Consider the following 110,313-nt stretch of genomic DNA (forward strand, 5'->3'; position numbering starts at 1 on the left):
GCGACTCGGTCAGGCCGAGCCGGTCGATGAGACTGCACCGATTTGTTTAGTGAGTGAACATCCCGTTGAAAATGACAGAACGTGAAGAAAACCTGCTGGCCTGGCTGCACGCTCGGACCGGCGAGAGCCATGAACTGGTACCGGCCTCGAGCGATGCCAGTTTCCGTCGTTATTTTCGTATCCATACCGACGGTACCACGCGCATCGTCATGGATGCGCCACCGCCACAGGAAGACTGCCGACCCTTTGTGCACATCGCCAACCTGTTGCATATCGCCGGCATGAATGCGCCGAGGGTGATAGAAAGCGATCTCGAAGAGGGTTTTTTGATCCTCAGCGACCTCGGCAGCACGACCTACCTCGATGTGCTGAAGGCAGACAATGTTGATCGTCTCTACGGCGATGCTCTCGGCGCACTGGCGCAGCTACAGGCCTGCATCGAACCCACCTCAGCCGGTCTGCCGGCCTATGATGCCGAGTTATTGAACTTTGAACTGTCCCTGTTCAAAGACTGGTACCTGCAACAACACCTGGGCATGACTCTCGATGCCGGGCAGGAGAAAGTTCTGGCGGAAACCAACAAACTGCTGGTCGAGAGTGCACTGGCACAAACCCAGGTCTGCGTACACCGTGATTACCACTCACGCAACCTCATGTTCACGGACAGGCACAACCCCGGCGTACTCGACTTTCAGGATGCCGTCACCGGCCCGATCACCTATGACCTGGTGTCTCTGCTGCGTGATTGTTACATCGCCTGGCCACGCGAGCGCGTCGAAGCGTGGGTACAGAACTATTATCAAATCGCTGTCGAGTCCGGCATTGTCAACCAGGACCATGTTAGTGAGTCGCAGTTCCTGCGCGACTTCGATCTCATGGGCGTACAGCGTCACCTCAAGGCCATTGGCATCTTCGCGCGCCTGTTACACCGTGATGGTAAGGATGGTTATATCGATGATATTCCGCGCACCCTTGGTTATGTGAAAGACGTGGCCGGGTCTTATCCTGAGCTGGGCGAGTTTGCGGCTTTTCTTGCCGAGCTTAAAGATTAAAATCTAAAGTAATAAATGGACAGGCTTAAAGAAGAAGCCTGTTTTGGAAGTGGATGCCTCCAAGGAAAGAAGATCATTCGACCGATTTACGGGCACTTGATCGGTAACGATATGTAAAACAAAGAAATATTCAGATGAGGACGGCAGGCTTCCGAGCTTGTCGTTTTTTTTTCGCAGGCGAAAGTTTCTAAAGGTCGATTTGATTAATAGGCTGACATATCAGCCCGCTCTCCTGCTTGTTTATCTCTGCCTTTAACATGACTAAATATTATGTGTGGCATTTGACACAGACAAGCTGGTTAATTTCCTTTTTTATAGAAATGCTGAAAATTACTCATCAATGAAATAGACATTGATTAACGGTGAAGCTTTGTGGAAAAGGATCTCATTCCTCCTCTACGCGGGCAATAGGAATTTTTCGTCCCAGTATCGATAGCTACTCGCACAGATGGGACCAGGGTTTGTCGCGAATATATTCAAGGAGGAATTTACATGATCGAAACTTTTTATGTTTTTTACCTCAGGTTCCCAGAAAATAGTATCAAGCGGAGCATATCGTCATGATCCGCATCTCCATTCTAGTGCCATTTGCACTGGGACGTATGTTATCAGGTCTGGCTATTACTTTGAGCATTCATACTTTGTGTGTACGTAAGGCTTGAAATGGTGCGCTTGGTCTTCGGCGTCTACTATCTTATATAACGAATATCGGTAAAAGTCGGTCTAAACTGTTATATCCAGAAGTAAACTTCACTGCCGGAATAATGGGGGCCCCGCCAGGCCCAAGTCAATACTTGCTTTCTATGCAGGTCAGGTTCACCTGCCTGAACCCGTTCGATAATACCCTCAGTGGCCAGAACACCCAGGCCAACCCTATTTTTTCACAGATTGCATACCTCTTGCGTCCTTCAATCGGGGATGAATGGACACAGAAGGGTAGGAAGGGAAGCCAGACCACGGATCAGATCTAGTCTGATTCGTGCATACGCCAGATATTTTCTGGTAGCCCCCCCTTGAACATCCAAAGCAGCCGACCCTATTGGGCCAGCTCTGAGAGTGCGTTGACCCATTCCCGAAGAATACACATAGAACCTCAACGAATGGGAGAATAACGTGGAAAGAAATTCTGTTAGCAGACGTACGTCGGCCCGCCAAAACAAGCTTTTTCAATCTGACCATGGTGCCGATTCCGAGCAGCGACTGCTGGATGACCTGGCCTTTGGTAAACATGGTGCTATGCAGAGGCTGGTGCTGAACTATCAGAGTTTTCTACGTTGGCGATGTTACATGCTGGTGCATGGCAATAGCGATGAGGCCAATGACTTATTCAGTCAGGTGATTTTCAAAGTCTATACTGAACGCCCAGAACGTTTGCGCGAAATCCGCCATATTGGTGGTTGGTTGAGCCGGGTTGCACACAATCAGCACATCGACTCTCTACGGGTGCGGCAAGCCCGAGAGCGATGCGAAGGCAACCTTGCATATCTGTACGAAACCATTGGTTACCAGGCACCCTCTCCCGAGCAGGAGCTGTTGAACAGTGAATTGGAGCAGAATATCCGTCAAGCCTTCGAATCCCTGCCACAACGGTTGCGCCAGGCCGCACATATGCGCTTTTTCGAGGGTGCACCTTATGAAGAGATCGCGGCAGGCTTGGCAATCAGCCAGGCCAATGCACGCAAGCGTATCCAGGAGGCAAGAAAGATTCTGTCGACCTGCCTGCGTGCCTATCTCGAAGGCAGTTCCAAGTCGCGTTACGGTTGCGTTCCTCTCTCACCGGAACCCTGCACGCAGTCGGATGAAGAATAACGGTGTAATCCAGTCATTATGCACGTGGAGAAACAAGGATGAATGATTCGTCTGATGAATATCAGGAAGGCTCTCAGGAACTTGGTAACCTCTTCATTACGTGGAGCGCCCAGCGGTCGCCACCGTCAGGATGGCACGTCACCTGCACGCTGCAGCTGGGCACCGCCAACGCTGTTTTGGCGCTATCAGAAACAACGCCCAGCCAGAGCTTCGATCTGCATGATGCTACTGAAAGTGCATGGGGTACCGTCGAGCTGACCCCAGGTGCAAGCAGCAATACCATTCTCACCATTGATTACCATATCGGTAACCGCGTCGAACAGCGTAAAACACTTTGCACTTGGCGTGTCTGCCGTGCCTGCGATCATGTACCACCGGCACATGGCAGTAACTTCCTCGGTGATGACAATTGGCTCAGGGTAGGCTGGACGATCACCGGATCGGAAGACGCCTGTCAAAAGATCATCGTGGACCTCGAGGCGGCCGATGGTACAGGGGCAGGCCCTCACCCACTAACCCCACAACAACCTGAGTGGAACCACGTCATTCAACACGCCGGCGGTTACGCCGAGTTGCAATTCTTTGAACGTTTTCGCGGCGATGGTCGAATACTGCTCGATGCCCGATTGCGTCACAGCCAGTCGCCTACCCAGCATGTAAGGTTGGCCAATCTACCCGGTGATACACCAGCGCCCGGCCCATGCCCAGAACCAGGCCCGGATGTCCGGCCCGGCGATGGCCTGGTGCTCGGCGCTCCACGCACCTTCGCTTCGTTCACCTATCCGCGTGCGTTGCAACCGCCCAGCCCTGATCAGCAGGCGCGGCGCTTTTTTGAAGTATCCAACAATGGCAGCTTCCAAACTCAATTGGCCACTCTCCGAACCAAAGCGGATCGCGCCGGTATGGTGGAACAGGCGCAGGACTTCGTTGCGCCGAACTCCACAGGCTATCCAGGCCGGTTCGTCGCCCGGATAAGTAGCCTGCAAGGGGCAATGGGTCAGCTGCATGGCCCGGCTGTTCATGCCTTCCTGGCCATGCGTCCCGCCACGGCCGGTGAGTTGAATGTGGCGTTTGAGGCCTTACTCGGCGAATCAGTTGCGACCTTCCTGCAAGACCCGGACTACGCCGGCGATTTGGCGAGAATTCAAGACAGCCTCGTCGCCCTACTGGTACTGGGCACGCGACTTGGCCGTCACGAAGCGGACTTGATCCGCGTCATGATGGTGTGTCACGTCGCCACCTGGTTCAACGCCCAAACACAGGTTTCGCCGGGGACCCAAGCGCCTGCACCGACACCCTTGCCGATACCTATGCTAACGCCGGAGCATATACGCGAGGCACTGCAGGCGAATACCTTACTACCGGGTAATATCTACCCGTTACCGCAGCCGCCTGCTACCAGCACCGTCAGCCCACTCGGCTATGCCGACATCAAGGTCATCCGGCAGCGACTGAAGCGCTATCGTCTGGGTGAGCTGGCCCACGTGGAAAACGTCATGCGCGGCGAAACCAAGGAAGAGGCGCAACAACACAGCCGGCAAACCGAGTCACAACAAACAGACACACAGTTCAGCCACGACAGCGACCAGCGCAAACTTGATTACGATGGCCGTTCGGGCCATTCCGAGCACGCCACCAACAGTCCGATCAACGACCTCAAGCGTGAGTTCGATAGCCTGCAAAAGACATACGGTAATGACGGTTTGTCGGTGACGGTCAGCGGTGGCTGGACCGACACCCTTGACGGTCCGGCGACGCAGGACGAGCACGCCACCCTTTATGCCCGCAACTTGCTCGATCGTGCCGCCAGCCAAATGGCCCGCCGCATCAGCAGTACGCGCCGGCAACGTACGCTGGAAGAGTTCAGCGTACAAAAAAGTCGCCGTTTCCAGAATGAGAAGGGCAACGGCAACTTGATTGGCCTCTATCACTGGATAGACGAGATACACATCGCGCATATCGACCATGGCGGTAGCCGACTCATCCTGGAATGCAACCTGAGTACTCCGGCGGCGGATTTCCTGCAACGCAGCAATGCCTTGCACGGCATCAATCTTAGCGTGCCGGTGCCACCGTGGGAGGCAGCCAGCGGTGCCATCACCTCGGCTAACGACATCACCCGCACCAACTACCTGGACCTGGCCGGACTTTACGGCGCGGATGTGAAGCCACCGCCGCCGCAACAACGTATCGTTAACGCCAGCCTCAGCGCAGACCCGCCACACCCGATCGCATTACTAAGGATACCGGAGGGCTATCTCGCGGCCAGCGCCAGCGTCGCCTATGCCTGGGCTATGCCCGCCACCACGCCGAGCCAGGCTGGGGCAGGACAGGGCGGCACACCACCAACCCCAAGCTTCGATGTGTTGATCGGTGACGCCGCGCTGAATATCGATCCGAGCAGCGACCCTAACCCTGGCAATAAGCCTATAGCCTCCCTACAAGCCACCGATGACGCGATGCCAGTCAGCATTGTTGCCTCCGGTTTGCGCTATGCCGTGAACGTCGCGCTGGTCTGCCAATGCCAGGACGACTCGCCCTTGTTCCGCCAATGGCAAATCGACACCTATGCCGAAATCATGGCGGCCTATCAGCAACGCAAAGAAGAGACCAACCTTGTTATGGGCCGGCTTGCCGAAGAGTTTCTCCGGCCAGGCAGTGAAGGCCGTCGCGAGACTGAGCGCGAGGAATTGCGCCAGGGTGCCATCCAGGCCTTGATCGCCCCTTTCCTGGCACGGGATACCAGTGTAACGCCACCGCCGCTGACCCCCGACCAAGTCGAGTTCGATCTGATCCCCTTTTTCCGCCAGGCTGTGGAGTGGTCGGAGATGAGTTTCAACTACTTTGGTCGCTATCCCACCGGCGCGACGTCGGACTGGCTGAACATGGTGCAGATGGTCGGCCAGGACAATGGCTTCCACGAATTTCTGCAAGCCGGCTCAGCAAAATTGCTTCTGCCGGTTAACCCGGGCTACATCCTGCCCATGTTGTTCTACCTGGCCTCCAACGGTTTCTTCTGGTTCGATGAGCCCGACCTCTGTCCGGTATTCGAGGGCGACCTCTGGCTGGCCAACGAATGGAAATCGCTCAAGCACAAACCGATCCCTCTCTGTCCGCGAGAGAGTTGGGAGATCGAAGTTGCCACATCCATGCTGATGCTGCGTCAGGACGACGCTGTGTCGATCATCGGCGCAGGGCAGGGCGACGCGGCCGCGGAGGGCGGTGAAGATGTTGCCTGACGCCCTGCCGGTCGGCTCGATAATCCCCTATGCGGGGCCGATCAATAACCCAAACAATCCCAATGGTGGCAGCAACTACCCGGACTACGGCTCGAAGGCCTACAACTTATATCTGCAACAGCATGGCTGGCTGGTCTGCGACGGCAGCACCGTACTGGTGGCGAAATACCCAGAGCTATTTCGCTTCATCGGCTTCATCTACGGCCAGGCCGGCCCAGGGAAATTCATGCTGCCCGACTACCGGGGCCGTTTTCTGCGCGGCGTCAATCTTGACGCGTCAGGACCCGACAACCTGCCTCGCGACCCGCAGGAGGGGCAGCGCACTGCCTCCAGCAGCGGCGGTTGGTCCGGTAATCAGGTTGGTTCAGTGCAGGAGGATGCCTTCCAGGCACACGACCATCTCTATGAAAAAGCCACCTCACAGACCGCGCTTGGATACGCGGGGAAAGGTGCCTTTGACAGTTACACGATACCTGAGGCGCAAACGGATGGCGCCGTCGTGCCAACCGGTTACACACCCACCATCAGCATTCGCCAAGCGCCGGAGACCCGGGTCAAGAACGCCTACGTCAACTTCATTATCAAGTGCAGCCGACGTCCACGGCCCTTCGGTTCGTTGCTGGAGGGCATGCTCGACCAGCTCGACAACGTCGGCTTCTGAAATTACAGCGGATAAATTTCACGCCCAGGCGACCATTCTCGTCTTACTAACATATGCAAACAGACATTGAGCACAAACACAGGTGCTCACCATAGAGTAGACAAGAAAGGAAATAACAATGGGGATGAACTACACGCTGGTAAACATCAATGCGAACACAGCAAGCGCCGTGTTGGTGAAAAACCTGCTAGACAGCAAGCCAACTAGCCCCTGTACTACATCTGCGACGACGCCTGAACCAACATCTGAACCGGCGCCGACGGCCGTGCCTAACTTCGTCTACACCCCGTGGCAACTTTTGAATCCATCGTTCGGTGCCGAGGAGATGTTCACCTACAACGACGTGCTATCCGTTGTGATCAAAAAATCCTCGTCGAGCGGGACCATCCAGAGTAAACATACTCAAGTTTATCCCGGCAGCAGTTATATGGTGGTGATTGGTGAGAATGATATCCAGGTTGTAAATGATCGTCCAAACGGAACTGGCTATGTCGAAGTCACCACGCCGACCCCGTCAGTCGATCCCTACAGCCTGGACATCGAGTGGTATCTGAGCAGCTTAAACGTGGCCGATGGCTCGAAGATCGGTATCACCCGGAATATCGGTGCCGACACCAGCGCCTTTTTCCAGCTCGACAACGGCACGCTACTTTTTATGCCGGTCTCGGACAATAAGCAAACACAGACCTATGCGCCAGACAAAGTCTCCGCAGCGACGGCCTATCAGCCACCGAGCTATGCCACCGGCATCAAGGTAACGCTTCAGGCCGACGAGGCCGGCAAATTCAATTACACCTTCGATCAGCCAAATGCCCTCGAGCCAGGCTAGCCGACGAATCACTTCATCTGGCGTCGGGAGAGATACCGGACTCGGCTTCCTGCGCCGTTTTTATCTAGAGAGTCCATACCACACAACCAAGGAGTAAGAAATGGCTACCAAATTTAACGTCAACATGGACGTGGAAGACATGCAGGGCAAGACCGTCCTGGTCTTCCTCAAGCCTCAGAACCCCCAACGCAACTTCATGATCCATGCCTGGCAGGTGCTCACCGGATCGGCCGGCTCGACCGAGTCCTTCTCGTACGAAGCGATCATGTCCACTGACGTCAGCAGCATCGGCGTCAACAACAACACCATCATCTCCGGTCGGCAAACCATTCAACCGGGCCAACTGTTGTCGGCGGTCAGCCCCAACAGCCTGTCGCCGATGTTGCAAGAGGCCCCCACCTCGCTGGCCCAGGCCAAGTTGACCCCACAGCAATGCGGTGTGATCAACCAGACCAACCCGTTCATCCAGTTCAACAGCAACTGGTATGTGAACGACAAACCGGTGGTGACCATGCCCTACGTCGATGCCAACATGACGGTGAGCTTCGAATACATGCCGAACTTCTACTTCATGGTGGCTTCGCCGCCCCTGATCGGTCAGACCTACATCGTCCAGAACTTCTCGGACATGACCCAGTACGTGATGCCGATCACCGCCACAGAGGTCGACGTCAGCCTGACTCGTAACCAGGGTCTCTGGTCCTTCGACTTCGCCGCGACATAAGCGCCGCGCCGGATGGCCTGTCCATGGACAGGCCATCCGGCAATTCTGGTTACCCGAATACAGGCAAACACCATGATCGAATGCAGGGTTCATTCCAACGTCACCGACATGCAAGGCAAGCGAGTGCTGGTTTTTCTTCGGCCGCAACGGCCGATAACCAGTTGTCATATTCATGCCTGGCAGGTCCTGGACATCTCGTCGGGCGCAACGGCCAGTTTTGATTTTGATCCCAAAGTTAGTGCATGTCTGCTTACGCAGGGAAAGGGTAGGGATAATCCCACCCGGTCCGCCGCGCAAATTATCCACCCCGGTCAACTCTTCCTGGCCACACGTCCTGACAGCCTGTCGCCGACCCTGGAACCGGCCCCGACAGGCATGGCTATCGCACGGCTGACCCCGTATCAATCCGGCGTTTACAACCAGACCTACCCCTACACCAGCGTCGATTGTGTCTGGCACGTCAGCGGCAGCCCCGTGGTCACTATTCCTAATCTGGATTGGGGCATGACGAGTGCCTTTGAGTATGTGCCGATGTTCTATTTCATGATCGATGCCCCGCTCATTGCCGGGGAGAACTTCACCGTTCAGGCCTTTACCGATATGACACCGTATCGGGTGAGCATGGAGACGTCATCGCTTGATGTTTATATCACGCGCGACAAGGGGCGCTGGATGTTCAATTTCACTACTGACCTGGATGACGAGTGAGGCAAAGCCTCAGTTCACATTATCAACGGCCCGAACGTCATACGACTGCCAGGCATGAGCTGGATAGACCGCAGATGCATACCACGGCATGCATCATTCGAACCACGATAGCAGGAGTAATATCATGAACAAACCATTCCGCATTATCACCGGCATCGACATCTGCTTGAAACCGATGAGCCACACCTGGAAAACCAGTCTTGGCTCATCCATGATGGCTGCCCTCGCACTCTATATATTGATCGCGGTACTGCTGGCGACAAATGCCCAGGCGGACATTTACCGCGGTATGCGAATCAACGACGCAGACCAACCACAAGTCGCCAACACGGCGCTGGGTCTGGGTGTACGGGATGCCGATGTCGTGCTCCAGGATGACATCGTCCTGCCTAACAACCCCGATACCGACGCGCCTCAAGGCACCTCGGTGGTCACGGCCAATCCCTGTGAGCTTCCTGGTTTCACGCGCCCCGCCGGTAACAACTGGAACGGCACCGGCAGCGCCACTGTCAGGGTCTGGGTCATGGATGAGGTGGCCCACCTGCCGGGCACCGCGCAGGTGCAAGCGGCAGCCATAGAGGACAGTCCGAATCACGCCGTGATCAGCACCGCTGGCGTCGGCCAGACCTTGGCCAACTTCCGTGTAATTGTCGGCAGCACCCAGGCACACTGGGCGGTTGTGCCACCGCCTGACGAGGCTTGCCCATAAAAATTACAGCCAGGGAAAACGTTGCTCCTCGCTTCGGGTGAACCGCGAAGACAAGGTAGCAAGGTGGGGCATGGTGAGTAAAGGGAGACACGTCTTGGTGGGCTATTGTGAGAACTGCCTGACTAGCGGCGTTTTCACTTTCGCCGAACTCCTGTCCTGCATCCTTGACAGCAACGCTGCCGGACTCAGTAAGGCCGAGATCGTCGCCATTCTCAATGGTGTGCTGCAAATCCTGGAGGCGCAGGGACGCGATGCGGAGTTCGAGATCGTCGCCGAACTTGTTCAGCGCATCAGCGGTTTTTTTTCACCCCATGGCGTTATCCATCTAAAGGATACCTAATAACAGCAAAGCCAGGGCCTTAATGTATTTCGATAACAAATAATTAAGAGTGATACGGTTCTGCATGGCGACAGTAATCGCCTCCAGAACAAGATGTCCGCCATGGGAGACCCTGTCGTCGCGGATTTCCTGTTCACGGACATCTGATAAGAGCTATCCCGTGGCAATAACGCGCTGGGCTACATCGAAAACCTGTTTGATGACCGTGCCGCCTTCAGCGGATATCGACCTCGACGAACTGTTTACTGCGCCAAATTTGCAAGAACCCTCTTACGTAACCTCTGCGTCCTGCCTGGTTTCACAGACCCGCGCATAGAAACGTCCTAATGGTGCCGACATGACCGGTATTTTCAGGGAGTACTCACATGCAAAAATCATCTTTATTCATTGTTCTGGCCACAACCTGGCTATTCATTTTCTCCGACGCCAGCCTGGCCGCCCGCGGCTATGAAGGTTATTACGACACCGTTGGCGGTACACCCTGGTTTGACGGGGCAAAGTCCACCATTGACTATCAGAACACAATTGTTGGCTCGATCGCGATTGCCGTCTGGAGTGGCATAGATAATGGCGGTACTGGTGGCATGAAATGGTTTCAGGGTGGCTGGGCCAAATGGCACAATGGTAATCCTCGGATCTATTGGGAGTTCACGGACAAGAATGGGAATTACCAGCGCGGCTATGACGTAGCCCCGGCCGCCTCGGAAACCTATGAGCAAAGCCGCAATGGGGCCAACGTCGAATGGAAACACGGTGTCACAGTTTACAAGACTGTGGCCTGGAACAAGTTCGACACCATTGAGTTTCGCAAGGTGCAGTACGGCGCGGAGATGCTCGATTCACCGAACGATCACACACCAGGTAGCGCCACCAGCAAAAACAACTGTGCCGCCTCCACCGCGCGCCGTGCCGGCGCGGCCTTCGCCTTTACCGGCCTGGCCAATCAACTCAACAGCGCGACCAACGGCCATGTCGAGACCTACCTGCCTGTGGGCAGTGGCAATTTCCGTACCTGGGACGATCGCGACTGACCCGCCCTACAACTCATCAGACCTTAAAAGGATAGTCCTATGCACAACCAACGTTGCACTACCTGGTATCTCCTGATTCTGTTGCTGGTTCTGGCCCCACTCAGCCACGCTGACAAAGTGACGCAAAACAGGGTCGGCACACTGAGTTGGGAAAGTACGCGTGTGCCGCCCACCATTTCGCTCAACGAGGCCAACCGAGCCGCCGCCAAGTATCTTGGTCTGACCGCCACATCCGATCGTAGCGCTTTCGTGCAAATCACCGATTCTACCCGCTATGGCAACGTGGCGCAGACCGTCTTCCCCGGCTGGCAACTGCATTACACCGGCATACCTGTTGCCAATAAAAACACCGGTGCATCAAGCTTGGTTAACTTGACCGTGTTGATCGACGGCAGCACCGGCCCCGATGGTCGTCCGACCAAGGCCCTGGTTGCGGCCATAACCGACATCAACCAGGCGACCTGGCTGCCGCCAATACTGCCCAAGCGGGACTATACCCAGGCCATGCAAGATGATGGCTGGCAGGTCGATCGCCTGCCGTCCACCCCGCTCAACTCGAATGCGACACAGTTGTTTGCCGCACTGTGGGCCAACAACGGCATTGATCCCGCTCAGGCCGGTCAGATATTGCTACGGCCCATGCAGGTCACTCTGGCCCTGCCGGCTAAGCGTGATAGCAGTGGTCGTTTGCAGCCCTTGCAGCCGAGCGGCATCTACTGGATCGCGCTTGTTACCGGTACCAAAACCCACATCATTACTCCCCCCGACTCGATTGTACCGAGCCCGGCAACCACCCGCGACGAGCGTTACATGACGGGCCTGGTCGCCTTGTTCAGCGACATTGGCCAGCAATCGGTGCGGGGTGTCTACCTGCCCTAGGCTGGACGCTTCAAAACATATCGCACCCCCCTAACCTGCGATGTGTCCTGTCTCCCGGGCTGCAAGGCCCGGGTTTTTTTTGCTCATCCGCAGGAGCACAACTATCTGGTTCATGCCTGGCAGGTAGTCACTTTCTATATATCTGTACGTGGCTACCAAAAATGGTCATCTTGTTTACATGGGGATTCCACTTCGTGCATTTTCTCCCCATTCAATTCTGAGAGATCACTCGCGCATTACTGCACGGGTGATCAGGCTGGCTAGGGGTCTAAGTACTAACAATGCGATAAATGCCATCGGCAAAGCAATATAAAAAGCATGCATCCAACGCTGAATGAATCCTGCATCTATACTGGTATTAACAAGTGTGATGACACCAGACATGAACAGGCTCATTAGCGCCGCCATAATCAACGAATGTATTATCTGCTCACGTGTCATGGTGCCGAGTGTTCTATAAAGCCCTGAAAGGATGCAACATAGCCTCCCTTGTTGACCGTATCCTTGCCGATTTCGGTAAAGGCGGCGTCTGGCAGGCCCTTGAAACCTAATCCCGTGGCAATGGTGTTGTATAGCTTCTGGATCGCGACCAGCGCCACGACATCCTCCACTGTCTGTTCACTCCAGCCAGCCGCAAGAACAGTTTGGATATCGTCTGGTTCGATCGAGGTGGCATCCTGATTCACCTTGAGTGCGAATACGGTTACCGGCGCGAGCATCTTGCTTCGAAGTTTGCCTGACTCAGCCCTGAGTGCACCGGTCATCCCCCTTCGAATGCCACTACAGAACTCGGAATGGTTCGCCTTACTGATTGCGGCGGCAATGGACTCGGCCTCTAACCACGTGAGTCCAGACAACCCCCGGCTCACATTGTCGAAAAACTCCACAATGGGCATGTAGCGTTTGTGATCACGCAGCAGAAGCAACAATAAATTTTGGTTGAGATCTTTGGTGTAGCTTAGATAGGACATAGTAATCCCCCCTTATGGGTCAAAATCCTGTTATTTACTCGATAAATCATGCTAACTTATGCGAATAAGCAAATAAATTAGGCAATAATGAAAGGTTTGCTTGCATGAATGCACAGGTATTGGAATGGAACGATCTACGTTTTGTCCTGGCCGTATGTCGCCAAGGCACACTGTCTGGGGCGGCCCGGGAGCTGGGCGTCAACCATTCGACGGTATTTCGACGTATCGGCGCCATCGAGGAAAAGGTCGCGATGCGCTTGTTTGAGCGGCTGCCAACCGGCTACGTCATGACGGAGGCCAGTGAGGCCATGCTGAAATCCGCCGAGATTATTGAGGCGGAAATGTTCAATCTCTCGCGCAAACTCGTCGGGGGTGACACCCGCCTGAGCGGGGCTTTACACGTCACGGCACCCGACGCGCTCGCCATAGAAATTTTGCTGCCTCATATCGTCAGCTTTTGCCGCACTTATCCTGGGATCGAACTTAACCTCTCGGTCGAAAACAGCTTTCTGGACCTCTCGCTACGGGAGGCGGATGTGGCGATTCGCTCGACCACAACACCACCAGAAACCGCGGTGGGTCGTCGCCTGTGTAACCTGGGCGCGACTATCTATGGGGCATCTCAGTATCTTGATGATCACAGCGGCGCCACGCTTGAAGAATATGCCTGGCTGATGCCGCAAAAAAACCAGGGCTGGTTCTCAGCCAATCAGTGGTTAGCACAACATCATCCTGAGGCCTCGGTCGTATTTCGCAGTAATACATTATTGGCATTGTTTGAGGCGGTAAAACAAGGTCTTGGCGTTGCACCGCTGCCATTTTTTCTCGCCGACCCAGAGGTTGGGCTCAAACGCGTTTTAGCGCCGCCGAAAGAATTTACCTCTGAACTGTGGTTGCTTACCCACCCCGACCTCAGGCGCACCGCCCGCGTTCGGGCCTTCGTAGAGTTCTTAAGAGAGGCGATTGGGCATGTACAGAACCGCATTGAGGGGTAAGCGGGCACGCATTCACAAACTACCAGGTCAGGTCATCGGGGATTTGATAGTCGGCATAGGGGTCGTCTTCATCAATGGCCTGTTCCGCATTACTGAACAGGATAATGCGCGCCGCATCGCGTTGCTGGATTTTTTTGGCAATGGCTTTGGGTACCAGTTCATATCGACTATCGATGCGGGCGATGCCTAATGTGCCCTGTGTAATGTGTTTCTTCATTTCCGCAGTGATATAAATGCGTTCAATTTTTTTCATATGCTCGAAGTTGTAGACAAGCTCGCAGTCATCACCCCGTTCTATACGGTTGGTGGTGATGAGTTGATCAATCTCTGCAGAGAGGGCCTTTTTTCGGGCTTGCTGTTCTTTTTTCTTGTTTAATTCACGATCGAGCGCGGCTTTTTCTTTTGCCGCCTGCGCGGCCTTGAGTTTGGTTTCATCGATCTCTACAGCCTTCTTTGAGCCCTGTTGTTTTTTCTTTTTATGCGCGGCATTTTTGACCTTGTTAACTTGCTGCTTGCTGACTAGGCCGGCTTTAAGTAATTGGTCCTGGAACGGGTTGCCCATGCTGTTTATCTCGTTGTTTCGGGTGTAGGTAGCCTGATAGGGGAGACCTTATCGTATTCTGACTGCCGAGCCAAATTCGCGCATGAGTACTTCTGGCTGCAGGCAGACGGTAGCACCTGCGGCGAGCTCAACGGGGCACCGCAATGGTTCAATGAAATCCTGTGCAAGGCTTTTCAGGCTTGATACTCTTTAAAGCATGAAAGCCATGATCCTTGCCGCCGGTCGCGGAGAACGCATGCGACCCCTCACCAATACCACACCCAAATCCCTGTTGCAGGTCGGCGGACAGGCCCTGATTGTGTATCACATCCTGGCCCTGCGTGAGGCCGGAATTGACGAGATCGTTATCAACCACGCCTGGCTGGGTGAACTGATCACCGACTATCTGGGCGATGGCGACCAGTATGGCGTGCAGATCCATTACTCCGATGAAAGTGGCGGGGCGCTGGAGACCGCAGGCGGCATCGTCAAGGCCTTGCCCCTGCTCGGCGAGGCGCCGTTTGTGGTGGTCAACGCGGATATCTTTACCGATTACGCCTATCAAAACCTGCCGCAACGGCCCGATGGCCTGGCCCATCTGGTCATGGTCGATAACCCGCCGCAGCACCCGGACGGTGATTTTGTCCTCAGCGCGGGTCGTCTGCGGGCCGAGGCGGGGCCGCGCCTGACCTTTAGCGGCATCGGCCTGTATGAGCCGAAACTGTTCGCGGACTGTCAGCCGGGGCCCTTACCGCTGGCGCCGATCCTGCGTGCGGCCATGGCCCGTAACGAGGTCAGCGGCGAACACTATCGTGGCCAGTGGCAGGACATCGGTACGCCCGCGCGGCTGGCCGAACTCAATGCGAGTTTAGGGGCCAACGACGATGGGTGAAGAGATTCAACGCCGTCACTTTAGCGAGGACGATTTCGCGCGTTTCAACGCCGCACTCGAAAAGGAAACGGCCCTTTTACGTTCGTGGTTCGCCCATGGCGAGCTCTCTTCACGCGAGGCCACCGGCGGCTTTGAACTCGAGGCCTGGCTGCTCGACGACCAGACCCGGCCGGCCGCCAACAACGTCGCCTATCTCGAGGCCCTGAATAACCCACTCGTGGTCCCCGAACTGGCGCGCTTTAATGTCGAACTCAACGGTACCCCGCAGGCCCTCTACGGAGACGGGCTGCGCAAGATGCAGGACGAGTTGCAGGCCACCTGGGAGGCCTGCACGGCGACGGCCCGCCAGCTCGATAACGACCTGCTCATGATCGGTGTTCTGCCGACCGTCAGGGATACCGACCTGAGCCTGGAAAACATGTCACACATGACGCGTTACGAGGCCCTCAACGAGCAGGTCATGCGGCAGCGCCAGGGTCGGCCATTGCAGCTTGATATCAATGGCCACGAACACTTACTCAGCACGCACCATGACGTGATGCTGGAGGCCGCGGCGACCTCGTTCCAGATTCACACGCAGGTCCCCATCGATGCCGCCGCCCGTTATTACAATGCCGCCATCATCGCCTCGGCACCGCTGGTCGCGGTCAGTGCCAATTCACCGTTCCTGTTCGGCCGAGACCTGTGGGCCGAGACCCGCATCCCGTTGTTTGAACAGGCCGTGGAAATCGGTGGCCTGGGTGGCGCCAGTTTTGGGCCGATAAAGCGGGTCAGTTTTGGCAGCGGTTATGTGCACGAATCGATCATGGAGTGTTTTACCGAGAACCAGCAACATTTCCCGATTCTCTTGCCCGTCGATTACGACGGTGCCGATACCGAGCTCAAGCACCTACGCCTGCACAATGGCACCATCTGGCGCTGGAACCGTCCGCTGGTCGGTTTTGATGCCGATGGCACGCCGCATATCCGTATTGAACACCGCGTGATCCCGGCCGGGCCAACCATCACCGATGCCTTCGCCAATGCGGCCTTTTATTTCGGCCTGCAACAGGCCTTCACTGAGCGTAGTGTCGGCATGGAACATGAACTCGAGTTTGCCCAGGCGCGGGATAACTTTTATGCCGCCGCCAAACAGGGCCTGCAGGCGCGACTGCACTGGGCGGGGAAACATGTACCGGTACAAACCCTGTTGCTCGAGGTATTGCTGCCGATGGCGCACAATGGCCTCGAATCCCTGAGCATCGACCGTGATGATATCAATGATTACCTGGGTATCATCGAGGCACGTATCCGCACAGGCCAGACAGGCAGTGCCTGGCAACGCCAACAGGCCCAACAACGCCATGGCGACCTGCGCGCCATGACCGCCGATTACCTATACTGGCAGCAACGCGGCCTGCCGGTTCACGAATGGGGACACTAATGCCAGATCAGTTGTTACATACACGCGAAGACCTGCCCGCGGGCCTGCTCGATTGCCCGGTGGAAGACCTGCATACGCTATTAAAGGGACCGACCCTGATCCACCTGCCGGGCCGGCGGCCGGAACCGTTGTTTGTCTCGGTGCTGTTGCACGGCAATGAGCCGGTCGGCATGCAGGCCATGCAACAGGTACTGAAACGCTACCAGGGGCAGGAGCTGCCACGGGCCCTGTCACTGTTTATCGGCAATGTCTCGGCGGCGGCAAGGCAACAACGTCGCCTCGACGGACAACCCGATTACAATCGCATCTGGGCAGAAGGGCAGACGCCCGAGCACGCCATGGCGGCCGAGGTCGTGGCGCAGATGCGGCAACGTGAGGTCTTCGCCAGTATCGATGTGCACAACAACACCGGCCTGAACCCGCATTACGGTTGCGTCAACCGTCTCGACCACCGCTTCCTGCGCCTGGCGACCAACTTTTCGCGTACCGTGGTCTATTTCACCAAACCCGAAGGCGTGCAGACCAGTGCCTTTGCCGACTTTTGCCCGGCGGTGACGCTCGAGTGTGGCCAGCCCGAACAGGCCTATGGTGTCAAACATGCCGCCGAATTTCTCGACACGGTACTGAACATGGCGCGCCTCTCAGACAGACAAGTGCCCGAGCACGATATCGACCTGTTCCATACCGTGGCCCTGGTTAAGGTGCCCACCGAGGTCTCGTTTGGTTTTGATGAGGCCGCGGGGGTAGACCTGTGTTTCGAGGCCGACCTCGATCACATGAACTTTCGTGAACTGACAGTGGGCACGGTGTTCGGCCAGGTTAAAGCGGGTGCCGCAGTGCGACTCGAGGCGATGGATGAGCAGGGTGAAGACCGCGGTGCACATTACTTCTCGGTAGAGGATGGTGTCCTGAAAATTAACCAGGCCGTAATGCCCTCCATGCTGACCCTGAACGAGAAGGTCATCCGCCAGGACTGCCTGTGTTACCTCATGGAGAGGCTGGCCTTGCCCGTGTAACGGTTTATATATAACCGCTGACATTCGGACTGATTCTATGTCGAATTTCAGTGGTAAAGCGAACAAGCAGGTTACGGTGGAAAGCACGAATCTGGTTCATGGGCTCTTCACCGCGACGTTGTTTAATATAGCTCAACTCTTCAGGTGTCAGTTGGCGAGCAGTAGTCGGATGAGTCATATCAAGCTGCCGGGCTGAGTCTTGCTAGAAATGCCAGTCAACCTCCTGACAGGCCGGTCATATTAGAAGATTACAATATAGAATCCGTATAGCATCGATACACTGATGAAATTGCCAGCCTGTAAGTCGATTTTGGCGACCTATTGCTTCAAAATATTGGGTAACGTCATTTCCCGAAAGGGTCTTGATCTGACGACCTTTTTGAGACTTAATGAAATCCTCTACACGCTTCATATACCAGCGCCCTTGCTTCTCCGATATAGAAGCTTTTTGCAGGCAGGACAGATAATTATAAAAGAAACGCGAAGTGGCGGCAGAGCTATTAATCGGGGAGTCAGACATATGAACTTTCCTTGTTATAAATGCGGGCATTTTGCCCTGAAATGTAACTGCTGCGTTAATACTAGGCCGAACAGGTCAATAGCTCAATAAGCCGCGTCGGCCTATTACTCAATAGTAACGACGCGGCCTAACAGTATATTAGGCATACAAAGAGAAACGAACAATGACAATATCTGGCTCATGCTTTTGTGGCGCAGTCACATACAAGATAGAAGGGAAATTGCGTGATGCACGTTCTTGCCATTGTTCTATGTGCAGAAAGGCATTTAGCGCTCAAGCCTCCGCGTATGCGCTAGTTGAACAAAGCGAATTTAGGTGGCTTTCTGGCGAAAAGCTTTTAACCAATTACGAGTCTAAACATGGCGCAGGTTTACAGTTCTGTAGTAAGTGTGGATCAACACTTTGTGGCACATACAAAGGTATGATTCATGGGGTTACCTTAGGGTGCGTAGATGGTAATCCGGACATAGCACTAGATAGGCATATTTTTGTTGGTTCAAAAGCGCTCTGGGAAACCGTTCCAGAGGGAGTCCCACAATATGAAGAGTTGCCGCCAGAAAATGCCTAACAACACATTCAAAACCGCAGGGCATAAACCTGCCCTGCTCGGGCGCCGCAAAATACGCGGCGCCGTTTAATTCATCGTTAGGTGCAAAATAAACTGAGGGTTTTATGAAATTTAATGGTCCAGTACCAATATTGCGTAGTTTTGACGAAGTTAAAGCCAAAGAGTTTTATGTGAAATTTCTCGGGTTCAATATAGACTGGGAGCATCGCTTTGAAAATAACACCCCTCTATATATGCAACTTTCAAAAGACGATTGCATTATTCACCTTTCTGAGCACCACGGTGATTCAAGTCCTGGGGCATCTTTAAGAATATTAACTTCAAATATAGATTCTTATCAGAAAGAGTTATTAGAAAAAAAATATAAGAATGCGAGACCAGACATTAGAGATATGCCTTGGGGTACTCGTGATATGGTTATTTCAGATCCATTTGGCAATAAGCTAATATTTAATGAAGAACAGAGCACCTAACAATCGCGTCAACTCGGGCGGCACAAATCGTCGCTCGCTATCGCTCACGCCACTTCATGCCGCCGGTTACGCGAAGCGTTATGCGTCAATAATATATAGGCAATATACAGACTGAATTATTCTAATGTGAGGAACAATATCATGTTTAATTATGGATCAGGAAATAAATACATATGTTGTAAATATTATAATTCTATGTCATTTCTTATCTTCGTAACATTTAGTTTAGCCTTTTTACAACCAGTTATGGCGGATGTTGGAAGGATTGAGCTTTATCCGATCCAGTCTATGACGTTGACTGATCAGGAATTCCTGAGGGGAAATAAAAACGGTAAACCAGTAACAATTTCAGGCGAGTTGCGATATCCGCGAAAGAAAATGAAAAAATATCCAGTTATTGTACTGGTTCATGGGTCTGGCGGGGTATCTGGTTATGTCGATGACTGGGCTCAGTTTATCAATAAAATGGGTGTGGCAGTATTTATTCTAGATAGTTTCACAGGCCGAGGTCTATATAAGGTTAATAATGATCAAAGTAAGCTTGGTAGACTAGCTATGGTAGTCGATGCTTACCGCGCATTAGATTTACTGTCAGAGCATAAACGTATTGATCCTCAGAGAATAGCGGTAATGGGTTTTTCGCGGGGTGGTCAAGTGACTTTATATTCTAGTATGAAGCGTTTTCATCGCTTGCATGGTTCTAATCATGAGTTTTCAGGATACATTGCATTTTATCCGTCATGTATAACTCATTACAAAGAAGATCAAAATATTGTTGATAAACCTGTACGAATATTTCATGGAAGTGCGGATAATTACAATCCGGTTGTTACCTGTCGAACGTTTGCTAACAGGCTAAAGAGTCTTGGAAAAGATGTTGTATTACACGAATATCCTAATGCACACCATGTGTTCGATTATAAAAAGCTGGTTAAGCCAATTGTTCTTAAGAAGGCTCAGACTACTCGATCTTGCAGACTAAAAGAAGTGGATAAGGGTGTTATTGTAAATGCCAAGAGTGGTAAAAGGTTTACTTATAAAGATCCATGCGTAGAGCTTGGGCCAACAATAGCATTTAATCACGTTGCTTATGATAAAACAAAAAATGAACTGGGTAATTTTATTAGTACATTATTTCAGCTTCAATAGAAATATTTTCTTATGATTTATTGGAGTCTTAAGAGTTAGTTTATTTGTGAAACGCATAACAAAACGTCTATGGACGCCTCCGTCAAGTAGTGAAGTAACCTTTTTATTGTCACCACGAAGATAAAGATTGCGTTCGTCTATCCGGCCTCTTAGTGGTCTTCTTATTGAGACCGGGCCAACATGAAAAATACGCCGACGAAGGGCCATACGCTCAAGAGACTTCAAGAGCCAGATTTGTTATCGGCCTTCCTTCGTCGTGATCTTATCGGTGGTGTCATGTGTGTCACTTCACTGCGCAAACCCTGATAGGCGTAAACTGTTGTCGATGCTTTAAGGTCTGTTACTGAACCGTGTAATTCGCATCGAATTCCCGCTGATGCATCCAGGTGGCCCAGAGGATACGCACGAGTTTATTGGCCAGGGCGACGGTGGCCTTGTTATGACCGACGCGTTGTTCCAGCTGAGCGGCCCAAAGCTGTAGCGCCGAGAGCGGTCTGTTGTCGTGTTGTAATCGCTTGATGCGTGCCATGACCGAGCGTGCCCCATGGATCAATAAGGTTCGCAGGTATTTATCGCCGCGCTTGGAGATCCGACCGAGATAGCGATGGTCGCCGGAGCTGAATTCGCGGGGGGTGATACCGAGCCAGGCACTGAGCTGCCGGCCGTTTTTGAATTGTGCGGGGGATTGCACACTGGCGCGCATGGCGGTGGCACAGAGCAGACCAATCCCCTGGATGTGCATAAACTGCTGAATGACGACATCGTCCCTGGCCGCCTGTTTGAGTTGTTTCTCCAATTCACGGATACGTGTCTCGATGTCGGACAGCTCCTCCAATACCACCTGTACGCTCGACTGTAACAGGGCAGGCAAGGACGGCAGCACCTCGCCGGCCGTGCTGATCGCCGCGCGTGGCCCCATCGGCACGAGCACGCCGAATTCCCGCAGGATGCCGCGCAGGGCATTGATCCGCGCCACCCGTGTGGCCTTCCATTGTTCACGGAGCCGATGCAGGCTTTGTAGGGATTGCTGGTACTCGGTTTTGACCGGCACCGGCTTGATCTCCGGGTTACGGGCGGCTTCGACGATGGCCATGGCATCACTGCGATCGGTTTTATTACGCCGCACGTAGGGACGGACATGTTGCGCAGGTAACAACGTGACCTGGTGGCCCATCGCCTTGAGGGTACGCGCCCAATAATGCGCGGTACCACAAGACTCCATCACCACCTGTACCGGTGGATGATTGACAAAAAAGCGGTAGAACTGGGTCCGATTTAAACGTTTTGAGCGGGTAACGTGATAGTGTTTATTAGCCAATGCTAATTGAAAGACATTTTTTGCTAAGTCGACACCAATTATTTTGCTAGACTTATCCATGGACGTCTCCTTTTATGTATTGTTACGTAATGGTCACATATACGTATGGCACATTGATGCCGATTAAAAAAGGGAGGCGTCCATTTCATCATTCAAGTTGACACCTTTAATTTTGTGTTCTTTTTGTGAGATAAAGCGAGCCGTACAAAAAGAACACAAAATTAAAGGTGTCAACTTAACTCCAGCGTTATGTGTAAAAAATAAAATATGAAACCCATCAATATCATAGGTTCAATAGTCGGTATAGCTCTAACTATATTATCTATCAATAGTCTAAAACCATCTTCTGATTTAGCTTTTGCAGTCTTTGCTGTGTGGTCATGCTCCCCATTCATTTTAACTTTTGTTTTAAGCATTACTCATAAAAACATAATTGGTGTCACAGTCGCAATTTACCTATCTTTATTAGTAGGCTTACTTTTGTTTCTTGAAATAACCTATTGGCATCAAGACCCACAAGGCGGCATAGCTATTCTTATGTTGCCTTTTGTCCTTTTTGCAGTAATTATGGGTTCAACAAGCTTAATTAAGGAAAAGAACACATAACAAGGCAGTCAAGAACGTTCGCTATCGCTCCCTGGGGCTTCCAAAAAGAGGCGCTACGCTTCTCTTTTTGAGAGCCCCTTACTTTAACCGTTATGCGTAAAAGGTAAGCATGAATTTTACACGCGAGAACATTCTGGATATTGCCTTGATCTTTGAAGAGGCCAATGGCAACACCATAGATGACAATGATTCACTTTTGGTTAAGAACTCAGGTCTATCTGAATTATCACCGAATTAAATAGAACAAATGCTGATGTAGGTGATGCTCGGGTCTTCAAGAACGGTCGGCAGTTTGCCGCCTGGTTAGGTCTGACGCCACGGCAGTACTCATCGGGTGGTAAAAGCCGGTTAGGCTCTATTACAAAGCGTGGTGATGTGTATATCAGAACCCTCCTGATACATGGGACACGCTCGGTGCTACTTCATACCTCAAAACGTACGGACAGAAAGAGCCTATAGGTAGAAACGCTGAAGGCACGGCGGCACAGTAATGTGGCGGCGGTTGCCCTGGCGGCCAAACAGGCCCGGATTATGTGGGCGATGTTAACCCGCGAGGAAGATTATCGATTAGTGGCCTGAGTATTCAGGCTATAGTATAAACAAATGGAGTAAACCACAGCTTGCGTAGAATAGAGCGTGATGTGAACAGGTAGGACCAACACCCATTAAACCTGATAACGGTTGAGGCCAGAAGAGGCCGTTTAGCTTTTGTGGGATGGGTGTGCGGATTGCCATCAGGGCCAGAGAAGTGATTCTCATAAACAGGCCGGATATATTTTTGCAATCTTATTCTTGCGCAAGATCAACTCTGTTCTTGCAAACAGGGAGTCCATATATTAACCGTTAGACGAATAAAACGTATTCATGATTTGGACCGATAATGTGACAAAGAGGATGACAAAGGGGACAGATTTATTTAAATATATGACTTATCCAAATAAATCTGTCCCCTTTAGTTCATCACCCTTAAGCTGGACTTTGACTTGACCAGACGGTTCCACCACCGTAGTTGTGATGTGATACCCCGATACTACACCAAAACGTATTACTTCTTGTGCCGTCTTAATGACTAGATTCAGCGAAAGCGGGTCACTATTTTCAATCGATTGTGCATAACCCTGAATTGACAACAATATTAGTAATGTAATTAATATACGTAAATATTTTCTATGGTTATGTCCTTTTATTAATAATCAGTATTTAAGACTGTGGTCTCTGAACTAACTCAATTTGATAACCATCAGGATCAACAACAAAGGCAATAGTTTCGTTACTTCCAAGTAGTGGTGTTGCCTCGAAAATGACCTTACCCCCTTTAGCCTTTATGTCGGCACAGGCGGCATAGCAATCATCAACGCTTATTGCGATATGCCCATAGGCATTGCCCATCTCATATTCCGATTTACCGTAGTTATAAGTCAACTCAAGAACGCAGGTGTCAGACTCTTCACCAAATCCAAGAAAGGTAAGTCTGTAGTTTTCTTTTGGTTGATCAAATTTACGTAATACACGCATGCCAATAACCTGAGTGTAAAAATCTATCGATCGTTGCATATCGCCAACACGTAACATCGTATGTAACATTCTTTGCTTACTCATCGCCTATCTAAAAGTAATTGATTTAAAAGTGATGGGCTTACCTCTAATCAACGAGGCAGGCCCATCTTCTAAGGGAGCTCTTTGCTTACAAATTACTTAGGCATAAAACGGAGAGTCCATTTCTCGACTAGCCGCTTCAGTTGCAACGCCATCAAACACACGCGTATAGAAAGCAGCGTTTAGCGATTTGGCCTCTGTAGGGAAATAATCGACAGCAAACTTAGTCGCGTTTTCTATCGTGTCGAAAGCATACAATCCACCTGGGGTGCCAGAGTGTAGTCCGCTTAACCATGTTTTAGCCAAAAGCCCAGGTTGTTCTTTTAGAACCGGGTTGAGTTCACGCCAGGGCGCTGTGGTATCGAAAGGCACAGCGTGCAATTGAACTTCTGTGTAAACAAATGCACCTGGTTTGCGATCAATTTTTCCATCGTAATGCATTGAATTCATATCACGGCTGGCTGTCTCGGTAGCATCAGCATCGAATACCCGTGTTGTTTGCGCAACGCCAAATCCTCTTGCCTCTTCAGGGAAGTATCCCGTCACAAATTTTTGTGCATTTTCAATGCTGTCAAACGCATACATACCACCACCGGAGTGGTTTCCAACACCATACAGCCAGGTCTTGTTGATAAAGCCAGGTTGTTTTTTGATATTCATATTGATTTTGTGCCACGGAATATCATCGAATTTTGGGACAGTTATTTGAAGTTCGGTATAAACAAACGCTTTCTGTGTCATGATTTTTTCCTTTCGAGTTGGGGTTAATTTTGACGCTGCCTCAATAACTCCCGTAATGGGTGTTACTATTGCCGCGCCAGCGGACGTTACGGCAAGTTTCAAGACTTTTCGGCGGTGTATGGACTTGCCTGTGGTTTTACTGATGTCCTTTTCTTTACTCACGTCGTATCTCCCTTGATTTAAAGGCATATTTAATATATAACGATCACTATATTGTTATAGTATTAAATAACGATCGCTATTTGTCAATATCTAAACAGCGATCGTTACATAAAAGGTGATGTTTTGTGAGACATAAAGGTATCAATAAGGAAGAGACACGGCGGAAGATGCTCGACGCAGTGGGTCAGGGCTTTCGAGAACATGGCTATGCTGGTATTGGTGTTGATGGGCTTGCCAAGGCGGCGGGCGTCACGTCAGGTGCATTTTATTCACATTTCGGGTCAAAAGATGGGGCTTTCGAAGTTGCACTGGTAGCGGGGCTCAATGAGGTCATTGAGGGAATCCCAAAATATCAGAGTGAATATGGGGCCGATTGGGTTAGGGCTTTTGCAGAATACTATCTCGGTAAGCCTCACCGGCGAGATCTGGCTCGTGGTTGTGCGATGGCAACACTAACTTCAGAAGTTGTCCGATCAGGCGCCGAGGTACACGCTGAATATGAGAAAAAAATGACAATGATTGCAGGGCTTGTCGCACGTGGTTTGGCAGGCGGTTCGGATGAGGATCGGCTTGCCAGGGCCTGGTCCATGCTTGGAGTATTGATTGGGGGGATAAATGTATCACGAGCAATGAAGGGTGCAAAAGTATCCGAAGAGGTTGCTGAGGCGATTAAATCTGCTGCGATTAAGTCTGCTGGTCGAGTGCGCTCTACAGTGAAAAAATAAGCTGTAGTGATCGTACGGACCAAGGGTATGCCAGCTTTACCTAACAATAAGTTAGAGGTAGCAGGTCAGACCTGAACAATCTTGATAACCAATTGATAAATAAAAATTAAAAAAACAGTCATAGTGATAATTAGCCCTTAGAGTGCCCTTTTTGTATAAAAAATTGCTAGTCTAAGGATAACGGGTTCTAAATAAGCACCCCGTCTAACATGGTGCTCCAGCGGACAAAAAATGAAGTCACGAATTTTGCAAAGCAAAAATACGCGTCTTCATTATTCGCCGCAGAGCTTGGACGTTATGGTTCATAGTTATTATAAATCTTGCATTACCGTACTAGCGATATTGTTTGCTTTATGTGCTGATGCTGATGAATATATGATGCCAAACCAAATACCTTGGTTATCTACTTCATTGATTACAGAGCTAAAGGAAGAAGGCTGTAAAATACCCAGAAATATAGATAGCTACTTTACAACAGGGGTTGTAGTTGGGCAGTTCGTGGCAAGAGGCCAAATAGATATAGCCATTCTTTGTGTAACTGACAGTAAAAAAGTTATCAAGATAATTTGGGGTGGAAATAAATCGTGCCCATCTGAGTTAGATAGTATTGGACAAAGTATTACCGTAGTAGACGGGGATTATATTTGGGAGCGATATGATGCTTATGGCGGGAATAAGCCACCTGGTGACATAATACACGAGGCAATCAATGATCATTATTTGGGGAAGGCATCAACTGTGTATTACTGCCACAATGGTAAATGGATTGAATTAACAGGCGCAGATTAAATATGCTCATATAATTCACTCTAGCCGATCACTATTGCACCGGCTGAGTTTATTGTTATCGTGATGTTAGATCAAATATGAAAAAAACATTAAAACGAATATCAGCCATATTAATAATGTTATGTTTTTTCTTACCGTTATCCCAGTGCCGATTATATCAGGCACCAGATAGCGAGCCCACTCCTGAGCAAATGCAAATGCAGAAAGAAAATGCAGCAACAAACCAATATGTTATTTTTAAAATGTCAGACGCATTCGATAAAATGGAATATAAAAGCTGGCTGGTGTTGTCGTTGTTTTTGTGGCCATTGGCATTTGTTACCATACAAGAGCTCATGGGGAAGAATAAGGTGAAATGGCTTATTCTCATCGCGCCGGTACTTGGTGCGGTGACAATATATGGTATAACTCAATTATTTCTGTTCACCAAGATATTATACGGCGGTTATATTTGGATAGTGGCCATGAGCATATATACAATTATTATTTGTTTAGAGTTTGTGCAATTGTTTAAGAAGAAAGCCTAACAGGAAAATCAAGCCGTTGGCCCCCGCTCTCCTGGGCGACCCAAACTTGAGATGTCAGAGTTAATGCAGATGCCGGTCTAAAACTAAACATGACTTATTGGGGGATGCGATGAACGATAAGACCGTTGTTGATGTTCACTGGAGTTTCTGGGTAATCGGTGCTGTCGCGCTGATCTGGAATGTTATGGGTATCATAAATTTCTTCGTACAGATGAATCCAGACGTGCTCACTGCCTATCGTGAGTCCGAGCGCGCGATAATAGAAGGTCGGCCTCTGTGGGCGACCGGAGGATTCGCGATAGCGGTTTTCGGCGGCGCACTGGGCTGCCTTCTGCTTCTGTTCAGGAAGTCGGCGGCGTACTATGTGTTTATCGCATCTCTACTGGGCGTGATGGTGACAATGGCCCATACCCTTGGCGTTGGTATCGACTTCGGCCTCGGTGAGATAGTGGGGATCATCCTCATGCCGCTGGCGGTGGCAGTATTTTTAATCTGGTATTCGAAGCGGGCCGAGCGCAAGGGCTGGATCAGCTAGAATCACAGGAGGGCTTGCTGTCGAGCCAGCAATCTATCATAGAGATGTAATATGCGTTAAAAGTGCTGTATCTCATTAATTTTGACAAGGAGAATATCATGATATTTTTCAATAAATTGTCGTTAATGCGTGTAGCTTTAATCATCGCCACCATAAACCTGAGTGGATGCCTGTCAGAAGAAACATTTACATTACGCCCAATTCGAACGGCAACCATTTTAGAGTCAAATTTCAAAAATTTTGGTATCTGTAATGCAGGTGTCTTCACCTTTGTGGACAGACGCCCGCCAAGTGCCTTCATCGAGGGGGCGTTCATACGAGAGCGTGAGTCATCGCGGTTCTCCGAAGCGGCGCATCTGACCGGTTACGAAGTACTGGTCCAACGGGGTGAGAGCTGTCACTTAATAACGGCCAATAAGTTTCAGACGGCTGTGGCGTTCGATCTTTCCAGTCTGCCCTCCACTGCAGTGGTTGCAGCCGAGTTAAGAATCAATGATTCGGTATATGGTGGCACCGACGCGCCAGTGGGTTTCGGTACGAGAGAACAATGTTCGGTTCTTGTCGTGGGGCAGGCAACGGAAACGTGGGCATCCGGGATTTTTCTGCGAGGGGGCCTTCCGGAAGAAAGGGTGGGAGACGGTCCGCGTGCGTTTATTACATGGAGGCCGGCCCGTCCTGAGCCTGGCCCATACTACAGAATTCCCCCTATAGACATCACCACGACGGTAAGTGAGTGGGCGCGCGGCACCCAGCCGAATCATGGCTTTGTCATTACCCCAGATAGTGATGCCGTCAGTCGTGTTGCCGCGGGTATAAGAGAGGGGGGCGTCATGTGTCCCGTGTGGCTGGATCGTTTTGAATTGGTCGTTACGGTCGCCGTATCAGGTTGATATGCCTACGTAAGAGGTGAGTTCAATTGAAGAGACCGTTATCAATAACCCTGATTGCCTGGTTTTTTATTGTCTATGCCGTTTTGTCACTTATTCCGAAGTTGATATTGTTCATAAGCCCGGAAGCCTATGACATGGCTAAAGACTATAGTGCCTTACACAAAAGCAATGAAATACTGTCCATTCCCTTTTGGGCTCAGATACTACATGCCTGTTTGGGTTCGGTGGTCTTGGCGATTTCAGGGCTGTTCATGCTGAAGGGCAAGGCATGGGCGAGAACGACTTTAGTGGTATGGATATTAAGTGTGGTTATTATTACCTTTCTGGTGGCCGGGCTCACGCTTCAGCTCTATACAAAATCTGTTGTTGCTATAATTATATTCCTGATGCTTTATTGGCCAGGGGCCAATAAATATTTTAAAGTGAATTGAGCGCAAGGAACCGCGTGGCGCTTTATTTAATCGTCTGGCAGAAAAGACATGATCACATTACTAGGCACATTATTCACTGTCGCATTACTGATAGTGGCAATCATCTGGCTGAAAATCCGGCTGGTCTTTTCGGTGCTTGCATTTATCGCGGCGGCGCTTGCTGCAGCGCTTTTGTCGACGATGATCCTCACTGACATCCCCACGTCTGAACTGTTAGTGTTTTCTGAGTGGAGCACAAAGATTGCAGTGCCTGTTGCGACTTTTGTGTCGCTATTGGGGCGGCTCAGTTTAAGGCTGCCGCGTTTCGTGGCATTCATGCTGTTTGTTTTTGCGGGGGTTTTTGCCGGCTACCTTTGCAGTGTCATCGTCTGGAAATTTTATCTCGGCCCCTGGTTTATGCTCCCCGTGGTTTACGCCTGGACACTAGGTGCGTTGGGGGCCTTTCTTGCGGCGACAAAAATGTGGCCAATCTTTAACAAGCCGGAGCAAGCCGTTATCTCAACTTCCTGACAGCGGCGCGTTCCGCGCTTGTCTTTAGCTAGTGATGTTGACGTTAAGCAATAACGACTGCTGAGGCCGACATCGGGCAGACCTGCATGTGCCGGTGCGAGGGCGCGCAGGGAAATTATCAGGCAGACTTGCGGGATAACTTGCCGAGCAGGCCGCCCTTGTCACCCTGGGGATTATTCGCGATCAGCTTGCCGCTGATGCGGGCACCGCTGCGGATCTCGATCTTGCCGTAATAGACGTTACCGGTGACGTGTGACTGCGGGTGCAGGGTCACGGTGCCCGAGGCATGTACATCGCCAACAATGGTACCGTTGATCTCGGCCTCACCGACGCTGATGTTGCCCGTGATCGTGCCTTCGCGGCTCAGGGTCAGGCGACTACGTTCTTTATGGCCTTCCAGGTTACCGGTAATGTTGCCATCAACGTGCAGGCCGCCACTGAAGTCCATGTCACCGCGCAGGCTTACACCCTTGCCGATCATGCAGTGGACGACATCGGCAGCGGTTATGTCGTCCGTCTTGGCCGGTTGTTCTGTATTGTCCGTCATGTTGTTTCTCCCATGCCCATCCACTTGCGGTGGGCTGTTTAGCATACCAGAAAGGCCGCCTCAGGAAATCTTTTCGCCACTGGCCTGCAGGTCGGCGTGGTAAGAGGAACGCACCATGGGCCCGCTGGCGACATTATCAAAACCCAGGTCCCGCGCCAGTTCGCCGAGGGCATCAAACTCCTCGGGCGGCACGTAGCGTGCCACCGGCAGGTGGTAACGGCTCGGCTGCAGGTACTGGCCGAGGGTCAGCATGTTGACGTCGTGTGCACGCAGGTCACGCATGACCTGCTCAACTTCGCTGATCTCTTCACCAAGGCCGAGCATGATGCCGGACTTGGTCGGCACCTCGGGGTAGGCTTGTTTGAAGCGTTGCAGCAGTTGCAGTGACCAGGCGTAATCGGAACCGGGGCGGGCCTGTTTATACAGGCGCGGCACGGTCTCGAGGTTATGGTTAAACACGTCGGGCGGCGCCTGTTCGAGCAGGGCCAGTGCCACGTCCATGCGGCCGCGGAAATCGGGGACGAGGATTTCTATTTTGGTGTTTGCTGACTGCGTGCGAATGGCGTCAATACAACGGGTGAAGTGTTCGGCACCACCGTCGCGCAGGTCGTCGCGGTCCACTGAGGTGACGACAACATATTTTAGGCCCATGCGGGCGACGGTCTCGCCGAGCTTTTGCGGCTCGTCTTCATCGAGTGGCTTGGGGCGGCCGTGGGCGACATCGCAGAACGGGCAACGGCGGGTGCAGATATCGCCCATGATCATGAAGGTCGCCGTGCCGTGGGCGAAACACTCGCCGAGGTTCGGGCAGGCCGCCTCTTCACAGACCGTATGCAGTTGCTGCTCGCGCAGCATCGTTTTCAGGCGCTGCACCTCGGGGGCATTGTGCGAGCGACCACGGATCCACTTTGGCTTGCGCAGCGGGGTCACGGTCGGTTCGATCTTGATCGGGATGCGCGCGGTCTTTGATTCGCCCTTCAGGGGGTTACGCGTGCGGCTGGATTTTGGTTGTTCGCTCATAGCGGGCTTTGGTCGCAAAACTGGCGGGCATTGTACCCCAGATCGGCGGCGAGCAGATCGCAGAGTCGATCTGCAATCTCGGCCTGCGGGGTCTGTACGCCCAGTTCACGCAGCATGGTCACCTCCATCCCCTTGTAACCACAGGGGTTAATGCGGGAGAAGGGCTCCAGCGCCATGTCGACGTTCAGACTCAGGCCGTGGTAACTGCGGCCGCGCTTCACACGCAGGCCGAGGGCGGCGATCTTTGCCCCCGCCACGTAGACGCCGGGGGCATCCGGTCGGGCGCTGGCCTCGATAGCATGTTCGGCGAGCAGGGCGATGACACTGCGTTCGAGGGCACCGACCAGGTCGCGCACACCAAGACCGGCGCGCGGCAGGTCGATGAGGGTATAGAGCACCAGCTGGCCGGGGCCGTGGTAGGTCACCTGGCCGCCGCGGTCGATATCGACCACCGGGATCTCGCCGGGGGCGAGCAGGTGGGCCGGGTCGCTATTGCGGCCCTGGGTAAACACCGGTGGGTGCTCCACCCGCCAGAACTCGTCGGCACTGTGGGCGTCGCGCGCGGCGCTAAAACGGCTCATGGCCTCGTACACAGGCAGGTAGTCCTGTGTGCCGAGGTCGCGCACGATTATGGAGGCGGGCCGGGGCATGGGATCAGAGCAACATCAGTACCAGTTCGTGGGCGTGCAGCTCCTGGTAGAGGGCATCGAGCTGATCTTTGCTATGCGCCTCGAAGGTCACGGTCAGCGAGGTGAACTTGCCCTTGCCACTGTCGCGCGAACGCACCGCACCCTCGCCGAGGTTGTCGACGTGCCGGCGGACGATGGTGATCACGGCGGCCTCGAACTCGTCGCAGCGCCGGCCCATGACTTTGAGCGGGAACTGGCAGGGGAACTCAAACAGGGTTTCTTCAGTGTCAGTCGTCATAATGGGTATTTTACTGGGGTTTGAAGGCAATGTGGGGATGAATTGGGCCGATTCAAAGGCCAAATCGACAGGATTTACTGGATGAAGAGGATAAATAAGGGTTTTCGCCGGTGCTAGAGCATGGTGCCAAGTATTTGCGGGCCGTATTGCAAGGAGTACTATCAGGACCAATGGCCATTGGGGAGCGCTGAATTCAGGGCAGCTGAAAACAACCGGGATTCCTGTAGACAGCCGCTTGTTTGTCCATGCACAAATACAAAAACGGTTTTGTTATAAGGTTTTATGTTTCGTCTGCGCAGGCCTCTGACTTAGATATGTACGGGTTATTAATATGAAAAAACTATCCAGGCAAAACACAAGGTTTAAGCGCTTTCTTAAGGATGTTTTCACCTATACGCCGTTTGCAAAAATGCTGTTTTTATTAGTGGTGCTCTGGTTGCTGTTTTCTGCCGGTTTATATGTTGCTGAATATAACACTGAAGGGACCAGCATAACGACCTTTGGCGAGGCGTTGTACTGGGGGGTGGCGGCATTCTCGACAGCAGGCATCGCCGATACCCCCCAATCCGGTATTGCGCAACTGCTTGGTGGGATCTGGATTGTAGTCGGTTCGGTACTTTTCTTTGGCACCATCGTCGCGACCATTACCACCTATTTTATGCGACCGATGCAACGGCCGCATAAAAGGATTATTGACACCATAGAATACAATCTTGAACAAATGGATGATTTGACTGTAGATGAACTTGATCTATTGAAGAAAACTATCGATACGCTGATTGCGCATGTCGAGCACCTCAAGGAAAAACACATCGGAAAGTAGATCGCAGCAGCCATCGTATCTACGCTGGAAATAGCCACGATTACGGCGCCAGCAACAGGTTAAGCCCTTCTGTCATATCATGCTGCGCAGCCTGTTTATTCTGATGTAATCTGCATGGGTATCAGGCCCGTACTTTTGCATACGCGCGCTTGTAGTTGTTCTATAGTTGCGTGTATAGACCTGTATAGCCAGCCAGTGACCCTGGCAGGAGGTGCGCATGCAAACCCCATCTGATATCCGGCCGGTCCCGACACTTGATGAATACGGACTATTACGTAACCCTGACACCTGGGATGAATCGGTGGCATGGGGTATAGCCGCGCAACTCGGTATCCACGCATTGACCGATTCACACTGGAAGGTGATCTACGCCCTGCGTGAACACTACGCCGAGTTTGGCGTGGCGCCGCCGATGAAAAATATTTGCCGTGCCGAAGGTAAACCGTGGTCATGGGTGCATGAGTTGTTTGATAGCTGCCTGAATGCCTGGCGTGTTGCCGGCCTGCCCAATCCAGGCGAGGAGGCAAAGTCCTACCTGAGCGATATGTAACAGCATTGTGTTTTTCCATTCATACACAAGCCAGTCGTATTGGCCGGAGAGGAATCATCATGCGACGACTTTATATCCAGGTTGTCGGGAGTTGAGAACTGATTCACATTAATCCGCTGGGCCAAAAGTCAGAATAGTGCTAGTTTGCAAACAGCCCGTCTTAGTAGCGCGTCCCGGAGAAGTGATGAAACAGTTAATACGTAGCCTGGTAATTCTATTCCTGTCCGCCGTCATGGCGGCGTGCGCCACCAGCGGTGGCCAGAGCACTGCGCAAAAACGTCAGGAGGTCCTGAACATGAAGAGTCAGGTACTGACTGACCTTTACAAGGTCAAGCCCTATGCGCGCACGATTGTCGCGAATGCCCCGGGTTACGCCGTGTTCAGTAATGCCAATGTCAACCTGATCTTTGCCAGTTTCAGCGGTGGCTACGGTGTGGTCAAGAACAACAAGAGTGGCAAGCATACCTATATGAAGATGGGCGAGGTCGGCCTGGGTTTTGGTCTCGGGGTCAAGGACTTCCGCGCCGTGTTCGTCTTCCACGACAAGGCCACTATGGATAAATTTATTCATTCCGGCTGGCAATTTGGCGGTCACGCCGATGCCGCGGCCAAGGCCAAGGACAAGGGTGGCGCCGTCGGTGGTGAGGTCGTGGTCGACAACATTACCATCTTTCAGCTGACCGAGGCGGGCCTGGCCCTGCAAGCAACGGTAAAGGGCACCAAGTACTGGAAGGATGCGGAATTGAACTGACTGCCCGGGCACGGCCAGCAATCGTTTAAAGAGAAAAAATGGTGGGCGATACTGGGATTGAACCAGTGACCCCTGCCGTGTGAAGGCAGTGCTCTCCCGCTGAGCTAATCGCCCTTCTTTCAAGGGGCGCTGAGCTTACTTCAGGCCAATACAGGCTGTCAAACAGCTCCCGGGATGTATTTTTCAGCCGATACGGGGCAGCGGCGACAGATGAACAGTTCATGTCTGTCGCGAAGCCCCCGCATCACCGAGTTGCCCTTATCAAATGAACTGTCCTGCAACAGGAACGGGCACACCTCGCGTTTGCTTGCGAGGCCAGTGGCGAAGTGATACAAGTAATGCATCGGTATGAAACAGGATCAGACATACCTTGCCCGCGACGACCTACAGTCGCTGCTTGATGCCCTGAAGGCGGGTGGCTTTCAATGCGTCGGACCACAGGTACGGGACGGCGTTATCCGCTATGCAGGCCTGGAGCAGGCCGCACAATTGCCGTGGGGTGTCACGCAGAGTCAGGCACCGGGCGAATACCGTCTGCATGAGACGGATGACACTGACCGCTGTTTTGCCTGGGCCAATGGGCCACAGGCCCTCAAACCCATCGTCTTTGCACCCCGTGAAACCCTCTGGCAAGCCACACAGTCCGCGGACGGTAGCCTGGGCTTTAGCGATGACGTGCCGGACGTTGCGCCGCTGGCCGTTATCGGCGTGCGTCCCTGCGATATCGCCGCCTTGTATATCCATGACCAGCATTTCCTGCAACAGGACTACCGTGACCCTTATTACCTGCAACGGCGCCAGGACCTGTTGCTGGTCGCGGTGAACTGCACGCATCCGGCAGCGACCTGTTTTTGCGCCTCGACGGGTGATGGTCCGCGGGCCAGTTACGGCTACGACATTGCTTTGACGGAACTCGAGGCGGGTTACCTCGTTGAGGTCCACAGTGAACAGGGCCGGGCGATTTGCGCGCAGCTGCCGCTGCAGCCGGCAAGCCATGCCTACACACAGGCCGTCGAGGCGGCCATGCAGCAGGCCGCAGACAGTCAGCAGCGCCGGCTGCCGGCAGGTAACCTGAAGGGGCCCTTGTTCGCGAATCTCGAGCATCCGCACTGGGAAGAAGTCGCCGCTCGTTGCCTGAGTTGCGGTAACTGCACGGCTGTGTGCCCGACCTGTTTTTGTCACAGCGAGGCTGATGAGGTCCGCCTCGACGGCCAGCACACTGAGCATTACCGGCAGTGGGATTCGTGTTTTACCCAGGGCCACAGTTATATCCATGGCCTCACCGTGCGGCCGCAGACGACACAACGTTACCGGCAGTGGCTGACCCACAAGCTCGGCAGCTGGCATGATCAATATGGTCGTTCCGGTTGCACCGGCTGCGGGCGCTGCATCACCTGGTGCCCGGTCGGTATCGACCTCACCGAGGAGGCCGCAGTCATTTGCGGCGATTCGCCAGCGTCATGAGCAATCCCTACCTGCCATGGGAGGCGGAAATTCTGGAGACCATCCAGGAATCGCCGAGCCTGTTTACCCTGCGTCTGCAACTCACCGATGCCGAGGCACAACAACGCTACAGTTTTGAGCCGGGGCAGTTCAACATGCTCTACCTGCATGGCGTCGGCGAGGTGCCGATCTCGATCGTCTCCGACCCGCGGGATGAAAGCGTTATCGATCACACCATCCGTGCCGTTGGCCGTGTCACCCGGGGACTGGCCCAACTCAAGGCCGGTGCGCGCATCGGCCTGCGTGGTCCTTATGGGCGTGGCTGGCCCATGCATGCAGCCGAAAAACGCGACGTCGTGGTGATCACGGGTGGCCTGGGTTGTGCGCCGGTGGTGTCGGTGATCAATTATGTCTCGCGCCGGCGCGAGCGCTTTGGTCATCTGAATATAGTCCAGGGCGTGAAACACTCGAGTGACTTTATCTGGCGTGAACGTTACGACGCGTGGCGCGCCTTGCCGGATACAAATGTGTTACTCGCCGCTGATGCCGGCGAGGCACTGTGGCCGTGGCACGTCGGGCATGTTACAGACCTGTTCGACCAGTTGCGCTTTGACCCGGCGCGGGTCTCGGTCATGATGTGTGGCCCGGAGGGCATGATGCACGTGGTGATCAAACATATGCTGGGTGCCGGGGTCGGCAAGTGCGATATGTGGCTGAGTATGGAGCGCAACATGCAGTGTGCCCTCGGTCACTGTGGCCACTGCCAGTACGGCGAAAAGTTCATCTGCCGCGATGGCCCGGTATTCTGTTATGAACAGATCGAAGAACTTTTCGAGGTCAGGGGGTTCTAGCCATGGCGACGAAGCCGACAGTCTCCGTGCACAAGTTCAGTTCCTGCGACGGTTGCCAGCTGGCCTTCCTCAACATGGGTGAGTCACTGCTGGCCCTGACCGAGCTCGTTGACCTGAGCCACTTTCTCGAGGCGGGGCTGGATAATGAAGACGCCCGCGTCGATATCGCCTTTATCGAGGGCAGTGTCTCGACACCCGATGACCAGGCACGCCTGGAATGTATTCGCGCCAACAGCGGTTACCTGGTCACTATTGGCGCCTGTGCCACCGCGGGGGGCATTCAGGCGTTGCGCAACATGGCCGATGCCAGTGCCTGGACGCAGGCCATTTATGCCAGCCCCGAATATATAAGGAGTCTTGATACGGCAACGCCGATCCGTGAACACGTCAAGGTGGACCTGGAGTTGTGGGGGTGCCCGGTGAACAGCCGTCAGTTGCTGGCGGCCATACGCGCGTTGCTGTTCGGTGTGGCTCCGGTGGAGGAGAACGACAAGGTCTGTCTGGAATGCAAACGCCGCGATAATGTCTGCGTGCTGGTGGCGCATGGTACGCCCTGCATGGGGCCGGTGACACGCACCGGCTGTGGCGCCTTGTGCCCGGCCTTTGGTCGCGACTGCTATGCCTGCTACGGACCGGCGGAAAACAGTAACACCGAATCACTGGCGCGACGCTTCATCGGGCTTGGCCTGGCCGCAGACCAGGTGGCGCGACGCTTCCTCTCCATCAACAGTGCCGCGCCCGAATTCAATGCGACCGGCCGCCGTTGGCAGGAGGGCGAGCCGAATGACTGAGCGTAAGGAGATCCGCATCAATGTGCCGGCACTGGCACGCGTCGAGGGCGAGGGCGCACTCGGGCTGGTGATCCGTGATGGCGCCATCCAGGACCTGCAACTGCGTATCTACGAGCCGCCGCGTTACTTCGAAAAGTTTCTTGAGGGACGTGACTACACCGAGGTCTGCGATATCGTCGCGCGCATCTGCGGCATCTGCCCGGTCGCCTACCAGATGAGCGCGGTGCAGGCGCTGGAGGACATCGTCGGCTTCGAGGCACCGGCCTGGTTATCGGCACTACGCCGCGTGATGTACTGCGGCGAATGGATCCAGAGCCACAGCCTGCACATCCATATGTTGGCAGCGCCGGATTTCCTCGGTTTCAACAGCATCATCGAGATGGGCAAAACGTATCCTGACGAGGTGCGCCGTGGTTTGATGTTACAGGGGCTGGGCAATGACCTCATCAGCCTGCTCGGCGCCCGTTCCGTGCACCCGATCGGTATTAAAGTCGGTGGCCTGCATCACCTGCCCAGTGCGCAGGCGCGGCAGGTGATGCGGGAAAGGCTCATCGCCGCCTTGCCGGAGGCCGAGGCGCTGTTGCGCTGGACGGCGAGCCTGGCGCTGCCCGACGATGAGCAGGACTTTGTCAGTGTCGCCCTGCGGCATGCGACAGACTACCCGATAGACGGTGGTCGATTGGTCTCCAGCGACGGCCTGGATATCCCTATCGAGGAATTTGAACAACATGTCGAGGAACAACACGTCCCGCACTCCACCGCCCTGCATGCCCTGTTGCACGGCCAGCCTTATCTCGTCGGCCCCCTGGCGCGGCTTAACCTGAACAGGGATCGGCTGCCGCCGATGTTGCGCGAACTCCTCGATGAGACGGGCATCTCGTTTCCGAGTCGCAACATGTTTCACAGCATTGTCGCCCGCGCCGCCGAGATATGGCTGGCCATCTTTGAGGCCGCACGCCTGCTCGAGGTGGAGTTCGATACGCAGCAGGCCTGTCCAACACCTGCGCCGCGGGCCGGTACGGGTTTTGGTTGCACCGAGGCACCACGCGGTATCCTCTGGCATCGTTATGCCATGAATGCACGCGGGCAGGTCGGCGCCGCGCGTATCGTACCGCCGACCAGCCAGAACCAGTCGCGTATCGAGCAGGACCTGCACAATGCACTCAACCGCTTCGGCCTGGACAAGGCCGAAGAGGCCATTCGCCTGCACGCTGAGATGGTGATCCGCAATTACGACCCGTGCATCTCCTGCGCAACACACTTTCTTAAACTGGATATGCAACGGGACAGTATCCAGGAAACCTCAGCACCGCAGACAAGCTGGCAGCGAGTGGTGGTGCTGGGTATTGGCACGGCGCAGACGGCCGATGATGTCGGCCTGCGCCTGCTGGAGCAATTACAACAGGATACTGTGCTGGCCCCCTATCTGGCTGACAGGTTGGCACTGTATACCACTGGCCAGCCCGCGCTGGACTGGCAGCGTTACATACGCTCGGGTGACAGGGTCTTTGTTATCGATGCGTTGCTCGCCGATGTAATGCCTGACCGCTTGGTGGTGTTTGATGGTGCTGCGCTGGCGCCTGCGACCGGCACGTTATCCAGTCACGCCATCGGTTTGCGCGATGCCTTGCTGTTGTCGCCGTTGTGGGGGCAGGAGACCAATGCCGTCACCGTGCTGGGTATTCGTGTCGGCGTGGAGGGTGAACAGCCGCCTGATACCGACGAATTACAGCAGCTGGCCGAACAGGTTCGAGAGAGAGTGCTTACCGACCTCCTGCCCATGATAAAGGGGTAAGCAAGGCCGGGACAGGTCGTCACGACTGCAGTCTGCTACCGCAGCTGATCGACATCAAGCCAAAGTAGTACAATGTTAAAACCTGATGTTAACTATCATTAATAGACCTTAGGATTTTATCTTGCTGACAGTCATGCGGTGCATTTTATTCGTTCTGGTCATCGGCCTTTCGATGACAGGGCAGGCGGGTGATAAGCCGACAAACCAGACGAATAAAGAATTCTCCCGCTGGGTCGAGGCCTTCAAACTGTCAGCAAAAGGGCCTTTTAATCAGATCCGCTGGTATTGCAAGGACGGCACCGTGTTACCGCCACAGGCCGGGGCTTGCGCCAAACATGGCGGCGGTATCCAGCATGGTCAATGGAATGAGCAAACACGAAAACTCAGGGCGTCCGGTTATTACATAGGCAATGTCCTTGCCGCCGTGGAGACGGATGCCGTCATAGGTACGGCCGGACAGAGGCAAGCCCTCAAGCAAATCCTCCTCGAGCGCTACTTGATGGCGGCCGATGATGGCTGGATATTTCGTGGCGCACGTTATTACCGTGGCGCTATGCAGATTGAGGATGAGGTCGTCGGCGCCCGGCGTTTGCTCATTGCCCTCAGTCAGGCACAACAAAACCGCCCCCGGGATTTTTTGTTATTGCGGGTCGCGGCGCGACTGCTGCCGCATGGCGAGGAGAGCACGGATGTGGCCCGGGTGCGGCAGTTATCCACGCAGCTCGGTGAGCGGGATGCGGGCTTCGAGAAGTTGCGTAACAAGATCCATTCCCAGCCCGATATCGGCGATGCCGCCCGTGTGCGTGACTATGCGGCCGAGCACGTGGCCAGGAATCTGGCGCAAGACTACCTGCAGCTCGCCGATGCCATTGACGCCGTGTATCGGCCCGGGCAGGTGGATAGCACGTTGGCCGCGTTGGTACGCAGTCTGCCGCGGCGGCTGATCGCCGATAAGTTCCGTCGTGGCCGCCATGCGTTCAAGCAGGACCCGGCCCCGGCAGAACGACTGCACCTGGCCGCACGCCTGCTGGCCGTGTTGCGGGATGAATTTCCCTACCTGACGAGCCCGGTGCAATGGCTGGATACACTGGATGTCAGCCTGGCCCTGGAACGTGAAGTCTTTACCGCCGGTGCCGCCCTGCGTGAGGGGCTTGGCAAACAAAGTCGCCGCCAGCGTATCGTCTTGCTCAAGGATGTGGCGATGGCACTGTACGGCAGTGGTGAAATCAGTTCACGGCAGTGGCAGAGTGTGTCAGACGTTCTCGAGCAGTTATTGCGCGACAATATCAGCCTGTCCGAATACCGCCAGCATTTGCGTTACCTGTCACGTCTGCCGGGTTGGATCGACCGCGCTTACCAGTTCCACTTTGCCGAGACGGTTGCGCACCTCGCTGCCATCGAGGCGAAGACCTCGCGTTTCATCCCGGATCAGCTGCGCGGCGGTGCGGCATTGTTTGGCTCTGCGCTGCTCGATGGCCTGAGTATCGATGCCGATCGCCTGGCACAGGTCAGTCATAGTCTGTTTGGCAAGCCGGTGGGTAGCGGCCTGCGCATGCTGAACCCCGGCCTGGCCCGTGGCACCCTGCATACGGATACAGATGCCAATAGCCAAACATTACAGGCTGACGGCATATACGTGCTGCCGGAGACGATGCCGGAGTTGCCGCCGGTAACGGGCATCCTCACGCTTGGCGAGGGCAATATGCTTTCCCATATTCAGCTCCTGGCCCGCAATCTCGGCATCCCCAATGTTGTCATTGATGATCGCGTTCACAGCGTGTTGCGACACGATGATGGCAGCAAGGTGGTCATGGCCGTGAGTCCGGGGGGGCGGGTACTGCTCGAGCGGGACGGGCCAAAATGGGAACGCATCTTTGGCAGTGCCGGTCCCCTGGCCCATGAACGTATCGATGCGAACGTGCAGAAACTCGACCTACAGGTTCGCGACTTGTTTGGCCTCGGGCAGTTGCGCGCCACTGATGCCGGGCGCATTGCCGGGCCGAAGGCCGCCAACCTTGGTGAGCTGCGGTATCAATTTCCCGGCAACGTCCCGTCGGGTGTCGTGATCCCCTTTGGTGTATTTTACGCCCTGCTGCAACAACCTGGGAAGGAAACGGGACAGACCCTGTTCGAGTGGATGCAGGCAGAGTACCGGCGCATGGATAGCCTCGTGGGTGAGCCACAGCAGCAGGCCCGGCACAGGTTTCTCAAGACACTGCGTGAGCGGATCCTGCACAGTGACCCGGGAGTAGAATTTCGTACGCAACTGCGTGAGGCCCTGCACCGACATCTCGGTGAAGAGGATAATTACACACTGTTTGTGCGCAGTGATACCAACATGGAAGACCTTCCCGGTTTCACCGGGGCGGGCCTGAACCTGACCGTGCCGAATGTGAAAGGCTTCGATGCACTGCTTGATGCCATCAGGCAGGTGTGGGCCTCACCGTTTACTGAACGCGCCTTCAATTGGCGACAACGGCGCATGCAACAACCCGAGCATGTGTATGTTTCTGTATTGCTCATGCCCAGTGTTGCGGTAGACAAATCGGGTGTCATGGTCACGGCCGATGTTGCCGCGGATAAACCGGGTTGGATCACGGTGGCCATGAATGAAGGTGTCGGTGGCGCGGTGCAGGGACAGGCCGCCGAAGAGCTGCGTATTAACGTAGCGAGCGGCCAGGTGCAGTTGCTGGCCGAGGCCAGCAGCCCTGTGCGCCGGGTTCTCAATGCACAAGGCGGGCTGGATAGCTTGCCGGTCTCCGCGAGTGAGGAGGTACTGTCAGCAGAGGAAATCCGCCAATTGCGCGACCTGGCGAGGGAGTTGCCGCGGCGTTTCCCGATGCAGGACGAACAGGGGCAGGCCGCGGCGATCGATGTGGAATTCGGTTATTATGCAGACAAACTGATACTTTTCCAGGCGCGGCCCTATCTGGCGAGTCGCAGTGCGCAGAAGAACCAGTATCTGAAAGACCTGGATGCCGGGTTGCATGACAGTGGGCAACAACGCATCGTGCTTGATGATGTGCCAGCGGAATAATGTGCTACCGGAATGTTGTGATGCTTAAGTAATGTGATATTGGAGCGGGCGATGAAGACGATTGGTGGTTTAGTGTTTTTACTGGCGCTGTTGATATGGCGGCCGTTCGCATTTGCCTACCCGATTGATGGCGCCGCGCTGACCGGTATCGAGCGTCTCGAAGGTTACCGTCAGGCGCAGATTAATAAGAACTATGGACGCTTACTGCCGCGCGGTGCCCGCTTGACCACCGCAGAGGTAGACCTGCGCCTGACCTCACGTACAGCTCTCGATGTGCCCACTGCTGATGCCGACTTCAGCCGCGAGGTGGTCGCCTTGTTACAGGAGCTATCACAGGGGCAGGCCGATGACTTTGGTCTGGCGGTACTCGACCTTAGCGATAGTGCCCATCCCGTGTATGCCGAACACCGCGCCGACGTACGTTTTAATCCCGGCAGCGTCGGCAAGCTGGGCGTGGCCATGGGTGTGTTCCAGGCCCTGGCCAGTGCCTGGCCGGACGATGTCGAGGCGCGCCGGCGAGTGCTGCGAGAGGCGCAGGTCGTCGCCGATGCGTTTATTTATCATGACCATCACAAGGTGCCGTTCTGGGACCCCCAGGCGCAACGCCTCTCCAGCCGCAAACTCCATGAAGGCGATACGGCTAATCTCTGGACGTATCTCGACTGGATGCTTTCCGCCAGTTCCAATGCCGCTGCCTCCATGACCATGAAACACATGATGTTGTTGTCGCAGTTTGGTCGCGAATACCCACTCGGCGGGGACAGGGAGCAAGACTTCTTTAGTCGTACACCGCGGTCAGAACTCAGCAGGCTGCTGGCACGCGCATTTCGGGACGGGCTCGATGCCAGTAGTGTGGACAGCAACCGTTTTCGCCAGGGCAGTTTCTTTAGTGCGACGGGAAAACGGCTGGTGCCTGGTCAGAACAGTTACGCCACGCCCCGCGAGTTGATGCGCTTTCTGTTGCACCTCGAACAGGGCAAGGTGGTGGATGATTTTTCCAGCCGTGAAATCAAGCGCCTGCTGTATATGACCCAGCGGCGTATCCGCTACGCCTCATCACCGGCATTGGATGATGCGGCGGTGTACTTCAAGTCGGGTTCCTATTATCGCTGCAAGAGTGAAGAAGGCTTCAAATGCCGCAAGTACCGCGGCAATGCGGTGAACCTGCTCAATTCCGTGGCCATCATCGAGTCGCCGGCCGGCAAGGCCGATGGACTGTTTTATATGGTGGTGATGACGTCGAATGTGCTGAAGAAGAATGCAGCGCTACTGCATCAGGATATCGGTACGCGATTACACCGCTTAATCGAGCGCCGCCACGCGGTTAGACCCTGACTCTGGTTGCATGACCAGATCGTCCATGGCGACGATGAGTTTTTCCATCCAGCGACCGCCCTTGCTGTCATTGGCGAGTGCCACGGCGATGTAACGGCGACCATCGCGTTCAACGATAGCGCTGTCCGCATGCCATTGTCGCCAGCTGCCTGACTTGCGGTAGATCGTCGAACCCGGGCGGTTAGCGCTCAGGCCTTTGACAAACTTGTGGTTGATGCCCGGCTTGCTGAGGATGGCCTTCATCTCGCGGCTCAATTCCGGGGAGACCAGCCTGTCGGTTTCCAGCAGGTAATAGAAACGCGCGACCTGGAAGACGTTGGCACCATGGGAGAGGTGATGCAGCGGGTCACGCTTGAAGGCTGAACCCTTACCGTATTCCTTGCCGACCCACAGACCACCGTCATGGTCCTTGTCATACAGGGCGTAACGGGGTGACTGCAACAGGTCGGTGAGAAATTGTTTGCCGACACGGTTGAGCATTTCGGTGGCGGCACGGTTCGAGGAATAACGAATCATCTTCACCAGGGTCGCACGGGTCTTCTCATCCAGCTGCATGTCACCGCGCTCGATACGCGCGAAGGCGCCGAGCAGAATGGCGATCTTCGGCAGGCTGGCGGCATACATCATGTTGCGGCCGTTGATGGAGGCGAGGCGCGGGTGCTGTTCGTCGGTGATGTCGACGAGGGCAACAGCAAGTCTACTTTGCCGGGCTGCCTGGTTGAGGCCAAGCTCGGCGAGGACATGTTCAAGCTTTTTCTGCAGACGGGCGTCTTTATTATCGGCCAGGCGCGGCGGCTGGCTACGCCCGGCAATAGCCGGCGCGGCGATAAACGCCGCCAAAAGTAGTGCTATTGAGAGTTTTCTCATAGGCATATTAGTAAAGTATAGGGGGATTTATCCTTCTCGCAAAGAACTGCTTCACACTGTTATGATTAATCTTAAATGGAATCACCCCCTCAGACCCCTTCAAATCCTCGTCAGGTGGCGCACCCCGGCCTGCGCACGGCCGTCTTATTTGCCAATTTTTTCTTAATAATCATGGCATTATATCACCTTAAGCCTGCCAGTCGATCGCTGGTGCTGGAGGCACTGGGCTCGGAATCACTCCCCTATATCTGGATCGCCTCCGCTGTCAGCCTGTTCCTGCTCATCAGCCTGTATCACCGCATCCTGGACCGTTACAGCCGCCTGCAGGTCGTGTTGGGCAGCTGCGTGGTGTTTATCCTCTCGCTGGTACTGATACGGGTGTTGCTCATATTCCCGGGTAAACTCGTGCCGATCGTGTTTTATGTCTTTGTTGATATCCTCGGCGTGGTCCTGGTCGAACAGTTCTGGAGCCTGACCAACAGTATCTACAGTACCGCGGAAGGCAAACGCTGGTACGGCATGGTCGGCACCGGCGGGCTGGTGGGGGGCATGGCGGGTGGCGGAGCCGCGGCACTGATCATCAACTATACGCCCTTGCAAACCCCGGACCTGCTATTGGTAGCCGCACTCATTATCGGCATCATCTATGCACTGACCCGCATGATGGCGCGCTTCAGGCTATATGTGGTCGAACCGCGGCCCAGTATTTCGACGGCAGAAAGTAAAAACGGCTGGCGTGCCCTGAGTCATAATCGCTACCTGTTGCTGATTGCCGCCGCGCTGTTACTGGCACAACTGGTATCGCCCTTGGTCGAATACCAGTACCTGAGGATTGTTGAGTCGTTGTATCCCGATCGGGAGGCGCGCACGGCGATCTTGTCGTTGTTTTTCAGCCTGATGAATGCGGTATCGATCTTCGTTAATGTGCTGGTGACACCGTTGGTGCTGCGTTATTTTGGCGTCCTGGCGGGGCTGTTGGTACAACCGCTGGCACTGGCGACGACCTCGTACGGATTTGTCCTGCAGCCGACGCTGTGGCCGGCGGCGACCATGAAGATCAGTGACCGCGGCCTGTCCTATTCCATCAACCGGGCCTCCAAGGAACTGCTTTATATCCCGGTCGACCCCGTGATCATGTACCGGGCCAAGGCCTGGATCGACATGTTTGGTTATAGGATCTTCAAGGTCTTCGGTTCCATGCTCATTATCGTCCTGACCCAATGGACGGCGATTGCCACCGGTTATGCCGACCTGAGTTGGGTGATTATTTCTGGTTGTGTAGTCTGGATACTGGTCTTGATCAATCTGCATCGTGAATACCGGCTACTCAGCCACCCGGTGACGCCCGAAGCCGCTCGGTAATAGAGACGTTTTTTGGACTTGATAATAATTTCTTATAGATAGGTAATTTACGGTTGCAAGGGTCTTTTGCGGCAGGTGTGGTTGCCGTATGATGACTATTCGAGCGCGCTGTATTATTGTGGTCAATATCGGGCGTGCTATATCAAGATACGCTGATATATTCCGCAGGTGTTAGTTGCGGAATACGGTTACCCCGGCAAGAGGGGGCGTAAAATAGTGGTCTGTTCCCTCAGATATCTCATAAAAAAAGGCCGGTCAGATTAACTGCCCGGCCTATCCAAAAGCATTGATCAATAGTTAGAATCGTACGACTATACCTGCTGACAGAAAGTCAATGTCGTCTTCATCACCGACATCCTTATAGACTTCGTATTCAGCTCGGATACCAATAGTCTTGTTAAAATCATACTGTGCGCCTACACCAAGGACAATGTCGGTACCACTATCATCACCATTGAGATTGACAGCCGTTGCACCTACAGAAGCTGTGCCTTGTGAATTTACATCCCAGAAGTAGGCACCAAGGCGACCGATTACTGAAAAATTATCTGTGGCCGGGTAGGAACCAACCAGAGACAGCGAGTAACCATCCACATCCGCATCACCGTTAAAGGTTGCAGATACAGGCGCTGTGATGATTGTATCAATATCATAAGTACCCAGATCAACATAACCCAGTTCGACAGCAAAATTCTTATGGAACTGCCAGCCTACAAAAGCTTTATAACCTGTGTCGGTATCTTCGATATCGGTACTGCTAGTGAACCCCGCTGCGGCGAACGCCGCATCAAAATCGGATTCACTTAGATCGTAGTCTGTGCGGCCAGCGCTTGCACCAACATACCACTGACTTTTAGCATGAGACTTAGCGGGTGCCGGTGGCGGAGCTGATGGCTTGACTTCGGCCGGCTTCGCCTTAGGGGCCTGGGCTTTACCCTCGGCCTCAAGTTCCTTAAGTATTCGATCCTGATCTGCATTACTGGAAGGTGCCGGGGCATCAGCGGAGACCGTAGTGGACAAAGCCATCAAGGTCAAGACCAGTAGACTGGTAACCAAGGAGCATCGGACAACTCCATCGCGTTGCACTGCGCGTGAATTACTGTTCATAGATTACTCCTCGCGATTCAATATAATAATGCTCTATCTATCCAGAATGCAGATGTGATTATTAATCATAATTCATTTAAACAGGTTAGTTAATAAGGGTAAACCATTATCCACAATAAATCCTGTAGCGAATTGATGCAGGTCATGACTATTTGAATCAAGGGATAGTTGTCACTTAAGGAAAAAAGGGGCCGGTGACAAATGATAATAATTCTCACCGACCCCTTTTATTGGTGACCGGGCCGTGCTCGCTGCATCCGATGCTGATGATAACCCGGTTACCCAGACCGAGTTGGCATTTGGTTATGAGGTCGACCGTGACTTTACGTGGGGCAAACTGAATGCGAACCTCGGTTACGAATGGCAGTACTGGATCAACCTGGCCGCGGCTGACATCATATTTGGCGGTATTGGCAATGATGATGTGCTCGAGAATGTCAGCTTTGACGGCTTCGTGCTGGGTATCGGTGCCGAGTTCTAGGCAAGTGTGAAAGGCTGGATTAAAAACGGCGGCCCTCGGGCCGCCGTTTTTTTTATTTATCGAATTGACACAAAGGCCGTTCCCCCATACAATTCGATACATGTCGAACTATTCCGTAATACAGATAGGGCAGCAGGCGGGGATGTTTCGGGCCCTGAGTAACCCGAATCGGTTGGCGCTGTTCCAGCGCCTGATGACCTGTTGTGTGCCGGGCACGAAGTGTGACCCGCAGCAGGCGACAAAGGTTTGTGTTGGGGACCTCGGCGAGGGGCTGGCGATTGCGCCGTCAACGCTCTCCCATCACCTGAAAATATTAAACGATGCCGGTCTTATCAATATGCAGCGGCGTGGCAAGCACATTGACTGCTGGGTAGAGCCGGCGGTATTGCAACAACTGGCCGGGTTCTTCAGTCACTGAGGCCGGCGGTTACCAGGAGAAAGTCTTATGAGCGAGAACAATTGTTGTGGCGGCAATAACAGCGGTACCGATCAACAGACCCATGATGACCACCGACAATCAGTGCGTGATGCCTATGCACAGGTGGCGAATGCCAGTAATGGGGGCGAGAGTTGTGGCATTGAGAGCAGCTGCTGTGGCGTCTCGGACGATACGGCGATTAACACGCTGATCTCAACCCGGCTTGGCTACAGTGAGGCCGACCTGGTCACGGTGCCTGATGGCGCGGACATGGGCCTGGGTTGTGGTAACCCGCGGGCGATCGCCTCACTGAAACCCGGTGAGGTTGTCGTCGATCTCGGTTCCGGCGGCGGTTTTGACTGTTTTCTCGCTGCGCAGGAGGTTGGTGCCAGCGGTCAGGTGATCGGCATCGACATGACCCCGGATATGCTCAGCAAGGCACGCGCGAATGCCAGCAAGGGCAAGTTTACAAATGTCGAATTTCGCCTCGGCGAGATCGAACACCTGCCGGTCGCGAATGACACGGCCAATGTCATCATATCTAATTGCGTGATCAATCTGTCGCCGAACAAGCAACAGGTCTTCAGGGAAACCTTCCGCATCCTGCAGCCGGGTGGGCGTCTGGCGATCTCTGATGTGGTGGCGACGATTGAATTGCCGGAAGAAATGCGTAATGACCCGATGCTGGTTGCCGGTTGCATGGGTAATGCGTCGTTGATCGAAGACTTGAAAGAAATGATCACGGCCGCCGGTTTTGAAGACGTGCGCATCGAGCCGAAGGACGAGTCAAAAGACTTTATTCGTGACTGGGCGCCCGACCATAACGTCACCGACTACGTGGTCTCTGCCAGCATCGAGGCGGTTAAACCGGATCCGAGTGGGTGTTGTGGTGGGGGTCGTTGTTAAGTTGTTTAGGATTTTATTTGCTATTGAGGAAAGCCCGGCATCGCCGGGCTTTTTTGTGTTTATTTCTAAGAGATTTTTAAGTTTTTAAAGCAGTTGTTTTTTCACCTTAGAACCCCTTCGGGTTTCTCCCTAGAATCTCTTCGAGCTTCATCAGGGATTCCCTGCTCTTGCTCCGCAAGTTCTGGTTATTAGGTACTTCCTACGCTTCACTTAGAACCTCTACGAGTTTCATTAAGTACCTCCTGAACTTGCTTCACAAGTTCTGGGCGCGCTACTGTCGCGCGCATACCGCGGGCGTGTTATTTTTCATTACTTGTCTAAGAGTAATCTAACCCTTTTCCCTGGGCGCAAGCTTCTGTTTAACCTGATGCATTGTCATGCTTCCCTTCCGAGCTGTGTGTGACCAGTATTTCTTCCAGTGCAAGTCCGGTCATGCCATGGATCGTCCGCCATAGGTAATACAAGACTGCCATCGTCATGAACATGGAGGGAATGACGATGACTGGATAACTGAGCAGAGTCATCTGACCGAGTTCCTCGTTGAAAGCAGCGCTACCTGCCGGGCTGGTAACAATCCACTTGGCCAGGATGTAGTTCATCGTAGCTGAAAAGAGAAAAGTGCCGCTAAGTAGATACGTGGCGTTCAGCAGACGACCTTCAAATGCTGCGGTATTTCTACGATCATTGAGTTCCCGTTTGATCTTGCTGACATCCATAATCTTCGGACTATAGAGGAGTGTTTTGATCAGCGGATAACGGGTGCGCGTGGAAACTAACACCGCGATACCGATCAGTCCGGGTATAGCGGCTTCCTTGACGGCCAGCCACTGCAGATCGAGTTGTAACAGACCGATACCGCCGGTGAGCAATACGCTGATTAACCCGAGCAATGCAATAAAATTGAATTTTTTATACTTGAGTAGTTCGAACATGCCCCAGCCCACAGGGAAAGCGAGCGCCACTATCAGAGCAGTACTCGCCCCAAGGTCACCATCACCACTGAGCTTCATCAGGATCACTGAAGGAATAACAATACTGACCAGCAGGTCAATCATTGGGTGTGGTTTATGGCCAGGAGAATGTTGTGTGCCTGTGTTGGGGATATTGGTCATACTCTGTCTCTGATTTAGGGTTTTACAAGCGCGTTACCGGTCTCTCATCACGGATCCATTGGGTGATGCCATTGCGTACATTGAAGACATTTGTGTAGCCCATTTGTTCGACCATGTGGCGCGCCAGTGTTCTGGTACGGCTGCCAGTACGGCAGATCAATATCACTGGATCATCTTTGCCTACGACACGGGTGAAACGGGGCAGAAAATCTGGCATCGCACGTCCACCTGCATCCACAAAGGTCAGCAGCTGACTGCCTTCGATCACACCCGTCTGGCGCCATTCTTCCAGACGTCGTATGTCATAAATCGGCACACCCTGTTCAAGCATGGTCTTTAACTGATCATTACCCAGATTGCTATAAGGAGGCTCGGCGCAAGCTGATAGCAGGGTCACCGATAGAAAAATCCCAAGGAAACGAAAACTCTGGTACTTTCTCCATCGTGGAGTTAAAGCAATAACTGGCTTGTTAAAACAAAACCCGGGGAACCTGTTCGTCTGTCCGGGCATTGTTTCGTTGTTATCGTTATTCATTGCCATTCATAAACCCGAGCAGATGCAACAGGCTGGTAAACAGGTTGAAGATAGAGACATACAGGGTCACGGTCGCCATGATGTAGTTGGTTTCACCACCGTGAATGATGTTACTGGTTTCGTACAGGATTAGCCCGCCCATGAGTAAGACGAACATAGAAGACACCGCCAGAGATAATACCGGCATCTCGAAAAATATCGCCCCCAACCCGCCGAGGAAGGCCACCAGGATACCCACCATCAGGAAGCCACCCATGAAACTGAAGTCCTTGCGGCTGACCAGCGCATAACCCGATAGACCCAGGAAGATAGCACCCGTCGCGCCCATGGCGGTCATCACCACCTGACCACCATTAGGCAGGGCCAGATAACTATTAAGGATCGGTCCGAGCGTGTAACCCATAAAACCGGTCAGGACGAATACGCAGGCTATCCCTAAGCTGCTATTCCGGAATTTTGCTGTCAGGAACAGCAGGCCGAAATAGCCACCGAGAGTTAGCAGGATCCCGGGGTGTGGCAGATTCAGCATCATCGAGGTGCCTGCCGTCAGCGCACTGAACAACAGGGTCATGGAGAGCAACATATAGGTGTTGCGGATCACCTTGTTGGTAGCGAGTACGGCCGTTTGTGTCCGGGCCGTGGTATTTGGCATGGAAATATTCATTATGGATTGTCTCCAATCAGGTCATTAACAGATTCAGGTATTTCGGTGAGTGCTTCCATTTCGCGCGGAACGGATGAGCGATCTCTGTCACGATGTCGTGCCAGCCGACGCCCAACGGTTCGCCCGGCTCGATCCGCAGCACGGTCGATAGCGGCGTAGAGATCCACCTCGGTATCTTCGATTACTACATCAGGTAGATGCGGTAGTATCACCTGAATGTGGCAGCATTTGTCTGCCCCGCCACGCGGGCCATTAATATCAGACAGCCGTACCATGATGCGCAGGATATGCTCATCTCTGGTGCTTAGCGCAAAGCACAACCGCCGTTCAACGCGGTCGCGCAAGGCATTCGTCAGAGGGAAATTACGTGATTGAATATCGATCTGCATTGTCGCCTCCCTTGTATCGGTCTGGTGATTAACGGAGCCTAGGGTAGGCCAATTCAAAACTGAGGAAAAGTCGAATATTATTGCTATAGTCATCGTAATTCACGAAGTGATTACAGGGTGATGATTAACTATAAACATCTTCATTATTTCTGGGTGGTGGCAAAGGAAGGTGGCATTGCGCGCGCCAGCGAACGCCTGCATCTGACGCCTCAGACCATCAGCGGGCAACTCAGTCTGCTGGAAGAAAACCTCGGCGAGGCACTGTTTAACCGCGTCGGGCGAAATCTTGAGATGACAGAAACCGGCCGGCTGGTGTTGAGCTATGCTGACGAAATTTTTTCACTCGGCGGTGAGCTCGAAGAAATGGTGCGCAATCTTCCAGGGGGCAGGCCGATGGTATTCAAGGTCGGCGTTGCCGATGTGGTGCCGAAGTCCATTGCCTACCGCTTGCTGGCCCCGGCGCTACAATTGCCGGAGCCTGTTCGCATTGTCTGTCGGGAAGGTGCCATCGATTCTTTACTGGCCGAACTGGCCGTACACCAGGTTGATTTGGTCATCGCCGACGGGCCTATTCCAGCTGGCCTGAACGTGCGTGGTTTTAATCACCCCCTTGGTGATTGTGGCATCAGCTTTTTTGCCGCGCCCAAACTGGCTCGTAAGCTCGGCAAAGACTTTCCGCAAAGTCTAAGCGGCGCACCATTGCTGCTACCGGGTGAAATGACCGTGGTAAGGAGCCGACTCATACAGTGGTTTAACGAACTTCATCTGCATCCGCGCATCGTTGGCGAGTTTGATGACAGTGCTTTGATGAAGGCCTTTGGTCAGGCCGGAACCGGCGTGTTCATCGCCCCAACACCCATTGCAAAGGAAGTTGAAAAACAATACGGAGTGGTGTCTATTGGTCAGACGGATGAGGTGCGCGAACAATTTTACGCCATTTCCGTGGAGCGTAAGATCTCTCACCCGGCAGTATCCGCGATCACGGAAGCGGCGCGTGAATGGTTATTTACAAATGTCTCGGCAGGACGTAAACAAAAAACAAGCAGGAAAAAATCATGATCGAACAAGACAACAAACCAGCAGACTCAACAGAGAAAGGGATTTTCCATGCCCCGTGGGAAAAGTCATTCGACAAAATACTCAGCCCCTTTGAAGAGTTTATCCATCGCCAGACCACCAGTGGCTTACTGCTGATGGGCTGTGCGGTTATTGCCCTGCTGTTGGCTAATGGCCCGCTGGCATCTGCCTACGCACATTTAGTACATACCCTCATTAGCCTCAACATCGGTAACTGGAAGCTGGAAATGAGTCTGCACCACTGGATTAATGATGGCTTGATGGCATTGTTTTTCTTTGTGGTCGGTTTGGAGCTCAAGCGCGAAATGCTGGTAGGTGAATTAGCAAAACTGCGTAATGCCGCACTGCCGATCGGCGCGGCTATTGGCGGCATGGTAGTACCGGCATTGATCTATTTCATTTTCAATCCGGACGGTGATGCGGCGCGCGGCTGGGGTATCCCCATGGCTACCGATATTGCCTTCGCCATCGGCGCACTGGCACTACTGGCGAGTCGGGTACCCAAGGCCCTGATCACTTTTCTCGTGGCGCTGGCCATTGTCGATGATCTCGGCGCGGTGATGGTGATTGCAGTATTTTATACGGATACCATTGCACTCGTTCCACTCGCCGCAGCCGGTGGACTGTTTGCATTGCTGCTGGCGTTTAATATGTTCGGCATTCGCAAAACCATGCCATATTTTATTGTTGCCGTGTTTCTCTGGTATGCCTTACTGCTGTCCGGCGTGCACGCCACTATGGCAGGTATTCTCGGTGCATTATCGGTACCTGCCATTCCCAAATACAACCCGGAACGTTTCAGTGAGCATGTCAGGGATCTTATGCAGCGTTTCGATGCCGGCCATCAGCCTGGCAAGAGCATTATGAACAATGAAAAGTTACGAGCAGTGGTACAGACTCTGGAGAATGGTGTGCACAGTGTTGAAGCCCCGCTGCAACGGCTCGAACACGTCTGGCATATACCCGTGGCTTACCTGGTGATTCCGGTTTTTGCGCTTGTTAATGCCGCTATCCCGATGGATTTTTCTTCTCTAGGTCAAAGTTTTACCCACCCGGTAATGTTAGGTGTCACGCTGGGGCTGGTGCTGGGTAAGTTTATTGGTATCACCGGCGTCTGCTGGTTGATGCTGAAACTGGGCATAGCGGAATTACCCAAAGAGACCCGGTTTACCCAGATTGCAGGGGTGTCCTTGCTGGCGGGGATCGGATTCACCATGTCCATCTTTGTTGCACAGCTTGGCTTCGAAGGGAACGAAGATCTACTGTTGATGGCCAAGACAGGTATTCTTGCAGCTTCACTGCTGGCGGGCGTGGCAGGTTTCATCTGGCTTTACCTGGCGAGTAAATCGGTAGCGGCTAAGCAGTAAATACCAGAGTAATAATGGAAGCCCATGATTTTTTCCTTACCCTGCTAATCATCCTGCTGACGGCGCGCATATTCGCTGAGCTGGCAACACGCATGCGCGGGTCGCGAGGATAGTATTAGGCCCTTCAGGTCTGGCTTATATCGAGAATTACGATGAGATTGCGCACCTTGCTGAGTTGGGCGTTGTGCTGCTGTTGTTTGTGATCGGGATAGAAATTAACCCATCCCGCCTCTGGCGGATGAAGGGGGTTGTATTAGGACGTGGATCGCTCCAGGTGCTAATAACCGGAGGACTGATAACTGTCATAGCCCGCGAATCCCTTAATTCTTCATGGTCGGAAAAGAAAGTTTATTTCCCAGGTGGGCTAACCAGTCCACTTTTATGCATGGCTTCTGGTACCTGATGTTCGACACTACTGAAAACGAGATTAATCTCAACATCATTTAGTCTTTTTGCGACTTTATGCATTTTCCCTCACCGGATATTGATGTTTATCAATGAGAAGTATTGAAGATATCAATTTCAATAAAAGTCATAACGCTTGTAGAATCGCCAGTTGTTAAATTGGGTAGAGATTGATTTTGAGGTATTAAAATGAAGAAGGAAGCCGGTTTATTGCGTAAGACGTTACAACAAGTATTTACTGCATTTGCCCATGAACATAGCGGTGAAATGTTGTCTTTATCAGGAAAACATCAGATATTATCGGATGATTTAATAAGCTCGACTGTTAAAGATAAACAATCCTAGCCACTGAAAAATATATCGTTTTCTAACAGGATACTTCTCGCATTCGATAAAGATATTGAGGATGAGTTAATCAGGTATTCAATTGGTGCGGCTAGGTATTTTAATGCAAGAATCGATATTCTCAGCAGTATGGGCAAAGACGAATTCAATAGAATCATGAATAAGGAACTGATAAGGCAGACAATACCCTGGAGCTATATCCAGCTTGAAACAGAACTCATAGCGGGTATTTCTGATTATACATCCAGTCACTCAAATGTAGTGTTTATGGTGACGAGTCAACACCAGGCACTTACCGAACATTATACTAAAACAAAGCATGCCGCTTAAAAGGGCATGTAACTGCCGATTTTGCCAGCCCCCCACCTATTGATAGACGATAGGCTATCGATCATCTAATCATTATTTATTTGTATATAACCATAGTGTTTCATAAGCTCTTTTCCTGTAAATCATAGATATCTATTGATGCAATTGAAGAAAATAGTGAAGTAATTTCATGGTTAAACTTAAAACCTATGTTTATATCGACGCATTACAGCCACAGTTAGCAGAATATATGGCTTCTGTGTCTCAGGGCTTTCCTCCCGTACCCGGGGATGCTTGTCTGTGGGTTGAGGTTTCACCAGGTATGGCCATTCACCGTGTTACAGATATTGCGTTAAAAGCATCCCAGGTAAAACTGACTCAACAAATTGTCGAGCGCGCATTTGGTTCAATGGTAATACATCATAGAGATCAGAGTGATGTGATTGAGTCAGGCAGAATATTGTTATCGAGTATAGATGCTGATGTAAACGATAGAGAGCATTGTGATATTCAATGGCACGATATTATTCATGGGATGACATCAGATCACGCTGTTTTGATTAACCGCCAACATCGGGGCGGTTCAATGATATTGCCTGGTGAGAGCATGTTTATTCTTGAGGCTCAGCCAGCCGGTTATATTGTCTATGCTGCTAATCAGGCAGAGAAAGCAGCAAATATTACATTAGTTGATGTGCGTGCAGTGGGTGCCTACGGTCGCTTAACAATATCAGGGAAAGAAGCGGATGTTGAAGAAGCTGCTGTCGCGGCAATCAGAGCGTTACAAAATCCATCAAGGACATAGTTAATGCATCGACAGGAACTTTTAAATTTATTAAAAGAGCACCATACACGTTTTATGGACGAAGCAGGATATGTACAGCGTGCAATAGGGTATATCGAGGAGCATGAAGATTGTTTCTATCGTGAACTATGGCCTATACATGTTACTGGTTCAGCATGGGTAATCAGTCCAGATTGTAATAAAATTTTAATGATGCATCATAAGAAACATGATCAATGGTTTCAGCCTGGTGGTCATGCAGATGGTGATGCAGACATTGTACGTGTCGCACTACGTGAAACATCAGAAGAAACGGGTATTGATATATCACAAGTTAAATTATTAGATTTAAATGTATTTGATGTTGATATACATAGTATTCCAGCTATGGGACATGAACCACAACATTATCATATTGATATCAGGTTCTTAGTGGAAATTGATGATAGCGTACCCGTGCCTGGTAATGATGAATCGCATCAGGTGCTATGGGTTAGTTTGTATGAGGTCACTCGTTATAATAATAACCGTTCAACTTATCGTATGCTGGAGAAGACTCGCCAACTACGCAACACGTTAGCTACTTGAAAATATTGCAATAGTGAATTAACGATTAAGCAGTGTATCTCGAATTTTCTTGTGCAGTATCTCCGCACTCATTCTGACTACGATACTTCATTAGATTTTCACGAATGCGTGGATATTTATTAGCAAGCATACTTGCTGCAAACAATGCTGCATTGACAGCACCTCCTGGTCCGGTGGTAAGCATCGAAACCTGGTTATCTATGTAGTTACGTGGGTCAAAATCATAAGATTTTTTATGTTTAGCAGAATTGGTTGTCATGGGGACACCAAGTACGGGTATCTCTGTTTTAGAGGCAAGAATTCCAGGTAAATATGCAGCACCAGCAGAGCCGGCGATGATAATTTCTAGACCGCGATCTATGGCATTGCCGGCATATTCATGCAATCGATTAATATTTTTATTTGCTGTGATGATTCGAGCTTCATAGGCAATACCCAAGTGAGCAAGTAATTTCGCCGTATGTTGCATGGTTGTCCATTGGAGCCTCGAGCCCATAATAATACCGACTTGCGTATGCATAAGACCACCCTCTTGTAAGAACGTGTAAATTTATGGTTATAACAAGCAAATAAAAAATGACTCACATGCTTGTTAACAAATCAAGATTCACAAGGTAACGATATTGCTTCAGTAAGACTAATCAAATAATTATCATCAAAATATAGATAACTATCTATCAAACAAGATTGATATTTCAATTAGTCAGGTGGAGTCTATTACATTAACTTGGATGCTGATTAATGCATGATTAACTCTGAATAGGCATATAAATAATTTCACCAATGTTTTTACACTTAGTTCGAAGGCCTATGTGATGGACAAGAATTCAATTTAAAATCATTGCGCAAGTAGTCGAATTGCATGCCTGGCATGATAGTTATTTTTTATTCTTTTTATTTAATGCCACTATTTAACCCTTAATTGCATTGATTGAATTAACCGCAGCATACATAGATTAGAAACTATGGGTTATCAATAAAATATCGATTGGAACTACTTATAGACTTACGACTATGATTTACACATCTTTCATAAGTAAGCACTGAATCAACAAACAGCCAACTAAACAGGAGTTGAATATGTCATCAAAAGCCTATGAAGCGGGAGTAAAAGAATACCGCGAAAAATACTGGACGCCGGATTATGTTCCACTCGATACAGATCTTTTGGCTTGTTTCAAGGTCACAGGGCAGCCGGGTGTGCCAAATGAAGAAGTTGCCGCCGCGGTAGCCGCAGAAAGTTCGACCGGCACATGGAGTACGGTATGGTCAGAACTATTAACTGATCTGGAATTTTACAAAGGTCGCGCTTATCGCATTGAAGATGTGCCGGGAGACTCAGAGTCTTTCTACGCATTTGTTGCCTACCCACTTGATTTGTTTGAAGAAGGTTCAATCGTGAATGTATTGACTTCTTTGGTTGGCAACGTCTTTGGATTTAAAGCACTTAAACATCTGCGTCTTGAAGATATTCGCTTTCCAATTGCCTATATAAAAACTTGCGGTGGCCCGCCAGCAGGTATTCAGGTCGAACGTGATCGCTTGAACAAATACGGTCGCCCAATGTTGGGTGCGACAATCAAGCCTAAATTAGGTCTGTCAGCTAAAAACTACGGTCGTGCAGTATATGAATGTTTGCGCGGCGGTCTTGACCTGACTAAAGATGATGAAAATGTTAACTCTCAGCCATTCATGCGCTGGCGTGACCGTTTCGAGTTCGTTGCAGAAGCGATTGATAAAGCCCAACGCGAAACAGGTGAGCGTAAAGGTCACTACCTTAATGTTACTGCAGCAACGCCGGAAGATATGTATGAACGCGCTGAATTCGCCAAAGAAGTTGGTTGCCCAATCATCATGCATGACTTCTTGACGGGTGGTTTCACTGCTAACACAGGTCTGGCTAACTGGTGTCGTAAAAACGGCATGCTATTACACATTCACCGTGCGATGCATGCAGTAATCGATCGTCATCCTAAGCACGGTATTCACTTCCGCGTATTAGCTAAGTGTTTACGTCTGTCAGGTGGTGATCACCTGCACACAGGTACTGTTGTTGGTAAGTTAGAAGGTGATCGAAACTCTACATTAGGTTTCGTTGATCAATTACGTGAGTCATTTGTTCCTGAAGATCGTTCACGTGGTGTTTTCTTCGACCAGGACTGGGGCTCATTGCCAGGTGTATTCGCAGTTGCTTCTGGTGGTATCCATGTATGGCATATGCCTGCTTTGGTAACTATCTTCGGAGATGATTCTGTGCTGCAGTTTGGTGGTGGTACACAGGGACATCCATGGGGTAACGCAGCAGGTGCTGCAGCAAACCGTGTTGCACTTGAAGCATGTGTTAAAGCCCGTAATGAAGGGAGAAATCTTGAAGCAGAGTCTAAAGACATTATGACTAATGCAGCTCGTACCAGTCCTGAACTTGCAATGGCGATGGAAACCTGGAAAGAGATCAAGTTTGAGTTTGAAACAGTGGATAAATTGGACGTAGGTTAATAGCACTACGTGATTCACTACACCACTAGTTAACGAGATTTAAGATTACGAGGAACTATAACCATGGCAATAAATTACAACGAAGCTGATTATCAAACCACACCAACGCTGGAAACTTTTGGTTTCCTACCTAAGTTGACACCGGAAGAAATTCAGATGCAGGTAGCATACATCATAGCTAATGGCTGGACGCCCGCAATTGAGCATGAGCATCCAAGTCAGGCATCCGATCATTACTGGACGATGTGGAAACTTCCTTTATTTGGTGAAACCGATATTGGTCGTGTATTGGATGAACTGGACACTTGTGGCCGTACTTATCCTGATCACCATATCCGTTTAATCGGTTATGACAGTTACACCCAGAGTCAGGGTAGTGCCTTTGTTGTGCGTGAAGGCCGCGCATAACAAAGAAAGGCAAATATCTGTAAACATAAATGACGATGCAATGGGGTTAACAATGGCACAAACAGCAACGACAAATACTGCACGTGAAGCTTCATTGGCTCGACGTCGTGCTATGTCAACAACAGGCAAAGCGGCAATCACCCGTACGGCAGAAGGTGCAACAGCAGGATCGAATAGGGAACGTTCGATTTCCGCACCATCTCCTAGTCCGGTTAGCACAGGTTCGACTGCGCGAGCGGCTTCAAGGGAGCGCCGTAGGTTGATGTCGACAAATGGCAAAACCGGTATTAAGAGTCCGGATAGAATTCGTGACATAGCGGCTAAAGAAAATAAATCTGCCGCTGATGTTCTTGATCAGGTTGGTGCCGCTCAGTCTCAGGTAGCTGAGAATAAAACCGGATGTGGCTGTGGTTGTAATGGCTCAAAAGCAATGTGTGATTCGCAATCAAGTGCAGCATCAAATGCAGTGACGCCACAGATGCGTGCGAAGGCGAGTATTCGTAAAAACATCACACGTGGTACAGCACGTGCGGCATCATTGGCACGTCGTGAAGCGATGTCATCGCGTGGCAAAGCTGGAATCACTTCTGGGACTTCTGCAGCACAGTCAACACGTGCGGCAAACCCGAATTTGAGTAGTCGAGATCTGGCAAAAATATTGCGTGAACAACGCAGTCGTCAGGGTAAATCTGGCGAGAAAAAGTCGCAGCCCTGTGGACGCGTTCGCCCCAACGCTAAAACACAAAATGCTGCAGCAGAAGATGCTCCATGGAAAGTTGGTATGAGCGAAACTGCACAGGGTCAAACATTAACGGGAACGATGGTTGGTCGCAGTCAGCGCGTAACAGGTGATGAACCGAGTACCTGCCGTAGTATTACGGGTACAGAATACATGGGTGCCGATGTTTTTCGTGAATTTTGTCAAAGCGATGTAACACCATCGACTGCACGCAAAGTTAACGTAACAACAACCTCTCATGGTAACGCTGTTAGTGGTGACCGTGTAGGTCGCGGAAGGAACGTAACCGGCAATGAAGCGGGTACCTGTAAGAATGTTACCGGTGATGAATACACTAGTGCAGAACAGTCACAAGGTTACTGTGGTGAGTTTGCGAAAAAATCACCTCGTAAATTTTCTATGGCTGAAACAATGAAAGGTGAAGCCGTTACCGGTAATAACGTTGGGCGTTCAGAAAACGTAACCGGTGATGAATCTGGTATGAGTCGCTCTTTAACCGGAACGCAATACACAAAACCAGAAGAGATTGGTAATGTACCAGCTAAAGTGGGTGCGAGTACAACTTTACGCGGTGGTAGTGTCACTGGCAGCATGATTGGTCGACGTGAACGTATGACAGGTAATGAACCAGGTAGCTGTCGAAACGTGACGGGTGATGATTATGTTGGGCAAGAACAGTACAACGGTTTTTGCAATGCAAAGGCTGACGCTCCAACAGACCGGAAGGTAGGTGTTGCTATGACAGGTAAAGGTTTATCGGTAACTGGCACAATGACAGGTCGTGCTAATCAAGTGACGGGTAATGAGCCGGGTAGCTGTAAAGCGGTAACAGGCACACCATACGGTGGTGCGGAGCAGTCGGAAAATTTTTGCCGGGCTGAAGACGTAGCGATGGCGAGTGCACGCAACAGACAATTGAGAAGTACACCCGCCATGCCATTAACAGGGATTCAACCTGGTGTTGGTGGCGTGATGACAGGTGCAGATAAAGGTGCATGTGAACAAGTATCGGGTACACCTTACGTTGGTGCTGATCAGTTTGCTAATGCATGTCCATCAACACCGGCAACGACAGCAAGCCCTGATTTTCCACAAGCAATTGGTGGTGATTCGGTAGGGCAACAATTCAGCATAAGCACGCCATCAGGTGGTGCCGCAGCTGCAACGGGTTCAACCGGTATTACTGGAAAGCAAAATGCGCAAAGCCATATAACTGGTCCATTCGGTATGGCAACGGGCAAAGTAACGGGTACTGAAGATGCACGTTTTGGTAAAGGAAATGTTAATGCTGCTGAAATGCGACCTGAGCCTATTGCTCAAGTTGATGGCAGAGAAAAAACGCGTATATCAGGTGAAGGCCAGGATACGGGTTTAAATATTACCGGTGATGACTGGGGCCGAGGTAAGAATGTTACTGGCACTGAAGGTATGTCATCAACAAAACGTAATCCGACTATACGGGCGAGCAACTCAATGGCGGCCATGCAAGAAATGGCGGCAATTGCACAAAAGCGCAATGAAGAAATTGCGGTACCTAATAGCAAGGTTACCGGTGGTAGTGGTAATACGGATAAAGGATCTTTAATTACTTATTCTGGAGGTGCACGCGGATAATCGAGGAGTAGTCCGAGATTAATCACGACACACGATCATTATGTTGAATAGTCGCAGCAAGCAAAAAGCTTCACGCAGCTTGAACCGGAGATTGACCCCATTGGGTCGCCCTGGTGACAGAAGTACGAAGACTGCACATAAAGTAGAGTCCAGTCACTCTGCAAGTGTGTCAGTGAATGCTGCATACATGAAAATTTCGCATGGGCTAACCAATGCACCGGAAAATATGCAGTTATATGCATATGAAAGTAGTGTAAGAGAATCGTTTGATAACATTGTTCCAACGTTGAAACAAATTTCAGCATTGCAACATGAAGCAAATTTTGAGCAACAAGCGCAACAATTAGCGCGCACGCAACTTGGTTTTGAGTTGCCTGACTTGCTATTAAATAATGCCTGGGTGGACCAATTGGATATGCGCAGTTTGTTCGCATGGAGTGTGTTTGAAACTTACCATCGTTTTTGCGATGAGGTTTTCACACATGATCCACTTGGCCAGAACGGTAGTGATGCCAGCTTCCAGAGATTTATCCAGGAATGTGGTTTTCACATGGTTGATGTTTCACCTTGTGCAGATGGCCGTTTGGCGCATGTTATTCGCTATGTATTGCGCATGCCATACAAAGAAGTGCGACGCCGGTCTTATGCTGGGGCAATGTTTGATATTGAAGACAGTCTTGAAAAATGGGTTAAGACAGAATTGCTGCGTTTTCGTGAAGGTAAACCTAATACCCCAGATTCCGCGACACGTTATTTGAAGACAGTGGTTTATCACCACAGTTCTGTTGACCCAAATCATCAAGGTTGTGCAGCACATGGTTCTGATACATCAAAAGCAGCACAAGGTGGTTTAGAACGTTTAATGGCTTTCCAGCAAGCGGTACAAAACACACATTGCTGCGGCGCTTCTATCGATTGCTTGTTAATCGGCATGGACACAGATACAGATAGTATTCGCATTCATATGCCTGATGCGAATGGCAATATTGATTTAGAAAACCATGTTGACAGTTTAGAGGTGTTTGATGCGACCGCCAGCATGAATATGAATGATGCAGAGCAGTGGATAACAGATCATATTCAACAGAAAGGTGGTAACGCACTAACGTCGGGTATGGCACGTTTTATGTCATATCTAATGAAAAACAATATGTCACAAGTGGAATACGTGCGTAGTTACTACGGTGGTTGCTATAGCGACATAGGCCACGCTGAACGGTTTATTGGTGCGGGCATTGGTTTTGAAGAAATACAGTTACGTAACCTGACGTTTTTTTCTTACCTTAATACGGTTGAGGAAGCGGCTACAGATCTAGATGTCGGTATTAGCATATTTACCGGCTTAAATGTTTCGCAAGGACTGCCTGTGCCTATAGTTGTTCGTTACGACTATCACGGTAATGTACCTGGTGCACGTGAACGCGCCGAAGAGCATTGCCAGCGCGTTGCAGATGCATTGCATAACCGTTACAGCGAACTTACGGATCGAGGTATGTTGCACACATTACAAGTCGTACGTGACATTAATGGTGCCGGACAAATTGAGATACTTGATTGTTCAGTTAAAACAAAAGTTGCAGGTGGTCACTAATGAAAATCTGTCAAGTAATGAAACCATTAGTTTCAACTAATCGCATACCAGGTATGGAACATAAACACCTGCAAGTGGTTAAGGATGGTAGTTCAATTGCAGTTGCTGTTGATTCGGTTGGTTGTATACCGGGTGATTGGGTGATTTGTGTAGGTAGTTCAGCGGCACGTGAAGCCGCTGGTAGTAAAGACTATCCGAGTGATTTTACTATTGTCGGCATTATTGATCACTGGGATCCGGATGCTTCGGTATAGGCGATAACGATGGAAATAATGCAGGTTGAAAAACCATTGGTATGTACTCGTCGTGTCGATGGATTAAGAGATATTAGTTTGCGTGTGTTGAGAGACCGCGCAGGTAAACAAGTGGTAGCGGTAGACCCTGTGGGTGCCAGAGAAGGTAACTGGGTGTTCACGGCAAGTGGGTCTGCGGCGAGATATGCGGCATGTGACTTTCGGATTTTAACTGACCTGACTGTCGCAGGCATTATAGATTTTTGGGATGCTGATTTCGATCAGCAAACCAAATAACAGCTACAACAGTTCTGGTTTTAATGCCTGGCAGATGTGGCTTAATTTAAATTTGAAACAATAAGGTCTACGACTTTAAAAATCAGGAGTGTATTAAGATGGCTAATGACAACTATGGTATTGCCTTAGGTATGATTGAAACGCGCGGACTCGTTCCTGCCATTGAAGCAGCTGATGCGATGACTAAGGCGGCAGAAGTACGCATGATAGGGCGTGAATTTGTTGGCGGCGGCTATGTAACAGTATTAGTTCGTGGCGAAACGGGTGCGGTTAACGCTGCAGTACGTGCTGGCGCTGATGCTTGTGAACGTGTTGGGGACGGCCTGGTGGCGGCACACATTATTGCTCGTCCACACAATGAAGTTGAAGCTGTTTTACCCACAGGTAAAGAAGCTTAAGCTAGTTTTATTGTTTCATTAACTTTATAGGAGAAACAGGCCATGGCCAATGATAATTACGGCATCGCTCTAGGTATGATTGAAACGCGTGGACTCGTTCCTGCCATCGAAGCAGCTGATGCGATGACTAAAGCGGCAGAAGTACGCATGATAGGGCGTGAATTTGTTGGCGGCGGCTATGTAACAGTATTGGTTCGTGGCGAAACGGGCGCGGTTAACGCTGCAGTACGTGCTGGCGCAGATGCTTGTGAACGTGTTGGTGACGGCCTGGTGGCGGCACACATTATAGCTCGTCCACACAAAGAGGTTGAACCTGTTTTACCCACAGGTAAATAAGCTTTAGTTAGTGTAATTTACCCTTTTAAACTTATAGGAGATACAGATCATGGCCAATGATAATTACGGCATTGCTCTAGGTATGATTGAAACGCGCGGATTAGTTCCTGCCATTGAAGCAGCTGATGCGATGACTAAAGCAGCAGAAGTACGCATGATAGGGCGTGAATTTGTTGGTGGCGGTTATGTAACAGTATTGGTTCGTGGCGAAACGGGTGCGGTTAACGCTGCAGTACGCGCTGGCGCTGATGCATGTGAACGTGTTGGTGACGGCCTGGTTGCGGCGCACATTATTGCTCGTCCACACAAAGAAGTTGAACCTGTTCTACCAACTGGCAGCACTGCTGATACAGCTGATGCAGCCTAAAGGCACAGGCATTAGTGATAATTGAATTAACAGGAGAATAAAACCATGGCTAACGAAAACTATGGCATTGCCCTGGGCATGATTGAAACGCGCGGACTAGTTCCTGCCATTGAAGCAGCTGATGCGATGACTAAAGCGGCAGAAGTAAGTCTTGTAGGACGTGAATTTGTTGGCGGCGGCTACGTTACAGTGCTCGTTCGTGGCGAAACGGGTGCGGTTAACGCTGCAGTACGTGCTGGCGCTGATGCATGTGAACGCGTTGGTGATGGTCTGGTTGCAGCGCACATTATTGCACGTCCACACAATGAAGTTGAAGGTGTGATTGGCGAAACAGATAATGGTGCATCAGCTAGATAATGACTGGTTTTTGACTAAAAAGATTACGTAACCATGTTTCATATTAACACTGATGAACGCGTATTAGGCTACCTCGGTCGGGCCCTGAGCCTCGAGCTCTCTGCAGTACAGCTTTACAGTACGCAGTCAATGCTTGTTGCTTCTTGGGGTTTGACCGATGTTGCCGATAAACTTCGCGCAGAATCTCGTGAAGAAATGGGCCATGCTGAACGTATCATTAGTCGAATGCTTGCTCTTGGTGTGGCACCTAATGCTTCACAATTGCGTCCGGTTCGACTTGGACGAAACCTGCAAGAGTTATTGCAATATGACTATGCATTTGAGAATGAACTTATAAGTTTATACGATGATGCAACGCGTCATTGTGTAAGTGTTGCTGATTCTGATAACAGGCTGTTTTTTGAAGCGCTTCTTAATGAAGAGAAAGCACATGCAGCTGATTTAACGCAATGGATTCAGGAAGTAAAATCAACTGAAACATAAACATCCACCAAAAATGTCACTTGTTAATGGAGGTGTAAAATGAGCGATCAATGGCAAGAACGTAATAAACCTGCTCGTCTTGAACAGCGATACCTATTCCAGGATTACAGCACGCTGCGTGATTTTCTTGAACGTGCAGCCGGATTGTCAGAGCGTGAAAATTTATTTCCGGATATGGGCTTTGGTAAAGATTATGTCAATATCACCATTTATGCTGATGGAGATAATGAAAAACTAAGTGATAATCATCATCGTTTTGCACAAGAACTCGATAAGCTGTTTAACGTAAAAGAAAACTGAGGCTAGTGAACGATGCCCATTATTGCCCTAGTAGGCAACAAGGGTGGCGCAGGCAAGACCACCTTATCGGTTAATCTTGCCTCAGCGCTAGCAAGACAAACCAGTATCGCTGTGGTTGATGCCGATCCTCAAGGTTCGGCCTTACAATGGCGAGCGTTTGCCGAAAACGACAATGCAATACCCATATATGAAGGTGATGAACAGCTCGAGCAGCAGGCGAGAGATTTGTTACGCGAGTATACGTATGTGTTATTTGATTGCCCTCCTTCGGTACATGCGCCACAGATGAAATCAGTATTGAGTTTCTGTGATCTGGCACTGATACCGGTGCAACCTTCACCCGTGGATCTGTGGGCCACGGTACATATTGAAGATGCTGTCAATCAGGCACTGAAAACGAACACTACGTTGCGGGCCTTGTTGATCATTAATCAATTGGAAACACGAACGACCCTGTCACGATTGGCACGCGATGCCTTATCGGAGATAGGGTTACCCATAGCCAAAACGGCATTGCGACGGCGCGCAATCTATCGAAGCAGTGCGCTAGAAGGCAAGAGTGTATTTGATATGGGGCGACGTGGCGCAGATGCTGCTGACGAACTCGAGCAACTGATCCAGGAGGTACTGGCAGAATGACAACTAATGACAAAACCAGACAAAAACTAGTGGATTCCATGCGTAAGACCAAGGTGTCTGCGACTAAAAAAACAAAGGTCGCAGTTTCCAAGGATACAAGCAATACGCCGGATGGAAATTCACAAACTAAAAATGCGAATAAAATAAAAAAGAAGATGGTGGTAAAAGCAAACAGTCATATGTTAGTTGACCCCTATCGATCTAGAGGGCGCATCTGGCCGGATTGACTTGCTGGGATACATCGATGATTATCAATATATTATCATTAAAATATCGATTGGTATTGAAGTCATAGCCGCTCCACACTAGTCATTACTTGTTTAGTAAGTATAGTGATGGAGAAACATTGGCATGGGTATCATTGAGTTATTATTCTCGTTATACACGACCGATTTCACCGTTCCATCACAAATGGAAATAGACGCAGCCATGAAGCATGCTCAAGAATGTAAAGCAGCCAAAGAGCCGGATGATAGTTGCTTAAACAGTTACCAGAAATATCTTAAGACGAGAGATGAAATGGAATCAGGCTATGTCTACTATCAATGATAGCAGCTATACACCACCGGGAGCAATGCCGGATCATCTTATTCGTTATGCAACATTTCGCCAGTTTCAGGTGTTTGAAGCGATTTATCGCCTAGGTAGTTTTACCCGTGCGGCCGAAGAACTCTTTTTGACGCAACCGACGGTTTCAATGCAGATAAAAAAATTATCAGACGCAATAGGCTTGCCATTATTTGAGCATGTCGGTCGAAATGTTGAACCAACAGAAGCCGGCAAGGAATTGTATGTTGCCTGTCGTAACATGTTTGAAACACTGTCGAACTTGGAAATGAAAATTTCTGATATGCAAGGCTTGAAACGTGGCCGTTTGCGTATGGGCGTTATTACCACAGCAAAATATCTGGCTCCTGAAATGTTGGGTGAGTTCAGCCAGATCTATCCAGGTATAGAGCTTTCCTTAAAGGTTACCAACCGTGAAAACATTATACGTCGCATACGTGCTAATGAAGATGATCTGTATATCATGGGTCAGGCACCAGAAGGTGATGTTGAGGTGGAAGCATTTTCCTTTGCGCCTAATCCACTTGTTGTGATGGCACCGCGTAATCATCCGCTGGTGGGTAAGAAAAATATTAGTTTGGAAGAAATCGCCAAGGAACCATTCATTATTCGCGAACCAGGATCAGGAATTCGTGATGCTATGTTTAAAGCGTTTGATGAAATAGGGACGCGTCCTAGAATACGGATGGAACTGGGTAATAATGAAGCCATCAAACATGCTATTGCAGGTGGTCTGGGATTGTCTGTCTTATCATTTCATACATTGTCACTCGAAGGTGTTGATGGTCCCGTTGCCATTCTCGACGTAAAAGGATTTCCTATCTTACGTGACTGGTATATCGTTTATCCAAAAGGGAAAGAATTATCATTGGTTGCGCAAACATTTTTAGACTTTGTTATCGGTTCTGAGCCAGCGATCCGAGAACGCATGCAAAAAATGTGGCCTAAATTAGAAAGCATTTTAAACGAAAAACAAAAGATCACGTCAAGCAAGAAAAATTCTAACAAGAAAAAGCTTAGCAAGAAATAAACAGCTAAAAAGTAAAAATTACAACCACTTCTATTTGGTGTCTATCTACAACTCCCATCAATAATATCGATGAATAAATATCGTTTAATTTGATCTCTGTAAATATAGTTAAACCTCTTCTTATTGGTAGCTAGCTATAGTATCCATCATTAATATCAATGAGTAATTTATTTTACTCAGATGCATAATATTAAATCGATTTACTCTTGTTATTCTCCGAGTAATTTTATTTTGCAGAGACCGTAAGATATGCAAGTGTTAAATGAAATTAATTTAAGACATAAACGCGGGGATATTTTTGGCGGAGTGACAGCGGCCGTGATTGCTTTACCTATGGCGCTTGCTTTTGGTGTTGCATCAGGTGCTGGTGCTGAATCCGGTTTATATGGTGCAATTCTTGTCGGCTTATTCGCGGCCTTATTCGGTGGCTCACCCACATTGATCTCAGAGCCAACCGGTCCAATGACGGTTGTCTTCACCGCCGTCATCGCAAAGCTTATTGCTTCAGACCCGGTAAATGGAATGGCAATGGCCTTTACTGTCGTAATAATGGCAGGCCTGTTTCAAATTTTGTTTGGTGTAATGAAATTAGGTAAATATGTAACCCTGATGCCTTATACCGTTGTATCCGGTTTTATGTCAGGCATTGGTATCATTCTTATCATCTTACAGATTGGGCCTTTGCTTGGGCAACCTTCGCCAAGTGGTGGTGTCATTGCCGTAATAGAAAATTTACCAACACTGCTTTCTGGTATACAAGCTAACGAAACAATTTTAGCCATATTAACACTGGCGATTCTTTTTCTTATACCAAAGAGTCTTAAACAATATCTTCCTCCTCCATTAGTTGCGTTGGTTGTTTGTACATTGATATCAGTGGTCTTCCTAAGTTCGACAGATATACGACGCATTGGTGAAATACCTACAGGATTGCCTGATCTACAGCTGCCTGTGTTTAGCCCTGAACAGTGGCAAGTAATGTTAATAGATGCCATTGTATTAGGTATGCTGGGATGCATTGATGCCTTACTTACTTCAGTTATTGCCGACAGCATTACTCGCAAACGGCATAATTCAGATAAGGAGTTAGTCGGCCAGGGTATAGGTAATATCATGTCTGGATTATTTGGTGGTTTACCGGGTGCCGGTGCGACCATGGGGACAGTTGTCAGTATTCAGGCTGGGGCACGAACTGCTTTATCAGGTCTTATAAGAGCAGGAATATTACTCATAGTGATCTTATGGGCGGCTGATTTAACTTCCGTAATACCCTTGGCGGTATTAGCCGGTATCGCGTTAAAAGTGGGCATTGATATTATTGACTGGAGCTTTCTTAAACGTGCGCATCTTATTTCTGGAAAAGGTGCATTGATTACATACGGTGTAATACTATTGACAGTTTTTGTTGATCTGATTGCAGCAGTAGGTATTGGATTATTTGTTGCCAATGTTATGACAATTACAAAACTATCCGAGTTGCAGGAAAACGATGTTAAAGCGGTCACCGATCCTGATAATACAGATTTGGACTTATCATCACGCGAAAAAGAAATATTAAGAGATGCTAAAGGTAAAATTCTGTTGTTGTATTTACGTGGAACAATGATTTTTGGTAGCTCGAGAGCGATTACCCGTAAAAATTCACAAATTGGTGGTTGCCATACGCTTGTTGTCGATATTACTGATGTTAAACATCTTGGTGTTTCGGCAGCTTTAGCTCTTGAAGAATCTATTCTTGAAATGATTAATGCCGGGCGTTCGGTTTATATCGTTACGACTAAAGAACAAGCTCTAGAACGACTTGGTAAGCTGGATGTTCTTAAATATATACCTGAAGAGAATATTATTATGGGCAGACAGGCTGCGCTGGAACGTATTAGTACAAAGCAGTTAGAGAGGTTACATACGAATTATGATGAAAATGTGTCTGTAGCCAGTGTCTGATTAAGTAAAGCACTCAAAATAGTAAATAAGGAAAGGGGAATATTTTATGTTAATGCCCAATCGGCTTTATCCTCATTTGTCTTATGAAATTATAACTGATGTTGCACAGGTTATTGATAATCATCTTAGAAATGATTGGGTTATCAGGATCGAATATACAGAAGAAGTTGAATATTTAAATACAAGTTGGCATCAATGGGGTGAAGCGTTCTTTAATATTACTGACATTTCTGCTGTGATCGATTGCATTCGTTCTTGTCATATGAATAACCAACTTTGCGCGATACGTTTGCATGCAGAGAAATTTCACCCCAGAAGCATTTTCTATTTTTGCGTTTGTCAATGATAATGAAATACGAAGGGATTCTAAGGTAAAAAATAATAGGTTTTTTTAAAATTTAAAAGCTCTTGCGGTTACTACTTACTGATAGTAAAGCTGATAAGATCCACACAATCTTTATTGTGCAATACCCTGGCGGAGTTTGTCTTTGTATTGTTGGTATCGATCCAGCATGTCACGCCAGACCGGCCCCGGTTTGCCATTACCAACAGCCTGACCATCGAGATGCGTCACCGGCAGGATCTCCTTGGTGGAACTGGTCACCCAAATCTCGTCGGCCTCGCGCAGCATCTGCATGCTGATATCGGCCTCCTCGCAATCCAGGCCGTTATCGGCGGCGATCTCGAGTATCAGGTCACGGGTGATCCCGGGTAACAGGCATTCGTCTTTGCGCGGTGTGATGATGCGGCCGTTGTGAACAATAAAGACGTTACTCGCCGCGCCCTCGGTGACCTGATCATCGCGGTAGAGGATGGCCTCGGCGGCCCCGGCCTCGCGTGCGACCTGGCGCATCAGGGTATTAGGTAGTAGGGCGATCGACTTGATGTGGCAGTAACGCCAGCGGATGTCATCGTGGCTGATGGCTGCGATGCCGTTTTCCAGTTGCTCATCCGGCACAGGTGACATCGGTGTCGCCATGACGAATACGGTTTGTTTGACCTCATCGGGAAACACGTGATCGCGTTTTGCGGCACCGCGAGTGACCTGTAAATAGATCGACAAATCGCCGTTGTTCTCGCTGTTGCGCTTGACGATCTCCTCCAGCACCTGGCCCCATTGCAGGCGGTCGAGTGGATTGGCCAGGCGGATGCCGGCCAGGCTGTTATCGAGGCGTTGCAGGTGCTGCTCGAGGCGGAGCAGGCGTCCGCCGTAGGCCGGGATCACTTCATAGACGCCATCAGCAAAGACAAAACCACGGTCCAGGACCGAGACCCGTGCCTCGTCGGCAGGCAGGTACTCGCCGTTTAAATAGACAATAGCCATAGATCAGGAAAACAGGCCCTTGAGGAATAGTGTGATGGCGTCGATAAGACGTTTCCACCAACCACCCTCTTTTACCTCATGCAGGGCAAGCAGTTCCCGGCTGGCAATGACCTTGTCATTCAGGCTGATATCAACGGTGCCGAGGGCAGCATGTTTGATAACCGGGGCCTCGATAAGGGAGGCATAGCTGATGCTGGGCTTGAGTTTCTGATAGCTGCCGCGCGGTACGGTGATGAACAGGTCCTCTTGCAGACCGAGTGCCAGTGTATCCTCCCGGCCCTTCCAGACCTTGGCTTCACTGAGTGTCTTGCCACCTTCATAGAGGCGATGGGTGCGATAAAAGCGGAAGCCGTAATTGAGCAGTTTTTTTGATTCCTGTTCGCGGGCACGTTCACTGCTTGCGCCGAGTACCACGGATATCAGGCGCATATCCTCACGCAAGGCCGAGGCGACGAGGCAAAAACCGGCGGATTCGGTGTGGCCTGTCTTGATGCCATCAACGCTCTCATCATGCCAGAGCAACTTGTTGCGATTGTACTGGGTGATGTTGTTATAGGTGAATTTCTTATCCGAGTACCATTTGTAATGATCGGGAAAGTCACGGATCAGGGCACGGGCCAGTTTGGCCAGGTCATGCGGGGTAGTGAAGTGTTCTTTATCGGGCAGACCGGTACTGTTAACAAAGTGCGAGGCTGTCATGCCCAGGCGCACGGCATACTGGTTCATGAGCGATGCGAAGGTTTCTTCACTGCCGGCGACATGTTCAGCAATAGCGACCGTGGCATCGTTACCGGACTGGATAATAATACCCTTGAGCAGGTCTTCGACGCTGACTTGCGTATTGACCTCAACGAACATCCGCGAGCCCGGCATGCGCCAGGCCTTGTTACTGATGGTGACCTTGTCTTCGAGGCTGATATTACCGGCGCGTAGCTCATGGGCGACCACGTAGGTAGTCATCATCTTCGTCAGGCTGGCCGGTTCCATCTGCTGGTCGCCATTTTCCTCGGCGATGATCTGACCACTATTGAAGTCCTGTAGCACATAGCCCTTGGCGGCGAGTTGCGGCGCGGCTGGCACAGCCTGCGGGGCGGCGCTCAACAGGGACGCGCAGAGGATGAGAAAAATGGCGGTAATTGCTTGAAAACGGGTTTGTGAACGCATCATAGAATTAGTCGGGTTATCCAATATAGACACCACCATTGTAGCCGCTTGCAGTGGCTGTGGCCAATATGGGCCGGAGATCAGTCGCTGACGACGTGGCTATTGTGAATACCGAGCGAGACGAGTTTACCCACCAGCTGGTCAGCGGAGTTGGTATCAAGGATCGGTCCGAGGCGTACCCGGTAGACGGTATTGCCATTCTGTTCGACCGGACTGATCTGGGTGTTGCCAAAGGCGGCATCGAGCAGCTTGTGGCGCAGGCGTTCAGCATTGTCACGACTGAGAAAGGCGCCGACCTGCAGGTACATGCTGATGGCCTTGTCTGCCGTTTCGTCATTGGCTTCATTGGCCTCGTGCGGCGGTGTTTCGTCACGTGCAGCGAGAACTGTCTCGGTATCCGGCGTTGGCTGGCTGGGGTCTATAGCGCGTATCTCCACAAAACCGGTGCCTTTGCCGAGGATGCCGAGGCGGTGGGCAGCGGCGTAGGAGAGGTCGATGATACGATTGTTGTGGAAGGGACCACGGTCATTAACCTTGACGATGACCTTGCGGCCATTGTTCAGATTGGTAACCTCTACATAAGTGGGTAAGGGCAGGGACTTATGCGCGGCGGTCATGGCATACATGTCATAACGCTCGCCGCTTGATGTCTTGCGGCCATGAAACTTGGTGCCATACCAGGAGGCGATGCCCTTTTTGGTATAGCCGGCGCTGTCTTGCATGACATGGTAACGTTTGCCGAAGACTTTATAGGAGGCCGGGTTACCATAACGACTAGGTGCCTCCTCACGTGGTATGGCATCGGGTACGTTGGACAGGTCACGGTATCCACTTGGTGCGCTATCCTCTTCATCAAAGAGGTAGCTGCTGCCACCGCAGGCGTTCAGGCCGGCACAAGCCAGTAGGAGGACGATTTTTCTCAAAGGCTTAACCATGTGAATCAGCCTGTTTCATTTCGTCGCGGCGTGCGCGAATGGCTTCCGATAATTGGTAAACGGCCATGGCATACAGGGCGCTGTGATTATAACGGGTAATGGTATAGAAATTATCCAGTCCCAACCAGTGTTCCAGACCCTCATCACCTTCCAGATTGATCATCGCCGCCTGTTGCTGGTCGTCGAGTGTTACGAGGATATCCCCGATGCCCTGTTGACGGAGTTCGCTCAGTGCATGCGAGGGTTTGAGGTCATCTTCGCTGAGCAGGGCCTTGTTAGTGACCGCACTGACATCAACGCGCTGGGTTACGTGTTCACCGCTCTTCCAGCCATGCATCTTGAAATAGTTGGCGACACTGCCAATCGCATCGGCGGCATCGTTCCAGATATCGCGTCGACCATCAGCATTAAAATCCACCGCGTAATGACGATAGCTGCTGGAGATAAACTGTGGCTGGCCCATGGCGCCGGCATAGGAGCCGAGCAGACTCATCGGGTCGACTTTTTCCTCGCGGGTCATGAGCAGGTAGTGTTCCAGCTCACTGCGGAAGAACTTGCTGCGTGGTGGGTAGTCGAAGGCCAGGGTCGAGAGGGCATCGATGACCCGGAAGCTGCCCTTGTGGCGACCGTAACGGGTCTCGACGCCAATGATGGCGACGATCACGGCCGGGTCCACGCCGTATTCCTGTTCGGCTCGCTGTAACAGTTCGGCATGGCGGTCCCAGAATTCTATACCGCCCTCGATGCGTGACTCGGTGAGAAAGATCGGTCGATAGTCCTTCCAGGCCTTTTTCTCTGCCGGTCGCGAAATGGCCTTGATAATGGAGGGTTTGATCCTGGTATCGGCGAACCAGCGCTGCAGGTCCTGCTCGGCAAAATCATGGCGGTCGCGCATTTCCTTGATAAAGGCCTGTACCTCACTGCGCTCGGTAATCGCCGCTGCCTGCATGGGCGGGCTGAGCAGGCCAAACAGGGCCAATGAGAAGATTATTTTCTGGTGTAGTGACATGGGTGTCTCTTTAAATATGTAAACATGTTTATTGTGACAACAATTTTCGGTGAGTGTGCACTGACATGAGGATACCGAAAGCAATCATCAAGGTCACCATCGATGTGCCCCCGTAGCTGACAATGGGCAGCGGCAGACCCACCACCGGCAACAAGCCGGTGACCATGCCGATGTTGACAAATATGCTGAAGAAGAAGGTGATCGCGATACTCCCGGCGAGCAGTCGACCAAAGGTATCCTGAGCCTGAGCGGCAATGTACAGGCCTCGGGCAATCACGAACAGGTACATCAGTAATAGCACGACTACCCCCATCAGGCCAAACTCCTCACCGTACACGGCAAAGATAAAGTCAGTGGAACGTTCCGGCAGGAACTCGAGGTGTGACTGGCTGCCGTTCAGCCAGCCCTTGCCATAGGTGCCACCGGAACCAATTGCGATCTTGGACTGCACGATATGCCAGCCGGCACCGAGTGGGTCGTTCTCCGGGTTCAGGAAAGTCAGAACCCGACGGCGCTGGTAGTCGTGCATGAAGTACCAGAGCAGCGGCGCAGCGGCCACGGCGGTGAAGATCGAGGCGAACACGAAGCGCCAGCGGATACCGGATAAGAGTATGACGAAGACCCCGGAACTGGCGATGAGCAGCGCGGTGCCGAGGTCAGGCTGTTTGGCGATGAGCAGGGTCGGTACGATGATCAACAGGCCACAGACGAGAATCCGCTTCGGACGTGGAGGCAGGGCGGCATCGTTCAGATACCAGGCCAGCATCATCGGCAGGGTGATCTTGATGATCTCGGATGGTTGGAAGCGAAACAGCCCAAGGTCCAGCCAGCGCTGCGCGCCCTTACTGACCACACCAAAGCCGGAGAGTACCGCGATCAGGAGGATGACGCCGATACCAAACAGCCATGGGGTCCAGAACTGGAGTTGCCGTGGAGGAACCTGGGCAATAATAAGCATGATGCCAAAGGCCACGCCAAGGCGGGTCAGTTGGCGATAAATGATGTCGATGTTCTGGTTGCTGGCGCTGTAGAGGATCACCAGGCCGAGGCTGGCAATCATAAGCAGGCCAACCAACAGGGTCAGGTCGATGTGCAGGCTACGGGCGATACTGAAGCCACGGCTATGTCTGGATTGATAGCCCTCCAGCATTTATTGATTCCTCAGCAAATAATAATCGATTAGTTTACGCGCAATGGGTGCCGCCGTCGCACTACCGCTGCCGGCATTCTCGGCGATCACGGCAATAGCGATCTGCGGGTCCTCGGCCGGGGCGAAGGCGATAAACAGCGAATGGTCGCGCAGACGCTCATCGAGCTCCTCTGCCTCGTATTCCGCGTCCTGGGCGACACCAAATACCTGTGCGGTACCGGTCTTACCGGCGATGGTGTATTTTGCCCCGGCGCCGCTGCGTCGAGCCGTGCCCCGCTCACTGTGCATGACGCGGGTCATGGCGTGAATGATGCGGTGCCAGTGCGCCGGGTCTTTTAATTCGATCGGTTTTAGGTATGTGGTCTCGCGCAAGACCGGTTCACTGTCGGCGCTCGCCTGCGTGGCATGCAGGACATTGGGTTGTACGCGTTGGCCATGCATGGCCAGCGTGGCCGTGGCACTGGCCAGTTGCAGCGGTGTGGTCAGGGTGAAGCCCTGACCGATACCGGTGATCAGGGTCTCACCCGGGAACCAGGCCTGGCGCCGTTCGCGACGTTTCCAATCGGCCGATGGCATCAACCCGGTCAACTCACCAATGATGTCGATACCGGTTTTCTGGCCGAAGCCGAAGCGGATCATGAAGTCGTGGATACGATCAATCTTGAGGCGGTGCGCGAGTTCGTAGAAATACACATCACAGGATTCGACAATGGCCACGTCCAGATCGGTCTCACCATGGCCCTGCTTTTTCCAGTCACGGTAACGGTGATCATCACCCTGTAATTCATACCAGCCGGGGCAGAAGGTGCTTTGCTTGCCGAGGCCGGCCTCAAGGCCGGCCAGGCCAATGAAGGGCTTGACGGTCGAGCCCGGGGGATACTGGCCAAGCAGGCTGCGGTTAAACAAGGGTTTGTCTTTTGAGGTGCGCAGGGCCTGGTAACTCTTGTTGTCGATCCCGGTCACAAAGGGGTTCGGGTCATAACCGGGTTTGCTCAGCAGGGTTAGTACCTCGCCGCTCTTCGGTGCCATGGCGACGATAGAACCACGGTATTTGCCGAGGGCGCGGTCGGCGAGGGCCTGCATCTCGATATCGATATTCAGATAGAGGTTCTTGCCTGGTATGGCGGGGGTCTCGTTCAATATGCGCAGGGTACGTCCCTGTGCATTGACCTCGGCTTCCTGAAAACCGACCTGACCGTGCAGGATATCTTCATAGGAACGTTCAACACCAAGTTTACCGATATGTGTGGTGGCACTGTAGTTGGCATTGTCGATGCGCTGCAGCTCGGTCTCATCGATGCGACCGACGTAACCGATGACGTGTACACCGAGTTTGCCGCGTGGATAGTAACGGATCAAACGTGCCTCGATATCGACACCTGGAAAGCGGTAGCGGTTCACGGCAAAGCGGGCAACCTCTTCCTCGTTAAGTCGAAAACGTAACGGCACACTGTCAAAGCGACGTTTTTGTTTTATCAGGCGCAGAAAGTGTTCGATGTCTTCATCGCTGATGGCAATGATTTTACGCAAGCGACTGAGCGTGTCATCCATATTGGAGACTTGCTCAGGGGTCAGTTCGAGACTGAAGGAGGGGATATTCTCCGCAAGTAAAACACCATTGCGGTCATATATCAGGCCGCGGGTTGGGGGAACCGAGACGATCTTGACGCGGTTTTTATGCGACAGCGTTTCATAGTGCTCATGGTTAATAACCTGCAGGTAGACAAGGCGTGAGACGATGGTGAGCATAAGGAGAACAATGATAACAAAGGCAATGACCGCCCGTTGGCCAAACAGATGTGTTTCGCGGGCGTGGTCCTTAATCGTCAGGTATCTGGGCATGCCTACTGGACCCGGAAGTGACGACGTATGCCTCGCATAACAACAAACAACCATGGCCACAAGGCAGCACTAATCAGTGAGGGTAGCCAGTAAGTCCAGCTACGCGGTGGTGTGTTGATGATGCCGTGTATCCAGAGGTTGATCATTTCAGCCATTGCCACCAGTACCAGTATGGCAAAGGCCTGTTGCATGAGTGGAAAGACCCGAATGCGTTGATGTAACTTGAGTGTCAAGAAGGCAACAATGGCCAGGGACAGTGCGTGCTGGCCAAGCAGGCTACCGGTGGTGACGTCCAACATCAGACCAGCAAGCCAGGCCCAACCGATGCCGATTCGATCCGGCAAGGCCATACACCAGTAAATCAGTACCAGGGTGACCCATTCAGGACGAATATGTTGTGCCCATTCCGGCAGGGGCAGCATGGCGAGCAACAGGGCGACAATAATGCTCGCCAGAATAATGCCGCCACCTTTATGTTGTATCGGTGGCATCAGCCTTTGCTCCCGCCCACATCAGACTGCATGGGTTCATCGAGTGGATTCTCTGCAGGCCAGACCAGCAGGACCTCGCGGCTGCGTTGTATGTGTGCGGTAGGCTCGGCAATCACGTGCAGGTAGGCACGTCCGGGAATATTATTGGTACTGGAGACCCGCGCCACCGGGTAACCGGCCGGGAAGCGGCCGCCGAGTCCGGAACTGACCAGCAGGTCACCTTCCTGCAAGAGTGTGTTGCTAGGTATGTGCAGGAGTTCCAGTTCATTCGGGCGACCGGTGCCAACGGCAATGGCGCGCTGGCCGGTACGGTTCATCTGGATAGGCAGGGCATGGCTCGGATCGGTGATCAGCATGGCGATGCTGGAATAGCGACTGACGTGAATGACCTGACCGATGATGCCGTCAGCATCAAGCAGTGGCTGGCCGATGTAGACGCCACTGTTACTACCCTTGTTAATGACGATCTGGCGTGTAAAGGGGTCCAGGTCGACGCGTAACAACTCCGCGATCAGAACCTTGTCACCAACCTTGAAAGACGAGTCGAGCAAGGTTCGCAGGCGCATATTCTCGGCTTCGATCGCTGAGAACTTTTGTAACTGACCCTTGAGTAACAGATTCTTGGTGCGGAGTTCTTCATTTTCAGACAAGAGATGTGCACGCGTAGAAATATTTTCATCGATGCTATCAATAATAACAAACGGCAGATCGATCGCCTGCCGCAAAGGCTCCAGAATTAGACTAAGGCCGGAGCGTAAATTCTCAAGATATTGATAGCGGTGATCCATTGTCATCATAACAATAGATATGATGACAAACAGGATCAGGCGTGCGCTGAGCAGTGGGCCTTGTGAAAAAAGCGATTTGATAGTTGCTTCCCGTCTCGCACCTTATTCCAGATCAAAGATGTCGATACTATGTTCATCGATCATCTCAAGTACTCGGCCACCGCCACGTGCAACACAAGTCAAAGGATCCTCGGCAACGATAACGGGCAGGCCGGTTTCTTCCGAAAGTAGTTTATCCAGATCTCGTAACAGTGCACCACCACCCGTCAGTACCATACCGCGTTCAGCAACATCAGAACCAAGTTCTGGTGGCGTTTGTTCGAGTGCGGTTTTAACGGCACTGACGATACCTGACAGGGGCTCCTGCAAGGCCTCAAGTATCTCGTTACTGTTCAGGGTGAAACTGCGCGGCACACCTTCGGCGAGGTTGCGACCCTTAACCTCAAGTTCCTTGACTTCATTGGCAGGGAAAGCCGCACCAATTTCGAGTTTGATCTTCTCGGCGGTGGATTCACCGATGAGACTGCCGTAGTTACGACGCACATAACTGATAATGGCTTCATCGAAGCGGTCACCACCGATACGAACTGAGGCAGAGTAAACAATACCGTTCAGAGAGATCACGGCGACTTCGGTAGTACCACCACCAATGTCGAGTACCATGGAGCCTTGTGCTTCACCGACAGGCATGCCGGCACCGATCGCGGCGGCCATTGGTTCGTCGATGAGATAGACTTCACGCGCACCGGCACCGAGTGCTGACTCGCGAATCGCGCGACGTTCGACCTGTGTTGAACCACACGGTACACAGACAACAACACGAGGACTGGGGCGGAAGAATTTTGTTTCATGCACTTTATGAATAAAGGCCTGCAACATTTTTTCGGTGACGTTGAAGTCGGCAATTACTCCATCCTTGAGCGGGCGAATGGCAGTGATGTTACCCGGTGTGCGACCGAGCATCATTTTTGCCTCGGCACCGACGGCAGCGATGCTCTTCGCGCCACTGCTGCCTCGGTCCTGACGAATGGCCACTACCGAGGGTTCGTTGAGGACGATCCCCTGGCCGCGTGCATAAATAAGGGTGTTGGCGGTACCAAGGTCGATGGAGAGGTCGGTAGAGAAAAGGCCGCGTAAAGAGTTTAACATGCTGTTATTTGTCCCGTTTATACTGGAATACTGCTTAAATATTCCGCTACTCTATCAATGCGCAGGGTTTTGGGCAAGGCGCTAACTGTGATAAGTTTCGCATCCTGAATCTGCTATGAAAGTTTTCCCGAACGGGCCCCTGAGAACGGAGTTGATATGTCCCTGAGTCGTGACGATGTCGAAAAGATCGCCCACCTGGCGAGGTTGGCCATTAGTGAGGCGGATATTCCGGATTATGCGAGTGATTTGTCGAATATCCTGGGCCTGGTCGATCAGATGGAGGCGGTGGCTACCGATGCCGTCACCCCGATGGCGCATCCATTGAACATGGCGCAACGTCTGCGCCCGGATGTGGTGACCGAGGCCGACCAGCGTGATCGGTTTCAGGAAAACTCGCCGAGTGTTGAGAATGGCCTGTTCCTGGTACCACAGGTCCTTGAGTGAGCCAGGGTGAGGCCGGAGACCTGTCCGGTCTGCACATACCTTTATATACCTAATCAGTTAATTGAAGCCGCATGCATAACAAGACCATTAGTGAATTAGCCGCCGCGCTACGCGCCGGGGAGTTTTCCAGCGAGGAGCTGACCCGCGCTTATCTTCAGCGTATTCAGGCACTTGACCCGCAGCTTAACAGCTATATCAGTGTGACCGAAGAACCGGCCCTGGTCATGGCGCGCGCCGCCGATGCCCGCATCAAGGCCGGTGACGCATCACCGCTGACCGGCATCCCGATCGCGCAAAAGGACATTTTTTGCACCGAGGGTGTGAAAACCAGTTGTGGTTCGCGCATGCTGGATAACTTCATCTCGCCGTATAACGCCACCACCGTCGAGCGGTTCAATGCCGATGGTGCCGTGCTGCTTGGCAAGACCAATATGGACGAATTCGCCATGGGGTCGTCGAATGAGACCAGTTTCTATGGCCCGGTACGCAACCCATGGAACACCGACACCGTACCCGGCGGCTCCTCCGGTGGCGCGGCCGCCTGTGTCGCAGCCCGTCTGGCCCCGGCCGCCACGGGTACCGATACCGGTGGTTCGATCCGCCAGCCAGCCGCGCTGTGTGGCATTACCGGCCTGAAACCGACCTATGGGCGTGTTTCCCGCTACGGCATGATTGCCTTTGCCTCGAGTCTTGACCAGGCCGGGCCGATGACGCGTAGCGCCGAGGATGCCGCCATTATGCTCAATACCATGGCCGGTTTTGATGTGCGCGACTCGACCAGTGTCGATCGCGAGGTGCCGGATTACACCGCCAGCCTGAACGATTCTATCGAGGGCCTGAAGATAGGCCTGCCGAAGGAATATTTCGGTGAGGGCCTGGACCCCGAGGTCGGCAAACAGGTCGAGGCCGCGATTAAGGAGTTCGAGGCGCTGGGCGCCACGGTGCAGGCGATCAGCCTGCCGAATACCCACCTGGCCGTGCCGACCTACTATGTGGTTGCGCCGGCCGAGTGTTCCTCGAACCTGTCGCGCTTTGACGGTGTACGCTTTGGTTATCGCTGCGACAACCCGGTTGACCTTGAAGATATGTACAAACGTTCGCGCGGTGAGGGCTTCGGTGCCGAGGTCAAGCGCCGCATCATGATTGGCACCTATGCGCTGTCTGCCGGTTATTACGACGCCTATTACCTGAAGGCGCAGCGTATTCGCCACCTGATCAGTAATGATTTCAAACAGGCCTTTGAACAGGTCGATGTCATTATGGGGCCGACCTCGCCGGACGTGGCCTTTGGTCTGGGTGAAAAGGCCGATGACCCGATCACTATGTATCTGTCGGATATCTACACGATCGCCTGCAACCTGGCCGGTCTGCCGGGCATGTCGGTGCCGGCGGGCTTTGCCAGGGGCCTGCCGGTAGGGCTGCAGATGATCGGCAATTATTTTGACGAGGCGCGCCTGCTCAATGTGGCGCACCGCTTCCAACAGGCCACCGACTGGCATACGCGCGTGCCGGAAGCCTTTAAATAGCAGTTATTATTGATGAAAGATAAACGCCCAACGCAAAGGCACTTGGCTCACAGAACGCTTTCAGCGTTCATTGTGAGTACCCTACCCGTACCGGGTCAGGGCAAGGTTGCAAAGTCTTTATTAAAAAATCTCTGCGGTTTTTGCATTCTCGGCGTCTCTGCGTTGTAAGAGGGTTAAAAAGATGGATTGGGAAGTTGTTATCGGGCTGGAAATTCATGCCCAACTCGCCACCCGGAGCAAGATCTTTTCCGGTGCCTCGACCACCTATGGTGCAACACCGAATACCCAGGCCTGTGCCGTCGACCTGGGTTTGCCTGGCGTCTTGCCGGTGCTGAACGAGGAGGCGGTGCGCATGGCAGTGAAGTTTGCCCTGGCCACCGGTGCCGAGATCGGCCGCAAGAATGTCTTCGCACGTAAAAACTATTTTTACCCCGATCTGCCGAAGGGCTACCAGATCAGCCAGATGGACCTGCCTATAGTCGGCAAGGGCACGCTGGACATTCGTCTCGAAGACGGCACGGTGAAAACGGTTGGCCTTACCCGTGCCCATCTTGAGGAAGATGCGGGTAAATCCCTGCACGAAGACTTCCATGGCATGACCGGTATCGACCTGAACCGTGCCGGTACACCCTTGCTGGAGATCGTCTCGGAACCGGACATGCGTTCGGCGAAAGAGGCCGTCGCCTACATGAAAAAGATCCACTCCTTGGTGACCTATATTGGCATCTGTGATGGCAACATGGCCGAGGGTTCTTTCCGCTGTGATGCCAATGTCTCGGTGCGGCCGAAGGGTCAGGCCGAATACGGCACGCGTGCCGAACTGAAGAACCTCAATTCCTTCCGTTTCGTCGAGCGGGCGATCAATCTCGAGGTTGAGCGCCAGATTGAAGTCATCGAAGACGGTGGCCAGGTCATACAGGAGACCCGCCTCTACGATGCCGACAACAACGAGACCCGCTCGATGCGTTCCAAGGAAGAGGCCAATGATTATCGTTACTTCCCGGACCCGGACCTGTTGCCGGTGATCATCGATGACGAGACCATTGAGGCCGTGCGTGCGACCCTGCCGGAATTGCCAGATGCCAAGCAGCAACGTTTTGTCAGTGAGTATGGTCTATCGGATTACGATGCCGAGGTTCTGACCAGCAGCCGTGAACAGGCCGATTTCTACGAGGCCGTGGTCAAGGCCGCCGGGGGCGAGGCAAAGACTTGTGCCAACTGGGTCATGGTCGACCTCACCGGTGCCCTCAATAAGGTCTCACAAGGGCTAGCTGAAAGTCCGGTGAACGCCGCGCAACTGGGTGGCCTGGTCAGGCGTATCGCCGACAAGACCCTCTCCGGCAAGCTCGCCAAGCAGGTCTTTGAGGCGATGTGGGCCGGTGAGGGTGATGCCGATAGCATCATTGAGGACAAGGGCCTGAAGCAGGTCACCGATACAGGGGCTATCGAAAAGGTCGTCGACGAGATCATCGCCAGCAACCCGCAACAGGTCGAGCAGTATCGTGCGGGCAAGGACAAGGTCTTCGGCTTCTTTGTCGGCCAGGTCATGAAGGTCATGCAGGGCAAGGCCAACCCGGCCCAGGTCAACGAGCTGCTGAAGGAAAAGCTGAAGGGCTAGTCCTGAACGGCCTCGCCACAGGCCGGGCAGTTGGAGTCCTTGCGCAGGTTCATGGTTCGCCACTCCATGCGCAGGGCGTCGAAGACCTGCAATTTGCCGGCCAGGGTCTCGCCGAGATCAAGCAGGAGCTTGAGCGCCTCGAGGGCCTGCAGGCTGCCGAGCACACCAACTACCGGCGCGAGCACGCCATTCTCTGAGCAGCTGGTATTCTCCTCCCCCGTGTCCTGGTACAGGCATTGGTAGCAGGGGGCGTCGTCCTCATCACAACGAAACACGCCGAGCTGACCCTCCATACGGATCGCCGCGGCCGAGACCAGTGGTTTGCGCTCGGCGAGGCAGGCGCGGTTGACCATAAAGCGCGTGGCAAAGTTATCACTGCCATCGAGGACCACATCCACCCCGGCAATCGCCTTACCAAGTTCGGCCTCGTCGAGACGGGCATTAATCGTGTTGATAGTAATCAGCGGGTTGATGGCCTGCAAATGAGTCTTCGCCGAGTCGGTCTTGGCGCGGCCGATGTCTGCGGTGCTGTGCAGGATCTGACGCTGCAGGTTGGATAAGTCGACGTCATCAAAATCGACCAGGGTCAGTGTACCGACGCCGGCAGCGGCCAGGTATAGGGCCAGCGGTGAGCCGAGGCCGCCCAGGCCAAGGATCAGGGCATGCGAGTCGGCCAGTCGCTGCTGACCCTCAATACCGACTTGCGGCAGCATGATCTGGCGACTATAGCGCAGGAGTTCATCATCGTTCATAGGGCACAGGGTAAAGACAAAAGGCGAAAGATAAAAGTGTCAGATATTTGTTTTACCGCAAAGGTCGCGAAGGGACGCGAAGGAAAGGCTTATATACTTAAAAACCCTCGTCATACTGGCGCATGCCAGTATCCCGCATGTTGATTTAGAATACTGGATTTCGGCCTGCACTTAGATCATCTTCGATGATCATTAAGTACTTACTGAACCTTGTTCTGGTCGCGCCGGAATGACGTGCCTGTACAGGCATACCGGCCTGCATTGATTTTTCGTCGCGTTACTTTGCGACCTTTGCGGTTAATGCTTTTAACGTCAGAGGTACTTTCGCCAGTGGTTCGGGCGCTCGTCACGGCAACCGTGGGGCAGGCGCTGGTAACGATCAATAAAGATATCCCGGGTCGTTTTGCTGTCGTGAACATGGCCCATGTTCACGCGCTGGGTTTCTTCGGTGTAGTAATAAAGGGAACGACGCAGCTTGTTGAACAGGCTGTTATCGAGATGAAAGCCGACCTCGATGAGGGCATTCTCAGTGATTTGTAGAGACAGGTTGCGCAGGTCATAACTGACCTGCAGGCAGATGGCCGAGACCGGGTGCAGGCCAACAATACCCTCGACGTCAGCGAGCAACAACATGGCGGCGTGCGCCGGTGCCGCGTCCTTTGCATGCAGGCTGCAAAAGTGAATCTCGCGGTGCTTGGTATAGTCGCGATGCGCATTATCCATACCCTCATCCTAGAACGACGGGACAAATATGCAAGGGTTTTTTGTCGGCAATCAGGGCAGGCGGGCGAGGCTGAGGCGGTCATTTTGGCCGCTATCTTGCAGGGTTTTCGCCTCGGCATAACCGGCGGTGGTAAACAGCTCGCGCAGGTGTTGGCCCTGGTCGTAGCCGTGTTCGATGAGCAGCCAGCCACCGCTGACCAGGTGGTGTTTGGCCTGGTCGAGGATCAGGCGAATGGCATCGAGACCGTCCTCACCGGCAACCAGCGCCAGGCGTGATTCGAAACGCACATCCCCCTGCTCGAGGTGGGGGTCTGCGGCGCGGATATAGGGCGGGTTACTGACGATCATCTCGAATTTTTCGCCCTCGTCGAAGGCGCTGCACCAGTCGCTGTGGCGGAACTCGATATTATTCAGCCCGAGTTTGTGGGCATTGGCCTGGGCCACGGCCAGCGCCGCGGTGGAGAGGTCGCAGGCGACGATCCGGCAGCGTGGCCGTTCGCTGGCGATGGCCAGCGCAATGGCACCACTGCCGGTGCCGAGATCGGCAATCTGCCAGTTGGCGTCTGCCGGAATGTGTGCGAGTGCCTGTTCGACCAACAGTTCGGTATCGGGTCGCGGGATCAGGGTGTCGGCGCTGACCTGCAGGGGCAGGGACCAGAACTCGCGTTCTCCGGTCAGGTGCGCGACCGGCTCACCGGCGGCACGGCGGGCGACGAGCAGGTTGAAGGCCTGTTCGGTCTCGGCATCGACCTCGGCCTCGGCATAGGCACGCAGGTAACTACGCGACTTGTGCAGGGCGTGAGAGAGCAGTACCTCGGCATCAAGTCGCGGGCTGCCCGAGTCGGTAAATTGACGGATAGCCTCTTCAAGCAGTGTGTCGATGCGAGTCATATTAGACGTCGTTAATCGCCCATGGCGGCGAGCAGGTCGGCCTGATATTCGTGGCGCAGTGGCTCAATAATCTGGTCCAGGTCGCCTTCCATGATGTCGTCGAGTTTATAGAGGGTCAGGTTGATACGGTGATCGGTCATGCGCCCCTGTGGGAAGTTGTAGGTGCGGATGCGCTCGGAACGGTCACCACTGCCGATAAGGTTACGGCGCTGCTCGGCCTGCTCGCTTTGTTGTTTGTCTTGCACCGTACTCAGCAGACGTGCCTGCAATAGTGACATGGCCTGTGCACGGTTCTTATGCTGGGAACGCTGGTCCTGGCACTCGACGACGGTGCCGGTCGGCAAATGAGTGATGCGGATCGCCGAGTCGGTCTTGTTAACATGCTGACCACCGGCCCCGGAGGCGCGGAAGGTATCGATTTTCAGATCGGCCGGGTTGATCTCGATCGCCTCGACCTCGTCGACCTCGGGCATGACCGCCACGGTGCAGGCCGAGGTATGGATGCGGCCCTGTGACTCGGTCTCGGGCACACGCTGCACGCGGTGGCCACCGGATTCAAATTTGAGCCGCGAGTACACGTCTTTACCGATTACGCGCACAACGATTTCTTTGTAACCGCCATGTTCACCTTCGTGCTCACTGATGATCTCGATCTTCCAGCCGACCTGTTCGGCATAGCGGCTGTACATGCGAAACAGGTTACCGGCAAAGATCGCTGCCTCATCACCGCCGGCACCGGCACGGATTTCGAGAAAGACGTTGCTCTCGTCGTGCGGGTCGGTGGGTAATAACAGAACCTGTAACTCAGCATCGAGCGCCTCGCTACGTTGCTTGGCCTCGGTAACTTCCTCCGCAGCCATTTCGCGCATCTCGGCATCGTCTTCCTCGAGCATGGCTCTGGCGGCCTCAATATCCTCAAGCGCCTGGCGGTATTGCTGGTAACTGGCGACGATCGGGTTCAGCTGGGCATATTCCTTTGAAAGCTCACGGAAGCGGTTGTTGTCATTGATCGTATCAGGCTCGGCGAGCAAGGCATTGATCTCTTCAAGGCGCTCGCTGAGGGTATCTAGTTTGTTACGAATGGAATCTTTCACAGTCTCTGTCCGGGGTTACGTGATATGTCGAAAGGCCAGGGGGCTCTGGCGGACTAAAATCGCTGAGGGCAGCTAGGGCTCGTTGCCAAGGTCAAACAGTTCATGCACGGTGTCGAGCATATCCAGGCGGCCATCATAACTGGCCTGACGAATTTGAACGCTTGGAGTATGGGTGAGCTTGTTGGTGAGCAGGCGGGCGAGTTCTCGCATCACCTGTTCCGGGTTCTCGCCACGTTCGAGTTGTGCGAGGGCGCGAAGTAGTGTCTCGTCACGCAGGTGTTCGGCCTGTTCGCGGAAGGCGCGAATGGTCGAGATCGATTCGAGAGAGCGCATCCAGCCCATGAAGTGCGTCACTTGCGTGTCGATGATCTCTTCGGCCTGGTGGGCGGCATCCTGACGGGATTTGATATTTTCCTCGATGATTTCCTGCAGGTCATCGACGCTGTAGAGATACACGTCATCGAGCTCATCGACCTCGGGTTCGATGTCACGCGGCACGGCGATATCGACCATGAACATGGGTTTGTGCTTGCGCTGCTTGAGTGCGCTCTCGACACTGCCCTTGCCAAGGATCGGCAGGGTGCTGGCGGTCGAGGAGATCACGATGTCGGCCTCGGCAAGGTGTTTCGGCATCTCGGCCAGGGCTATGGCATAGCCATCGAGTTCAGAGGCCAGGGCATGGGCGCGCTCGACGGTGCGGTTGGCAATAATGATACGGCCAATACCACTGTCTTTCAGGTGACGGGCGGCCAGTTCAATGGTCTCACCGGCACCGATCAGCAACACCGTGCTGTCGCTGAGGTCACCGAATATCTGCTTGGCTAGCGAGACGGCGGCGAAGGCCACCGACACCGGGCTGTGACCGATGGCGGTATCGGTACGGATTTGCTTTGCTACCGAGAAGGTATGCTGGAACAGCTTCGACAGCGTCTTGCCGATGGTGCCGGCCTCGCTGGCCAACTGGTAGGCATCCTTCATCTGGCCGAGGATCTGCGGCTCACCGAGTACCATTGAATCGAGACCACTGGCGACGCGCAGCATGTGGCGTACGGCGTGCTGGTCCGGGTGGCGGTAAACATAAGGTTCGAGCTCGCTGCGCTCGAGGCGATGGAACTCTTCGAGCCACTTGAGGACTACATCTGTGTCGCCGGCGTCGAGACCGCAATAGACCTCGGTGCGGTTACAGGTGGAGAGGATCGCGGCCTCGTTAACGGCGGTACGCTCAATCAGGTCCTGCAGGGCGTGTAGCAGGGACTCCGGCGTAAACGCTACGCGTTCGCGGATAGCCACCGGGGCGGTCTGATGATTGATGCCAAAAGCGAGCAGGGACATGGTTTCTATATATTTAACATGTGGCGAAAAAAGACATTATACTGAAAATTACACGATGAGCCGTGTTTGTGCTCGTTAAAAGGTTATGGTCCGGCGTGGCGGGAGGCCGCCCGGTGGAGAAAAGGGTGTTATGAAAGGCATTTTTAGGCAGATTTCAGTAGGTTTTGGCGTATTACTCCTCAGTGGCTGCACCTTATTGGCACCCCAACCGGTGGCTGATATTGAGGCATCCGGTCCCCCGGCAGAGCCTGCCGGGGGCGAAACCGCCAAGGTCGATGCCGATCTGCCCAATATCAATCTGGATGGGCCGCTGCTGTTTACCCTGTTGTCGGGTGAGCTGGCCGGTCACCGTGGGGACCTCGACCTGGCGGCCAGCCAGTACCTGCGGGCGGCCCAGCTGACCCGTGACCCGCGGATTGTCGAGCGGGCCGTGCAGGTGGCGAACTTTGCCAAGCGTGATAAAGAGGCACTGGAGGCTGCCGCCCTGTGGGTAGAGATCGCCCCTGATCTGCTGGCGGCCCATTACACCTACGCAACGATGTTGCTGCGTAACGGCGAGAACGCCGCGGCATTGGAGGCCTTCGACCTCATTGTGCAGAAGGAAAACAGCGAGACCTCGGTGTTTATCACGATTGGCAAACAGCTGGTTCGCGAATCCCAGCGTGATGCGGCCCTGGATGTGATGCAAAGGCTGGCACTTCGTTATCGCCACATCGCCGCTGCACATTTTGCCCTGAGCGCGCTGGCCGAAAATTCAGGCAAGCTGAAGCTGGCCGAGAGCGCGGTGCGCGAGGCCATTACACTGAAACCGAACTGGCTGGAGGCGCAGAACCAGCTGGCGAGGCTGTTACACCTGCAAGGCGAGACCGAGCAGGCCCTGGATATACTGCGTAAGGTCCTTGAGTCAGAGCCAGACAACAAGATCGTGCGCCTGAGTTACGCCCGCCTGCTGGTTGATGTCAAACAACTTGATGCCGCGCGTGTGGAATTTGAACACCTCGCCGAACAGGCCCCGGGGAATGAGGATATTCTCTATGCACTGGGGATACTCGCCTTGCAGGCCGATGATCTTGATGCCGCTGAGCGCTATATGAAACAGCTCGCCGGTGACAGCAAACGTAGTCTTGAGGCGGCCTATTACCTGGGACAGATCGCCGAACAACGCAAACAACCCCTGAAGGCAATTCGCTGGTATGCCGAGATACGGCATGGGGAGTATGCCTTCGACGCACAAATGCGCACCATCTCGCTACTCGCCGAACAGGGTGAGATAGAGGCTGCGTTGGAACGCGTGCAGGCGATCCCGGCACGTGGTGAGGCACAACAAGTGCGTCTCTATCTGGTCGAAGGTGATGTGTTGCGTCACGCCGAGCGTTACGCGGACGCCATGTCACTGTACAACGCCGCCCTGGAAAAATTGCCGGGGAATAATGACCTGCTTTATGCCCGGGCACTCATGGCCGAGCGGGTGGACCGTCTGGATATTCTGATTGCCGACCTGCAGGCCGTGCTCAAGAGCGAGCCGGATAATGCCCATGCCCTGAATGCCCTCGGTTATTCCCTGGCGGATCGCACCCAGCGTTTTGACGAGGCGGAAAAATATATCCAGCGCGCCTTTGCCTTGTTACCGGACGACCCAGCCATCATCGACAGCATGGGCTGGTTGCAGTATCGACTGGGTAACCATGCAGAGGCCATTAAACACCTGACCCGTGCCTACGACCTGAACGACGACGGCGAGATCGCCGCCCACCTTGGCGAGGTGTTATGGATGGCCGGGAAGCAAAAGCAGGCACAAAAGGTCTGGCGGCGGGCACTGAAAAAGTCACCGAATGACAAGAAGGTACTTGAGGCCATGCAGCGTCTGGCCAAATGATGCGTCGTTGGCTTTATCTTTGCGGGGTGCTGCTCAGCGGTTGTGAGATGTTGCCGGTCAGCGAGGCGCCGATCGGGGTCGGGGGCGATCCCCGTGCGGCCTGGGCACAGCACCAGTTACAACTAAACAGTCTTGAGGCCTGGACACTGGACGGGCGTATCTCCCTGCGGCATGAAGATGAGGCCTGGCATGCCAGCCTGCGCTGGCAGCAGATCGACAGCGCTTACCACATCAATCTGTTTGGTCCTTTTGGGCAGGGCGCGGTGCAACTCGATGGCAGCCCGCAGGGTGTAACCCTGCAACACAATGGCGAGACCGTGCAGTCCAACGATGCCGAGCAGTTATTGCGGCAGCACCTGGGTCTGCAGGTGCCGGTTAACGGCCTGCGTTATTGGGCTGTGGGGCTTGCCGCCCCCGATAGTGGATATCAACAAGAGCTGGACCCTGCTGGTCGCCTGGCCGTGTTACACCAGAACGGCTGGCGGGTGCGTTACCGTGGCTACGTGAGCGTGCAGGGCTTTAGCCTGCCCGGCAAGGTCTTCCTCGACCATGATGGGCTGGATGTCCGCCTGGTGGTCGACCAGTGGCAGGCTGTCGGGACGCCCGTCGCCGGGATGGGTGGATGAGCACGCCAGGCTGGCCGGCTCCGGCAAAGCTCAACCTGTTTTTGCACATCACGGCGCGCCGGGCCGATGGCATGCACGCGCTGCAGACCCTGTTCCAGTTCCTGGATGTGGGCGACACCCTGTATTTCGAGCCTCGGGAAGATGGCAGACTCAGTCTGCAGGGCCGAGTGGCGGGTGTTGCCGAGGAAGAGAATCTGGTCATGCGGGCCGCACGTTGCCTGCAGGCCGAGACAGGCACTCGCCTGGGGGCCAATATCCGGCTTGAGAAACGCCTGCCCGCAGGGGGCGGCCTCGGGGGCGGCAGCTCCGATGCGGCGACGACGCTGGTGGCCCTGAACCGGCTCTGGCGGACCAGTTTGTCGGTTGACGAGCTGGCCAGGCTGGGCCTGACACTGGGTGCCGACGTACCGGTTTTTGTGCAAGGCAAGGCCGCCTGGGCCGAAGGGGTGGGGGAGAAATTCACGGCGGCGAGCCCGCCCGAACCCTGGTATCTGCTGGTGGTACCGGATTGTGAAGTCAGTACGGCGGCAGTCTTTTCCGCCCCGGAATTGACACGTGACTGCCAGCCCATCACAATACGCGACTTTCTGTCTGGTCAGACAACAAATGTCTGCGAGGCGGTGGTTCGCAAACATTACCCTGCTGTCGATAAGGCGTTGAAATGGCTGGGCCAGTTTGCCCCGGCAAGGATGACCGGGACCGGTAGTTGTGTGTTTGCGGCCTTTGAAAATAAGGCGCAAGCGGCTGAGATTTTGCGTAAAATACCGGCAGAATGGCAGGGGTTTGTGGCCAAAGGTTGTAACCGATCACCTTTATTAGAAAGGTTGGCCGCGGAGAGTTGATGATTTATGCATGCTGATGAATGACAAGTTTAATTCATCAATCAGCATGCATAAATCATCATTAGAATTATTGGGGCGTCGCCAAGAGGCTAGGCATCGGGTTTTGATCCCGACATACGCAGGTTCGAATCCTGCCGCCCCAGCCATATATTAAGGCATACCGCACGGGGCGGTAGTCTGCTGAGCCGAAGAATTGAGGTGTATTGTGCCCGAAAGCGCGATGATGGTCTTTGCCGGTAATGCCCACCCTGAACTGGTGAGCTCGATCGTGAGACACCTGCAGATGCCGCTGGGCAAGATGCATGTTGGCCAGTTCAGTGATGGTGAGGTCTCCTGCGAGATTGAAGAGGATGTGCGAGGTAAGGACATCTTCATCGTGCAGCCGACAGGCGCGCCGACCAATGACAACCTGATGGAGTTATTGGTTATGATCGATGCGATGCGTCGTTCCTCCGCGCGTCGTATCACGGCGGTGATGCCGTATTTCGGTTATGCACGTCAGGATCGTCGTCCACGCTCGGCGCGGGTCTCGATCACGGCCAAGCTGGTCGCGAACATGATCACGGCGGCGGGTGCCGATCGCGTCTTAACCATTGACCTGCACGCCGATCAAATCCAGGGGTTCTTTGATATCCCGGTGGATAATGTTTATGCCTCACCGATTTTACTGGGCGATGTCTGGAAAACTAACGGCAATGACCTGATGGTCGTATCGCCGGATGTTGGTGGTGTGGTGCGTGCACGCGCGATCGCCAAGCGCCTGGATGATGCTGACCTGGCCATTATCGACAAGCGTCGGCCGAAGGCAAACGTGGCCAAGGTGATGAATATTATCGGTGATGTCGAGGGCCGCAGTTGCGTGCTGGTCGATGATATGGTCGATACCGCGGGTACCTTGTGCAAGGCCGCTGATGCTCTGAAAGAACATGGTGCTTCACGTGTCGCCGCCTACTGTACGCACCCGGTATTGTCGGGCCCGGCAGTCGCCAATATCGAGGCCTCGCAACTCGATGAGTTGGTGGTGACAGACACATTGCCACTGAGTGAGTCCGCACGGAATTGTTCACGTATTCGTCAGCTGAGTATCGCGACAATGCTGGCTGAGACGATGCGTCGTATCAGTAACGAAGAATCCGTTAGTTCCATGTATATGGACTAACGATAGACTCACAGAACCCTTCGGGTTCATTGTGTTGTCTCATAGAACGCTTACAGCGTTCATTATGAATACCTCACCCAAATTGGGTCGAGGCAACCCTAACCTTCATGCCGAAGGTTCAGGGCAACCGCTTTCTCTGGTCGCGGGGAAGCGTACGTTTTCATCATGGTGGTGAGACGTTTTAACGTAAACAGGAGTAATACCAATGAGCGTAACTTTTGAGCTAAATGCAGAAGTTCGTACTGATGTAGGGAAAGGTGCGAGCCGCCGCCTGCGTCACGCGAACAAGGTCCCGGCCGTTATCTATGGTGGCGGTAAGGATCCGGTTTCACTGACGATGGAACATGACAAGCTTTTTCACGCACTGGAAAACGAAGCCTTTTATTCACACATCCTCACCATTAAAGTCGATGGCAAGGGCGAGAAGGCCATTATGCGTGACCTGCAGCGTCACCCATCCAAGCCAAGGGTAATGCATGCCGACTTCCAGCGTGTCAGTGCAACCGAAAAGATCCACATGAATGTACCACTGCACTTCGAAAATGAAGAAGAGGCCGTGGGTGTCAAGGAACAGGGTGGTCAGGTTTCTCACAACGCCACCGATGTAGAAATTTCTTGTCTGGCCAAGGACCTGCCTGAATACATCAGCGTAGACGTGGCGGCGCTTGAAGTCGGTCACGCCCTGCACCTGTCGGACCTGGTTCTGCCAGAAGGTGTTGAGCTGGTGCAGCTTGCTCTTGGAGAAGGCCACGATCAGCCTGTGGTCAGTATTCACATGCCGCGTGTTGTTGCTATTGAAGAGGAAGAAGAGGCCATCGAGGGTGGTGAAGAGGCTGCTGAAGGCGAAGAAGCTCCGGAATAATTTACGTAGCTATCGCATAGCATTCAGGACCGGCATTGATGTCGCGTATTACGCTTATCGTTGGGCTCGGCAATCCCGGGACTGAATACGAAGCGACGCGGCACAATGCCGGTTTCTGGTTTATAGACGAGCTTGCCCGTCAGGCCGGTGTCGAGTTACGTAAAGACACTAAGTTTCATGGTCTGGTCGGTAAAGCCGACCTGCACGGTAATACCGTCTGGCTGCTGAAGCCGGACACCTTTATGAACCGCAGTGGTCAGTCTGTTTCTGCACTGGCTAGTTACTACAAGATCCCTGTCGAAGAAATATTAGTTGCCCACGATGAACTGGACTTTGACCCCGGTGTGGTCAAGCTCAAGCGTGGCGGCGGACATGCAGGGCATAATGGCCTGCGCGATATTATCAGTGCGATGGGCAGTAAAGAGTTTTTACGTCTGCGTATCGGCATTGGTCATCCCGGCAATGCAAAACAGGTGTCTGACTTTGTGCTGACGCGGCCATCAAATGCCGATCGACAGGCGATAGATGATGCCGTTTACGAGGCACAGCGTATCATGTCGGCTTTGCTCGATGGCGACGTTGAGAAGGCCATGCGCGAGCTGCATTGAATAACAAAGATACAGATGAGACTGAGCCGTCTGCGGAGATAAGTAATGGGTATTAAATGTGGCATCGTGGGTCTGCCAAATGTTGGCAAATCGACCCTGTTCAACGCACTGACCAAGGCCGGTATCCAGGCCGAGAACTATCCATTCTGCACCATTGAACCGAATGTTGGTGTCGTGCCGGTACCCGACGCGCGCCAGGATAAACTGGCCGAACTGGTATCACCCGAGCGTATCCTGCCAACGACTATGGAGTTTGTTGATATCGCCGGGCTGGTTGCCGGGGCCTCGAAAGGTGAAGGCCTGGGTAACAAGTTTCTTGCCAACATTCGTGAGACCGATGCCATCGCCCATGTGGTGCGTTGTTTTGAAGATGTTGATGTTCTGCGTCATGGTGATGCCAAGGTCGACCCTCTGTCTGATATTGAAATCATCAATACCGAACTGGCACTGGCTGATATGGACAGTGTCGAGAAGGCCATCAACAAGGCGCAAAAGGTCGCCAAGTCCGGTGACAAGACGGCATCTGCGTATGTGGCGCTGCTGGAGAAGGTCAAGGCGCAGCTCGACGAGGCCAAACCGGTGCGCACGATGGGCCTGGATGCTGATGAACGTCGGCAACTGTATGATCTGCACCTGCTGACGATAAAGCCGACCATGTACATTGCCAATGTCAGCGAAGACGGTTTTGAAAATAATCCGCTGCTTGATGCCGTGATCAAGTTTGCAGAAGAAGAAGGCGCACCGGTGGTTCCCATTTGTGCCTCGATTGAATCCGAGATCGCCGAACTGGAAGATGACGAGGCGCAGGAGTTTCTCGCCGAGATCGGCCAGGAAGAGGCGGGCCTGAACCGTGTGATTCGTGCCGGTTATGCCTTACTTGGTCTGCATACGTATTTCACCGCCGGCGTTAAAGAGGTGCGTGCCTGGACGGTCAAGGTGGGCGCCACGGCACCGCAGGCCGCCGGGGTGATCCATACTGATTTTGAAAAAGGCTTTATCCGTGCCGAGGTCGTTGCCTATAACGATTTCATTAAGTACAAGGGCGAGGCGGGCGCCAAGGAAGCCGGCAAGTGGCGCCTGGAAGGCAAGGATTATATCGTCAAGGATGGCGATGTTATGCACTTTCGTTTTAACGTTTAGGCGTCGCCCGGCGACGGGCAAATTTCTCCAGGCCCAGGGCCTCCAGCGGGGCATAGTCTCGCTGGTAATCAGCGATGCGCGGGGCATTTAGCTGCACTCGCTTGAGCAGTTCTCGTTCGTTCCTGTCTTTCCAGATATCCAGTAGCGCCTGTTGTACACGTTGTGCAAGTACGGTGGGTATACGCGTGTGGGCGCTAAACGGGTGTGGGACCGAGCTCGGTGTCTTGTAGAGCACATGTAATTGTTTCTGCATGCCCTGGTTTTCCTGATGCAAGGTCTTGTCAACACCGCCGCCGGCTACGGCACGTGTATAGAGGACATTGCGGTAGACATTGGCATGGGTATCGACATAGCGTGGTTTGATGTGTATACCTTCCTTGTTGGTAAGTAGGGCACGCATGTACAGGGAGGCAGCAAAGGCATTCGGTGACGGGAAGACGACTTCCTGACCATCGAGTTGTTGCAGCGACGTGATTCCACTGTCCCGGTGCACGACCAGCACACCGTGCAATGCCTCTTTGCCATTACAGACCAGCGGCGTATAGCCCATCTGCCCTTGCCGACTGAGAATGGCATGAAAGGGGTTCATATAGGCAAAGTCGGCCACACCCTTGCCGAGCTCGACTTCAAATTCCGGGATTGACCGGGCAATGAGCAGTGTAAACTGCATACCGGTGCGTAGTGACAAGGCCTTGAGCAAGGGGTTCCAGTTGCGTTGTATGACAAAGGGGTCCTGCTGTGGAACGACCGAGACCGTGTACTGGTGTACCTGCCCAGCCCCGGCCTGATGGGTGAACAAGACCAGGCAAACTGTCAGCAGGTAACGGGCGGCCATGGCTTGTACAGGTGTTTGAGGCATAGATGACATCATTACATTTATCGTGCTGGCGACGCTAATCACTTTAATCAAAACGGGGAAGTTAATAAACCTGGCGCCCGGGGCGGGGTTTTTTCTCCGCGAGCAGGCCCTCGTGGCTCTAACCAATTGAATATAAAATAGTAAATGCTTTATCTGGATGTGCCGGCAACGGGCACGGTGCTTGACAAGTCGACGGCAAACACCGAAAATGCGCGGCTCTCAGGGCATTGCCCTTTGATTCTCCCTGTATGGCTATGTAGCTCAGTTGGTTAGAGCACAGCATTCATAATGCTGGGGTCGGTGGTTCAAGTCCACCCATAGCCACCATTTTCCCCGTGGCGTCTTATCGAAGAAGAAACGAGTCAGTATGGGTCGTTACCGTCCACCACAGCCGAAAAGCTCGGCCTATATTACCCGACCGGGCCATGACCGTCTGGACGAGGAACTCAAGGCCTTGTGGCTGAAACGTCGAGAGGTCACTGCGGCCCTGTCTGCCGCCGCTGCCGAGGGTGACCGTTCCGAGAACGCCGAGTATATCTACCGCAAGAAACAATTGCGTGAAATGGATCGGCGTATCCGCTATCTGCAAAAGCGCCTCGACGAACTGGTGGTGGTCGACAGGCCGCCCACCAATCCGCAACAGGTGTTTTTCGGCGCCTGGGTCGAACTGGAAGATGAACGGGGTGAACAGGTGACCTACCGAATTGTCGGCCCCGACGAGTTTGACGTGGAAAAGGGCTGGATCAGTATGGACTCGCCGGTGGCGCGTGCGCTGATGAAAAAGACCGTCGATGACGAGGTCAGTGTGCGGCGTCCGGATGGGGTGGTGCACTATGTGATCACCGACATCCACTATACGGATGAATAAGGCTTATTTCGTGTTGCCGGTACCGAGCCAGAAGCCCATATCTCGTCTAAGGAATTCGTCCCAGGGCATGTAGTGCGAGCCATCACAGGAGAAGGTCAGGCCAAGGATGCCATTCATAATATTGATGGAACTCGAGCGCAGGTAGATCGTTTCATCGGCAAAGCGCAGCTTTTTGAACTGTTCGAGAATATCATGGATTTTTTCCTGCGGGATCTTCGCCGCAACCGGGTAATCATATAACGGGTAGGCCAGGCAGATATCCGGATCGATGATCTCATCGACACTGTGAATACGATAACTGTAAGGGTCATCCATCAACCACAACGAACAGCGGCCACTGGAAAAGTGCACCTTGCTGTGAAATACCCCGTGGTCGGTCATGAGTGCTTCAATCAGACCGAGCACCTCATCAATATGTGCGTCAAACAGGCTTGGGACCCGCTGCTGCAGGAAGACGGTGCCGCGCACGGCCGGGTCACCACGAAACTGGGTCCAGTGAAATTCCTCTTTATCGGCAAGCGGTTGTTCAGGCAGGTCGCTGACCGAAAAGTCGGCGGCGACAAAACCAAGCAATTCGCCATCCCGGGTCACCGCGTGCAGGGCCGTAATACATTGTTTGAAGGTGCGCAGACTCAGGTAGACCGATGACAACATGACCCCTCGATAGGGCAGGTTCTTCATCAGGTAGGGGCGCTTGGACTGGTCGCGGTTGCGCCAGCCGGTATCGACCTTATTGGGCTCGACGTTCGAGCTTAACTGAACACCGTTAATATTCAGGGTAAACAGCAGGTGGGCATAGGGGATCGTTTTGTGCCCCTCGACGAGCACGGCATCGAGGGCATCGGCATCCGGCCAGACCTCGGCACAACGCGCGGCGAGCGCCTCTAGCGGTTGATCAACAATGGTCGCAAGCGCATTTTTCTTGGCAATAATGGCTTGTTGTAGGGCATTCATTGGGAGTCGTTCTCAGCTGGCGGTGTTCGTTCCTAGTTTATCACAGCCTTGGCAAGGTGCCGTCCGGTAAGGTTGCATATTAGCTTAAGTATAACAGGGTATTTATGACAGGCGGATGAATGAATAAGCACTTGAATACACATAGAAAAAACACGGGCTAGCGGATGGGTGTGAAGTTTTCTTCGCTCTTGACTATGATGAGGCGGAGGAGACGATCCGGACAGAGTCTTGACCGGGTAGTGGGAGACAATAACATGATAATGATAAAGTGAATAAAATTGTTATGACCGATAAGCACTTGATTTTATACGTCGAGGACAACCCGGCGAACATGCGTCTTGTGGATCAAATCCTCAAGCAGTTCCCCAGTGTGGAATTGGCAGGTGCTGAAACGGCGGAAGATGGCATTGAGATGGCCGTAAACAGTCAGCCCGCCTTGATCCTTATGGATATCAACCTGCCGGGCATGGACGGTTACCAGGCATTGGAAGAATTGAGAAAGTGCACAGAGACCCGACACATTCCGGTGGTGGCCATCAGTGCGAACGCCATGAGTAGTGATGTGCAACGAGGACTGGACATGGGCTTTGACGGCTATTTGACCAAGCCGCTCAACCTGCAGGAATTTATGTCCATGATCCGCATGCAACTCCAACTCGACTGATGGCAACGCGATCAGTCACCGGAGGACATACGTTTTATCTACGAGATGATCCAGTATCGACTGGGTCGATAGGTAATCAGCAATAACGGCTCAGGTATTCACGTGGCACCGTCCGGAGCCCGCCTTTCAGGACACTGGCCGTGAAGCCCTGCTGCAGGGCGATAAACGCCGCAGCCGTCGACAGCTGCCCATCACTACAACAAAACACATACTCACGTCCTTTGCCGAGTTTCTGCAGACGCAGGCGCAGCAGTGGCAGCGGGATATGCAGGCCATAGCCATTACGTCCGTGTTCATCCGCACTGCGCACATCAATCAACTTGGCACCCTGGCGCAGTTTGTCGAGCATGCCGCGGTAATCGTGGCAATGGATTAATTCGTTGACCACATAGCGCAGGAAATATTTTTTATCCAGGCGCATGAGCACACCATCGGTGAGCATGCTGATCGTGGCATTGCGTGCCGAGCCCGTGATCAGGGCCTCTTCACCAAAACTGGCACCGGGACCAAGTTCGGCCAGTCGGATATCGTCGCCCAGCGCGTGCGGGCGACGGCTGACACGGCAGTGGCCATTGAGAACGGTATAATAACCATCATCATATTCCCCCTGCCAGATAATGGTCTCGCCGGCCTGCACCTCGATACTTTGCATCAGTGCCATAACACTTTCGATATTGTCTGGCGGCAGGGCCAGCAGGCAACGGTTTTGTAACAGGTGACTCATGGCATGCATGTCACTATCGACATGCAATTCCTCAATGTCATACCCCGCCTGCCAGTTGCTTTGTAGCAGGCGCTCAAGTTGTTCCTGATCGATACGCAACAGGGTACAGCGGGTGCGGGCCGCGATGTGCTCGTACTGGCTCAGACTGTCATGCAGGGGACGGCGGGCCTGGCTACTGTGCTGTTGAATGCGCAGGCGGGTATGTCGCCCGCGACAGAGCTCTACCTCACCACTGATAAGGTAATCAAGAAAACGTGGTGTCTGGTCCTGCATCGTCAGGGCCTCACCGGGCTGTAGATGGAGCAGCTGTGCGCAATCGCAGATCCGACGTAGGTCGGTCTCCGTTAATGACCCCAGGGGTTGCAGCCTGCGCAGGCTGTCCGGGTCAAGTTGGTGCGCTGTCTGATGCATGGATTTACCTCTAATTTTAATATTAGGCGAGTGGCCGGAAAATGACCTTGACCGTGTTCACGAAAGGACTGTTAAGTCGCCCACACTTCCGGATTTTCGTATCGGTGGGAGGGGTGGCCGGGTATAATTGACGCAATTTTTCTCAGGTGAAAGCATGAAAATCTTTGTCAGTGCGCCGCGTGGCACCATTCGTCTGCTCAAGCGGGAATGTCAGGATTGCGGCGCCACCGAGGTGACCTCGGTGCCCGGTGGGCTCGATTGTGAGGTCACCCGGGAGGCCCTGTACCGTATCTGCCTGTGGTCGCGAGTGGCCAATCGGGTGTTTTTGCCGATTGACAGCTTCAAGGCCGAGACGACCGATGCCCTGTATGCCGGTGCCCGACAGATTGAATGGGACAAGATCTTCCCGGTGAGCACGCGCTTCGCCGTCGACTGCACGCTGGTGCAGGCCGACATTGATCACAGCCACTTTGCCGCGCTACGGGTCAAGGATGCCATCGTGGATTTTTTCCGCGACAAGTACGATGAGCGCCCCTCCGTGGATACCGAGCAGCCGGATATTCGCATCAATGTCTTCATTAAGCGTAAGAGCGCACAGGTAGCGCTGGACATGTCGGGCGGCAGCCTGCATCGGCGGGGTTACCGTGAGGCGGGTGGTGAGGCACCACTGAAAGAAAATCTCGCTGCGGCGCTGTTGATGTTTGCCGGCTGGCCAAAACAGCAGGCCCTGTTTGACCCAATGTGCGGCAGCGGCACCCTGCTCATCGAGGCCGCCCTGATGGCAGCCGATATTGCACCGGGTTTACAGCGTGATCATTTTGGTCTGAAGGCCTGTAGTGATTTTGATGCCGGGTTGTGGAAGAGCCTGCTCGACGAGGCACACAGCCGCCGTGAAAAGGGCCTCGCTACGCTGGGGCCGATCCGCGGACACGATGCCGACAAGAAGGCCGTACGCTCGGCGATTGCGAATATTCAACGTGCCGGTCTGCAGGCCCATATCCATGCCGAGACCCGCGAGTTGGCCGAGACCGGCAGCCTGCCCGCTGCACTGTGTGAGGCCGAGACAGGCCTGCTGATCACCAACCCGCCTTACGGTGAACGTATCAGCACCCAGGGCAGCCTGCGCGAGCTACATGCCGAGTTGGGGCGCTTATTACGCAAGCAGCTACCGCACTGGCAGGCGGCGGTGTTTACCGGCAACCCGGACATGATGCTTTACCAGGGCGGCATTGCGCGTAAGGTCATTGATCTGTTCAACGGCCCGCTCGAGTGTCAGCTGTTTCTCTATGCTGCTGAGGCAAAACAGAACCGCGAGGGTGCGACGATGTTTGCCAACCGCCTGCGCAAGAACCTGAAAAAGTTCAGGCGCTGGGCCGGGCGCGAAGGGATTGATTGCTACCGTGTCTATGATGCCGACCTGCCGGAATACGCCGTGGCCATCGACCTTTACCACAGTGACCAGCGTTATGTTTACGTGCAGGAATACGCCGCGCCCGCGACAATTGAACCCCTGCTTGCCCTGCAACGGCTGCAAGCCGCCTTTTCGGTTTTGACTGAGGTGCTGGAGGTGCCTGCCGCGCATATCTGGTTCCGCCAGCGTCGTCGTCAGCAGGGCAGCGCGCAATACACGCGCGTCTCTGAAAGTCATCGTTTTCATGAGGTACATGAAGGCCCGTGTCGGTTATGGGTGAACTTTACCGACTATATCGATACCGGCCTGTTTCTCGACCATCGCATTACCCGTAAATTGATTGGCGAACAGGCCAATGGCAAACGTTTCCTCAACCTGTTTTGTTATACCGCTACGGCCACGGTGCATGCCGCCCTCGGCGGGGCAACAGAAACCTGTTCGGTTGATATGTCCAAGACCTACCTTGACTGGGCGCGGCGTAACTTTGTCCTCAACGGCATGAATACGGACAAGCACGAACTGGTACGCGCCAACTGTGTCGAGTGGCTGGAGCAGGCCGCCGCAGATAAAAACCAGCAGTTTGACCTGATCTTCATGGACCCGCCGACCTTTTCCAACTCCAAGCGCATGGACATGACCTTCGATGTGCAGCGTGACCACGTCATGCTGATCAAATCGGCCATGTCTATCCTTGCCCCCGGGGGGGAGTTGATGTTCTCCAATAACTTTCGTAAATTCCGCCTCGATGAAAAGGCGCTAAAGGATTTCGAGATAGAAGACATCTCATCACGCACAATCCCTGAGGACTTTGCCCGACGCACTAACATCCACCGTTGCTGGCGTATTCGTCATGCAAAGCGGGCTGAATGAGCGTGGCCATGTGGTAGACTGTGACGATGACAACGGCGTTATACATAGAAGGTCTGTGCAAGACTTATAATAATGGCTTTGAGGCCCTCAAGGGCATCAGCCTCGAGGTGGCCGAGGGGGACTTTTATGCCCTGCTCGGGCCGAATGGCGCGGGCAAGTCCACTACCATCGGTATCATCAGTTCGCTGGTTAACAAGACCGCCGGCACGATCCGTATCTTCGGTGATGATATCGATGTCGATTTCCCCCGGGCGCGCACCCACCTCGGGCTGGTACCGCAGGAATTTAATTTCAACGTCTTTGAGCCGGTCGAGGAGATCCTGATCAACCAGGCCGGCTTCTATGGCATCCCACGGCATGTTGCGACACCACGTGCCGAACGCTACCTGCGCAAGCTGGGTCTGTGGGAGAAGCGCCACAACATGGCCAGGAATCTCTCCGGGGGCATGAAGCGCCGTCTGATGATCGCGCGTGCCCTCATGCACGAGCCACGCCTGCTGATCCTCGATGAGCCGACCGCTGGCGTCGATATCGAGATCCGTCATACGATGTGGCAGTTCCTGCGCGAGATTAATGCCGCCGGCACGACCATTATTCTCACCACGCACTATCTGGAAGAGGCCGAGAGCCTGTGCCGAAATATAGGCATCATTGATCACGGCACCCTGATCGAGAACACCAGTATGCGCAAGTTACTCGGCCGCCTGCAGCAGGAGACCTTTGTCCTCGACCTGGGGGACCCGCTGACCAGCGTGCCCGAGGTGAAGGACTGTGAGCTGCATCTTATCGATGACTATACGCTGGAGGTCATATTGCCACGTGATCAGGCCGTCAACGAATTGTTCAGCTACCTGACCGAACACGGCATCAAGGTGCTGAGTATGCGCAATAAAACCAATCGCCTCGAACAGTTGTTCATGGAAATGGTTGAGAACAGCGACGCACGCCAGGAGGCCTCATGACCGGCGTCGAGAAATATATCGCGTTTAAAACCATTGTCATCCGTGAGTTCCTGCGCTTCATTCGTATCTGGGTGCAGACGGTGCTGCCACCGGCAATTACTACCGTGCTGTACTTTATTATTTTTGGCAATTTGATTGGCGCGCAGATTGGTGACATGGAAGGCTTTCGCTACATAGACTACATTGTCCCGGGTCTGATCATGATGTCGGTGATCACAAATTCCTATGCCAACGTGGTGTCGTCGTTCTACGGTTCGAAGTTTCAGCACAACATCGAAGAAATGCTGGTCTCACCAGTCCCGAATTATATCATCCTCACCGGTTATGTATCCGGCGGTGTGGCGCGCGGCATCGTCGTTGGCATGGTGGTGACGGTCGTGTCTTTCTTTTTCAGTGACCTGCAATTACATAATATCTGGGTGTTGTTGAGTGTCTTCGTCCTGACCTCGATCCTGTTTTCACTGGCAGGTTTTATCAATGGCGCCTATGCACAGAGCTTTGATGATATCTCCATTATCCCGACCTTTGTCCTCACGCCGTTGACCTATCTCGGCGGGGTGTTTTATTCCATCAGCCTGTTGCCCGAATTCTGGCAAACCGCCTCGCTGGCGAACCCGATCCTGTATATGGTTAACGCCTTTCGTTACGGTTTTCTCGGTGTCAGTGATATCAACCTGACGGCCTCCTACGCCATTATTATCAGTTTTATTATTATTCTGTATTTCTACAGCCTGAACCTGCTGAACAAGGGCCACGGCATCCGTACCTGAACAGGAGTTTTGTTATGCGACTCTTACACACCATGCTCCGCGTTGGCGACCTGCCACGTTCTATCAATTTTTATACCGAAGTGCTGGGGATGAAACTGCTACGCCAGAAAGATTATCCCGAGGGCAAGTTCACCCTGGCCTTTGTCGGTTACGGGGATGAAAAAAACAACACAGCGCTCGAACTGACCCATAACTGGGAGACGAGTAGTTACGATATCGGTTCGGGTTTTGGTCATTTGGCGATCGAGGTCGATGACGTCTACAAGGCCACCGATGAGATCCGTGGCCGTGGTGGAAAAATATTGCGCGACGCAGGACCAATGAATGCCGGCACGACCATCATCGCCTTCGTCGAAGACCCGGATGGTTACCAGATTGAGCTAATCGGCAAAAAGTAATATCCCCCTGATGACTGTTTCCGACCCAAAGCGGTCATTCGTACATGGTGACAACCGGCTTAATACCCTTCTCGCAGCTATCTCAATTAGAACGAAATATCCCTGATGATGCGTATTGCTACCTATACTAATAATGGGGTAGTAAAACTATAATCCTTATGTAAAACGCAGAAAGATCACTTCCTATACTCTACTTTCGCCTAATATCACTAACAAGGTGGGATTTAAAATGAACGAATTAGAAGAAGTCCTCAGCGGACATGAAGATGAAATTGCCTCCAAGCTCAATGAGATTCTACAGAGCTACAATCCACCCAAGCCGCTTTATGTATCTCATATTGAGATTACATCCAATCAACCGACGACAAGAAGGTGGGTAGTGGTAAGTGGGAACGACCCAAAGAAAGTCACTTTGAAATGGGTTTAATGAGGATCCGATGAACCCACTTCTTCTGTGGAGTGTTGAATGTCGGCTACTGGCCGATCAGCGACATAATCAGGCAAGAATCGGCTAGAATGAAATGAACGGCTGAAGCCGACCCAAAGCAGCCGGTCACCACAGTTCCGCAGTCGGCTGGTTGATGCTGGAAACGGCCATTTATGAGATAGTGATTTTCTTGCAATTCACCGACATTATAGAGAGTATTATTAAAACATTTGGCGGGATAACACATTATTTGTGCCATCCGCATAACACTATAAACGTGCCAGCCTCATAATAAACTGTTAGTAGGTAATAGTAATGCTCTACTTTGTAACATCAACGATCGTCGGAATGGCTCTGGCATTTGTGATCTTTGCAATGGCTTTTAATGGGAATACTAACTTTGCGGTTCCTTTGCTAGCCGAGGGAATATTGATTAGCGCCATAACAGCACTGAGTGGTGATCGTAAAAAACACTCTACATTGACAATATGTACTCCTGCGATATTGATGTGTTTACTTTTTGGCGGCATCCTATCAATAGGTGGCAGCAATCTCTTAAATCGGGAATGGCTGTGGCTAGCTGCCGCTATTTTCATGGTGTGGCTAATTGCAAGTTTCATCGGTAGTAGAGTAAGAAATGTTTTAACTATATTGTTGGCCAAATAGTTTATTTGAATATATACCTAACAATGCACTCGTTCTGACGTTCACTGCGCCATGCCGCACAGCGTGTTCGTTTCTGAGTGGCCGCTAATGGCCGCAAACGGACCTGAGGTTAGAAGCGCGTTTGATATCAGATGGTGTAGCTAGAAAAGAAGTCTTAAAATATTTTTTTAAGGAAAACGTGCGACGAGGATAGGAGCTTCCTCAACGTGCAGGGCGAGGGTGTCGGATTGCAGGTTGTCCATATCTGCCTGCAGGTTTTCGAGTTTTGCGTTGGCATCGTTGAGTTGTGACTTGCGCACGGCAAGGTAGATCAGTCCACCGGGCATGACTGCAGCGACGATGCCGGTCTTGGCCGTGATACGGTTCTCTTCAATATAATCTTCCAGCCTGTGACTGCGTGCGTGGATCAGGTGCCGGCACTCGGCGAGGGCGTCATCCAGTTCCTGCTGAGAAAGCTTCGGTTCGGCCGTTACCAGGCCATCCGCCATTCTCACCATATGCAGTTCGAACAGGCCTTCACGCTCAGCGGCCGCGGTTGCGGTGGCCATGGCCCAGAGCAGCCCTGCCAAAAGCATGTGAATTAGTGCATGTGTTTTCCGTGTCTTCATACATACAAGTATCGACCACTTTGCACAAATTGTTAGGTGATCCGCCGCATATCGGCCAAAACTGGGTGTTGGGTCACACTTTAGCCGGCACGGGGTCTCTTTTTCAGCCCGCGAGGGGGGTGATGGGGGGCGCCTCGGGGTAGAGCCCCTGTAAAAGCTGTTGGCAATCACGGGCCGAGGCGACGACCAGCTGGCGTTTCGCCGCGGGGCTAAGGCGCTTCAGGGCGTGTTCGCGCTGGCTGGCGGTGGAACGGCAGTCGCTGCATTCGAAATAGACCAGCTGTACTGGGCGGCGGGCACGTGTATAACGCGCACCGTTGGGGCTGCTGTTATGTTCTTCGATTCGGCGTAACAGCTCCGTGGTGATACCGGTATAGAGGCTGCGGTCGGCGCATTGAACAATGTAGACAAACCAGTCCGCAGGATCAGGCATGGACCGGTCTACTGCGGGCTAAGCTGGGCAACCATTTCCGGTTCGATATCGAGGCCGAAGTCCCAGCCGGGGTTGATACTGATGCCGACGCCGGTGCCGGCGTGTTCGACGATCCAACGGAACGACTCGAGAATGCCGCCAGACTGCCCCGGGGCCTGCTCGAGAAATTCCCCGGCGCGATCCGGGCTGGTGAAAACGACCATGATCTGGGTGCCGTCTTCGAGTTCTATCGATATGGGCCGGGTCTTGTCCGAGAGCGGGATACCACTGACGCTGTCGTCATACACCGGCAGGAACAGGGTGGCATCTAGCAGCTCCTGCATAAAGTCCTCGCTGGAGAGGCGACCCTCCTGGGCATCAACGAGTTTTTTTTCAATCTCGGTCTTCGGGGCAAAATCTTCTGCGTTCATGTTGGTGTCCATGAGGAATTCGAGGAATGGGATGAATAAGATAAATTATTTATTCGTACAGCATTTTTTGTATTTCTTGCCACTGCCACAGGGGCAGGGGTCATTGCGGCCAATCTTTTCGGAACTGACCGGCTCGCCCTTGCGCTGTTTGCCGTCGACATAAAACCACTGGCCCGCCTCACAGACAAAGTCGCTGACCTCGCGCATTTGGCCCGGGTGTTTGTCGTTGATAAGATAATGAGCAATGAATTCAACCGTACCGGTGCTGTCACCCTCCCGGCCGTCCGAGGTGTTCAGTACCTCGAGTGTCGTCCACACCAAGCCATCACCATCGTCGCCGATCTTGCGGGGCCGGGTCGATGGATGCCAACTCTTCGTGAGGTAGTCGAAATTATCGCTCGAATAGGCGCAAAAGCGCGAGCGCATCAGGGCCTCGGCACTGCCGGCAGGGGTTGCGCCCGCCAGTAATGGACCGCAACAATCGGCGTGTTTTTTGCCGCTGCCACACGGGCAGGGGGCCTGGGGGTCGATATTCTTGCTTGTCATGGGCGTGCATTATACCTTTTCAAAGGGAAAAGTCTGAATGTTCCAAAATAGTGCATTCGTTTCCGGTAATAAATATACTATTACACTTCATGTATCGTAATTGTGCGCTGGGTGAATCAAAATCAAAATATGCGCTGAAATTACAATAATTATCAGCTTGGGTAGAGTTTTTGCCCAAAGTCGATACAAAATTGACAGTTAATGGGGCCCCCAATGGAAAACTTACAAGCAGGCAGTGACGTACTGTTTATCTTGCTCGGTGCGATCATGGTCCTGGCCATGCATTCAGGCTTTGCCTTTCTCGAAGTCGGCACGGTGCGCAGAAAAAACCAGGTCAATGCGCTGGTCAAGATCATTACCGATTTTGCCATCTCCACCATTGCCTATTTCTTTATCGGTTACCTGGTCGCCTATGGTGTGGGATTTACCGATGGCGCACGGGTCTTATCAGAAAAGAATGGCTATGAATTGGTTAAATTCTTCTTCCTGCTGACCTTCGCCGCCGCCATTCCGGCCATTATCTCGGGTGGTATCGCCGAGCGTGCCCGTTTCTATCCGCAGCTGATGGCCAGCTTCTTTATCGTTGGTCTGGTCTACCCGCTCTTTGAAGGCATGGTCTGGAACGGCAACTACGGCCTGCAGGCCTGGATCAACCAAAGCTTTGGTGCCGACTTCCATGATTTCGCCGGTTCCGTGGTGGTGCATGCCGTCGGGGGTTGGATTGCCCTGGCCGCCGTACTCCTGCTCGGTGCCCGCCGGGGCCGTTACACCAAGGATGGCCGCATCGCCGCCCATCCACCTTCAAGCATCCCCTTCCTTGCCCTCGGTGCCTGGATCCTGACCGTCGGCTGGTTTGGTTTTAATGTCATGTCGGCACAAACCATCGAGGCCGTCAGCGGCCTGGTGGCGATGAACTCCCTCATGGCCATGGTCGGTGGCATCCTCGCCGCATTGGTGGCCGGCCGGAACGACCCGGGTTTTGTGCACAACGGTCCACTCGCAGGCCTCGTCGCCGTCTGCGCTGGTTCCGATGTCATGCACCCGCTGGGCGCGCTGGCGACCGGCCTGGTGGCCGGTGGCATGTTTGTCTGGGCCTTCACCCTGACCCAGAATCGCTGGAAGATCGATGACGTGCTCGGTGTCTGGCCACTGCACGGTCTGTGTGGTGCCTGGGGTGGGATCGCCGCCGGCATCTTTGGCCTTGAGGCCTTAGGTGGCATGGGTGGCGTGAGCTTTATGTCCCAGTTGGTCGGTACGGCCATTGGTGTGGTCATTGCCCTTACTGGTGGTTTTGTTGTTTACGGTGTGATCAAGGTGGTGATCGGGATTCGTCTTAGTGAAGAGGAAGAGTTCCAGGGTGCGGATTTGAGTATTCACAAGATTTCGGCCGAGCCGGGATATGATGCTAGTAGCTCACTGTAATGTTGTTTTAATTGGTTGTTGAGAGAAGCCCGGCATTGCCGGGCTTTTTTTGCCTCGAACCATCGGAGGTGGTTGAGGTACTCATAATGAACCTTGAAGAGGTTTTATGAGTGGTGAATCTGCTTACCCGAGGTGTTTATTCAAGAGTTGAAATTTATAACCTTCTCGACCCTGACTCCGGAGGAGTAGGGTACTTACAATGAAATACGAAGTGGGTCTGTGAGAAGTTTTTTCTAAGAGCTTTTAAGTTTTTAAGGGCAGCTGTTCTTTACACGCCCACCGGGCGCGTGTCACTTTTCTTTACTTGTCTAAAGAAAAGTAACCAAAAGAAAGGACACCCGGATTCCCCGCCCTTCGGGTTCCCTGTGCTTCTCGCCGAAGCGGGCGCTGCGCAACTCGCGCTGTGCTCCGCACTCTTTAGCGCTCAAACAGTGCTCGCTATGATCCCGCTTCGTCTGCGATGCTCGGCGAGGAATAACGGGATTCTAAGAGCGCTTTAGAAAAAAGCGTTGACGCTGAATTGGCTCTTAAACCCCTTCGATGCAGCCGAGCCGCGCAGGAAATGGCCGGATAGTCACGTGCAGTCGACGCCGTTTGTAGGCGCGACTGGAAGTCGCAGTAAGCCGTTAAGCAAACGGGTGAGTTCTGCGCGTGCCGGACATTTCTGAGCAGTGAGGGAACTTGTGTATTCAGTGATAACTGAATACACAAGCAAATCGCGGGGCGTGCTTTCTTTGGTTACTTTCTTTGCACGAGCAAAGAAAGTGACACGCGCCCGGTGGGCGTGTAAAGAACAGCTGCCCTTAAAAACTTAAAAGCCTTTTGTTCATAAATGTCGGATTACACTAACACTAATCCGACCTACAGGATCTTCATGTGCGCAGCGCACATAATATCCTCTCATGCTCTCGCACGTCCATGTGCTTCGCAAAATAAGTACTTCCTGTACAAAACCCTAGCCCTCTCCCTCCGGGGGGGAGGGGACAAAAAACGCCTTGGAAAACCCCAAATAACCCCCCAAATAATACCCATGATAAAGAAGCAAAACACCCATTTAACTGGATAAAATCCAGCCAAAATGCTAATTTCCACCCCCGTTTTCCAATGTAATGCCCCTATGACACGCAAACTATTTATCAAGACCTTCGGCTGCCAGATGAACGAGTACGATACCTCGCGCATGGCCGATGCCCTGCGCGAGTCGCACGGTCTGGAGCGTACGCAGTCGCCGGAAGAGGCGGATGTGCTGCTGTTGAATACCTGCTCGGTGCGTGACAAGGCACAGGAGAAGGTCTTCTCCGAGCTGGGGCGCTGGAACAAGCTCAAGCTTGAGCGCCCGGAGCTGGTCATCGGCGTCGGCGGTTGCGTCGCCAGCCAGGAGGGCGAGGCCATCCGCCTGCGCGCGCCGTACGTCGATATGATCTTTGGCCCGCAGACCCTGCATCGCCTGCCGGAGATGCTCAGGCAGACCGAGCAGCAGCACAAACCCTGTATCGATGTCAGCTTCCCGGAGATCGAGAAATTCGACAACCTGCCGGAGCCGCGCGCTGAAGGGCCGACGGCCTTTGTCTCCATCATGGAAGGGTGTAGCAAGTACTGCACCTTCTGCGTGGTGCCGTACACACGTGGCGAGGAGGTCAGCCGGCCGTTTGATGATGTCATCGCCGAGGTCGCCGGTCTGGCCGCGCAGGGCGTGCGCGAGGTGAACCTGCTCGGCCAGAACGTGAATGCCTACCGCGGGCCGATGCACGACGGCGATGTCGCCGACCTGGCCTTATTGATTCGTTACGTTGCCGCCATCGACGGTATCGACCGTATCCG

Annotated in this window: 124 protein-coding genes, 3 tRNA genes and 2 pseudogenes (2 of these 129 cut by a window edge); 88 read left to right on the top strand and 41 right to left on the bottom strand. The window is 52.7% G+C overall.

Annotated features, from left to right (window positions below; translation table 11 throughout):
- The 12 genes from EL386_RS02275 to EL386_RS02330 all read left to right on the top strand — a co-directional run.
- Positions 1–85: the final stretch of an efflux RND transporter permease subunit gene (locus EL386_RS02275; RefSeq protein ID WP_197722131.1), read on the top strand. 3,122 nt of this gene lie to the left of the window's left edge; only the last 85 of its 3,207 coding nucleotides appear in the window; the start codon falls outside the window, past its left edge; the stop codon is at positions 83–85.
- Positions 72–1,052: an aminoglycoside phosphotransferase family protein gene (locus EL386_RS02280; RefSeq protein WP_126457192.1), complete on the top strand. Its 981-nt coding sequence runs from the start codon at positions 72–74 to the stop codon at positions 1,050–1,052. The genes EL386_RS02275 and EL386_RS02280 overlap by 14 nt, the downstream gene beginning before the upstream one ends.
- A 1,113-nt stretch (positions 1,053–2,165) precedes the next feature.
- On the top strand, positions 2,166–2,861 hold the full coding sequence (locus EL386_RS02285; protein WP_126452882.1) for an RNA polymerase sigma factor: 696 nt from the start codon (positions 2,166–2,168) through the stop codon (positions 2,859–2,861).
- A 38-nt stretch (positions 2,862–2,899) separates the two neighbouring features.
- Positions 2,900–6,100, top strand: a complete 3,201-nt coding sequence (locus EL386_RS02290; protein ID WP_126452884.1) for a hypothetical protein — start codon at positions 2,900–2,902, stop codon at positions 6,098–6,100.
- Positions 6,090–6,761: a phage tail protein gene (locus EL386_RS02295; protein ID WP_126452886.1), complete on the top strand. Its 672-nt coding sequence runs from the start codon at positions 6,090–6,092 to the stop codon at positions 6,759–6,761. Before EL386_RS02290 ends, EL386_RS02295 begins: the two co-directional genes overlap by 11 nt.
- Before the next feature lie 118 nt (positions 6,762–6,879).
- Positions 6,880–7,590, top strand: coding sequence for a hypothetical protein (locus tag EL386_RS02300; protein WP_126452888.1), 711 nt, complete (start codon positions 6,880–6,882; stop codon positions 7,588–7,590).
- 100 nt (positions 7,591–7,690) lie between these two features.
- Positions 7,691–8,314 carry a hypothetical protein gene (locus EL386_RS02305; protein WP_126452890.1) on the top strand — a complete coding sequence of 208 codons (624 nt, stop codon included), beginning with the start codon at positions 7,691–7,693 and terminating at the stop codon, positions 8,312–8,314.
- 72 nt (positions 8,315–8,386) lie between these two features.
- Positions 8,387–9,022 (top strand): hypothetical protein, encoded by a 636-nt coding sequence (locus tag EL386_RS02310; protein WP_126452892.1) that lies wholly within the window; start codon positions 8,387–8,389, stop codon positions 9,020–9,022.
- A 124-nt stretch (positions 9,023–9,146) separates the two neighbouring features.
- Entirely contained in the window at positions 9,147–9,731 is a 585-nt protein-coding gene (locus EL386_RS02315) for a hypothetical protein (RefSeq protein WP_126452894.1), read from the top strand.
- Positions 9,732–9,825: 94 nt separating this feature from the next.
- On the top strand, positions 9,826–10,071 hold the full coding sequence (locus tag EL386_RS02320) for a hypothetical protein (protein ID WP_126452896.1): 246 nt from the start codon (positions 9,826–9,828) through the stop codon (positions 10,069–10,071).
- 365 nt (positions 10,072–10,436) lie between these two features.
- The gene (locus EL386_RS02325) at positions 10,437–11,102 is read left to right on the top strand and encodes a hypothetical protein (protein ID WP_126452898.1); all 666 of its coding nucleotides are present in this window, start codon (positions 10,437–10,439) and stop codon (positions 11,100–11,102) included.
- Positions 11,103–11,141: 39 nt separating this feature from the next.
- Positions 11,142–11,981 carry a hypothetical protein gene (locus EL386_RS02330; protein ID WP_126452900.1) on the top strand — a complete coding sequence of 280 codons (840 nt, stop codon included), beginning with the start codon at positions 11,142–11,144 and terminating at the stop codon, positions 11,979–11,981.
- Positions 11,982–12,206: 225 nt separating this feature from the next.
- Here the strand turns inward: EL386_RS02330 and EL386_RS02335 are convergent, their stop codons facing one another.
- The gene (locus EL386_RS02335) at positions 12,207–12,422 is read right to left on the bottom strand and encodes a DUF2798 domain-containing protein (RefSeq protein ID WP_126452902.1); all 216 of its coding nucleotides are present in this window, start codon (positions 12,420–12,422) and stop codon (positions 12,207–12,209) included.
- Positions 12,419–12,838, bottom strand: coding sequence for a carboxymuconolactone decarboxylase family protein (locus tag EL386_RS02340; RefSeq protein ID WP_126452904.1), 420 nt, complete (start codon positions 12,836–12,838; stop codon positions 12,419–12,421). Before EL386_RS02340 ends, EL386_RS02335 begins: the two co-directional genes overlap by 4 nt.
- Before the next feature lie 218 nt (positions 12,839–13,056).
- On the opposite strand from EL386_RS02340, the gene EL386_RS02345 reads away from it, so the two are divergent.
- Entirely contained in the window at positions 13,057–13,947 is an 891-nt protein-coding gene (locus EL386_RS02345) for a LysR family transcriptional regulator (RefSeq protein WP_126452906.1), read from the top strand.
- Positions 13,948–13,966: 19 nt separating this feature from the next.
- Here EL386_RS02345 and EL386_RS02350 read toward each other — a convergent pair whose 3' ends face one another.
- On the bottom strand, positions 13,967–14,509 hold the full coding sequence (locus tag EL386_RS02350; protein ID WP_126452908.1) for a DUF2058 domain-containing protein: 543 nt from the start codon (positions 14,507–14,509) through the stop codon (positions 13,967–13,969).
- A gap of 196 nt (positions 14,510–14,705) precedes the next feature.
- Between EL386_RS02350 and murU the strand changes: the two genes are divergently transcribed.
- The 3 genes from murU to EL386_RS02365 are packed head-to-tail and all read left to right on the top strand — an operon-like array spanning position 14,706 to position 17,819.
- Entirely contained in the window at positions 14,706–15,380 is a 675-nt protein-coding gene (gene murU, locus EL386_RS02355; protein WP_126452910.1) for an N-acetylmuramate alpha-1-phosphate uridylyltransferase MurU, read from the top strand.
- Positions 15,373–16,803, top strand: a complete 1,431-nt coding sequence (locus EL386_RS02360; RefSeq protein WP_126452912.1) for a glutamate-cysteine ligase family protein — start codon at positions 15,373–15,375, stop codon at positions 16,801–16,803. The genes murU and EL386_RS02360 overlap by 8 nt, the downstream gene beginning before the upstream one ends.
- On the top strand, positions 16,803–17,819 hold the full coding sequence (locus EL386_RS02365; protein ID WP_126452914.1) for a M14 family metallopeptidase: 1,017 nt from the start codon (positions 16,803–16,805) through the stop codon (positions 17,817–17,819). The genes EL386_RS02360 and EL386_RS02365 overlap by 1 nt, the downstream gene beginning before the upstream one ends.
- A 4-nt stretch (positions 17,820–17,823) precedes the next feature.
- Here the strand turns inward: EL386_RS02365 and EL386_RS15560 are convergent, their stop codons facing one another.
- Both EL386_RS15560 and EL386_RS02370 read right to left on the bottom strand, forming a co-directional pair.
- Positions 17,824–17,997 (bottom strand): hypothetical protein, encoded by a 174-nt coding sequence (locus EL386_RS15560; RefSeq protein ID WP_172597583.1) that lies wholly within the window; start codon positions 17,995–17,997, stop codon positions 17,824–17,826.
- Between the two features lie 57 nt (positions 17,998–18,054).
- Positions 18,055–18,339: a hypothetical protein gene (locus EL386_RS02370; protein WP_126452916.1), complete on the bottom strand. Its 285-nt coding sequence runs from the start codon at positions 18,337–18,339 to the stop codon at positions 18,055–18,057.
- 163 nt (positions 18,340–18,502) lie between these two features.
- Here EL386_RS02370 and EL386_RS02375 point away from each other — a divergent pair, with 163 nt between their 5' ends.
- From EL386_RS02375 to EL386_RS02385, 3 genes are all read left to right on the top strand, one after another.
- A complete protein-coding gene (locus tag EL386_RS02375) occupies positions 18,503–18,907 on the top strand; it encodes a GFA family protein (protein WP_126452918.1) in 405 nt (134 codons plus the stop codon).
- A 104-nt stretch (positions 18,908–19,011) separates the two neighbouring features.
- Positions 19,012–19,380 (top strand): glyoxalase superfamily protein, encoded by a 369-nt coding sequence (locus tag EL386_RS02380; protein ID WP_126452920.1) that lies wholly within the window; start codon positions 19,012–19,014, stop codon positions 19,378–19,380.
- Between the two features lie 141 nt (positions 19,381–19,521).
- Positions 19,522–20,529 (top strand): dienelactone hydrolase family protein, encoded by a 1,008-nt coding sequence (locus tag EL386_RS02385; protein WP_126452922.1) that lies wholly within the window; start codon positions 19,522–19,524, stop codon positions 20,527–20,529.
- A gap of 340 nt (positions 20,530–20,869) precedes the next feature.
- On the opposite strand, the gene EL386_RS02390 is transcribed toward EL386_RS02385, so the two are convergent.
- Positions 20,870–21,907 (bottom strand): IS110 family RNA-guided transposase, encoded by a 1,038-nt coding sequence (locus EL386_RS02390; RefSeq protein WP_126452924.1) that lies wholly within the window; start codon positions 21,905–21,907, stop codon positions 20,870–20,872.
- 207 nt (positions 21,908–22,114) lie between these two features.
- On the opposite strand from EL386_RS02390, the gene EL386_RS02395 reads away from it, so the two are divergent.
- The 3 genes and pseudogenes from EL386_RS02395 to EL386_RS15730 form a co-directional block, all read left to right on the top strand.
- Entirely contained in the window at positions 22,115–22,453 is a 339-nt protein-coding gene (locus EL386_RS02395; RefSeq protein ID WP_126452926.1) for a hypothetical protein, read from the top strand.
- Between the two features lie 109 nt (positions 22,454–22,562).
- Positions 22,563–22,691, top strand: coding sequence for a hypothetical protein (locus tag EL386_RS15855; protein ID WP_269471114.1), 129 nt, complete (start codon positions 22,563–22,565; stop codon positions 22,689–22,691).
- Positions 22,692–22,702: 11 nt separating this feature from the next.
- Positions 22,703–23,032: pseudogene (locus EL386_RS15730) on the top strand (transposase); the annotation flags it as partial.
- A 621-nt stretch (positions 23,033–23,653) separates the two neighbouring features.
- Here the strand turns inward: EL386_RS15730 and gloA (EL386_RS02405) are convergent.
- Entirely contained in the window at positions 23,654–24,052 is a 399-nt protein-coding gene (gloA, locus tag EL386_RS02405; RefSeq protein WP_126452928.1) for a lactoylglutathione lyase, read from the bottom strand.
- Between the two features lie 96 nt (positions 24,053–24,148).
- Positions 24,149–24,952, bottom strand: a complete 804-nt coding sequence (locus tag EL386_RS02410; protein ID WP_197722133.1) for a YdhR family protein — start codon at positions 24,950–24,952, stop codon at positions 24,149–24,151.
- Between the two features lie 125 nt (positions 24,953–25,077).
- Here EL386_RS02410 and EL386_RS02415 point away from each other — a divergent pair, with 125 nt between their 5' ends.
- From EL386_RS02415 to EL386_RS02445, 7 genes are all read left to right on the top strand, one after another.
- On the top strand, positions 25,078–25,677 hold the full coding sequence (locus EL386_RS02415) for a TetR/AcrR family transcriptional regulator (RefSeq protein WP_197722134.1): 600 nt from the start codon (positions 25,078–25,080) through the stop codon (positions 25,675–25,677).
- A 231-nt stretch (positions 25,678–25,908) separates the two neighbouring features.
- Complete coding sequence (locus EL386_RS02420; protein WP_126452930.1) at positions 25,909–26,466, top strand: hypothetical protein; 558 nt, start codon at positions 25,909–25,911, stop codon at positions 26,464–26,466.
- A gap of 77 nt (positions 26,467–26,543) precedes the next feature.
- Positions 26,544–26,993 (top strand): hypothetical protein, encoded by a 450-nt coding sequence (locus EL386_RS02425; RefSeq protein WP_126452932.1) that lies wholly within the window; start codon positions 26,544–26,546, stop codon positions 26,991–26,993.
- A gap of 109 nt (positions 26,994–27,102) precedes the next feature.
- Positions 27,103–27,528: a hypothetical protein gene (locus EL386_RS02430; protein WP_126452934.1), complete on the top strand. Its 426-nt coding sequence runs from the start codon at positions 27,103–27,105 to the stop codon at positions 27,526–27,528.
- Between the two features lie 98 nt (positions 27,529–27,626).
- Positions 27,627–28,418 (top strand): hypothetical protein, encoded by a 792-nt coding sequence (locus EL386_RS02435; protein ID WP_126452936.1) that lies wholly within the window; start codon positions 27,627–27,629, stop codon positions 28,416–28,418.
- A gap of 26 nt (positions 28,419–28,444) precedes the next feature.
- Positions 28,445–28,849, top strand: coding sequence for a hypothetical protein (locus EL386_RS02440; RefSeq protein WP_126452938.1), 405 nt, complete (start codon positions 28,445–28,447; stop codon positions 28,847–28,849).
- A 48-nt stretch (positions 28,850–28,897) separates the two neighbouring features.
- Entirely contained in the window at positions 28,898–29,359 is a 462-nt protein-coding gene (locus EL386_RS02445; RefSeq protein ID WP_126452940.1) for a hypothetical protein, read from the top strand.
- Positions 29,360–29,477: 118 nt separating this feature from the next.
- Here the strand turns inward: EL386_RS02445 and EL386_RS02450 are convergent, their stop codons facing one another.
- Genes EL386_RS02450 through EL386_RS02465 form a run of 4 tightly spaced genes read right to left on the bottom strand, consistent with a single transcriptional unit; the run spans position 29,478 to position 31,853 of the window.
- Complete coding sequence (locus EL386_RS02450; RefSeq protein WP_172597584.1) at positions 29,478–29,906, bottom strand: bactofilin family protein; 429 nt, start codon at positions 29,904–29,906, stop codon at positions 29,478–29,480.
- 60 nt (positions 29,907–29,966) lie between these two features.
- Positions 29,967–30,926: a lipoyl synthase gene (gene lipA, locus EL386_RS02455; protein ID WP_126452944.1), complete on the bottom strand. Its 960-nt coding sequence runs from the start codon at positions 30,924–30,926 to the stop codon at positions 29,967–29,969.
- The gene (gene lipB, locus EL386_RS02460) at positions 30,923–31,576 is read right to left on the bottom strand and encodes a lipoyl(octanoyl) transferase LipB (protein ID WP_126452946.1); all 654 of its coding nucleotides are present in this window, start codon (positions 31,574–31,576) and stop codon (positions 30,923–30,925) included. Before lipB ends, lipA begins: the two co-directional genes overlap by 4 nt.
- 4 nt (positions 31,577–31,580) lie before the next feature.
- Positions 31,581–31,853 carry a YbeD family protein gene (locus EL386_RS02465; RefSeq protein ID WP_126452948.1) on the bottom strand — a complete coding sequence of 91 codons (273 nt, stop codon included), beginning with the start codon at positions 31,851–31,853 and terminating at the stop codon, positions 31,581–31,583.
- Positions 31,854–32,172: 319 nt separating this feature from the next.
- Here EL386_RS02465 and EL386_RS02470 point away from each other — a divergent pair.
- From EL386_RS02470 to EL386_RS02480, 3 genes and pseudogenes are all read left to right on the top strand, one after another.
- A pseudogene (locus EL386_RS02470) lies at positions 32,173–32,676 on the top strand (ion transporter); the annotation flags it as partial.
- Between the two features lie 217 nt (positions 32,677–32,893).
- Positions 32,894–33,226, top strand: a complete 333-nt coding sequence (locus tag EL386_RS02475; protein WP_126452950.1) for a TusE/DsrC/DsvC family sulfur relay protein — start codon at positions 32,894–32,896, stop codon at positions 33,224–33,226.
- 184 nt (positions 33,227–33,410) lie between these two features.
- On the top strand, positions 33,411–33,977 hold the full coding sequence (locus tag EL386_RS02480) for a lipid-binding SYLF domain-containing protein (protein WP_126452951.1): 567 nt from the start codon (positions 33,411–33,413) through the stop codon (positions 33,975–33,977).
- A 39-nt stretch (positions 33,978–34,016) separates the two neighbouring features.
- Here the strand turns inward: EL386_RS02480 and EL386_RS02485 are convergent.
- Positions 34,017–34,091, bottom strand: a tRNA-Val gene (locus EL386_RS02485).
- Positions 34,092–34,325: 234 nt separating this feature from the next.
- Here EL386_RS02485 and EL386_RS02490 point away from each other — a divergent pair.
- The 6 genes from EL386_RS02490 to EL386_RS02515 all read left to right on the top strand — a co-directional run bounded on the left by EL386_RS02490 (position 34,326) and on the right by EL386_RS02515 (position 43,229).
- Positions 34,326–35,441: a 4Fe-4S dicluster domain-containing protein gene (locus EL386_RS02490; RefSeq protein WP_126452953.1), complete on the top strand. Its 1,116-nt coding sequence runs from the start codon at positions 34,326–34,328 to the stop codon at positions 35,439–35,441.
- Positions 35,438–36,271 carry an FAD/NAD(P)-binding protein gene (locus EL386_RS02495; RefSeq protein ID WP_126452955.1) on the top strand — a complete coding sequence of 278 codons (834 nt, stop codon included), beginning with the start codon at positions 35,438–35,440 and terminating at the stop codon, positions 36,269–36,271. Before EL386_RS02490 ends, EL386_RS02495 begins: the two co-directional genes overlap by 4 nt.
- Positions 36,272–36,273: 2 nt before the next feature.
- Positions 36,274–37,062: an NADH-quinone oxidoreductase subunit B family protein gene (locus EL386_RS02500; RefSeq protein WP_126452957.1), complete on the top strand. Its 789-nt coding sequence runs from the start codon at positions 36,274–36,276 to the stop codon at positions 37,060–37,062.
- Positions 37,055–38,857, top strand: a complete 1,803-nt coding sequence (locus tag EL386_RS02505; RefSeq protein ID WP_126452959.1) for a nickel-dependent hydrogenase large subunit — start codon at positions 37,055–37,057, stop codon at positions 38,855–38,857. Before EL386_RS02500 ends, EL386_RS02505 begins: the two co-directional genes overlap by 8 nt.
- 133 nt (positions 38,858–38,990) lie before the next feature.
- Positions 38,991–41,894 carry a PEP/pyruvate-binding domain-containing protein gene (locus EL386_RS02510; RefSeq protein ID WP_126452962.1) on the top strand — a complete coding sequence of 968 codons (2,904 nt, stop codon included), beginning with the start codon at positions 38,991–38,993 and terminating at the stop codon, positions 41,892–41,894.
- A 51-nt stretch (positions 41,895–41,945) separates the two neighbouring features.
- Complete coding sequence (locus EL386_RS02515) at positions 41,946–43,229, top strand: serine hydrolase (protein ID WP_126452965.1); 1,284 nt, start codon at positions 41,946–41,948, stop codon at positions 43,227–43,229.
- Here EL386_RS02515 and EL386_RS02520 read toward each other — a convergent pair.
- Complete coding sequence (locus EL386_RS02520) at positions 43,197–44,096, bottom strand: serine hydrolase (RefSeq protein WP_232020230.1); 900 nt, start codon at positions 44,094–44,096, stop codon at positions 43,197–43,199. The genes EL386_RS02515 and EL386_RS02520 overlap by 33 nt on opposite strands.
- 75 nt (positions 44,097–44,171) lie before the next feature.
- Here EL386_RS02520 and EL386_RS02525 point away from each other — a divergent pair, with 75 nt between their 5' ends.
- Entirely contained in the window at positions 44,172–45,458 is a 1,287-nt protein-coding gene (locus EL386_RS02525; RefSeq protein WP_197722135.1) for an NTP/NDP exchange transporter, read from the top strand.
- Between the two features lie 297 nt (positions 45,459–45,755).
- On the opposite strand, the gene EL386_RS02530 is transcribed toward EL386_RS02525, so the two are convergent.
- On the bottom strand, positions 45,756–46,565 hold the full coding sequence (locus EL386_RS02530; RefSeq protein WP_126452971.1) for an outer membrane beta-barrel protein: 810 nt from the start codon (positions 46,563–46,565) through the stop codon (positions 45,756–45,758).
- 244 nt (positions 46,566–46,809) lie between these two features.
- Here EL386_RS02530 and EL386_RS02535 point away from each other — a divergent pair, with 244 nt between their 5' ends.
- The 3 genes from EL386_RS02535 to EL386_RS02545 all read left to right on the top strand — a co-directional run bounded on the left by EL386_RS02535 (position 46,810) and on the right by EL386_RS02545 (position 48,370).
- Positions 46,810–47,046 carry a hypothetical protein gene (locus tag EL386_RS02535; protein ID WP_126452974.1) on the top strand — a complete coding sequence of 79 codons (237 nt, stop codon included), beginning with the start codon at positions 46,810–46,812 and terminating at the stop codon, positions 47,044–47,046.
- Between the two features lie 142 nt (positions 47,047–47,188).
- A complete protein-coding gene (locus tag EL386_RS02540; RefSeq protein ID WP_172597585.1) occupies positions 47,189–47,464 on the top strand; it encodes an ArsR/SmtB family transcription factor in 276 nt (91 codons plus the stop codon).
- 27 nt (positions 47,465–47,491) lie between these two features.
- The gene (locus EL386_RS02545; RefSeq protein WP_126452980.1) at positions 47,492–48,370 is read left to right on the top strand and encodes an arsenite methyltransferase; all 879 of its coding nucleotides are present in this window, start codon (positions 47,492–47,494) and stop codon (positions 48,368–48,370) included.
- 359 nt (positions 48,371–48,729) lie between these two features.
- Here EL386_RS02545 and EL386_RS02550 read toward each other — a convergent pair whose 3' ends face one another.
- The 4 genes from EL386_RS02550 to EL386_RS02565 all read right to left on the bottom strand — a co-directional run bounded on the left by EL386_RS02550 (position 48,730) and on the right by EL386_RS02565 (position 51,070).
- Positions 48,730–49,482: a VC0807 family protein gene (locus EL386_RS02550; protein WP_126452983.1), complete on the bottom strand. Its 753-nt coding sequence runs from the start codon at positions 49,480–49,482 to the stop codon at positions 48,730–48,732.
- 22 nt (positions 49,483–49,504) lie between these two features.
- Positions 49,505–49,879, bottom strand: a complete 375-nt coding sequence (locus EL386_RS02555; protein WP_197722136.1) for a rhodanese-like domain-containing protein — start codon at positions 49,877–49,879, stop codon at positions 49,505–49,507.
- A gap of 130 nt (positions 49,880–50,009) precedes the next feature.
- Positions 50,010–50,681: a Bax inhibitor-1/YccA family protein gene (locus EL386_RS02560; protein ID WP_197722137.1), complete on the bottom strand. Its 672-nt coding sequence runs from the start codon at positions 50,679–50,681 to the stop codon at positions 50,010–50,012.
- The gene (locus tag EL386_RS02565) at positions 50,681–51,070 is read right to left on the bottom strand and encodes an HPF/RaiA family ribosome-associated protein (RefSeq protein WP_126452986.1); all 390 of its coding nucleotides are present in this window, start codon (positions 51,068–51,070) and stop codon (positions 50,681–50,683) included. Before EL386_RS02565 ends, EL386_RS02560 begins: the two co-directional genes overlap by 1 nt.
- Before the next feature lie 120 nt (positions 51,071–51,190).
- Here EL386_RS02565 and nhaR point away from each other — a divergent pair, with 120 nt between their 5' ends.
- The 6 genes from nhaR to EL386_RS02590 all read left to right on the top strand — a co-directional run bounded on the left by nhaR (position 51,191) and on the right by EL386_RS02590 (position 55,945).
- The gene (nhaR, locus tag EL386_RS02570) at positions 51,191–52,129 is read left to right on the top strand and encodes a transcriptional activator NhaR (RefSeq protein ID WP_126452990.1); all 939 of its coding nucleotides are present in this window, start codon (positions 51,191–51,193) and stop codon (positions 52,127–52,129) included.
- A complete protein-coding gene (gene nhaA / locus EL386_RS02575) occupies positions 52,126–53,514 on the top strand; it encodes a Na+/H+ antiporter NhaA (RefSeq protein ID WP_126452992.1) in 1,389 nt (462 codons plus the stop codon). Before nhaR ends, nhaA begins: the two co-directional genes overlap by 4 nt.
- Positions 53,515–53,623: 109 nt before the next feature.
- Entirely contained in the window at positions 53,624–53,917 is a 294-nt protein-coding gene (locus EL386_RS15915; RefSeq protein ID WP_126457199.1) for a cation:proton antiporter domain-containing protein, read from the top strand.
- Between the two features lie 191 nt (positions 53,918–54,108).
- Entirely contained in the window at positions 54,109–54,264 is a 156-nt protein-coding gene (locus tag EL386_RS15565; protein ID WP_172597586.1) for a hypothetical protein, read from the top strand.
- A gap of 499 nt (positions 54,265–54,763) precedes the next feature.
- Positions 54,764–55,378, top strand: a complete 615-nt coding sequence (locus tag EL386_RS02585) for a BMC domain-containing protein (protein WP_126452995.1) — start codon at positions 54,764–54,766, stop codon at positions 55,376–55,378.
- Positions 55,379–55,381: 3 nt separating this feature from the next.
- The gene (locus EL386_RS02590; protein WP_126452997.1) at positions 55,382–55,945 is read left to right on the top strand and encodes an NUDIX hydrolase; all 564 of its coding nucleotides are present in this window, start codon (positions 55,382–55,384) and stop codon (positions 55,943–55,945) included.
- A gap of 25 nt (positions 55,946–55,970) precedes the next feature.
- Here EL386_RS02590 and EL386_RS02595 read toward each other — a convergent pair whose 3' ends face one another.
- Positions 55,971–56,465, bottom strand: coding sequence for a 5-(carboxyamino)imidazole ribonucleotide mutase (locus tag EL386_RS02595; protein WP_126453000.1), 495 nt, complete (start codon positions 56,463–56,465; stop codon positions 55,971–55,973).
- Between the two features lie 560 nt (positions 56,466–57,025).
- Here EL386_RS02595 and EL386_RS02600 point away from each other — a divergent pair.
- From EL386_RS02600 to EL386_RS02685, 18 genes are all read left to right on the top strand, one after another.
- Positions 57,026–58,441: a form I ribulose bisphosphate carboxylase large subunit gene (locus tag EL386_RS02600; protein WP_126453003.1), complete on the top strand. Its 1,416-nt coding sequence runs from the start codon at positions 57,026–57,028 to the stop codon at positions 58,439–58,441.
- 63 nt (positions 58,442–58,504) lie between these two features.
- On the top strand, positions 58,505–58,849 hold the full coding sequence (locus EL386_RS02605) for a ribulose bisphosphate carboxylase small subunit (RefSeq protein WP_126453006.1): 345 nt from the start codon (positions 58,505–58,507) through the stop codon (positions 58,847–58,849).
- Positions 58,833–61,202 carry a CsoS2 family carboxysome shell protein gene (locus tag EL386_RS02610; RefSeq protein WP_232020231.1) on the top strand — a complete coding sequence of 790 codons (2,370 nt, stop codon included), beginning with the start codon at positions 58,833–58,835 and terminating at the stop codon, positions 61,200–61,202. The genes EL386_RS02605 and EL386_RS02610 overlap by 17 nt, the downstream gene beginning before the upstream one ends.
- A gap of 187 nt (positions 61,203–61,389) precedes the next feature.
- A complete protein-coding gene (locus tag EL386_RS02615; RefSeq protein ID WP_232020232.1) occupies positions 61,390–62,793 on the top strand; it encodes a carboxysome shell carbonic anhydrase in 1,404 nt (467 codons plus the stop codon).
- A complete protein-coding gene (locus EL386_RS02620; protein WP_126453013.1) occupies positions 62,793–63,047 on the top strand; it encodes an alpha-carboxysome shell vertex protein CsoS4 in 255 nt (84 codons plus the stop codon). The genes EL386_RS02615 and EL386_RS02620 overlap by 1 nt, the downstream gene beginning before the upstream one ends.
- Before the next feature lie 9 nt (positions 63,048–63,056).
- On the top strand, positions 63,057–63,323 hold the full coding sequence (locus tag EL386_RS02625; protein WP_126453016.1) for a carboxysome peptide B: 267 nt from the start codon (positions 63,057–63,059) through the stop codon (positions 63,321–63,323).
- A gap of 98 nt (positions 63,324–63,421) precedes the next feature.
- A complete protein-coding gene (locus EL386_RS02630; protein WP_126453019.1) occupies positions 63,422–63,721 on the top strand; it encodes an alpha-carboxysome major shell protein CsoS1 in 300 nt (99 codons plus the stop codon).
- 42 nt (positions 63,722–63,763) lie between these two features.
- Positions 63,764–64,057, top strand: a complete 294-nt coding sequence (locus EL386_RS02635; protein WP_126453022.1) for an alpha-carboxysome major shell protein CsoS1 — start codon at positions 63,764–63,766, stop codon at positions 64,055–64,057.
- 49 nt (positions 64,058–64,106) lie between these two features.
- The gene (locus tag EL386_RS02640) at positions 64,107–64,424 is read left to right on the top strand and encodes an alpha-carboxysome major shell protein CsoS1 (protein ID WP_126453024.1); all 318 of its coding nucleotides are present in this window, start codon (positions 64,107–64,109) and stop codon (positions 64,422–64,424) included.
- A gap of 45 nt (positions 64,425–64,469) precedes the next feature.
- A complete protein-coding gene (locus EL386_RS02645; RefSeq protein ID WP_126453027.1) occupies positions 64,470–64,781 on the top strand; it encodes an alpha-carboxysome major shell protein CsoS1 in 312 nt (103 codons plus the stop codon).
- A gap of 33 nt (positions 64,782–64,814) precedes the next feature.
- Complete coding sequence (locus EL386_RS02650) at positions 64,815–65,264, top strand: ferritin-like domain-containing protein (RefSeq protein ID WP_126453030.1); 450 nt, start codon at positions 64,815–64,817, stop codon at positions 65,262–65,264.
- A 39-nt stretch (positions 65,265–65,303) separates the two neighbouring features.
- Entirely contained in the window at positions 65,304–65,564 is a 261-nt protein-coding gene (locus EL386_RS02655; protein ID WP_126453032.1) for a 4a-hydroxytetrahydrobiopterin dehydratase, read from the top strand.
- Between the two features lie 12 nt (positions 65,565–65,576).
- Positions 65,577–66,203, top strand: a complete 627-nt coding sequence (gene parA, locus EL386_RS02660) for a ParA family partition ATPase (RefSeq protein ID WP_126453035.1) — start codon at positions 65,577–65,579, stop codon at positions 66,201–66,203.
- Positions 66,200–66,430, top strand: coding sequence for a hypothetical protein (locus EL386_RS02665; protein WP_126453038.1), 231 nt, complete (start codon positions 66,200–66,202; stop codon positions 66,428–66,430). The genes parA and EL386_RS02665 overlap by 4 nt, the downstream gene beginning before the upstream one ends.
- 124 nt (positions 66,431–66,554) lie before the next feature.
- Positions 66,555–66,752, top strand: a complete 198-nt coding sequence (locus EL386_RS02670) for a hypothetical protein (RefSeq protein WP_126453041.1) — start codon at positions 66,555–66,557, stop codon at positions 66,750–66,752.
- Entirely contained in the window at positions 66,736–67,800 is a 1,065-nt protein-coding gene (locus tag EL386_RS02675; RefSeq protein ID WP_126453044.1) for a LysR family transcriptional regulator, read from the top strand. Before EL386_RS02670 ends, EL386_RS02675 begins: the two co-directional genes overlap by 17 nt.
- Positions 67,801–68,049: 249 nt before the next feature.
- A complete protein-coding gene (locus tag EL386_RS02680; protein WP_126453047.1) occupies positions 68,050–69,744 on the top strand; it encodes a SulP family inorganic anion transporter in 1,695 nt (564 codons plus the stop codon).
- Between the two features lie 46 nt (positions 69,745–69,790).
- Entirely contained in the window at positions 69,791–70,090 is a 300-nt protein-coding gene (locus EL386_RS02685) for a RuBisCO small subunit-like domain-containing protein (protein WP_126453050.1), read from the top strand.
- 111 nt (positions 70,091–70,201) lie between these two features.
- On the opposite strand, the gene EL386_RS15570 is transcribed toward EL386_RS02685, so the two are convergent.
- From EL386_RS15570 to EL386_RS02725, 9 genes are all read right to left on the bottom strand, one after another.
- A complete protein-coding gene (locus tag EL386_RS15570) occupies positions 70,202–71,068 on the bottom strand; it encodes a D-amino acid aminotransferase (RefSeq protein ID WP_172597587.1) in 867 nt (288 codons plus the stop codon).
- Between the two features lie 3 nt (positions 71,069–71,071).
- Complete coding sequence (locus tag EL386_RS15575; protein WP_172597588.1) at positions 71,072–72,235, bottom strand: D-alanyl-D-alanine carboxypeptidase family protein; 1,164 nt, start codon at positions 72,233–72,235, stop codon at positions 71,072–71,074.
- A gap of 77 nt (positions 72,236–72,312) precedes the next feature.
- On the bottom strand, positions 72,313–73,167 hold the full coding sequence (locus EL386_RS02695) for a septal ring lytic transglycosylase RlpA family protein (protein ID WP_126453053.1): 855 nt from the start codon (positions 73,165–73,167) through the stop codon (positions 72,313–72,315).
- The gene (gene mltB / locus EL386_RS02700) at positions 73,160–74,176 is read right to left on the bottom strand and encodes a lytic murein transglycosylase B (RefSeq protein ID WP_172597589.1); all 1,017 of its coding nucleotides are present in this window, start codon (positions 74,174–74,176) and stop codon (positions 73,160–73,162) included. Before mltB ends, EL386_RS02695 begins: the two co-directional genes overlap by 8 nt.
- Before the next feature lie 28 nt (positions 74,177–74,204).
- Positions 74,205–75,326, bottom strand: a complete 1,122-nt coding sequence (rodA, locus tag EL386_RS02705) for a rod shape-determining protein RodA (RefSeq protein WP_126453056.1) — start codon at positions 75,324–75,326, stop codon at positions 74,205–74,207.
- Positions 75,327–77,168, bottom strand: coding sequence for a penicillin-binding protein 2 (gene mrdA / locus EL386_RS02710; protein ID WP_126453059.1), 1,842 nt, complete (start codon positions 77,166–77,168; stop codon positions 75,327–75,329).
- Between the two features lie 2 nt (positions 77,169–77,170).
- Positions 77,171–77,659: a rod shape-determining protein MreD gene (mreD, locus tag EL386_RS02715; protein ID WP_126453062.1), complete on the bottom strand. Its 489-nt coding sequence runs from the start codon at positions 77,657–77,659 to the stop codon at positions 77,171–77,173.
- Entirely contained in the window at positions 77,659–78,528 is an 870-nt protein-coding gene (gene mreC / locus EL386_RS02720; protein WP_126453065.1) for a rod shape-determining protein MreC, read from the bottom strand. Before mreC ends, mreD begins: the two co-directional genes overlap by 1 nt.
- Before the next feature lie 21 nt (positions 78,529–78,549).
- Positions 78,550–79,596 (bottom strand): rod shape-determining protein, encoded by a 1,047-nt coding sequence (locus EL386_RS02725; protein WP_126453067.1) that lies wholly within the window; start codon positions 79,594–79,596, stop codon positions 78,550–78,552.
- A gap of 156 nt (positions 79,597–79,752) precedes the next feature.
- Between EL386_RS02725 and gatC the strand changes: the two genes are divergently transcribed.
- From gatC to gatB, 3 genes are all read left to right on the top strand, one after another.
- The gene (gene gatC, locus EL386_RS02730) at positions 79,753–80,040 is read left to right on the top strand and encodes an Asp-tRNA(Asn)/Glu-tRNA(Gln) amidotransferase subunit GatC (RefSeq protein ID WP_126453070.1); all 288 of its coding nucleotides are present in this window, start codon (positions 79,753–79,755) and stop codon (positions 80,038–80,040) included.
- A 71-nt stretch (positions 80,041–80,111) separates the two neighbouring features.
- Entirely contained in the window at positions 80,112–81,566 is a 1,455-nt protein-coding gene (gatA, locus tag EL386_RS02735; protein ID WP_126453073.1) for an Asp-tRNA(Asn)/Glu-tRNA(Gln) amidotransferase subunit GatA, read from the top strand.
- Between the two features lie 181 nt (positions 81,567–81,747).
- Complete coding sequence (gene gatB / locus EL386_RS02740) at positions 81,748–83,184, top strand: Asp-tRNA(Asn)/Glu-tRNA(Gln) amidotransferase subunit GatB (RefSeq protein ID WP_126453076.1); 1,437 nt, start codon at positions 81,748–81,750, stop codon at positions 83,182–83,184.
- Here gatB and EL386_RS02745 read toward each other — a convergent pair.
- From EL386_RS02745 to hemA, 5 genes are all read right to left on the bottom strand, one after another.
- Positions 83,181–83,936, bottom strand: coding sequence for a HesA/MoeB/ThiF family protein (locus tag EL386_RS02745; RefSeq protein WP_126453079.1), 756 nt, complete (start codon positions 83,934–83,936; stop codon positions 83,181–83,183). The genes gatB and EL386_RS02745 overlap by 4 nt on opposite strands.
- Before the next feature lie 312 nt (positions 83,937–84,248).
- Positions 84,249–84,659, bottom strand: coding sequence for a hypothetical protein (locus tag EL386_RS02750; protein WP_126453082.1), 411 nt, complete (start codon positions 84,657–84,659; stop codon positions 84,249–84,251).
- Between the two features lie 51 nt (positions 84,660–84,710).
- A complete protein-coding gene (gene prmC / locus EL386_RS02755; protein WP_126453085.1) occupies positions 84,711–85,550 on the bottom strand; it encodes a peptide chain release factor N(5)-glutamine methyltransferase in 840 nt (279 codons plus the stop codon).
- 11 nt (positions 85,551–85,561) lie between these two features.
- Positions 85,562–86,644 carry a peptide chain release factor 1 gene (gene prfA / locus EL386_RS02760; RefSeq protein WP_126453089.1) on the bottom strand — a complete coding sequence of 361 codons (1,083 nt, stop codon included), beginning with the start codon at positions 86,642–86,644 and terminating at the stop codon, positions 85,562–85,564.
- Between the two features lie 72 nt (positions 86,645–86,716).
- Entirely contained in the window at positions 86,717–87,976 is a 1,260-nt protein-coding gene (hemA, locus tag EL386_RS02765) for a glutamyl-tRNA reductase (RefSeq protein ID WP_126453092.1), read from the bottom strand.
- A gap of 130 nt (positions 87,977–88,106) precedes the next feature.
- Between hemA and EL386_RS02770 the strand changes: the two genes are divergently transcribed.
- The 8 genes from EL386_RS02770 (at position 88,107) to ychF (ending at position 95,089) form a co-directional block, all read left to right on the top strand.
- Positions 88,107–89,852 (top strand): tetratricopeptide repeat protein, encoded by a 1,746-nt coding sequence (locus EL386_RS02770; RefSeq protein ID WP_172597590.1) that lies wholly within the window; start codon positions 88,107–88,109, stop codon positions 89,850–89,852.
- Positions 89,849–90,478 carry a lipoprotein insertase outer membrane protein LolB gene (lolB, locus tag EL386_RS02775; RefSeq protein WP_126453098.1) on the top strand — a complete coding sequence of 210 codons (630 nt, stop codon included), beginning with the start codon at positions 89,849–89,851 and terminating at the stop codon, positions 90,476–90,478. Before EL386_RS02770 ends, lolB begins: the two co-directional genes overlap by 4 nt.
- Positions 90,475–91,320 carry a 4-(cytidine 5'-diphospho)-2-C-methyl-D-erythritol kinase gene (gene ispE, locus EL386_RS02780; protein ID WP_126453101.1) on the top strand — a complete coding sequence of 282 codons (846 nt, stop codon included), beginning with the start codon at positions 90,475–90,477 and terminating at the stop codon, positions 91,318–91,320. Before lolB ends, ispE begins: the two co-directional genes overlap by 4 nt.
- Positions 91,321–91,391: 71 nt before the next feature.
- Positions 91,392–91,466, top strand: a tRNA-Gln gene (locus tag EL386_RS02785).
- 74 nt (positions 91,467–91,540) lie between these two features.
- On the top strand, positions 91,541–92,479 hold the full coding sequence (locus EL386_RS02790) for a ribose-phosphate diphosphokinase (RefSeq protein WP_420856728.1): 939 nt from the start codon (positions 91,541–91,543) through the stop codon (positions 92,477–92,479).
- A 205-nt stretch (positions 92,480–92,684) separates the two neighbouring features.
- A complete protein-coding gene (locus EL386_RS02795; RefSeq protein WP_126453107.1) occupies positions 92,685–93,341 on the top strand; it encodes a 50S ribosomal protein L25/general stress protein Ctc in 657 nt (218 codons plus the stop codon).
- Positions 93,342–93,376: 35 nt separating this feature from the next.
- A complete protein-coding gene (gene pth, locus EL386_RS02800; RefSeq protein ID WP_476756004.1) occupies positions 93,377–93,949 on the top strand; it encodes an aminoacyl-tRNA hydrolase in 573 nt (190 codons plus the stop codon).
- 45 nt (positions 93,950–93,994) lie between these two features.
- Entirely contained in the window at positions 93,995–95,089 is a 1,095-nt protein-coding gene (gene ychF, locus EL386_RS02805) for a redox-regulated ATPase YchF (protein WP_126453113.1), read from the top strand.
- Here the strand turns inward: ychF and EL386_RS02810 are convergent.
- Positions 95,079–95,948 carry a phosphate/phosphite/phosphonate ABC transporter substrate-binding protein gene (locus tag EL386_RS02810; protein ID WP_172597591.1) on the bottom strand — a complete coding sequence of 290 codons (870 nt, stop codon included), beginning with the start codon at positions 95,946–95,948 and terminating at the stop codon, positions 95,079–95,081. The two genes, ychF and EL386_RS02810, sit on opposite strands and share 11 nt — an antisense overlap.
- 250 nt (positions 95,949–96,198) lie before the next feature.
- On the opposite strand from EL386_RS02810, the gene EL386_RS02815 reads away from it, so the two are divergent.
- Together EL386_RS02815 and greB are read left to right on the top strand one after the other, a co-directional pair.
- Positions 96,199–96,275: transfer RNA gene (locus tag EL386_RS02815), tRNA-Met, on the top strand.
- 40 nt (positions 96,276–96,315) lie between these two features.
- Complete coding sequence (gene greB / locus EL386_RS02820) at positions 96,316–96,816, top strand: transcription elongation factor GreB (RefSeq protein ID WP_126453119.1); 501 nt, start codon at positions 96,316–96,318, stop codon at positions 96,814–96,816.
- A gap of 3 nt (positions 96,817–96,819) precedes the next feature.
- Here the strand turns inward: greB and EL386_RS02825 are convergent, their stop codons facing one another.
- Positions 96,820–97,770, bottom strand: coding sequence for a PDC sensor domain-containing protein (locus EL386_RS02825; protein WP_126453122.1), 951 nt, complete (start codon positions 97,768–97,770; stop codon positions 96,820–96,822).
- A gap of 283 nt (positions 97,771–98,053) precedes the next feature.
- Between EL386_RS02825 and EL386_RS02830 the strand changes: the two genes are divergently transcribed.
- Positions 98,054–98,434, top strand: a complete 381-nt coding sequence (locus EL386_RS02830) for a response regulator (RefSeq protein WP_126453124.1) — start codon at positions 98,054–98,056, stop codon at positions 98,432–98,434.
- Positions 98,435–98,510: 76 nt separating this feature from the next.
- Here EL386_RS02830 and EL386_RS02835 read toward each other — a convergent pair whose 3' ends face one another.
- The gene (locus tag EL386_RS02835) at positions 98,511–99,569 is read right to left on the bottom strand and encodes a cyclic nucleotide-binding domain-containing protein (RefSeq protein ID WP_126453127.1); all 1,059 of its coding nucleotides are present in this window, start codon (positions 99,567–99,569) and stop codon (positions 98,511–98,513) included.
- Between the two features lie 154 nt (positions 99,570–99,723).
- On the opposite strand from EL386_RS02835, the gene rlmKL reads away from it, so the two are divergent.
- The 6 genes from rlmKL to EL386_RS02865 all read left to right on the top strand — a co-directional run bounded on the left by rlmKL (position 99,724) and on the right by EL386_RS02865 (position 105,073).
- Positions 99,724–101,850 carry a bifunctional 23S rRNA (guanine(2069)-N(7))-methyltransferase RlmK/23S rRNA (guanine(2445)-N(2))-methyltransferase RlmL gene (rlmKL, locus tag EL386_RS02840; RefSeq protein WP_126453130.1) on the top strand — a complete coding sequence of 709 codons (2,127 nt, stop codon included), beginning with the start codon at positions 99,724–99,726 and terminating at the stop codon, positions 101,848–101,850.
- Positions 101,851–101,876: 26 nt separating this feature from the next.
- Positions 101,877–102,812 carry an ABC transporter ATP-binding protein gene (locus EL386_RS02845; protein WP_126453133.1) on the top strand — a complete coding sequence of 312 codons (936 nt, stop codon included), beginning with the start codon at positions 101,877–101,879 and terminating at the stop codon, positions 102,810–102,812.
- A complete protein-coding gene (locus tag EL386_RS02850) occupies positions 102,809–103,582 on the top strand; it encodes an ABC transporter permease (RefSeq protein ID WP_126453136.1) in 774 nt (257 codons plus the stop codon). The genes EL386_RS02845 and EL386_RS02850 overlap by 4 nt, the downstream gene beginning before the upstream one ends.
- 14 nt (positions 103,583–103,596) lie before the next feature.
- The gene (gene gloA, locus EL386_RS02855; protein WP_126453139.1) at positions 103,597–103,980 is read left to right on the top strand and encodes a lactoylglutathione lyase; all 384 of its coding nucleotides are present in this window, start codon (positions 103,597–103,599) and stop codon (positions 103,978–103,980) included.
- 229 nt (positions 103,981–104,209) lie between these two features.
- Positions 104,210–104,407 carry a hypothetical protein gene (locus EL386_RS02860; protein ID WP_126453142.1) on the top strand — a complete coding sequence of 66 codons (198 nt, stop codon included), beginning with the start codon at positions 104,210–104,212 and terminating at the stop codon, positions 104,405–104,407.
- Between the two features lie 315 nt (positions 104,408–104,722).
- The gene (locus EL386_RS02865; RefSeq protein WP_126453145.1) at positions 104,723–105,073 is read left to right on the top strand and encodes a hypothetical protein; all 351 of its coding nucleotides are present in this window, start codon (positions 104,723–104,725) and stop codon (positions 105,071–105,073) included.
- Positions 105,074–105,240: 167 nt separating this feature from the next.
- Here EL386_RS02865 and EL386_RS02870 read toward each other — a convergent pair whose 3' ends face one another.
- The 4 genes from EL386_RS02870 to EL386_RS02885 form a co-directional block, all read right to left on the bottom strand.
- Entirely contained in the window at positions 105,241–105,621 is a 381-nt protein-coding gene (locus EL386_RS02870) for a hypothetical protein (RefSeq protein ID WP_126453148.1), read from the bottom strand.
- Between the two features lie 163 nt (positions 105,622–105,784).
- Positions 105,785–106,114 (bottom strand): GIY-YIG nuclease family protein, encoded by a 330-nt coding sequence (locus EL386_RS02875; protein WP_126453151.1) that lies wholly within the window; start codon positions 106,112–106,114, stop codon positions 105,785–105,787.
- A gap of 8 nt (positions 106,115–106,122) precedes the next feature.
- Positions 106,123–106,524 (bottom strand): SseB family protein, encoded by a 402-nt coding sequence (locus tag EL386_RS02880; RefSeq protein WP_172597592.1) that lies wholly within the window; start codon positions 106,522–106,524, stop codon positions 106,123–106,125.
- A gap of 45 nt (positions 106,525–106,569) precedes the next feature.
- Complete coding sequence (locus tag EL386_RS02885) at positions 106,570–107,070, bottom strand: YchJ family protein (protein ID WP_126453157.1); 501 nt, start codon at positions 107,068–107,070, stop codon at positions 106,570–106,572.
- 213 nt (positions 107,071–107,283) lie between these two features.
- On the opposite strand from EL386_RS02885, the gene EL386_RS02890 reads away from it, so the two are divergent.
- On the top strand, positions 107,284–108,492 hold the full coding sequence (locus tag EL386_RS02890) for an ammonium transporter (RefSeq protein ID WP_126453160.1): 1,209 nt from the start codon (positions 107,284–107,286) through the stop codon (positions 108,490–108,492).
- 1,117 nt (positions 108,493–109,609) lie between these two features.
- A protein-coding gene (gene miaB / locus EL386_RS02900; protein WP_126453166.1) for a tRNA (N6-isopentenyl adenosine(37)-C2)-methylthiotransferase MiaB crosses the window boundary here: on the top strand, positions 109,610–110,313 show its 5' portion. 631 nt of this gene lie beyond the right edge of the window; 704 of the gene's 1,335 nt are visible here — the first part of the coding sequence; the start codon lies at positions 109,610–109,612; its stop codon lies off the right edge, out of view.

It is taken from the genome of Sulfuriflexus mobilis, assembly GCF_003967195.1.
Lineage (GTDB): Bacteria > Pseudomonadota > Gammaproteobacteria > AKS1 > AKS1 > Sulfuriflexus > Sulfuriflexus mobilis.

What these genes read in the sequence shown, in the direction of transcription:
- ychF (WP_126453113.1), top strand. Translation starts at nt 93,995, where the DNA reads ATGGGTATTAAATGTGGCATCGTGGGTCTGCCAAATGTTGGCAAATCG.
- EL386_RS02655 (WP_126453032.1), top strand. Translation starts at nt 65,304, where the DNA reads ATGAGCGATCAATGGCAAGAACGTAATAAACCTGCTCGTCTTGAACAG.
- EL386_RS02430 (WP_126452934.1), top strand. Translation starts at nt 27,103, where the DNA reads ATGAACGATAAGACCGTTGTTGATGTTCACTGGAGTTTCTGGGTAATC.
- EL386_RS02375 (WP_126452918.1), top strand. Translation starts at nt 18,503, where the DNA reads ATGACAATATCTGGCTCATGCTTTTGTGGCGCAGTCACATACAAGATA.
- parA (WP_126453035.1), top strand. Translation starts at nt 65,577, where the DNA reads ATGCCCATTATTGCCCTAGTAGGCAACAAGGGTGGCGCAGGCAAGACC.
- nhaR (WP_126452990.1), top strand. Translation starts at nt 51,191, where the DNA reads ATGATTAACTATAAACATCTTCATTATTTCTGGGTGGTGGCAAAGGAA.
- ispE (WP_126453101.1), top strand. Translation starts at nt 90,475, where the DNA reads ATGAGCACGCCAGGCTGGCCGGCTCCGGCAAAGCTCAACCTGTTTTTG.
- lolB (WP_126453098.1), top strand. Translation starts at nt 89,849, where the DNA reads ATGATGCGTCGTTGGCTTTATCTTTGCGGGGTGCTGCTCAGCGGTTGT.
- EL386_RS02640 (WP_126453024.1), top strand. Translation starts at nt 64,107, where the DNA reads ATGGCCAATGATAATTACGGCATTGCTCTAGGTATGATTGAAACGCGC.
- EL386_RS02280 (WP_126457192.1), top strand. Translation starts at nt 72, where the DNA reads ATGACAGAACGTGAAGAAAACCTGCTGGCCTGGCTGCACGCTCGGACC.
- EL386_RS02330 (WP_126452900.1), top strand. Translation starts at nt 11,142, where the DNA reads ATGCACAACCAACGTTGCACTACCTGGTATCTCCTGATTCTGTTGCTG.
- EL386_RS02315 (WP_126452894.1), top strand. Translation starts at nt 9,147, where the DNA reads ATGAACAAACCATTCCGCATTATCACCGGCATCGACATCTGCTTGAAA.
- EL386_RS02295 (WP_126452886.1), top strand. Translation starts at nt 6,090, where the DNA reads ATGTTGCCTGACGCCCTGCCGGTCGGCTCGATAATCCCCTATGCGGGG.
- EL386_RS02870 (WP_126453148.1), bottom strand. Translation starts at nt 105,621, where the DNA reads ATGGCCACCGCAACCGCGGCCGCTGAGCGTGAAGGCCTGTTCGAACTG.
- EL386_RS15575 (WP_172597588.1), bottom strand. Translation starts at nt 72,235, where the DNA reads ATGATGCGTTCACAAACCCGTTTTCAAGCAATTACCGCCATTTTTCTC.
- EL386_RS02680 (WP_126453047.1), top strand. Translation starts at nt 68,050, where the DNA reads ATGCAAGTGTTAAATGAAATTAATTTAAGACATAAACGCGGGGATATT.
- EL386_RS02310 (WP_126452892.1), top strand. Translation starts at nt 8,387, where the DNA reads ATGATCGAATGCAGGGTTCATTCCAACGTCACCGACATGCAAGGCAAG.
- nhaA (WP_126452992.1), top strand. Translation starts at nt 52,126, where the DNA reads ATGATCGAACAAGACAACAAACCAGCAGACTCAACAGAGAAAGGGATT.
- EL386_RS02830 (WP_126453124.1), top strand. Translation starts at nt 98,054, where the DNA reads ATGACCGATAAGCACTTGATTTTATACGTCGAGGACAACCCGGCGAAC.
- EL386_RS02480 (WP_126452951.1), top strand. Translation starts at nt 33,411, where the DNA reads ATGAAACAGTTAATACGTAGCCTGGTAATTCTATTCCTGTCCGCCGTC.
- EL386_RS02445 (WP_126452940.1), top strand. Translation starts at nt 28,898, where the DNA reads ATGATCACATTACTAGGCACATTATTCACTGTCGCATTACTGATAGTG.
- murU (WP_126452910.1), top strand. Translation starts at nt 14,706, where the DNA reads ATGAAAGCCATGATCCTTGCCGCCGGTCGCGGAGAACGCATGCGACCC.
- EL386_RS02360 (WP_126452912.1), top strand. Translation starts at nt 15,373, where the DNA reads ATGGGTGAAGAGATTCAACGCCGTCACTTTAGCGAGGACGATTTCGCG.
- EL386_RS02300 (WP_126452888.1), top strand. Translation starts at nt 6,880, where the DNA reads ATGGGGATGAACTACACGCTGGTAAACATCAATGCGAACACAGCAAGC.
- EL386_RS02425 (WP_126452932.1), top strand. Translation starts at nt 26,544, where the DNA reads ATGAAAAAAACATTAAAACGAATATCAGCCATATTAATAATGTTATGT.
- EL386_RS02510 (WP_126452962.1), top strand. Translation starts at nt 38,991, where the DNA reads ATGCGGTGCATTTTATTCGTTCTGGTCATCGGCCTTTCGATGACAGGG.
- EL386_RS02525 (WP_197722135.1), top strand. Translation starts at nt 44,172, where the DNA reads ATGGAATCACCCCCTCAGACCCCTTCAAATCCTCGTCAGGTGGCGCAC.
- EL386_RS02325 (WP_126452898.1), top strand. Translation starts at nt 10,437, where the DNA reads ATGCAAAAATCATCTTTATTCATTGTTCTGGCCACAACCTGGCTATTC.
- EL386_RS02745 (WP_126453079.1), bottom strand. Translation starts at nt 83,936, where the DNA reads ATGAACGATGATGAACTCCTGCGCTATAGTCGCCAGATCATGCTGCCG.
- EL386_RS02450 (WP_172597584.1), bottom strand. Translation starts at nt 29,906, where the DNA reads ATGACGGACAATACAGAACAACCGGCCAAGACGGACGACATAACCGCT.
- EL386_RS02650 (WP_126453030.1), top strand. Translation starts at nt 64,815, where the DNA reads ATGTTTCATATTAACACTGATGAACGCGTATTAGGCTACCTCGGTCGG.
- mrdA (WP_126453059.1), bottom strand. Translation starts at nt 77,168, where the DNA reads ATGCCCAGATACCTGACGATTAAGGACCACGCCCGCGAAACACATCTG.
- EL386_RS02850 (WP_126453136.1), top strand. Translation starts at nt 102,809, where the DNA reads ATGACCGGCGTCGAGAAATATATCGCGTTTAAAACCATTGTCATCCGT.
- EL386_RS02520 (WP_232020230.1), bottom strand. Translation starts at nt 44,096, where the DNA reads ATGAGAAAACTCTCAATAGCACTACTTTTGGCGGCGTTTATCGCCGCG.
- EL386_RS02595 (WP_126453000.1), bottom strand. Translation starts at nt 56,465, where the DNA reads ATGCATACGCAAGTCGGTATTATTATGGGCTCGAGGCTCCAATGGACA.
- EL386_RS02615 (WP_232020232.1), top strand. Translation starts at nt 61,390, where the DNA reads ATGAAAATTTCGCATGGGCTAACCAATGCACCGGAAAATATGCAGTTA.
- EL386_RS02370 (WP_126452916.1), bottom strand. Translation starts at nt 18,339, where the DNA reads ATGTCTGACTCCCCGATTAATAGCTCTGCCGCCACTTCGCGTTTCTTT.
- EL386_RS02890 (WP_126453160.1), top strand. Translation starts at nt 107,284, where the DNA reads ATGGAAAACTTACAAGCAGGCAGTGACGTACTGTTTATCTTGCTCGGT.
- EL386_RS02390 (WP_126452924.1), bottom strand. Translation starts at nt 21,907, where the DNA reads ATGGATAAGTCTAGCAAAATAATTGGTGTCGACTTAGCAAAAAATGTC.
- EL386_RS02365 (WP_126452914.1), top strand. Translation starts at nt 16,803, where the DNA reads ATGCCAGATCAGTTGTTACATACACGCGAAGACCTGCCCGCGGGCCTG.
- EL386_RS02475 (WP_126452950.1), top strand. Translation starts at nt 32,894, where the DNA reads ATGCAAACCCCATCTGATATCCGGCCGGTCCCGACACTTGATGAATAC.
- EL386_RS02685 (WP_126453050.1), top strand. Translation starts at nt 69,791, where the DNA reads ATGTTAATGCCCAATCGGCTTTATCCTCATTTGTCTTATGAAATTATA.
- EL386_RS02695 (WP_126453053.1), bottom strand. Translation starts at nt 73,167, where the DNA reads ATGGTTAAGCCTTTGAGAAAAATCGTCCTCCTACTGGCTTGTGCCGGC.
- EL386_RS02875 (WP_126453151.1), bottom strand. Translation starts at nt 106,114, where the DNA reads ATGCCTGATCCTGCGGACTGGTTTGTCTACATTGTTCAATGCGCCGAC.
- EL386_RS02540 (WP_172597585.1), top strand. Translation starts at nt 47,189, where the DNA reads ATGTTTCGGGCCCTGAGTAACCCGAATCGGTTGGCGCTGTTCCAGCGC.
- EL386_RS02560 (WP_197722137.1), bottom strand. Translation starts at nt 50,681, where the DNA reads ATGAATATTTCCATGCCAAATACCACGGCCCGGACACAAACGGCCGTA.
- EL386_RS02385 (WP_126452922.1), top strand. Translation starts at nt 19,522, where the DNA reads ATGTTTAATTATGGATCAGGAAATAAATACATATGTTGTAAATATTAT.
- EL386_RS02795 (WP_126453107.1), top strand. Translation starts at nt 92,685, where the DNA reads ATGAGCGTAACTTTTGAGCTAAATGCAGAAGTTCGTACTGATGTAGGG.
- EL386_RS02675 (WP_126453044.1), top strand. Translation starts at nt 66,736, where the DNA reads ATGTCTACTATCAATGATAGCAGCTATACACCACCGGGAGCAATGCCG.
- EL386_RS02530 (WP_126452971.1), bottom strand. Translation starts at nt 46,565, where the DNA reads ATGAACAGTAATTCACGCGCAGTGCAACGCGATGGAGTTGTCCGATGC.
- EL386_RS02790 (WP_420856728.1), top strand. Translation starts at nt 91,541, where the DNA reads ATGATGGTCTTTGCCGGTAATGCCCACCCTGAACTGGTGAGCTCGATC.
- EL386_RS02860 (WP_126453142.1), top strand. Translation starts at nt 104,210, where the DNA reads ATGAACGAATTAGAAGAAGTCCTCAGCGGACATGAAGATGAAATTGCC.
- EL386_RS02605 (WP_126453006.1), top strand. Translation starts at nt 58,505, where the DNA reads ATGGCAATAAATTACAACGAAGCTGATTATCAAACCACACCAACGCTG.
- EL386_RS02495 (WP_126452955.1), top strand. Translation starts at nt 35,438, where the DNA reads ATGAGCAATCCCTACCTGCCATGGGAGGCGGAAATTCTGGAGACCATC.
- EL386_RS02770 (WP_172597590.1), top strand. Translation starts at nt 88,107, where the DNA reads ATGAAAGGCATTTTTAGGCAGATTTCAGTAGGTTTTGGCGTATTACTC.
- rlmKL (WP_126453130.1), top strand. Translation starts at nt 99,724, where the DNA reads ATGAAAATCTTTGTCAGTGCGCCGCGTGGCACCATTCGTCTGCTCAAG.
- EL386_RS02670 (WP_126453041.1), top strand. Translation starts at nt 66,555, where the DNA reads ATGGGTATCATTGAGTTATTATTCTCGTTATACACGACCGATTTCACC.
- EL386_RS02380 (WP_126452920.1), top strand. Translation starts at nt 19,012, where the DNA reads ATGAAATTTAATGGTCCAGTACCAATATTGCGTAGTTTTGACGAAGTT.
- EL386_RS02725 (WP_126453067.1), bottom strand. Translation starts at nt 79,596, where the DNA reads ATGTTAAACTCTTTACGCGGCCTTTTCTCTACCGACCTCTCCATCGAC.
- greB (WP_126453119.1), top strand. Translation starts at nt 96,316, where the DNA reads ATGGGTCGTTACCGTCCACCACAGCCGAAAAGCTCGGCCTATATTACC.
- EL386_RS02305 (WP_126452890.1), top strand. Translation starts at nt 7,691, where the DNA reads ATGGCTACCAAATTTAACGTCAACATGGACGTGGAAGACATGCAGGGC.
- EL386_RS15570 (WP_172597587.1), bottom strand. Translation starts at nt 71,068, where the DNA reads ATGGCTATTGTCTATTTAAACGGCGAGTACCTGCCTGCCGACGAGGCA.
- gatA (WP_126453073.1), top strand. Translation starts at nt 80,112, where the DNA reads ATGCATAACAAGACCATTAGTGAATTAGCCGCCGCGCTACGCGCCGGG.
- EL386_RS02810 (WP_172597591.1), bottom strand. Translation starts at nt 95,948, where the DNA reads ATGCCTCAAACACCTGTACAAGCCATGGCCGCCCGTTACCTGCTGACA.
- gatB (WP_126453076.1), top strand. Translation starts at nt 81,748, where the DNA reads ATGGATTGGGAAGTTGTTATCGGGCTGGAAATTCATGCCCAACTCGCC.
- EL386_RS02665 (WP_126453038.1), top strand. Translation starts at nt 66,200, where the DNA reads ATGACAACTAATGACAAAACCAGACAAAAACTAGTGGATTCCATGCGT.
- EL386_RS02835 (WP_126453127.1), bottom strand. Translation starts at nt 99,569, where the DNA reads ATGCATCAGACAGCGCACCAACTTGACCCGGACAGCCTGCGCAGGCTG.
- EL386_RS02630 (WP_126453019.1), top strand. Translation starts at nt 63,422, where the DNA reads ATGGCTAATGACAACTATGGTATTGCCTTAGGTATGATTGAAACGCGC.
- prmC (WP_126453085.1), bottom strand. Translation starts at nt 85,550, where the DNA reads ATGACTCGCATCGACACACTGCTTGAAGAGGCTATCCGTCAATTTACC.
- EL386_RS02585 (WP_126452995.1), top strand. Translation starts at nt 54,764, where the DNA reads ATGGTTAAACTTAAAACCTATGTTTATATCGACGCATTACAGCCACAG.
- EL386_RS02490 (WP_126452953.1), top strand. Translation starts at nt 34,326, where the DNA reads ATGAAACAGGATCAGACATACCTTGCCCGCGACGACCTACAGTCGCTG.
- EL386_RS02395 (WP_126452926.1), top strand. Translation starts at nt 22,115, where the DNA reads ATGAAACCCATCAATATCATAGGTTCAATAGTCGGTATAGCTCTAACT.
- EL386_RS02335 (WP_126452902.1), bottom strand. Translation starts at nt 12,422, where the DNA reads ATGACACGTGAGCAGATAATACATTCGTTGATTATGGCGGCGCTAATG.
- EL386_RS02865 (WP_126453145.1), top strand. Translation starts at nt 104,723, where the DNA reads ATGCTCTACTTTGTAACATCAACGATCGTCGGAATGGCTCTGGCATTT.
- EL386_RS02565 (WP_126452986.1), bottom strand. Translation starts at nt 51,070, where the DNA reads ATGCAGATCGATATTCAATCACGTAATTTCCCTCTGACGAATGCCTTG.
- lipB (WP_126452946.1), bottom strand. Translation starts at nt 31,576, where the DNA reads ATGCCCCGGCCCGCCTCCATAATCGTGCGCGACCTCGGCACACAGGAC.
- EL386_RS02350 (WP_126452908.1), bottom strand. Translation starts at nt 14,509, where the DNA reads ATGGGCAACCCGTTCCAGGACCAATTACTTAAAGCCGGCCTAGTCAGC.
- EL386_RS15560 (WP_172597583.1), bottom strand. Translation starts at nt 17,997, where the DNA reads ATGACTCATCCGACTACTGCTCGCCAACTGACACCTGAAGAGTTGAGC.
- EL386_RS02845 (WP_126453133.1), top strand. Translation starts at nt 101,877, where the DNA reads ATGACAACGGCGTTATACATAGAAGGTCTGTGCAAGACTTATAATAAT.
- EL386_RS02885 (WP_126453157.1), bottom strand. Translation starts at nt 107,070, where the DNA reads ATGACAAGCAAGAATATCGACCCCCAGGCCCCCTGCCCGTGTGGCAGC.
- EL386_RS02515 (WP_126452965.1), top strand. Translation starts at nt 41,946, where the DNA reads ATGAAGACGATTGGTGGTTTAGTGTTTTTACTGGCGCTGTTGATATGG.
- lipA (WP_126452944.1), bottom strand. Translation starts at nt 30,926, where the DNA reads ATGAGCGAACAACCAAAATCCAGCCGCACGCGTAACCCCCTGAAGGGC.
- EL386_RS02290 (WP_126452884.1), top strand. Translation starts at nt 2,900, where the DNA reads ATGAATGATTCGTCTGATGAATATCAGGAAGGCTCTCAGGAACTTGGT.
- EL386_RS02420 (WP_126452930.1), top strand. Translation starts at nt 25,909, where the DNA reads ATGAAGTCACGAATTTTGCAAAGCAAAAATACGCGTCTTCATTATTCG.
- EL386_RS02500 (WP_126452957.1), top strand. Translation starts at nt 36,274, where the DNA reads ATGGCGACGAAGCCGACAGTCTCCGTGCACAAGTTCAGTTCCTGCGAC.
- EL386_RS02620 (WP_126453013.1), top strand. Translation starts at nt 62,793, where the DNA reads ATGAAAATCTGTCAAGTAATGAAACCATTAGTTTCAACTAATCGCATA.
- EL386_RS02880 (WP_172597592.1), bottom strand. Translation starts at nt 106,524, where the DNA reads ATGAACGCAGAAGATTTTGCCCCGAAGACCGAGATTGAAAAAAAACTC.
- gatC (WP_126453070.1), top strand. Translation starts at nt 79,753, where the DNA reads ATGTCCCTGAGTCGTGACGATGTCGAAAAGATCGCCCACCTGGCGAGG.
- EL386_RS02550 (WP_126452983.1), bottom strand. Translation starts at nt 49,482, where the DNA reads ATGACCAATATCCCCAACACAGGCACACAACATTCTCCTGGCCATAAA.
- EL386_RS02625 (WP_126453016.1), top strand. Translation starts at nt 63,057, where the DNA reads ATGGAAATAATGCAGGTTGAAAAACCATTGGTATGTACTCGTCGTGTC.
- EL386_RS02635 (WP_126453022.1), top strand. Translation starts at nt 63,764, where the DNA reads ATGGCCAATGATAATTACGGCATCGCTCTAGGTATGATTGAAACGCGT.
- rodA (WP_126453056.1), bottom strand. Translation starts at nt 75,326, where the DNA reads ATGCTGGAGGGCTATCAATCCAGACATAGCCGTGGCTTCAGTATCGCC.
- EL386_RS15565 (WP_172597586.1), top strand. Translation starts at nt 54,109, where the DNA reads ATGAAGAAGGAAGCCGGTTTATTGCGTAAGACGTTACAACAAGTATTT.
- EL386_RS02600 (WP_126453003.1), top strand. Translation starts at nt 57,026, where the DNA reads ATGTCATCAAAAGCCTATGAAGCGGGAGTAAAAGAATACCGCGAAAAA.
- EL386_RS02435 (WP_126452936.1), top strand. Translation starts at nt 27,627, where the DNA reads ATGATATTTTTCAATAAATTGTCGTTAATGCGTGTAGCTTTAATCATC.
- gloA (WP_126452928.1), bottom strand. Translation starts at nt 24,052, where the DNA reads ATGAGTAAGCAAAGAATGTTACATACGATGTTACGTGTTGGCGATATG.
- EL386_RS02505 (WP_126452959.1), top strand. Translation starts at nt 37,055, where the DNA reads ATGACTGAGCGTAAGGAGATCCGCATCAATGTGCCGGCACTGGCACGC.
- EL386_RS02645 (WP_126453027.1), top strand. Translation starts at nt 64,470, where the DNA reads ATGGCTAACGAAAACTATGGCATTGCCCTGGGCATGATTGAAACGCGC.
- EL386_RS02825 (WP_126453122.1), bottom strand. Translation starts at nt 97,770, where the DNA reads ATGAATGCCCTACAACAAGCCATTATTGCCAAGAAAAATGCGCTTGCG.
- EL386_RS02590 (WP_126452997.1), top strand. Translation starts at nt 55,382, where the DNA reads ATGCATCGACAGGAACTTTTAAATTTATTAAAAGAGCACCATACACGT.
- EL386_RS02545 (WP_126452980.1), top strand. Translation starts at nt 47,492, where the DNA reads ATGAGCGAGAACAATTGTTGTGGCGGCAATAACAGCGGTACCGATCAA.
- EL386_RS15855 (WP_269471114.1), top strand. Translation starts at nt 22,563, where the DNA reads ATGAATTTTACACGCGAGAACATTCTGGATATTGCCTTGATCTTTGAA.
- hemA (WP_126453092.1), bottom strand. Translation starts at nt 87,976, where the DNA reads ATGTCCCTGCTCGCTTTTGGCATCAATCATCAGACCGCCCCGGTGGCT.
- mltB (WP_172597589.1), bottom strand. Translation starts at nt 74,176, where the DNA reads ATGTCACTACACCAGAAAATAATCTTCTCATTGGCCCTGTTTGGCCTG.
- mreD (WP_126453062.1), bottom strand. Translation starts at nt 77,659, where the DNA reads ATGCCACCGATACAACATAAAGGTGGCGGCATTATTCTGGCGAGCATT.
- gloA (WP_126453139.1), top strand. Translation starts at nt 103,597, where the DNA reads ATGCGACTCTTACACACCATGCTCCGCGTTGGCGACCTGCCACGTTCT.
- EL386_RS02465 (WP_126452948.1), bottom strand. Translation starts at nt 31,853, where the DNA reads ATGACGACTGACACTGAAGAAACCCTGTTTGAGTTCCCCTGCCAGTTC.
- EL386_RS02345 (WP_126452906.1), top strand. Translation starts at nt 13,057, where the DNA reads ATGAATGCACAGGTATTGGAATGGAACGATCTACGTTTTGTCCTGGCC.
- EL386_RS02750 (WP_126453082.1), bottom strand. Translation starts at nt 84,659, where the DNA reads ATGGATAATGCGCATCGCGACTATACCAAGCACCGCGAGATTCACTTT.